This is a genomic window from Flavobacterium sp. KMS (assembly GCF_000813005.1).
Classification (GTDB): domain Bacteria; phylum Bacteroidota; class Bacteroidia; order Flavobacteriales; family Flavobacteriaceae; genus Flavobacterium.
Window position 1 is genome coordinate 57,672 of record NZ_JSYP01000003.1, and the last position, 115,343, is coordinate 173,014.

Consider the following 115,343-nt stretch of genomic DNA (forward strand, 5'->3'; position numbering starts at 1 on the left):
ATAAGATAGTCTTCCATTTTTAAAATCACCATATCTAATAAAAACAACATCTGAACATCGCATTCCATTACCCAAAATTTGAAAATAGAATATATTTCGTGCGATTCTCAATTTATCATCTAATTCTAATTCCATTAATGCTTGAACTTGATTTATTGTTAATGGATTTTTTTCTATTTTATCGCCTGATTCATTTTTAATTAATGCAAAAGGATTTCTAGGAAAAACAAAATATCCGGTATTATAAGCATCGTGATAAACTGATTTAATAACTTTGAAATAGTTTCTTACTCCATTTTCGGTAAGTTTTTTTGGGTCTGAAACAGACAAACAATAATTTTTAAACATTACAAAAAACTCTGGTGTTAATTCATCAAAATATAAATCATCTTTGCCCAGTTTAGTAAGGTATTTTTTTAATTTTCTCAATACATTTAATACTGAATATCTGTGTCCTTCTGTCTTTTTGAGAGCCATTCTTGACTCAAAATATTCAATAAATGAAAGTCTATCGTTTATTATTTTTTCAGTTTTTAATATTTTGGAAGTAGAAGTAACAAGTTTGTCTTTTTGTTTTGGTTTCGCAATAGGAATATCATTTATAAACTTATAAACTCCATCTTTGATTTGGGTGTTTACATTATTATAATCAAATTCTTGATTAGGTTCAAAAAGTTGAAACTTACTATTAAAGTATTTTTGAAAATGTAGAACTTTAACTTTGATTCCTAAACTCTTTTTTTTCTTCCCACCATCAAAAGATTGTATGCTAATTATTCCAAAATCATCATTTGAATTCTTTTTATTTAAAACTATCTTTGTTGCCATATCTTAAAACTTTTATCGGGTATAAACATACAACTATTATATTGGTATATTTGTAAAAGTGGGAATAAAAAGTGGGAATTTTTAGTGCATAAAGCAGGATAATTGCAGAATAAATAATTCATAAAATATTAAAAATCAATTAATTAACAAAAATATAAAAATTATATGTCAGACGATAAGAAAGTAATTTTCTCGATGTCAAAATTGAGTAAAACCTACTCAAGTAGCGACAAACAAGTATTAAAAAATATTTATTTGAGCTTTTTTTACGGAGCTAAAATTGGTATTCTGGGTTTAAATGGTTCTGGTAAATCTTCACTTTTGAAGATTATTGCTGGAGTTGACAAAAATTACCAAGGAGATGTAGTTTTTGCTCCAGGATATACAGTTGGTTATTTAGAGCAAGAACCACAATTAGACGATGAAAAAACAGTTATCGAAATTGTACGAGAAGGAGTTGCCGAAACTATGGCAGTTCTGGAAGAGTACAATAAAATCAACGACTTATTTGGTCTTCCAGAAAACTACGAAGATCCAGATAAAATGGATAAGTTGATGGATCGTCAAGCTGCTTTACAAGATAAAATAGATGCATTAGGAGCTTGGGAAATCGATACCAAACTAGAAATTGCAATGGATGCATTACGTACTCCAGACGGAGATACGCCAATTAAAAATCTTTCAGGAGGAGAGCGTCGTCGTGTTGCATTATGTCGTTTGTTGTTACAACAGCCTGATGTATTGTTACTTGATGAGCCTACCAACCACTTAGATGCTGAGTCTGTTCTTTGGTTAGAGCAACATTTAGCACAATATGCAGGAACTGTAATTGCTGTAACGCACGATAGATATTTCCTTGATAATGTTGCAGGTTGGATTTTAGAGCTTGATAGAGGAGAAGGTATTCCTTGGAAAGGAAATTATTCTTCTTGGTTAGATCAAAAATCAAGCAGAATGGCACTTGAAGAAAAAGTAGCTTCAAAACGTCGTAAAAACTTAGAGCGTGAGCTTGACTGGGTTCGTCAGGGAGCCAAAGGTCGTCAGACAAAACAAAAAGCGCGTTTACAGAATTACGATAAATTATTAAACGAAGATCAAAAACAACTAGATGAAAATCTAGAAATCTATATCCCGAACGGTCCACGTTTAGGAACAAATGTTATCGAAGCTAAAAATGTAGCTAAAGCTTTTGGAGATAAATTATTGTATGATAATTTAAACTTTACTTTACCACAAGCAGGAATTGTTGGGATTATCGGGCCAAACGGTGCTGGTAAATCGACTATTTTCAGAATGATTATGGGAGAGCAAGAGCCAGATAGCGGTGAATTTTCTATCGGTGAAACTGTAAAAATTGCTTATGTAGATCAAGCGCACTCTAATATTGATCCTAATAAATCTATCTGGGAAAATTTCTGCGATGGTCAGGAATTAATCATGATGGGCGGACGTCAAGTAAACTCTCGTGCTTACTTAAGCCGTTTCAATTTTGGAGGAAGTGATCAAAACAAAAAAGTTTCAACATTATCCGGTGGTGAGCGTAACCGTTTGCACCTTGCAATGACATTAAAAGAAGAAGGAAACGTACTTTTATTAGATGAACCTACCAATGATTTAGATATAAATACACTTCGTGCACTTGAAGAAGGTTTGGAGAATTTTGCTGGTTGTGCCGTAGTTATCTCTCACGACAGATGGTTCTTAGACAGAATTTGTACACACATCTTAGCTTTTGAAGGAAACTCAGAAGTTTACTATTTCGAAGGAGGATTCTCAGAATACGAAGAAAACAAAAAGAAACGTTTAGGTGGAGATTTAACTCCAAAACGTTTGAAATACAGAAAATTAATAAGAAGCTAATATTCTTATCAATCACAAAAAGGCCTCAAATTAAATTATTTGAGGCTTTTTTTATATAGTAAATTTTGATGTTTTTTAGGAGCTAATTCCTGCTGTCTGCTGTATCTTTTTATTTTTAAAGAAAAAATAAAAAGGATGCCGCGACCATCAGGGCTAGAGATTTAGTTTTCAGTTTCAAGTTTCAGTTTCAAGTTTCAGTTTCAAGTTTCAGTTTCAAGTTTCAGTCACAATTCTCAGATTATAATTCTCAGATTATAATTTCTCCTTCATTCAAAATTATAAAACTGTGGCGAATCTAATTTTAGCGCAAAATAAAATCTCCCAAATCTGCTAAATCTGCGTGAGTAAAAAAATGAATTTTCAGAATTTCTCCTTGATTTGAAAAAGACAAGATTAGATTAAACTAAAATTTGCTCAAATCTGTAAAATCTGCGTAAAAAAATAGGTCTTACAAAAACTTAGCTTTTAATTCAGGAGTAGTAATCATGCAGCTTTCTTTTTTTCCATACCACTTGTATCTGTTCTTAGCAATATAATTATATAGAGGGTCTCTCAAAAAAACAGGAATTATTTTAAAAACAGAAAACCAACTCCATAAAACTCCAAGATTTTCGGCTATGGCAATCGCTGCTCCCGATTTGTAATAATAAGCAACTCCAGGTTCATAAAATATAATACTATCAACTTTGGTAATATCAACTCCTATATGTTTACAAATTTCTTTTCCTATTTCAGACTGCAAAGCGGCAAAACGAAAAACATCTTTTTTATCATGCTTAATAATAAACTGCACCGCCGAATCGCATAAATTACAAACTCCATCAAAGAGAATTATTTTTTTGTTCCCAGCATTCTTTGCGAGGAACGAAGTAATCTCACTTTGTTTATTTATTTCTAGCATACAAATTTTTTTATTCTGTCATTATATTCTTAATTTCTTCAAACAAATCTTTCCAAGTTGGATTTATAGAACGAATTAAATCATTTTTAGCTTGTCTCGAACCCGCTTTTATTTGTTTTTCTCTACCTATGGCATCTCCAATCCACTGAAATTGCTCATAATAAACTAATATATCCAAATTATAACGCGCAGAAAAAGAGTTTGGATATCTTTTTTCTTTATGTTCAAGAATTCTTTGCGGAAGATTAGAAGTTACACCAACATACACAACCGTTTGATATTTATTTGTGATAATGTAAATAAAACCTGGTTTCATATTTTTTTATTTATAACGTCATTGCGAGGAACGAAGCAATCACATCCAGTTTTTACTATTCTGGTAATTTACAAACCAAACACATTAGTGAGATTGCTTCGTTCCTCGCAATGACACAGATTGCGATTTTTTCACAATTGAAAAGTAATTTTTTTGTTATTAGTTTTATCTATTAAGCGTCTATATTGTATAATTTTTACGAATCAAAAACAGCTTTCATAAATAACTTTTAAGTGGTCTTTTAAAATCTTCCAACTCATTAAGTGTCTTTCTGAAGATGATTGTTTAAATCGCTTTATTTTGGTTTTTGATAAAATTTCAGCTTTTTAATACTGAAAACTGCGACAGAAAACTAAAAACTATTTTTTAGCTGCTTCTACAAATTCCAATTCATCCAAATTTACTTTCGAAGTAAAAATGCCATAATTTACTGTAGCTTTATTTTTTTCGATAGAGTCAATACTTCCTACAGACCTTCCGTCAATCATGCGTACGCGATCACCAACTTTTAAAGTTACTTTAGGTTTTTCGACAACTGCTTTTAATTTTTTTTCTTTTTTCTCTTTTCGAATTTCTTCAACCTGAACAGTTACTTCGGCAATAACTTCTTTTTTCTTTTCAACTATTGCTTTTGCTTCTTTCGGAGTTGCTTTTTTGCGTTTGGAATTTTCAATTTCAATAATCTTCAAAAATTCTCCTATCAGTTCTTTTTTATTTTTATTATTGAAATATTTCTCAGAGATGTCTTCAATTTTTTGCCCAATATAAATCGTCTTCTGGTTACTATCATATAATTCCTGATAGCTTTCTAGTTTTTGTTTTATCTTGACATTTATATTTTCCATTTTGTTACTTTCGGCACGCGCTCTAGTTTCTTCTTCTTTTAAGTTCAAAGAAGTTTTTTCTAGTTTCGAGCGTTCTTTCTGAAGTGTTGCAATGGTTTTGTCAAAACGAACTTTTCCGATTTCGATTTTCTTTTTCGCACGATTAATCAAACCATACGGAATTCCATTTTTCAATGCAACTTCAAATGTAAACGAACTTCCGGCTTGACCAAGAACTAATTTGTACATTGGCTCTAAAGATTGTTCATCAAAAAGCATATTGGCATTTGTTGCAAAAGGCAATTCGTTTGCCAAAATCTTAAGATTAGAATAATGTGTCGTTATAATTCCGAAAGCTTCCCGATGGTAAAATTCTTCTAAGAAAATTTCAGCCAAAGCTCCACCTAATTCAGGATCAGAACCAGTTCCAAATTCATCAATCAAAAACATGGTTTTCTTGTTACATTTCTTCAAGAAATAATTCATGTTTTTTAATCTATAACTATATGTACTTAAATGATTTTCAATAGATTGATTATCACCAATATCAGTTAAGATTCTATCAAACAAGAAAGTTTCACTACGCTCGTGCACAGGAATCAACATTCCTGATTGTAGCATTAATTGTAGTAATCCTACGGTTTTCAGCGAGATTGTTTTACCTCCGGCATTTGGTCCAGAGATTACAATAATTCTGTTATCTTGTTTTAATTCAATAGTTTGCGGATGCGTAATTTCATTCTTCTGTTTGTTATTCAAATACAAAATAGGATGAAAAGCATCTCTAAAATACAAACGACGTTCCTCTGTAATTGTTGGTAAAATACCATTTATCTTATTGGCATATTTTGCTTTGGCAGCAACAACATCTATATCACTTAAAAAAGCTTGATAATCAACAAGCAAAGACAAATACGGACGAATAGCATTTGATAATTGTTTTAAAATGCGAGTAATTTCTTCTTTTTCCTCATATTCTAAATTGCTAAGTTCTCTAGAGTATTTAAGAGTAGTTTCTGGTTCTATATAAGCAATACTTCCGGTTTTAGAACTTCCTAAAATAGAACCTTTTACCTTACGACGATACATTGCCAAAACTGCAAGAACACGACGGTTTTGCACAAAACTTTCTTTAATATCGTCCAGATAACCTAAACTATTGTATTGTGTTAAAGCTACACCAAAACTTTGGTTTACTTTACCACGAACCAAATTCATATCACGTCGAATGTTAGCTAATTCTGGAGAAGCATTATCTTTAATTTCTCCATATTTATCTACAACAACATCTATTTGCGAAATAATTTCTTTTGTAAATTCTACTTGCGAAGCTCTCGCATTTAAATTTGGATAATAATCATCAAATTTTTTAAAGTAATTCAATAAGAAATTAACTGTAGATGATAAGGTTGCAATTTTTCTAAAACTGCCAACTTCCAGAAAACTATCTTCGATTGCCAGAAATTTAATTTCGTAAGTAATCGCATCAAAACCATGATTTGGAATTGCATTGTTATTTTGGAAAGACGAAATATACTCCGATGTTTGCATCAATGCCTGCATCAAAGTTTCTTTATCTCTAAAAGGTCTTATTTCTAAAGCTTTTTGTTTGCCTATATCGGTATTACAAATGTCCGAAATAGTTTCGAGCACTGTAGGGAATTGTAAATCTTGTAATGTTTTATCAGTAATAGATATCATATTATATCGTAAGTTGTAAAGCTTCAAAGTTACAAAGTTTTGAAACTAAATAGTAGTATTAATTGGTTCTTTGCAAAAAACTTTGCGTAATTTGTAGTAAAATTTATTGAAATGAAAATTAACCTCAATCCAGATTGGCAAGCAGTATTATCAGATGAAATAGGAAAACCTTATTTTAATGATTTGCTATTATCTCTTGAAGATGAATATAAAAACCAAGTTTGTTATCCTCCAACTGATTTAATTTTTTCGGCATTCAATCATTGTTCATTTCAAGATGTAAAAGTAGTTATCATTGGGCAAGATCCTTATCATGGAGTAGGAGAAGCTAATGGTTTAAGTTTTTCGGTAAATGATAATGTAAAAATCCCTCCTTCTCTCCGTAATATTTTCAGAGAATTAAATACCGATTTCGATTCGGTTTTTATGCCGACTTCGGGTAATTTAGAATCTTGGGCAAAACAAGGTGTTTTACTTTTAAATGCTTCATTAACTGTTCGAAAAGATACACCTAATAGCCACAAACATTTAAAATGGAATTTATTTACCGATGCAGTAATCAAGACAATATCTGATCAAAAAGAAGATGTTGTATTTTTATTGTGGGGTGCTTTTGCTCAAAAGAAAGGTCTTAAAATAGACCGCACCAAACATTTGATTCTAGAATCTGGTCATCCATCGCCTATGAGTGCCAATCAAGGAAAATGGTTTGGAAACAAGCATTTTACTAAAACAAATGATTTTTTAAAATCGAAGAAAATCGGAGAAATTAAATGGCTCTAATTTGATGCCACTTCAACATAAAAAAAAAAGTAAACACGAATTTCTCTAATTAATGGCCATTAATTTTAATGATTAACTTAGTTTGTGACTCGAGACTGAAAGTCGAACAGACGAAGTAAATTCGTGTTCAGTTTTTTTTAAATATCTGTATATACGATAGTTCTAATTTGCTGGTTTCTTTTCTATAGATTCTAAAACAGCTTTCCCTGGATAATTAATTACTTTAAGTATTACTTCTTCATTTTTCAAGGTTTTACCTTCTATAACGTATAATTTACCTTTTTTATATTCTACATTACTTTTATCAAAATCAACATCACCAAATTGTAATGTGTTTTTTATATCCAAAGTATCAATCCATTTTTCTGTCAAAATTTTAGAAGCTTCTTCAGAATAATGAAATGGTTTATTTCTTAAATCATTTAAAACTCTTGCATTCGGAAAATAATTACAACGTGTATCTTTCCCACTAAATACAAGGGCTACAAAGAAACATCCCATAACTAAACCAACTAAATAATATGCAAAACGATGTACAAACTTCATGAATTCTATTTTTGGCAAAGGTACGCTAAAGTTGCCTTAAAATACAAGTAAATTAATGTCATTATCAGGTAAATCAAACCATTCGCCTATAGCTTTATTGGTTAAAATTCCGTGATACATATAAATTCCATTTTTTAATCCTTTATTGCATCTTATAGCGCTTTCAAGTCCGCCATCTTCAGCAATTTGCAATAAATAAGGAGTAATTATGTTACTGATTGATAGTGAGGCAGTTTTAGAATATCGAGATGGGATATTTGGAACGCAATAATGCAAAACATTGCTTTTAATGAAAGTTGGTTTTTCATGTGTTGTCACTTCCGAGGTTTCAAAACAACCTCCTGTATCAATACTTACATCTACAATTACAGCACCTTTTTTCATGTGCTCTACCATAGTTTCGGTTACTATAATTGGACAACGTTCTTTACCTCGCATAGCACCAATAGCCACATCACAACGTCTTAACGCTTTTAATAACGCTTTTGGTTGTATTGTCGAAGTAAATACACGCTGATTAAGATTGTTTTGTAAGCGACGTAATTTGGTAATCGAATTATCAAAAACTTTTACAGTTGCTCCTAGGCCAATTGCTGTTTTAGCAGCAAATTCACCAACAGTTCCTGCGCCTAAAATTACAACATCGGTAGGAGGGACTCCTGTAATATTACCAAATAGTAATCCTTTTCCAAACTCATTTGTAATCATTAATTCGGCAGCAATAAGTATTGATGCTGTTCCAGCAATTTCGCTTAATGATTTTACAGCTGGATAAGTTCCGTCTTCATCTTTTATATACTCAAATGCTAATGCGGTAATTCTTTTTTGAGCCAAAGCTTCAAAATAGGTCTTTTTCCTAGTTTTTAGTTGAATCGCAGATATTAAAATTGTTTCTGGATTCATTAATTTAATCTCTGCAACTGTTGGGGGTTCAACTTTTAACAACATAGGGCAACCAAAAACTCGTTTGGTATCCTTTGTAACTTCTGCACCAGCATCACTATATTCTTTGTCGGTATAACTAGAACTTTCTCCTGCGCCAGATTCTATCATAACCCTGTGTCCTTGGTAGGTGAGAGAGTTTACGGCATCTGGTGTTAAGCAAATACGACGTTCCTGATAACTAGTTTCCTTAGGAATTCCAATGAAAAGTTCTCTTTTGTATCTGCCTATTTCAAGTTTTTCTTCTTGTGGCAACAAATCTTGTTTCGTAAATGGAGTTATCGTTATTGACATTGTTTATGCAAAATTAAGAGTACAAATTACGTAAAATCTTTTTAATAAAACAGTATTCTCTAGGCTAATACACATTCTTCAATGAAGTATAATTTTTGTATTAGCCTAAGGAATTAAACTAGTTTTAATAAACGTTTTCCGTCTGGTAACAATTCGATTGTAACAACCGAATGTTGTTCTGGGATTAAATTTGGAATTTTTTCTGACCATTCAATAAAACACCAATTTCCAGAATATAAATAATCATCAACTCCCATGTCTAGAGCTTCGGTTTCATGATTTAATCTATAAAAATCAAAGTGATATACAGTTTGATTGTCATTAGTTTGATATTCATTAACCAAAGAAAAAGTTGGGCTACTTGTGGCATCTTCAATTCCTAAACTTTTACACAATTGCTTAATAAGTGTAGTTTTTCCCGCACCCATTTCGCCATTAAAAAGGAGAATTTTATTAGGGTTTTGTGCTAAGATTTGCTTTGCAACTTCCTGAATTTGGTCTAACGAAAAAGTAACTTCCATTTTTTATTTATATTTTTTTTAAGCTAATTTTTTTTACTTCCGATGTAAACTGAAGCTAAATTTTTCTCCTTTTACTTTGGATTAAATATCAAGAACGGGATTATCATTTCTTCTAATGAAATTCCTCCGTGCTGATATGTGTTTTTATAATAACTCACATAATGATTGTAATTATTTACGTAAGCCAAAAACAAATCATTTTTTGCAAAAATAAACGAACTGCTCATATTTATTGCTGGTAAACCTATTTTTTTAGGTTCTTTTACAACATACACATCTTTATGCTCGTAGGTTAAACTTCGTCCTGTTTTGTATCGTAAATTTAAGCTTGTGTTTTTATCACCTACAACTTTCGATGGATTTTTTACATTGATTGTTCCGTGATCTGTAGTTAGAATTAATTTAAATCCTAAGTTCTGAGCTTGCTGTATAATTTCTAACAAAGGAGAATTTTTGAACCAGCTCAATGTCAGCGATCGGTAAGCTTTATCATCCGAAGCTAATTCTTTTACAACATCTAGCTCTGTTTTGGCATGCGATAGCATATCTACAAAGTTGTAAACGACTGTTACAAGATCATTATTTTTAAGTGCTTTAAAATTTTCAGCTAGTTTTTTTCCGCTTGCAAGGTTGGTGATTTTAAAATAGTCTTCTTTTATATTTAATCCCAATCGTTTTAATTGCGCACTTAAAAACTCGGCTTCGTATAAATTTTTCCCTCCGTCTTCTACATCATTTTTCCAATATTCAGGAAATTGTTTTTCCATTTCTATTGGTAATAAACCTGAAAATATTGCATTTCGAGCATATTGTGTTGCCGTAGGAAGTATCGAGAAATAAGGAACTTCTTTTTCTAGTTTATAATAATTTCCTACTACAGTTTCAAATGATTTCCATTGGTCGTAACGTAAATTATCAATTACCACAAACAAAATTGGTTTGTCTTTCTTTTTAATTTCCGGAACTACTAATTCTTTAAATAAAGTATGTGACTGAATTGGTTTATCTGCTTTTGGTGCAAACCAATCTTCGTAATTACGCTCTATGTATTTTCCAAATTGAGAATTTGCTTCAACTTTTTGAGATTCTAAGATTTGAATCATTCCCTGGTCGTTGATATTCTCCAATTCTAATTCCCAAAAAACTAGTTTTTTGTACAATTCAATCCAATCTTCATAAGAGTTAACCATTGCCATTTCCATCGCAATTTTCCTGAATTCCTTTTGATAATCTAGTGTTGTTTTTTCAGAAATTAATCTTGAGTGATCCAGATTTTTCTTTAAGCTCAACAAGATTTGATTTGGGTTTACAGGTTTTATCAAATAGTCGGCTATTTTAGATCCAATAGCTTCTTCCATGATATATTCCTCTTCACTTTTGGTAATCATAATCATCGGAATAGTAGATTTTTTCTCTTTCATTTCCGAAAGTGTTTCTAATCCGCTCATTCCAGGCATATTTTCGTCAAGAAAAACAATATCAAAATTTTCATCTTCAAAAATTGCAATTGCATCAAGTCCATTATTACATGTCGTTACTGCATAGTTTTTTTTCTCTAAAAATAATATGTGTGGCTTTAATAAGTCGATTTCATCATCAACCCAAAGTATTTTTATCTTATCCATAATTATATAGCTTGTTCAAAATTGTTAAATCTAAGTGGCAATTTACTTCTTTTTAAAACGGCTATTTATTAATATTATGATAATTTTACTATGAAAAAAATAAAAACCACTGAATATAAAAAATATCCAGTGGTTTAAATATGAAAATTAATAAGTAACCTAATTATGAAATCTTATTGCCATCCCCCTCCAAGGGCTCTGTATAATTGAATAATGGCATTATATTGTGAAAATTTGTTTTCGATTAAAGTTAATTCTGCATTTAAAGCATCGTCTTTTGCAGTAAGAACTTCTAAATAATTCACTAAACCGTATTTTAATAATTCATCTGAATATCCTGTAGCAACTTTTAATGCTTCTACTTGTTTCTCGCGAATTGCAATTTTTTTGGTTTCATTGTTATATTGCGCTAAGGCATCAGAAACTTCTTTTCCTGCAGTAAGCAATGATTGCTCAAATTGTAGGTATGCTTTTTCCTGATTCGCTTTAGCTATTTCAAAATTTGTTTTAATCTGGCGTTGATTAAAAATTGGCTGTGTTAATCCTGTTACAACATTTGCGAAAAATGAATTTGCACTAAACCATTCTTTTAAATCAATACTTTGAAGTCCACCAGTTGCTGTAATTTTAAGTGTTGGATAAAAATTACTTCTTGCAACATTAGTTCTTTCAAAATTCGAAATCAAATTATATTCTGCAGCAATTACATCTGGTCTGTTTCTTAATAAAGTTGCAGGTACACCAAGCGTAATTTCTGGTTGCATTTTCTGCACTTCAAAACTACTTCTCTCTACTTTAGTAGAAGATTCTCCTAAAAGAATGCTCATTTTGTTTTCATAAAGAATCGTGCTTACTTTTAAATCAGCAATGATAATTTCTGTAGCATATTTTTGAGCTTCTGTTTGTTTAACTCCAACTTCGGTAACGTTTCCTGCATCTTTTAAAGCAATAATCGTTTCTACACTTTCTGTTCTGTTAATCAAAGTCTCTTCAGTTAACTTAATTTGCTCATCTATTGCAATCAACTGATAGTATGTAGAAGCAATATCTGCAATTAATTGAGTTTTTACAGCTTGATTTGCAGCAGTAGTTTGTAAATAAACAGCATTTGTTGCACGTTTATTACTTCTAATTTTTCCCCAAATATCAGCTTCCCAACCTAGAGTTCCAGCAAGCTGGTATTGATCGGTACTGCGATTTTGAAGTAAAGCTCCAAACTGGCTGTTTTTTGATAACTGTTGGTGTGTCCAATCTGCACCTACAGAAAGAGTAGGGAAGTACCCTGATTTACCTTGTTTCATTGATGCTTCGGCAGCAGCAATGTTTTGCATTGCAATTCGGATATCCAAGTTGTTTTCTAATCCTTTTTTGATGTAACCTTGCAAAATTGGATCTGTGAAAACTTTGTCCCAAGAAAGATTTGCCATCGAAGTACTGTCTTTAGAAACCACTTCGGTTCTATATAAGTTTTCGGTTTTAATATCCTTTGGTCTTTCGTATTCTTTTGCAACGAAGCAGGATTGCATAACAGTTGCCGTGATGACAACTGTTACTATTTTATTTATATTATTTTTCATTTTCTTCGTCTAAAAGTATAACATCTGATTCTTTCTCTGTAAATGGTTTTCCAGAGATTCTTTCTTGTAAGCTTTGGAAAATAATAAACAAGATTGGAATTACAAAAACTCCAAAAATTGTTCCTATCAACATTCCACCTACAGCTCCCATACCGATTGAACGGTTACCTACAGCACCAACTCCTGAAGCTAAAGCCAATGGCATTAAACCAAAGATAAAGGCAAGAGAGGTCATTAAAATAGGACGTAAACGTGCTTTTGCACCTTCTATCGCAGCTTGTGTCAAGTCCATTCCGTGTCGTCGCCTTTGTATGGCGAACTCGACTATCAGAATGGCATTCTTCGCTAGTAGTCCTATAAGCATTATCAGGGCTACCTGGAAATAAATGTTGTTTTCTAATCCTGCTAGTTTCACAAATCCAATTGCTCCAGCAATACCTACAGGTAATGAAAGTAATACTGATAATGGAACTAAATAACTTTCGTATTGTGCACTTAATAAGAAATATACAAATATTAAACTCAATAAGAATACACCAGCAGCCTGACTTCCGGCAAGGATTTCCTCACGTGTCATACCAGAGAATTCATAGCTATAAGTTTTTGGCAAATGCTGAGCTGCTACTTCCTGAATTGCTTTAATAGCATCTCCAGAACTATAACCAGGTTTTGCTTTACCATTAACGTTCACGGCTTTTAGCATGTTGAAACGTGCAACAGCTTCTGGTCCGTAAATTCTTTTAAAATCAACAAACTGGCTTATGGCTACTTGCTGACCAGCAGCATTTTTAACATAAATCGTATTGATTGATTCAAGAGTTGCTCTGTCTGATGGTTTTGCCTGAATCATTACACGGTATTGTTTACCAAATTTATTAAAATCGGTAGTGTACAATCCTCCGTAGTATCCTTGCATTGTATTAAAAATATCAGAAACAGAAACACCTGCATTTTTTGCTCTTTCTACGTTAATATCCATTTGATATTGTGGGAAAGTAGGATTGAAGTTGGTAATTGCGTACTGAATTTCTGGTCTCTTCATTAATTCAGCCAAGAATTCATTACTTACTTTACTTACTGTTGTCCAATCATCATCTCCTTTATCCTGGATTTTTAATTCGAAACCATCGGCAGAACCAAAACCTTGTACACTTGGAGGTGTAAAGAATAATGCTTTGGCATCTTTAAAATGTGCTGTTCTACCAAATAATTCACCTACAACTGCATCTACAGATTGATTGGCTTCTTTACGGTATTTCCAGTCTTTTAATTTAATTACTGTAAATGCATAAGAACCTCCATTTACACTATTTAATAAACTAAAACCAACAACACTCATTCTTGATTCTACAATATCCATTGAGGCCAAAATAGAGTCTAATTCATTAACGGCTAATTGTGTTTTCTCCAAAGTTGTTCCTGGAGGAAGCGTTAAATCTGCCATGATGATTCCTCTATCCTCATTAGGAATAAATCCTGATGGTGTAGTTTGGAATAAGAATATAGTGATTGCCGTGAATACTAATAATCCTGAAATTGCAACCCATTTTTTTCTTGCTAAGAATCCAAGAGACTTAACATATTTATTGTTCATTCTATCAAAACTAGTATTGAAAGCAATGAAGAATCTATCTTTGAAATTCTTATCGTGATGATCTGAAGCTTCATGAGGTTTTAAGAACAAAGCACATAATGCCGGACTTAAAGTCAATGCATTAATTGCCGAAATTAAAATCGCAATTGCCAATGTAATTGCAAACTGTTGGTAGAATACTCCCGATGGTCCACTTAAGAATGACACAGGAATAAATACCGCAGACATTACTAATGTGATAGAAATAATCGCTCCTGTAATCTCGCTCATGGCAGAAATTGTAGCTTCTTTTCCTGATTTTGCTCCTTCATCCAGCTTGGCGTGGACTGCCTCGACGACGACAATTGCATCATCGACCACAATACCAATAGCCAGAATCATTGCAAACAATGTTAACATATTGATAGAGAATCCAAATACTTGTAGGAAGAAAAACGTACCAATAATTGCAACAGGAACTGCTATTGCAGGAATTAACGTAGAACGGAAATCTTGCAAGAACAAGAACACAACAATAAATACTAATATAAAAGCTTCAATTAACGTTGAAATTACTTTTTCTATCGAAGCATCCAGGAAGGTTTTAGTATTATAAGGAATTACATAATCTACTCCTTTTGGGAAATCTGGTTTTGCATCGTCTAAAATGTTTACAACTTCAGTAATAATATCTTGTGCATTTGAACCAGAAGTTTGAAATACCCCAACGGCAACACCTTGTTTACCCATTGCAATATTTTTGGTTCCATAATTAAAACCACCTAATTCTACCGTTGCAACATCTTTTAAGTGAACAAAGTTTCCGTTACCAGTAGCTTTGATAACAATATCTTCGTAATCTTTAATTTCTGAAAGACGACCTTTATATTTAATTACGTATTCGTAAATACCATCGGCATTTTCTCCAAATTTACCAGGAGCTGCCTCAACGTTTTGCTCTTGCAAAGCTGCCTGAATATCTTTTGGCGCTACATTATAAGCAGCCATTTTTTCTGGATTAATCCAGATTCTCATCGAGTAATCCTTAGCTCCAAAAACGTTTACTTGTCCTACACCTTTAACACGTTGCAATTTTGGTACAAGGTTAATTTTGGCATAATTCTGAATATATGTCTCGTCAAAATCGTCGTTGTTCGAATACAAAGCAAAGAACATCAAAGCACTCGTTTGACTTTTTAGGGTAGTAACCCCTGTTTGCACAACTGCTTGTGGCAATTTACTTGTTGCACGAGAAACTCTGTTCTGAACGTTTACCGCAGCAATATCTGGATCAACTCCAAGTTCAAAATAAACAGATATTTTTGCAGAACCATCATTTGCAGCAGAAGAAGTCATGTATGTCATTCCTTCCACACCATTAATTTCTTCTTCTAGAGGAATAACGACACTATTTAATACTGTTTCAGCATTTGCTCCAGTATATGTTGCACTTACCTGAACGGTTGGTGGTGCAATTTCGGGGTATTGTTCTACCGGTAATGACATCAATCCTAAAATACCAAGTATGGTAATTAAGATGGATATTACCGTCGAGAGAACAGGTCTTTCTATAAACGTTTTTAACATCTTGTATATTATTTTTTAGCTGTAGTATTTGTTGTTTCTGTAGCTTTATTAGCTGCATCTTTGGCTTGTTGTGGCGTGATTTCCATGTCATCTTTTAATTTTGACGCTCCTTCTACAACAACAACATCGCCTGCTTTAAGACCTTCTGTTACAATGAAATCTAAATCTGAAGTACCATTTGTTACTACAATTGTAGATTTTACCTTGTTTCCTTTTTCAACAACATAAATCATTTGTTTCCCTTGCACTTCAAAAACTGCATTTTGAGGAACTAGGATTACATTTTTTTGCTCAATAGGTAAACGGATAATTCCTGTACTACCACTTCTTAAAATACCTTGTGGGTTATTAAAATCTGCTCTAAATTGTGTGTTTCCTGTTGCTGCATTAACTAAACCATTCATTGTAGCGATTTTCCCTTTTTGGTCGTACTCTGTATTATCAACCAATAATAATGAAACTGGTGGTGCAGATTTTAATTTTTCGGCAGTAGTTGCTCCTTTAAATGTTTTATTAAAGAATAATAACTGTTTTTCATTCATAGAGAAATAAGCACGAACAATTTTTGTATCAGATACTGTTGTTAAAGGTACTTCGCTAGTTGCACTAACCAAGCTTCCTTCTCTAAAAGGTAAACCACCAATTACTCCACTTACCGGAGAAATGATTGTTCCGTATCCAATATTGGCAGCAATACTACCATAAGCACTTTTGGCTTGAGCCAACTTAGCTTTTGCAGTTTCTAATTGAACGATACTGATGATTTTTCTATCAACTAGTGGTTTCAATCTGTCAACTTCTACTTGTGCTGCTTGAACAGAAGCTTTTGCTGCAGATGCATCTTGATTTAATGTTTGAGTTTCAAGTTTAAAAAGCAATTGTCCTTTTTTTACAACCTGACCTTCATCAACATAAATCTTTTGGATATATCCATTTACTTTCGGACGAATTTCAACATTTTGCTGACCTTCAAGATTTGCGCTATACTCTTGGTATACTACTGCATCTTGTATTGAAATTGTTTTAACTGGGAACGGAGCTGGGCCTTGCGGCGGGGCTTGTTCTTCTTTCTTTTTACATGACGCAAAAACCAGCATGATAGCTATTAGTGAGAATGAAATATTCTTCATTTGTATTAAATTTGATTTATGATTTATTATTAACTTTTTCGATTTCTATAATTTCAGTAATTGTTTCTATAACTAATTCTTCGACTTTTAGGATGTGGCTTTTATATGCTTTTGCATGTTCCATATTCATTCTTTCTTCAGGGGTATTCATTGTTTTCTCTCTGTAAAAAATCATTTTGTCAATTATTTTATTCTCAAACTCAAGAATTTTTAAATAATTAGTAAATCGTTCACTAAACGGTGGCGGTCTGAAATATTTTTTTCGATCACCATGTAAAGTATAATAATCTATCTTTCCTATTTTTAAAAGAAAATTCAAATTTGTAGATACAGAACTTTTACTAGCACCCATTTTTTCTACTATTTGCTCAAAAGTCAGCCCATCTTTAAAAGCTTCAACGATTAATAGTCCAAGAATTCTTGAGCAAAGCGGGGGCAAGTTATATACTGATTCAAAATGAATACCGAATAACTCTATAAGCTCCTCTCTTTCCTTTTGTATGTTAGTATCCATGATTTTTTGGGCAAAGATAAAATTGGTTCGTAATTTACCGAACTAAACGAACTTAAATTTGTGTTAATTGTTTGTTACCAATAAAAAAGCGTAATATTGCCTTTTCGATGCACTAATTTAGATAATTATGATAACATTACATCATAAAAACTTAATTTGTTTGCTTTTTTGCCCAAAATGTAAAACAAAATAAGTAGTAATTTAGTTATATTTGTTGACCTAAAAAATAACCAAATAGTGAACGTTATAAATAAGCTGAAAATTTTCAATGATCCCATATATGGTTTCATTTCCATTCCAAATGCTTTTATATATGATTTAATAGAGCATCCTTATTTTCAGCGTTTACGCCGAATCTCTCAAATGGGACTGTCTTATTTGGTTTATCCTGGAGCTAATCATACTCGGTTTCATCATGCCTTAGGTTGCATGCATTTAATGCAAAAAGCAATCGAAACACTACGCTTTAAAGATGTTACAATTTCCGTCGAAGAAGAAAACGCATTATATATAGCGATTATACTACATGATATAGGTCATGGACCTTTTTCGCATGCAATGGAGAGAAGTATTGTTGAAGATGTAAATCATGAAGCAATCTCGTTATTGTTTATGAATCAATTAAATATTGAGTTTAACGGAAAGCTAAGTTTAGCAATTCAGATATTTAAAGGAGACTATCACAGAAAGTTTATGTTGCAATTGATTTCGAGCCAATTAGATATGGATCGTATGGATTATCTTAAGCGTGATAGTTTTTATACTGGTGTAGCCGAAGGAAATGTCAATTCTGAGCGTTTAATCCAAATGATGAATGTTGTAGATGATGTTTTGGTTATTGAAGAAAAAGGAATCTACTCTGTCGAAAAGTTTTTACTCTCTCGCAGATTAATGTATTGGCAAGCTTATTTGCATAAAACGAGCTTGGTTGCAGAACTTATTTTGACGAAAGTCTTAAAAAGAGCCAAAGAATTAACTCTAAAAGGAATTCATTTGCCTTGCAGTGAACCTTTGATGTTTTTTATGCAAAACAAAATTACCTTGGAAACTTTTACTCCAGAAACATTGGATTTATTCTCTCAACTGGACGATTTTGATATAATAGGCGCTTTAAAAGCATGGCAAAAACATGATGATTTTATACTTTCTACTTTAAGTAAAATGATAATAAACAGGGATTTATTAAAAATTAAACTAAGTAGCGAAAAGATTTCATTAGAAGAATTGCAAAGCCTGAAAGAAAAATTTGCATCTCAGAATAATATCTCTGCAATTGATGCAAGTTACTTTATATATAGAGGGAAAATAAAAAATCAAGCATACAGTAAAGAAGCCGAACCTATACGAATATTAAAAAAAGATAAGACAATTGAGGATGTTGTAGAAGCCTCAGACCAGCTGAATTTGAAATCGTTATCTAAATTGGTAACAAAGTATTACCTCTGTTTTCCAAAACAACTGATCTAAAATTAACATTTAAAACCTATTTTTTTATATTTTTGTCGCAATGAAATTTACAGCAGAACAAATAGCAGAAATTTTAGGAGGAGAGGTAGTTGGGAATCCCAATGCAGAAGTTTCTCGCTTATCTAAAATAGAAGAAGGTACAGAAGGATCTCTTACTTTCTTGGCTAACCCTAAATATATCAATCATATATATTCGACAAAAGCATCAGTAACAATTGTTAATGATACTTTTGTACCCGAAACAGAAATTAGCACAACATTAATTAAAGTTGACGATGCTTATGCGTCATTTTCTAAATTATTAGAGTTTTATAATCAAGTAAAATTGAATAAAAACGGAATTGAACCACAATCTTTCTTGTCTGAAAGTGCAAAATATGGCGAAAACCTATACTTAGGTAGCTTTAGTTATGTGGGACAAAACGTAGTTTTAGGAAACGATGTCAAAATTTATCCAAATTCTTTTATTGGAGATAATGTTGTTATTGGCAATAATGTACATATTTTTGCAGGCGCTAAAATTTATTCCGAAACAATCATAGGAAATAATTGCACAATTCATTCAGGAACAATTATTGGAGCCGACGGTTTTGGTTTTGTACCAAATGAAGAAGGTATATATAGTAAAGTACCACAAATTGGGAATGTAATTATCGAAGATAATGTTGATATTGGTGCAAATACAACTATAGACAGAGCAACTTTAGGATCTACAATTATCCGAAAAGGAGTGAAGTTAGACAATCAGATCCAGATTGCCCATAATGTAGAGATTGGTGAAAACACTGTTATCGCAGCCCAATCTGGCGTTGCTGGCTCTACAAAAATCGGTAAAAATGCAATGATTGGCGGTCAGGTAGGTATTGCAGGACATTTAACTATTGGAAACAATGTTAGATTGCAAGCACAATCTGGGGTTGCCAGAAATATTAAAGATGACGAAATTTTGCAAGGAACACCTTCACTTGGATATACTGATTTTAATAAATCATATGTTCATTTTAAGAATTTGCCTAAAATCGTTGCTGAATTAGAAGAATTAAAAAAACAAATATTAAACCAAAAAAATGGAAATAATGGTTAAACAGAAGACCATCAAGAAGGAAATTTCACTAACAGGAGTTGGACTACACACTGGGAAAGAAGTAACAATGACTTTTAAACCTGCTCCAATAAATAATGGATTTACTTTTGTGAGAGTTGATTTACAAGGACATCCTATTATTGAGGCAGATGCTAATTATGTAGTAAATACACAAAGAGGTACTAACCTTGAGAAATTAGGTGTTAAAATTCAAACACCAGAGCACGTTTTAGCTGCATTGGTTGGATGTGATCTTGACAATGTTATAATCGAGTTAAATGCATCAGAGCTTCCTATTATGGATGGTTCATCAAAATATTTTGTTGAAGCAATCGAAAATGCAGAAATAGAAGAGCAAGAAGCACAACGTAATATATATGTTGTAAAAGAAGTTATTTCTTTTACAGACGAAGCTACAGGAAGTGAAATTCTTGTTATGCCAAGTGATGATTACCAAGTAACTACTATGGTCGATTTTGGTACTAAAGTTTTAGGTACTCAAAATGCTACTATGAAAAGTATTGCCGATTTTAAAGCTGAAATTTCTAATTCAAGAACATTTAGTTTTTTACATGAACTAGAATCTCTTTTAGAGCACGGATTAATTAAAGGTGGTGATTTAAACAACGCTATTGTATATGTAGATAAAGAAATATCTGACGCTACAATGGAAAATTTAAAGAAAGCTTTTGGTAAAGATAAAATATCTGTTAAACCAAATGGTATTTTAGATAATCTAACTTTGCATTATCCTAATGAAGCTGCAAGACACAAATTACTTGATGTTATTGGAGATTTAGCTTTAACAGGAATAAGAATTCAAGGAAAAATTATTGCGAATAAACCAGGGCATTTTGTAAATACTCAATTTGCTAAAAAATTAGCTAAGATTATAAAAATTGAACAAAGAAATCATGTTCCGGTTTATGATTTAAATCAAGAACCATTGATGGATATTAATAAAATTATGGCAGTTTTACCTCATAGACCTCCATTTTTATTAATTGATAGAATTATAGAAATGTCTGATAGCCATGTTGTTGGAATGAAGAATGTTACTATGAACGAAAATTTCTTCGTAGGGCATTTTCCAGAAGCACCAGTTATGCCAGGTGTTTTAATCGTAGAGGCTATGGCACAAACAGGAGGAATCTTAGTATTAAGTACCGTTCCTGATCCAGAGAATTACTTGACTTATTTTATGAAAATAGACAATGTTAAGTTCAAACACAAGGTATTACCTGGAGATACGTTAATATTTAAATGTGAATTAATTTCTCCTATCAGAAGAGGGATTTGTCACATGCAAGCAAATGCCTACGCAAATGGTAAATTAGTTACCGAAGCAGAATTGATGGCGCAAATTGCAAGAAAACAATAAAGAAAATAGTTAATTATTTAGATTTATTGTTTCAAAAAAAGACAATTTTAATTTAAAATATAAAAAATACAGATGAATCAACCTTTAGCTTATGTTCATCCTGGCGCCAAAATCGCTAAAAATGTTGTAATTGAGCCTTTTACAACAATTCACAATAATGTAGTTATTGGTGATGGTACTTGGATTGGTTCAAATGTAACCATAATGGAAGGCGCGCGAATAGGGAAAAATTGTAATATTTTTCCAGGAGCGGTAATTTCTGCCGTACCGCAAGATTTAAAGTTTGGAGGAGAAGATTCTTTGGCTATAATAGGGGATAATTGTACAATTAGAGAGTGTGTTACGATTAATCGTGGTACAGTTGCATCAGGGCAAACAATCCTTGGTAACAATTGCTTAATTATGGCTTATGCACATATTGCTCACGATTGCGAGATTGGGAACAATGCAATTATTGTAAATGGTGTTGCTTTGGCAGGACACGTAGTTGTAGGAAACCATGCCGTAATTGGTGGTTTAGCTGCAATTCACCAATTTATTCATATTGGGGATCACGCAATGATATCTGGAGGTTCTTTGGTAAGAAAAGATGTTCCTCCTTATACAAAAGCGGCAAAAGAGCCTTTATCATATGTAGGAATCAATTCTGTAGGTTTAAGAAGAAGAGGATTTAGCACAGATAAAATTAGAGAAATTCAAGAAATTTATAGAATTTTATACCAAAAAAATTACAACACAACCCAAGCACTTAGCATAATCGAAGGTGAAATGGAGGCAACTCCAGAAAGAGATGAAATTTTAGATTTTATCAGAAACTCATCACGTGGTATTATGAAAGGATACTCAGGAAATTATTAAATAAAAGTTTAATCGTTTATTTGTTTATTCGTTACATCGAAAACAGATAAACGATTTAACGATTAAACAAAATATTAAATAAAACAAGAACAAAATGGCATCAACATCAGATATTAGAAACGGATTATGTATCAAATTCAATCACGATATTTATAAAATCGTAGAATTTCTTCACGTAAAACCAGGAAAAGGTCCAGCTTTCGTAAGAACGAAATTAAGAAGTTTAACTACAGGAAGAGTATTAGATAATACATTTTCTGCAGGACACAAAATTGAAGATGTACGTGTAGAGACACATAATTACCAGTTTTTATATGCTGAAGGAGATGAATTTCATTTTATGAATACTGAATCTTTTGAGCAAATTTCTTTGAATAAAAACATCCTGGATGCACCTGGATTATTAAAAGAAGGAACAAGTGTAATGGTTCAGGTAAATACTGAAACTGATTTACCTTTATCTGTAGATATGCCATCTTCTGTGATTTTAGAAGTTACTTATGCTGAGCCAGGAGTAAAAGGAAATACAGCAACAAATGCTACTAAATCTGCAACTGTTGAAACTGGGGCTACAGTAAACGTGCCTTTGTTTATTAATGAAGGTGATAAAATTAAAATTGATACTGCTTCTGGTTCTTACATGGAGCGTGTAAAAGAGTAGTTTTTATTAGTTTTCAGTTTTTAGTCCCAGTTAACATCAATATCGATTGTGAACTGGGACTAAAACTGAGACTAAAAACTAATTATAAATTATGAAATTTCAAAAAGTTCACTCTTTACAAGAAATTGCAAATTTGCTTAATTGCGAATTTGTTGGTGATAAAAACTTCCAAGTCCTAGGTATGAATGAAATTCATGTTGTCGAGCCTGGAGACATTGTTTTTGTTGACCATCCAAAATATTACGACAAAGCCTTAAATTCGGCAGCAACAATTGTGTTAATCAATAAAGTTGTTGATTGTCCCGAAGGTAAAGCACTACTAATTTCTGATGATCCTTTCAGAGATTTTAATATCCTAACTAAACATTTTAGACCTTTTCAGGCAACAAATGTATCTATAGCTCTTTCTGCAACTATTGGAGAAGGAACCGTTATTCAGCCTAATTGTTTTATTGGAAACAATGTTACAATAGGAAAGAACTGTCTGATACATCCTAATGTTACTATTTACGATCATACAGTAATTGGTGACAATGTCATGATTCATGCAGGAACAATATTAGGTGCAGATGCTTTTTATTATAAAAAACGCCCAGATGGTTTCGACCAGTTAATTTCTGGTGGAAGAGTAGTAATAAAAGACAATGTTGGCATTGGTGCATTATGTACTATTGATAAAGGAGTTACTGGTGATACAACTATCGGAGAAGGTACTAAACTAGATAATCAGGTTCATGTTGGGCACGATACCGTTATTGGTAAAAAATGCTTAATTGCTTCACAAACGGGTATTGCTGGTTGTGTAATTATCGAAGATGAAGTAACAATTTGGGGACAAGTTGGTACAACAAGTGGTATTACGATAGGAGAGAAAGCTGTAATAATGGGACAAACAGGAGTTACTAAATCTGTAGAAGGAGGGAAGTCTTATTTTGGTACACCAATCGAAGAATCTAGAGAAAAGCTAAAACAATTAGCTAATATCAAGAAAATTCCTGAAATTCTTAATAAATTAAAATAACTATGACTGCTAAAGAATTTGTTCAGAAATTTTATAAATCGGATGCATTGATTGATAGTGAAACTTTCAAATTATATCTGCATCCTGAGGTAATAGTTGATTGGCATAGTACAAAAGGACCTATCCAGTTGAACTACAATGGTGTATTAGATTTATCTAACGAATTAGGCAGAGCTTACGTACGTTCTAAAGTAAGAATTAGTCATATTATAGAAGAAGATGATTTAGTTTCTGTACGATATTCTCATTATGTAAAAACAATAGAAAATCCTAGAGAAGAAATGCTTTTAGCCCATTTTATGGCTATTTGGCAAATAAAAGACAATAAATTATACAGAGGTTATCAAATGAGTCAATTATTATAAGATATTTTGATAATAAAAAGGTTTAAAATAATTTACAAAACCTTACTTTTGCATCACAATTTTAAAAACTACATAAAATATATATCATGAGTGTTTTAGTTAATAAAGATTCCAAAATAATTGTTCAAGGATTTACAGGAAGCGAAGGAACTTTCCATGCTTCTCAAATGATTGAGTACGGTACTAATGTTGTTGGTGGTGTAACTCCAGGAAAAGGAGGAACTACACATTTAGATCGTCCGGTTTTTAATACAGTACAAGATGCTGTAGAGCAAGCTGGAGCAGATACAACTATCATTTTTGTACCACCTGCATTTGCTGCTGATGCTATCATGGAAGCAGCTGACGCTGGAATTAAAGTTATCATCGCTATTACAGAAGGAATTCCTGTAGCAGATATGATTAAAGCTAATAGCTATGTAAAAGAAAGAAACGCTAGATTAATTGGACCTAACTGTCCTGGTATCATTACTCCAGGTGAAGCTAAAGTTGGAATTATGCCAGGTTTCGTTTTCAAAAAAGGAACTGTAGGTATCGTTTCTAAATCAGGAACTTTAACTTACGAAGCTGCTGATCAAGTTGTAAAACAAGGATTAGGAATTACTACAGCAATTGGTATTGGTGGAGATCCAATTATCGGAACTACTACTAAAGAAGCTGTTGAGTTGTTAATGAACGATCCAGAAACTGAATGTATCGTAATGATTGGTGAAATTGGTGGACAATTAGAAGCTGATGCTGCTAAATGGATTAAAGCTGATGGTAACCGTAAACCAGTTGTAGGTTTCATCGCAGGAGTTACTGCTCCAGCAGGACGTACAATGGGTCACGCAGGTGCTATCGTTGGTGGTACTGATGATACAGCTGAAGCTAAAAAACAAATCATGAGAGACAACGGAATTCACGTAGTTGATTCTCCAGCTGAAATTGGTAAAAAAGTAAAAGAAGTATTAGGATAATCTCTAATATTCAAAATAATAAATTCCAAAAAAAAGTCTCAATATCTGTTGAGACTTTTTTACATTTTTAAAATGTATGGAGTATAATTTAAAAACGTAGCAACTTAGATACTCCCTTTCTTAGAAGCTTAAAAAAAGAAATATGTATAAAGAATTAGAAAAGTTTACAGTAAAAGGAAATTTTACTTACACACAAGACGATAGCTTAGAAGAAGTTTGTAATGCTTCTGAATCAGGAAGTGGTGTTTTTGTTGTTTACGCTGTTAATGGTGATGACAAAGAATTAATCATGGTAGCTTCTACAGGAACTGTACAAAACGACGGAACTTTAAAAAGCAAAAATGGTGGATTACACGATAAAATCGTAAACGGTCATCAATTTGCAAAAACTGGAAGAAAATATTCTTGGCCAGCTCAAATGAAATTGGAAGGAATCGAAAGATTAGAAGTTTCTTGGTATGAGACTTTTAATGCAGATGTAAAATTAATCCCAACATACATTGAAGGGAAAATATTGCAAGATTTCTTAGATGAAAATGGTAGATTACCAAGATGGAATGTAGCTTTCTAGTCATACTCCAGATAACAATATAAAAAAGCTTCACTTCGGTGAGGCTTTTTTTAGGAGATATTGTTCCAAAATTTCATTTTATATATTTGCGCCCATAAACTAATCTACATGATAAAAAATTACTTATTACTATTGGCTTTAACTTTTTTTTCTTTTGTTAATGCCCAAACTATTACTATTCCAGACACCAATTTTAAAGCCAAATTACTTGAAGCGGATGTAACTAACAAAATAGCTCAAAATCTTAATGGTGAGTATATAAAAATTGATTTAAATGGTGATGGTGAAATTCAGGAATCTGAAGCTTTACAAATTACAGGTCTTATTATTACAAAATCAAGTATCTCTACTTTAGAGGGAATTAAAAAATTTAAGAATTTATCTTACTTAGATTGCTCAGAAAACCAGTTAACAGAATTAGATGTTAGCGATATGATTTCTCTTCAAAACTTATTTTTATCTTATAATCAGGTAGTTAATCTGAATCTAAAAGGATTAGTTTATCTTGAGAGATTATCTTGTGGTAATAATCTATTAGATAAATTAAATATAGAAGGACTAAATAATATAACCCATTTAGGTTATAATGATAACAAACTAACAAACGTAGATATCTCTTCATTAACAAAATTATCGGATCTATCATGCGGTGGTAATCCACTAGTTAAATTAGATTTAAAAGGATTGACAAATCTATATTCATTATTCTGCGGAAACAATGGATTGACTACTTTAGATTTAAATGGACTTACAAGATTAGCAATGTTAGGATGTGAAAACAATTATTTGACAAATTTAGATTTAAAAGGATCTGTAAATTTGACATGGTTAGAATGCACAAATAACAAATTAAAGACATTAGATTTATCAGGTCTAAACAAAATTGAGATGTTAGCTTGCGGTAGCAATGAGTTTACTACATTAAATATTGAGAATTTAGGTAAAATAGGGTATTTTACAATCAACAATAGTCCTTTTCTAGAGACTATTTTTATGAAAAATGGCACTCCTAGATATACAAGTTTTTCATATCATCCTTCACCAAATTTAAAATATATTTGCACTGATGATTATAAAGTATCTTCTCTAAATCAATCATTAATAAAAAACGGGAATGTTAATTGTGTTGTGAGTTCTTATTGTTCTTTTATTCCTGGAGGACCTCTTTATTCAATTCAGGGTAAAATTGCACTGGATAAAAACAACAATGGTTGCGATGCATCAGATATCAATGTTTCTAATATGAAATTTTCCATTACCGATGGGGTAACAAAAGGGAATTTTATAACCAATGAATCTGGGAATTATTCCATCTCAGTTCCTCAAGGGAGTCATACGATTACGCCTTTATTAGAAAATCCAAGCTATTTTAACGTTTATCCAGCATCTATACAAACCAACCCTACTTTTACAGGTCAAGTTTTACAAAACTTCTGTCTATCTCCTAATAAAGTTCGCAAAGATTTAGAAATAGTTTTATTAGCAATAGAAGCAGCAAGACCAGGATTTGATGCGAGTTACAAAATCATTTATAAAAACAAAGGAAATGCAACCCAATCAGGAAGTGTGAGTCTTACTTATAATGATGCTGTCTTAGATATGGTAAGTTCAAGTTCAGCACTTTCAAGCCAATCTGTAAATAATGTTTCTTGGAGTTTTATTGATTTAAAGCCTTTTGAAACTAGAGAAATTAAAATTGTATTTAATGTAAATTCTCCTATGGAAACTCCTGCAGTAAACAATGATGATATCCTTAGTTATACTGCAACAATCAGTTCAACAGATACTGACGAAACACCAAGTGATAATATATTTACTTTGAATCAAAAAGTTGTGGGTTCTTACGATCCAAATGACAAAACGTGTCTAGAAGGTGATGTAATTACATCTTCTTTAATAGGTGAGTATGTGCATTACATGATTCGTTTTGAAAATACAGGTACATATCCTGCTCAAAATGTGGTGGTAACAGATATTATCGATTTAACAAAATTTGATATTTCGACTTTAATACCTACAAATGCAAGTCATTCCTATATTACCAAAATTTCAGATAAAAATAAAGTCGAATTCATTTTTGAGAATATTCAATTACCGTTTGATAATGCTAACAATGATGGTTATATTGCTTTTAAAATAAAAACGTTACCAACACTTTCTGTTGGAGATAGTTTTCAGAATGAAGCCAACATCTTTTTTGATTATAATTTTCCTATACTTACCAATAAAGCTATATCAACTTTTAAAACTTTAGGTATTCAGGATTTTGAATTTTCAAATTATTTAAGCGTATATCCAGTACCTGCAAAAGAGATTTTGAATGTTTCTGCAAAAGGTAATATAGAAATTAAATCAATGGCAGTTTATAATCTTTTAGGACAATTGGTTATTGCTGTTCCAAATGCGAAAAACACTAAAACGATAGACGTTTCTCCACTAAAAACGGGAACTTATTTCCTTAGCATTAAATCAGATAAAGGAACATCTAATACAAAATTTATTAAGGAATAATCTATATAATAGCTAACTTATAAAAAAGCTTCACTTCGGTGAGGCTTTTTTGTATTACAAATTTTATAAAACGCCTAAATAATCTATATTTGTATTTCAAAAATAAAAAACGAATACCTTAATATGAAATTACTAGAAGGAAAAGTAGCCATCATTACTGGCGCAAGCCGCGGAATAGGAAAAGGAATTGCTGAAGTTTTTGCTAAACACGGTGCAAATGTAGCTTTTACATACAGTTCATCTGTAGAATCGGCTTTGGCTTTAGAAAAAGAATTAAACGCTCTAGGGATTAAAGCAAAAGGATATCAATCAAATGCAGCAGATTTTACTGAAGCTCAAACTTTTGTAGATGCAGTTTTGGCTGATTTTGGAACTGTAGATATCTTGATAAATAATGCAGGAATTACTAAAGACAACCTTTTAATGCGTATGTCTGAGGCTGATTTTGACCAAGTTATTGATGTTAACTTGAAATCAGTTTTTAATATGACAAAAGCTATTCAAAAAACATTTTTGAAACAACGTTCTGGATCAATCATCAACATGAGTAGTGTTGTTGGAGTAAAAGGAAATGCTGGACAAACAAACTATGCCGCTTCTAAAGCTGGTGTTAACGGATTTACAAAATCAGTAGCGTTAGAGTTAGGTTCTCGTAATATTCGTTGTAATGCAATTGCACCAGGATTTATCGAAACAGAAATGACTGCAAAATTAAGCGAAGATGTAGTAAAAGGTTGGAGAGAAGGAATTCCGTTGAAACGTGGAGGAACTACTGAAGATGTTGCAAACGCTTGTCTTTTCTTAGCTTCAGATATGAGTGCTTACGTTACAGGACAAGTTCTTAATGTTTGTGGAGGAATGCTTACTTAGAAAGGTACTGATCCCGAAGTTTCGGGACTGAGTAACAAAGGTTCAAAGGTTTTTGTTGTAAAGATTTAGGTTACTATTGCTCAATAATTTAAAGATTTGAGTAATAACGACTGATTTTGTTTTTTCAATCATTAAATCTTTCAATCATTAAATCTTTTAATAAAAAATTATGACTACAAACACGATTCTATTATTAGTACTTTCATTAGTAATCGCAGGAGGTTTGTCGTTTTTTCAATATTATTATAAAGCCAAAAGCAAATCAAAACTGAATTTGTTTTTGGCTTTTTTACGTTTTCTATCCATTTTTGGAATATTGGTTTTATTGATAAATCCAATAATTACAAAGAACTCGTTAGAAATCATTAAAACTCCATTGCCAATTGTAGTGGATAATTCAAGTTCGATAACAGCTTTAAACTCTAAAGAAAAAGTTCTTGAATTATATAAAAAATTAGCGTCGAATAAAGATTTACAAGATAAGTACGAAATTCAATCGTATCAATTTGATGCTGACTTTAAACAATCAGAAGAATTTGATTTTAAAGGAACTCAGACTAATCTAGACGAAATTGCTAAGAATTTAAAAAGCATCAATAAGAATGTGGTTTTTCCAACTGTAGTTATTACCGACGGAAACCAGACTACAGGAAATGATTATGTGTATCGCTTTGATCCAAACAATAAAGTATATCCTGTAATTGTAGGAGACACAACAACTTTTTTGGATTTAAAGATTAATCAGCTCAACGTAAACAAATACGCTTTTTATAAAAATAAATTCCCAGTTGAAGTATTCTTGCAATATTCGGGAACAAAAAATATAAATTCTGATTTATCGATTTCTCAGGGAAGTACAGTTTTAGCCAAAGAGAGGATTTCTTTTTCGCCATCTAAAAAAACTGCTACTTTAAATGTATTATTACCTGCAGATAAAGTAGGCGTACAAATTTTTAAAGCAACCATTTCGTCAAGCGAAAAAGAAAAAAACACCTATAACAATACTAAGAATTTTGCTGTAGAAATTATAGATCAAAAAACAACTGTAGCTATTGTTTCAGCAATAAATCATCCAGATATTGCGGCTTTAAAACGTTCGATAGAATCTAATGCACAACGTAAAGTGGTTTTGGTTAAGCCAAATGAAATCAAATCTTTACAAGATTATAATATTTTAATTTTGTATCAACCAACAGCTTCATTCAAATCTGTTTTTGACACCAATAAAGCGGCAGGAATTAATACCTTTATTATAACAGGAAACAATACCGATTTTAATTTTCTGAATCAGCAACAAACTGCTTTCTCATTTAGAATGAGCAGTCAGAAAGAAGATTATTTGGCCGAATTTAATTCGCAGTTTAATTTATTTGCTGCTGAAGAAATTGGATTTGAAAATTTTCCGCCTTTGCAAAATTTATTCGGAACAATTACTACCAATGGAAATGTTTCGACTTTACTTTCGTCAAAAATCAGAAATGTAGCAACGAATGCTCCATTATTGGCATTTACCGAAAATCAAGGAAAAAGAAATGCCTATCTATTAGGAGAAAATACCTGGAAATGGCGCATGCAAAGTCATATCGATAATCAGTCATTTGCCAAATATGATATTTTTATTGATAAAATCATACAATATTTAGCATCAAATAATACTAAAAAATCATTAGTTGTAAATCACGAAAGCTTTTATAACTCGGGTGATGCACTAGAAATCAACGCTCAGTATTTTAATAAAAACTATGAGTTTGATGAAAAAGCCAATCTTACCATTTCTGTAACGAACACTGAAACTAAGCAAACTAAAAATTACGATTTATTAAAAGGGAATAATTCTTACTCAGTAAACTTAGATGGACTCTCTGCCAGGAAATATTCTTTTTCTGTTAAAGAATTAAATTCAAAGACCACGTATTCAAGTCGTTTTGAGATATTAGATTTTGATATCGAAAAGCAATTTGTAAACCCAGATGTTCTGAAATTGCAGCAATTGGCATTGCAAACCAATGGGAAAGCTTTTTTTCAAGATCAATCGGATGCATTAATAAAAACTCTTTTAGAAAATCCTGAATACAAAGCAATCCAAAAAAATGTGAGTGCCAAAACTCCTTTAATTGATTGGGTTTGGCTTCTTGTTTTAATTTCTATTGCATTAGCAACCGAATGGTTTGTTAGAAAATACAATGGAATGTTGTGATGAAATATAATCGAATTCCTTCTAGCTTTTTGTAATCTTGTGGTTATGAATTAAAAGTCTAAATTATGAAAGTTAAATTCTTGTTTATTGTAGCAATTTTGATGGTAATTTTTTGTTTTTTTTCATTTTCAAAGACAAATAATACTGTTAAAAGCAATCTTTTGGGAAACACAATTCAGCAGCGTTTTCAACTACCTCAGGGATTTGTGCGAGAAGAGGAATCTAAAACTTCGTTTGGATCTTTTTTGCGAAATCTTCCATTAAAACCTACAGGTTCAAACGTTTTGTATTTTGATGGAACTGTAAAATCAAATCGAAATGTTTATGAAGCGGTTGTGGATTTGCCCATTGGAAAACAGGATTTACATCAATGTGCTGATGCCGTGATGCGTTTGCGAGCGGATTATTTTTATAGCCAAAAACAGTACGATAAAATACATTTTAATTTCACAAATGGTTTTCGAGTTGATTTTAGTAAATGGGCCGCAGGTTACAGAATTGCAGTTAAAGGAAACAAAACCAGTTGGGTTAAAACTGCAAAACCATCTGACAGTTATCAAACCTATTGGAAATACTTAGAGACGGTTTTTATGTATGCAGGAACTGCTTCGTTAGAAAAAGAACTGAAATCAATTAATGCTTCAGACATAAAAATTGGAGATGTTTTTATAAAAGGTGGCTTTCCAGGTCACGCTGTTATTGTAGTTGATGTGGCTGTGAATCCTAAAAACAATCAAAAAATTATGCTTTTAGCACAAAGCTATATGCCAGCACAGGAAATTCAAATATTGAAAAATCCAAATAATAGTTCATTGAGTCCTTGGTATACTGTCGATTTTGGAACCTCTCTGAAAACACCTGAATGGACTTTTAGTTCCTCACAATTAAAACGTTTTTAAATGAAACGATTCCTTTTTTTGGTCCTTATATTTCAAAATGTTTTTTCTCAGGAAATCCCATTGAATGTTCAAAAATTAATTAAAGCATACCCAAATCAAGTTGTTGGTTATAAAGATAATAAAGTTATTTTTAATGATAAATCATATTTGATTTATGATGATTTTAAAAATAAAACGAATCAAGAATTGTTGGAAAATCCAGATATTGAGGATCAATTTAAGTTTGTTTATAATAAAGCAAATAAGAATTTAATTCCAAAGGAAGATGCAGGAAGAATTCGAAATGAAGCATTTTTTAAGAAAATTTATGGAAATTCAAAATCAGAAGTTGAATCAAAAATGACTGAAATTATTTGGTGTCCAAAATTAGTCAATCAAAAAATAAAAGTAACAACTGTAAATGGAATTGATAAAATAGTAAAAAAACTCTCGGCAGAATTAGATAATAATCCAGAATTTAAAAAATATATTAATGTTATTGGTGGTACATTTAATTGGAGAAAAATTTCAGGAACAAACCGATTGAGTATGCATAGTTATGGAATGACTATAGATATTAATGTCAAAAATTCCAATTACTGGCAATGGGATTGTAAATGTAAAAACGAAGAAGCTACTCTTTCGTATAGAAATCAAATTCCTCTGAAACTAGTTTCGATTTTTGAAAAATACGGCTTTATTTGGGGAGGCAATTGGAAACATTATGACACAATGCATTTTGAGTATCGACCTGAACTTTTTTTATAATTTTTTAAATTATTTTATTATAAAAAAATATAGTCAAATAAATTCAAAAAAGAAGATTTAGCAGACATAATATGAAAATTATAAAATTACTATTAATTTTAAACCTCTTTTTTATAAGTTCAATTACAAAAGCACAACTTGCAATTGTATATGATAAAGATGGTTATGTAAATGTTAGAGAAAAACCTGATCTTAAATCAAAAATAACAGGAAAAATTATTGAAGGACAAGTTTTTTGTATTAACACATTTGATGATGAAAGGAATAATCCCGAATGGTTAAAAATTTGGTATCCGATAAATCCTGATTCAAAGATTAAAGATTTTACCAAATTCAGAGACATAAAAGAGGATGGATACATTCATAAAAGTAGAGTTTTTTATCTAGAAAATTTAAAAGAGATATCTTTTAAAAATGAGAGCTCTAAAAAAATTAGTGTAAAGAATGATACTTTACAAATTTACATTGAGTCAAAACCATTTGAAAAAGAAAAACATCAGATTATTAAAGATAATGGTGGAGGACTTATTATCGATAAAGATGCATTTTATTGGGGGTTTCTAGGTCAAATTCCAAGAAACGAATTAAAAGCAATAAAAGTTGTAACAAATAATAGTAGTTATAGTTTTCCTAAAGAGGCAATTTCTGGCTTGTATGAACTAAATTTAGAATTTACAAAATTATATATCGGAAATAAAAACGAAATCTATATTAATCTTTCAGGAGCAGACGGTTCAGATTCTTATGAAGTTGTTTGGTGTTTAAAGAATAATAAAATTTATTCGATGACTATAATGCAAATAATACCTTAAATATAAATATGGATTTTAGGCTAAAAGTATTTTCTGCTGTTGCAAATAGGTTGAGTTTTACCAAAGCTGCAGCCGAATTATATATTACGCAACCCGCTGTTTCTAAACATATTCAGGAATTAGAGGAAACTTACAAAACCAAGCTTTTTGAGCGAAATGGTTCCAAGATAACTTTGACTAAAGCTGGAGAAATTCTTTTAAAACATACCAAAGACATCTTCGAAATTTATCGGGAAATCGATTTTGATATGAGTACGTTTATCAACGAACGTCAAGGATTATTGCGATTGGGAGCAAGTACAACCATTTCTCAATACATTATTCCGCCTTTATTAGCACGCTTTCATCAGAAATTGCAAGACATAAAAGTCAATTTATTAAACGGAAATACAGAGCAAATTGAGAGTGCTTTAATTAATAAAGAGATAGAAATAGGAATTGTTGAAGGACAATCCAGAAATCAATCTATTAAATATACTGAGTTTTTAAAAGATGAATTGGTTTTGGTTTGTAGCAGTAAAAATCCTTTAGTTAACAAAAAAGAGATTCTATTAGCTGATTTGCAAAATTTACGTTTTATAACTCGCGAGAGAGGTTCTGGAACACTTGAAGTTATTGAATACGCATTAAAACAATTCAATATCAAGTTATTAGAATTACAAATTGAAATGCAATTAGGAAGTACTGAAAGTATTAAATCCTATCTTTTAAATTCTGAATGTGTTGCTTTTATGTCAATACATGCTGTAGATAAAGAATTAAAAAACAATGAATTAGTGGTTTTGGATATAGAAAAACTAACCATCGAAAGATTCTTTTACATTATAACGCTTCACGGAAAATCAGATGCTCTTACAGAGTTATTTATAAAAAACATGTCTAGTTACTATAACTTAAAGTTATAGACGATTGCATTTTACGATTGGCAAATGTTGTAATAAGTGCAGACCTTTGTACTGTAATTATTAAATACATTTACCTTGAAAACAAAACAACAAACAGCGAGTCATTTATTTGAAATTAGTGCAATTTCAAAACAAATCATTTTTGTTTTTCTAATTTTACTTTGTCTAACTTCAATTATATCTCCACCAATTGCTTTACTATTAGGTTTATTGGTGGCAAATTTATCAGGGAATCCGTTTTTAGATTACAGTCATAAAGCAATTACTATTTTACTACAATTCTCTGTTGTGGGATTAGGATTCGGGATGAATGCAACTAGTGCATTATCAGCTGGAAAAGAAGGATTGGTTCTTACTATTGCATCAATTTTTAGTACAATTATTCTAGGGACTTTTTTAGGAAAATGGTTTGGAATCGATAAGAAAACATCTCACTTAATCTCTTGTGGAACTGCTATTTGTGGCGGGAGCGCTATTGCAGCAATTGCTCCAGTAATAAAATCTGATGAGAAACAAACATCGGTAGCCTTAGGTGTAATTTTTATACTAAACTCTATTGCTTTGTTCTTATTTCCATATATAGGACATGAATTAAACCTATCACAGAGAGAATTTGGTTTATGGTGTGCCATTGCAATTCACGATACAAGCTCGGTAGTAGGAGCCTCCAATAGATTTGGTGCAGAAGCTTTACAAATTGCAACAACAGTGAAACTAGCACGCGCTTTATGGATTATTCCGATTGCGCTTATTACAACGGTGCTTTTTAAAAATAAACAAACAAGAATTAAAATCCCATACTTTATCGGGTTGTTTATCCTGGCGATGTTACTAAATACTTATGTACCACAAACGGCTATTATAGCCCCTTCAATGGTAGTTCTTGCTAAAATAGGACTAACGGTTACTTTATTCTTAATTGGGGCAGGATTGAACCTAAGCGTACTAAAAACAGTAGGAGTAAAGCCTTTGTTGCAAGGAGTTTTACTTTGGGTATTTATTGCTTCAGTTGCACTAATAGCAATTATACATTTTTCTTAATAATGGCAATCAAGTGTTTTGATTCACAATACTAACCTAGTAGTTTTAAAAATCTGTTAGGTTAAATTATTAAACTTCAACATCATTTTGACCTTTTTGATACTATCAAAGAGGTTATTTTTTTTAATTAACATAATCTTTAGCAATATCCTTTTGAATTCTGCTTAAATAAAATACTTTTGCACCCCTAATAAATATAAAAATGAAAAACTTTAAAATGAAACCAAGACTAATTGCATTATTTGCATTAGCAATTGGTTTTTTGACATTATCCTGGGGTATTGTTGGTCACGAGCGTATTAATAAAGCCGCAGTTATGGCTTTGCCAAATCAACTTCAGGTTTTCTTTTACAATCACATCGATTTTATTACACAAGAAGCTTCTGTACCAGATATTCGTAAATATGCCTTGAATTATAAAGATGAAAATCCAAGACATTATTTTGATATGGAAAATTTTGGTTCTGCAGATAGCTTACCAAAAACTTTAGAAGAAGCAAAGAAAAAATATGATGATAAATTCCTGAACGTAAACGGGATTTTACCTTGGTATATCGAAGAAATGATGGTTAAATTAACCAAAGCTTTTAAAGATAAAAATCGTGCTGAAATCTTATTTCTTGCTGCCGATTTAGGTCATTATATTGGTGATGCGCACATGCCATTACACACTTCTGCAAATCATGACGGACAATTAACTGACCAAAAAGGAATTCACTCACTTTGGGAAAGCAGATTACCTGAATTATTTGCTAAAAATTACAAGTTAAATGTTCCACAGGCAGTGTATTATGAAGATGTTCATAAAGCGACTTGGGATATGATTAATGATACACATAGTTTAGTTCAGCCGTTATTAGACGTTGATAAAAGACTAAGAACTGCAACTCCGGAAAATCAGGTTTTTAAAATTGATGCTGATGGAAAAGTAGTGAAAAGCAAATACAATTCGGCTGTTTTCTCTGATGATTATGCTAAGAAATTACATAAAGAGTTAAACGGAATGGTTGAAAGTCAGATGAGAAAAGCTATTACTGCAACTGCAAGTTTTTGGTACACTGCGTGGGTAAATGCAGGAAAACCTGATTTAAGTGGTTTAGATGCACCAGCAGTTACTCAAAGAAATTATCAAGCTTTAAGAGATGATTTAAAATTGTTTCAACAAGGAGATTTATTCGGAATGAAAAATCAAAATGATTAAAGGAAGGTTCAAAGGAACAAAGGTTTAATAAAGGTACTAAGGTCCTGAGTTGCTAAGGTTCTAAGAAAGACAAAGGCTCAAATTCTATTGAATTTGAGCCTTTTTTAGTGCTTTTTACTTTGCGAACTTAGCGTAAAACTTTGCAATCTTTGCGGTTAAATTTTCAAAACCTTAGTACCTTAGTACCTCAGAACCTTTGAACCTTTGAACCTTTTTTTTAAAACTCATATTTCTTATGCTTCAACATATCCGAAGCAGTTTGATAATACGAAATCGTTTCGTTAACCAAATCGGTTCTTTCTTTTGCTAAAGGAATTTCATCGTAGAATATCTGATATTCTGGTGCAACACCTTTCTTCGGAATTAAGTTTAGCTGAAATTGTTTTACTTTTTGCTTTGGCGAAAGTATCGTTAATACATTATCCTTTATCAATCCCATATCCTGATATGTAGCGATAAAGGCTCTAGGTTTATAATCTGATTTTAAAACATCTTCGCCATAAAACTTACTTTCGTAGCTAAAATTTAGTAAACCAAATAAGGTTGGCATAATATCTATTTGCGACATTAACGCATTATACTTTTGAGCAGGAACAAAACCAGGACTATAAATAAAAGCCGGAATTCTATATTTATCTAGTGGAAGTTCTGTTTTTCCAGCGCTAGACGCACAATGATCGGCTACAATTACAAAAACAGTATTCTTAAACCAAGGCTGTTTACTAGCCATCTCAAAGAATTTTTTTAGGGCATAATCAGTATATTTTACGCCTCCATCACGGGATTTAATATCCCCAGGAATATCAATTTTTCCATTAGGATATGTAAACGGACGGTGATTACTTACTGTCATGATATGATTAAAGAAAGGCTTATTTGTTTTTGCTTCAGCATTCATAACCTTTATCGCTTTATTGGACATATCTTCATCACAAACACCCCAAACATTTGAGAATGTAATTTCTTCGGGTGTAAAACTAGATTTATCTACAATATCATATCCATTTCCTGAATAAAAATCCTGCATATTATCAAAATAAGCATCTCCACCATAAAGATATTTAGTAGTATATCCTTTCTCTCTAAAAACAAATCCTGTCGAGAACTTATTCTTATTGTCTTCTCTTTTTACAACGCTTTCTCCGGCAGTAGGAGGAATACATAATGTAACTGCTTCCAGACCGCGAACGGTTCTATTACCAACTGCATATAAATTAGTAAACTCTAAGCTTTTATTAGCCAGACTATCTAAGAATGGAGTCATATTCTCTTCGTTACCATAACGTTTCATAAACTCGGCACTATAACTTTCGATAGTTATCAAGACTACATTTTTACGATTTTCTGCAGAATCACTTTGTATCTTTCGTAAAGTACTTTCGCCAGATATAGTAGGTAACTGTTGTTTCAGAATTTTATAAGCTTCGGCATTAGGAATGGTTTTATAAAATTTAAAATAATCTAAACTACTGTTTTTGTAGGCTAAATAGAATTTGTACAATCCGTTTGATTGAAGTTCATTGGAAAATACATTTTCAGAATTTTCACTAAGCGCTAGACGTGGAATTGCAAATAATGAAAAAACAAAAAGCGTAACGTATAAAGCTGATATTTTTATCTTTTCAAGAAATGAAGGTATAGCATCAATATAAATTCTTGTTTTCTTTACAATAAAATAAGTAACTGTTCCTGCAATTAAAAAAAGAGCAGAAAACAAAGGAATTACAGGATAGGATTGCATTATGTTACCAATAACCTCATTAGTGTAAACCAAATAATTTACTGCAATAAAGTTATACTTTACACCAAATTCATTCCAGAAAAAATATTCACTTATTCCGTTTTGCAAGATTAAAAGCACGTACAAAAAGATGACAAAGGCAAATAACCAAAATCTAATTTTATCACGATAGTTAGGAAGAAAAAGTAATAATCCAAATAAAAATGTTTTTATACCAACAAAAATAAGTACTATTTGTGGTAAGGCTCCACCATACTCGTTAAGGATACTTTTTCCGCTTGCTATATAAAGAAAAAGAGCTATAAGTATTCCAAAAATAATGTAACCTGATGGTTTTAAATACTTAGAGTTGGAGATAAAAATAAGATACAACCATAAAAAAACACTTGCTACAACAAACACAAAAACATCAGACAGTAATCCCAATCCAAATATTTTGATGGTATCAATAAAACTAAATGAAGTTTCGGTTATTGGATGAAAAAACAAAACTAATCTCAATACAAAACTTATCAATAAGTAAAAGAAAGACAGATAATAAAATGGGGCTAATTTCTTGTATAATGTCATCTAAAAAATTTTATTGCAAATTTAATTCTTTCTATTAGTCGGCTATTAGCCAAACCTTTTGTATAACTTAGCATTACCTTAAGATTGCCTTAAGACAAGTCTTTTTATCATTAATTTAAGGAAATATACAGCTTTTTATTTAGAATCTAATTCTTACAAAGAGATATGAAAATAATTAGGTAGTAATAACGCTTAGTTTTTTAAGTTCAAAAACATTTATCTTTGAAACTAGTAAATAGAATTATTTAGATAAATATTATTTAGAGAATCGTATCAATTTTAGAATATATAACAAATTAAAAAATGCATATTTTAATAGTCGAAGATGAAGCTGGTATTGTACAATTTCTTCAGCAAGGTTTAGAAGAAGAAGGATACCAAATTACTACAGCATCAGATGGATTGGCTGGTTTTGAATTAATTCAGAAACAAAAATTTGATTTAATTTTACTCGATTGGATGCTTCCTAAAATCACTGGAATAGATTTATGTAAAGCCATTAGAATAAAAGATACTACAACACCAATCATTTTTTTAACAGCAAAAGATACTATTCTTGAAACCGTTGAAGGATTAAAAGCTGGGGCAAATGATTATATAAAAAAGCCATTTAGTTTTGAAGAGTTGGTCGAACGAATTAAAATTCATTTCAGAAACCAGAAAACCCCCGAAATACTCACACTTGGAGCAATCCAAATTAATTTGGCGCAACACACCGTTATGACAAATAACACAGCAGTTTCGCTTACTCAACGTGAGTTTGAATTGCTAACGTATTTGGTTAAGAATAAAGGTAAAGTGTGTACACGAAATCAGATTTTGCAAGATGTATGGCAAATAAATTTTGAATACGACACTAGCGTTATTGATGTTTTTATGAATGCTATTAGAAAAAAGCTGAATTTAAAAATCGAGGAAGATTACATAAAAACAATTCGAGGTATTGGTTACATCGCAAACGACTAAAAAATGCTACAATTTTCGTTTAAAAACAGAATCGCTTTTAATTATATAATTATTACCGCATTATTAATTTTTGTGGTCTTTTTTACTATTTATTCTATTGTAAAACAAAGTGTTTACAGCCATATAGATAATGATATCATCGTTGAAATTAAAAATCATTTAGATGAAATTAAAGTCAAAAATGGGATATTGACTTTAATAGATGTAGAAGAATGGAATGAACGCGAACATAATACTGTCGATGTAAATCCGGTTTTTGTTCAGTTCTTAGATGTAAATGGAAAAATTATAGAGAAATCTCCCAATTTAAAACTTGAAACACTAACGTTTCATAGCCAAAAAGAAAATTTTGAATTGTTTAATACCAAGTTACTTGATAATATTATCAGACAAATTCAGGTTCCTATTTATGTAAATCAAAAGAAAATAGGATATTTAATGATCGCCATGTCATTAACAGATTCTACGTTGGTACTCGACAACTTATTTTATATACTGGTTGTAGCGTTTCCTCTTATTTTGATATTATTGTTTTTTATAGCAAGATTCTTTGCAGGAAGAAGTATAAAACCAATTAATACTATTATTGAAACCTCGAATATTATTACCAAAGACAATTTAAAAACCAGGATTCCGCTACCAGTAAATCGAGATGAATTACATGTATTATCAAAAACAATAAATAGCTTATTAGACAGACTAGAAAATGCTGTAGAGAGAGAAAAACAGTTTACATCTTATGCGTCTCATGAATTAAGAACACCATTAACTATTATTAAAGGAACACTTGAAGTTTTAATACGTAAACCTCGTAATAATAATGAATATCAGGAGAAAATAAATTTTTGTATTACTGAAGTCGATCGATTAAATACCCTGGTAGATCAATTGTTATTATTGGCACGATTCGAAAATCAAAAGCAAAGTTTGCATATCGAAAAAGTATATTTAAATGCTTTAATTTTAGATACAATTTCGCAGTATTCAAGTAATATACAATCTAAAAATATTCATATTGTTACAGAATTTAAAAAAGATTATTGTCTGGATACTGATCGCTATTTGCTTTCGATAATTATGAATAATTTAATTTCAAATGCTATCAAATATTCTCATGAAAATGGTAAAGTCAGTATTATAGTTGCTGAAACTCCTGATGGTGTTGAATGCCAAATAATCGATTCCGGAATAGGAATTACATCGGATGATTTACAAAAAGTATTTGACCAATTTTTCCGTTCACATTCAGAGCTACATCCCGATATTAACGGAATGGGACTAGGTTTGTCTATTGTAAAAAAATTAAGTTTATTATTAGATATTACAATTTCTGTGTCCAGTAAATTAAACGAAGGAACGACATTAAAACTTGGTTTTTACAAAAACAAAACGGACTAAACAAAACACAAATTTCATTAAATAAATAGCAATATTTCCCTATATAAACGGGATAGAATTAGGTAATTTAACAATAAAGTCATTTTAAGTTAAATTAAAAATTGCTTTTTAATTAATTAATCTAGTATATTTGCAAACGAAACAAAGAAAAAAAACAATTCTAGTTATGTTATTAATTCAATTACATCATCATCATTTTCATTATTGCCCTCAAGCGATGTGTTAATGGTATGCGTGTAAATCATCATATTTTAAAAACCCGTTTGAGTACATCAAACGGGTTTTTTTATACCCAATTCTTTGTACTCAGACTATTAATTTAAACCAAAAAACTAAAATGAGTACTTTAAAAATTGCAATTCAAAAGTCAGGTCGTTTAAACGAAGAAAGCATTCAAATCTTAAAAGATTGCGGAATTTCGATAGATAATGGAAACGATCAATTAAAAGCCGAAGCGACTAATTTCCCGTTAGAAGTTTTATTCCTAAGAAATTCAGATATTCCACAATACTTAATCGATGGTGTTGTAGACGCAGCCATTGTTGGAGATAATTTATTGGTTGAGAAAGGAAAAGGCATTCAGATTGCACAAAAATTAGGATTCTCAAAATGCAAAGTTTCTGTTGCAGTTCCTAAAGCCTTCGAATACAATTCTATAAAAGACCTTGACGGTTTGCGTATTGCAACTTCATATCCTAACACTGTTAACGAATATTTTAATTCTTTTGGATTATCGGTAGACATTCACCAAATATCAGGATCAGTAGAGATTGCTCCAAACATAGGTCTTGCAGATGCAATTGTTGATATTGTTTCAAGCGGAAGCACCTTGTTTAAAAATAACCTGAAAGAGGTAGAAATAATCTTAAAAAGCGAGGCCGTTCTAGCCGTTTCTCCTAAGATAAATCCTGAAAATCAGAAACTAATCGACACTTTAAAATTCAGGATAGAATCGGTTCTTAGAGCTAGAAAATCAAGATATATATTGATGAATATTCCGAATGATAAAATCGAAGAAGTGGGTAAAATACTTCCTGTTTTACGAAGCCTTACCGTATTGCCATTAGCGCAGGAAGGGTGGAGTAGTGTACACTCCGTAATCGATAAAGACACTTTTTGGGATGTAATAGATAAACTAAAAGATGTTGGTGCCGAAGGAATTTTGGTTTGTCCAATCGAAAAAATGGTTCTTTAGAGCTTCGCTCGCATTAGGCTTTAGGCAATATGCTTTTAGCCCAAAAAAATACAACACAAACTTAATAAAGCTTATGGCTTAGAGCCTAAAGCTTAAAGCATAAAAAAAAAATGAACAAGATATATAACCCAACACCCGAGACTTGGTCGGAAATATTAAAAAGACCAACCAAAACCATCGATGATATCGAAACTACGGTTAAAGAAATTTTTAAAGAAGTACAAAAAAAAGGAGACGAAGCAGTTTCTAAATACACTTCGATATTTGATGGAATTGTCTTAGATACCAATGAAGTTTCGCAAGAAGAAATAAACGAAGCAATTGCTTTGATATCTGATGAACTTAAAGAAGCCATTCAGTTAGCAAAAAGCAATATTTACAAGTTTCACTCGGCACAAAAAACCGAAAGAATCACAATCGAAACTACTGAAGGTGTAAATTGCTGGCAAGAAAAAAGACCAATTCAAAAAATTGGTTTGTACATTCCGGGAGGAACAGCGCCTTTGTTCTCAACTGTTTTAATGCTTGCAGTTCCAGCTGCAATTGCTGGTTGTAATGAAATAGTTTTGTGTTCTCCACCAGATAAAAACGGAAAAATAAATCCAGCTATTTTGTATGCTGCAAATTTATGCGGAGTAACTAAAATTATAAAAGTAGGAGGAATCCAAGCTATTGCCGGAATGACATTTGGTACAGAAACAATTCCTAAAGTGTATAAAATATTTGGTCCAGGAAATCAGTTTGTAACCGTAGCTAAACAACTGGCAACACAGTTTGGAGTTGCGATAGATATGCCAGCAGGTCCATCAGAATTATTGGTAGTTGCCGATGATAGCGCCGTTCCAGCCTTTGTAGCTTCTGATTTGTTATCGCAAGCAGAACACGGAACGGATAGTCAGGTAATATTAGTTTCGACTTCAAAAATTCTGATTGATGCTGTAGAAAGAGAAATTCAATCGCAAATTGCTGTTTTACCAAGAAAAGCAATAGCCGAAAAAGCAATTGCAAATTCAAAATTAATATTTGTTGAAAATAGTACTATTGCGCTTCAGTTAATTAATGAATATGGTCCAGAACACTTTATTATTTGTACTAATGATGAGGATTTTTATGTAGATGGAATATATAATGCTGGATCAGTTTTTATAGGTAATTATACGCCTGAAAGTGCTGGAGATTATGCATCTGGAACCAATCATACTTTACCAACAAATGGATATGCCAAGAATTATAGCGGAGTGAATCTGGATAGTTTTATGAAATCGATGACTTTTCAGAAAATAACCGAAAAAGGAATCCAGAATATCGGAAAAGCGATCGAAGTTATGGCTGAAGCCGAAGGGTTACAAGCGCATAAAAATGCAGTGACTTTGCGATTGGCGAAAATAGAGGCAAGAGAATAGAGAATAGAAGCAAGATAATAGAGTAAAGAGTAAAGAGTAAAGAGACAAGATAATAGAGTAAAGACTATATAATGAGTAAAAATAGAGTAAAAGCTATATAATAGAATAAAGAAAATCAATACTATGTTTTTAAAGCCAATGGCTATTATTTATTCTCTTGCTTCTATAAATCTTGTCTCTTGTCTCTATAAATTAAAAAAATGACATGGAAAATTTTGATATAAATAACTTAGTACGTGATAACGTAAAAAAATTAAAACCTTATTCGTCTGCACGTGATGAATTTGAGGATTTTGATACTGCCGATATGGTTTTTTTGGATGCTAACGAAAATCCTTTTGAAAATGGTGTAAATCGTTATCCAGATCCACAGCAAAATAACGTTAAACAAGTTTTAGCAAAGCAAAAGGGAATTAATCTAAACCAGATTTTATTAGGAAACGGAAGTGATGAAGTATTGGATTTATTATTTCGTGCATTTTGTGAACCAAAAAAAGATAATATAATTTCGTTACCACCAACATACGGAATGTATAGTGTTCTGGCTAATATAAACGATGTAGAAAATAAAGAGGTTTTACTATCGGAAGATTTCCAACCAAAAGTTGACCAAATATTAGAAGCAGTTAACTCCAATACCAAAATACTCTTTTTATGTTCGCCAAATAATCCAACAGGAAATTCATTTTCTGATGAAAGCGTAGTAGCTTTATTGCAGAATTTTAAAGGTTTAGTAGTAATTGACGAAGCATATATAGACTTCTCTAAAAAGGAAAGCTGGATTAACGAATTAGATGAATATCCTAATTTAGTAATCACTCAAACACTCTCTAAAGCTTATGGTTTAGCAGGAATACGTTTAGGAATTTGTTATGCATCGGCAGCAGTAATTTCGGTTTTAAACAAAATAAAACCACCTTATAATGTAAACGAACTAACACAACAAAGAGCTGGTTTACGATTAAAAGAAACCGCTAAAATAAATACCGAAATAGCTGCTATTATAGCACAAAGAGAGCAATTACTTAAAGTATTACTTAATGTGAAATTTGTAGAGAAAATATATCCAACCGAAGCTAATTTTATATTGGTAAAAGTAGATGACGCCAACAAAAGATATGATGAACTTATTGCAAAAGGAATCGTTATAAGAAACAGAACGACTCAGCCATTATGCGAAAATTGTTTGCGATTAACTATTGGAACTGAAGCTGAAAATAAAAAATTAATTGAAGCATTGAAGCTATTAAACTAAAAAACAGGCCACAGATTTTTTAGGACTTTGAGAAAGAGTTGCTAACTTAGATTGTCTATAAAGGGATGCGGATGATACGGATTTACAAAAGTAAAGCCGCGGATTAAAACTGATTTAAAAACAATCAAAAATAAAATACGTTTTAATCCGTGTTTTCGCGATAGCGAATCCGCATAATCCGCGTTCCTTTCGCAAAGAGTTAGATTGAATTTCACAGATTAAACGGATTATTAAAATTTTTCCTCACTAAAAGAAATCTTCTTAATCCTTGAAATCAGTGTCAAAAAAAAATATAAACCATGAAAAAAGTACTTTTTATAGACCGTGACGGAACGATGGTTCTGGAACCAACAGATTACCAATTGGATAGTTTTGATAAACTAGAGTTTTATCCAAAAGCGTTTCAATATCTGGCTAAAATTGCTAATGAATTAGATTATGAGTTAGTAATGGTAACTAATCAAGACGGATTAGGAACTGATTCTCATCCTGAAGATTCATTTTGGCCGATACATAATTTTATTATGAAGGCGTTTGAGAACGAAGGAGTTACTTTTGAAGCCGTTTTTATAGATAAAACTTTCCCACATGAGAACGCAATAACTCGTAAACCAAGAACGGGAATGCTTACTCAATATCTTGATAATCCAGAATATGATCTGGAAAATTCATTTGTGTTAGGAGATCGCTTAACAGATGTAGAATTGGCTAAAAACCTAGGTTCTAAAGCTATTTTTATCAATACCGATGAAGGTTTGGGGAGCACAGAAGTAGCTTCAAAAAGAGAAGAATTAGATCCTGTAATTGCGTTACAAACTACTGATTGGAAGACGATTTACGAATTTTTGAAGCTAGAAGCACGCTCGGCTTCGATAACTCGTAAAACCAACGAAACTGATATTTATATCAACCTGAATCTTGACGGAACAGGAAAAAGCAAAATCGAAACTGGAATTGCATTTTTTGACCATATGCTGGATCAAATTGCACGTCACGGACAAATGGATCTTGAAATTCTCGTAAAAGGAGATCTTGAAGTCGATGAGCACCACACAATCGAAGATACTGCAATTGCTCTGGGTGAAGTTTTTGCGAAAGCATTAGGGAACAAACTAGGAATCGAACGTTATGGATTTTGCTTACCAATGGATGACTGCTTATCGCAAGTTGCAATAGATTTTGGAGGAAGAAACTGGCTAGTTTGGGAAACCGAATTTAAACGTGAAATGGTAGGAAAAATGCCGACTGAAATGTTTTTTCATTTCTTTAAATCATTCTCGGATGGTGCCAAAGCGAATATTAATATTAAAGCTGAAGGAACAAACGAGCATCACAAAATTGAAGCGATTTTTAAAGCTTTCGCGAAAGCAATAAAAGTGGCCGTAAAAAGAGATACCGAGAAAATGATTTTACCATCGACAAAAGGAATGTTGTAAAAACGCTATAGGCTGTAAGCATAAGGCTTAAAGCTTAAAGCATAAAGCTTTTTTAATGAAAATAGTAATTATAAATTACGGTGCAGGAAACATACAAAGTATCATGTTCGCAATCGAAAGATTAGGATTTAAAGCTACTTTGAGTAATAATCCTGACGAAATACAAGCGGCAGATAAAGTTATTTTCCCCGGAGTTGGCGAAGCAAGTTCGGCAATGGAAAAGCTGATTGAAAGCGGTTTAGATACACTAATTCCGAATTTAAAACAGCCCGTTTTAGGTATTTGTTTGGGAATGCAGTTAATGTGCAAATCATCTGAAGAAGGAAATACCAAAGGTTTGGGAATATTTGATGTCGATGTAATAAAATTCACCCCTTCGGTAAAAGTGCCACAAATGGGCTGGAATAATATTTATAATTTGCAATCGCCTTTGTTTACAGGGGTTAATGAAAACGAGTATATGTATTTAGTGCATAGTTTTTACGCGCCACTTTGCAAAGAAGCAATCGCTACAACAAATTATGAAGTAGAATACGCATCGGCTTTACAGAAAAATAATTTTTACGGAACCCAATTTCACCCTGAAAAAAGCGGTGATATTGGAGAACAGATTTTGTCGAATTTCTTAAAATTGAATGATTTAATAATTTAAATATTGAAAAAATCCAACAATCTTTAAATTATTAAATTTTTAAATCTTTTAATCTTTTAATAAAAAACAATGAGAATAATACCAGCCATAGATATCATCGAGGGAAAATGTGTTCGCTTATCCAAGGGCGATTACAATACTAAGATTATTTACAACGAAAATCCGCTAGAAGTAGCCAAATCATTTGAAGCACACGGAATAGAATACCTGCATTTAGTAGATTTAGACGGTGCAAAATCGAGCCGAATCGTGAATTATAAGATTCTGGAAGAGATTGCTACAAAAACAAGTTTAAAAATTGATTTTGGAGGAGGATTAAAATCTGATGCGGATTTAAAAATTGCTTTCGAAAGTGGTGCAAACCAAATAACAGGCGGAAGTATCGCAGTAAAAAACAGAGAAATATTCGAAAAATGGATTGCCGAATACGGTTCCGATAAAATAATCCTTGGTGCTGATGCTAATAATGAAAAGGTAGCAGTTTCGGGCTGGCTAGAAGATTCTAATGAAGATTTGATTCCGTTTATTAAAGAGTATCAAAGTAAAGGAATCCAGTACATAATATGCACTGATATAGCCAAAGACGGAATGCTCGAAGGTCCAAGTTTTGATTTGTATGCTAAGATTTTAGAGAATTGCAACGCTATATCAAGTGGAGTTGGAATAAAACTAATCGCATCTGGTGGAATTTCAACTTTTGACGAATTACCTAAACTAGCCGAATTAGGTTGCGAAGGAACTATTATAGGTAAAGCAATTTACGAAGGTAGGATTTCATTGAAGCAACTAGAGAACTACATAATTAGCAAATAATTGAGGATAATGAGTCAATTAGAAAATTAGATAATAATTTTTTCACATTGCTTTTAAATTATCTAATTGACTAATTATCTAATTAACAAATTGAAAAAATGTTAACAAAAAGAATAATCCCTTGCCTGGATATAAAAAACGGAAGAACTGTAAAAGGGGTAAATTTCGTAGATTTACGTGACGCGGGAGATCCAGTGGAATTAGCCAAAATATATTCAGACGAAGGTGCTGATGAATTGGTTTTTTTAGATATTTCGGCAACCGAAGAAAGACGCAAAACCTTGATCGATTTAGTTCGAAAAGTAGCTTCGACAATAAATATTCCGTTTACCGTAGGTGGCGGAATCTCATCTGTCGAAGATGTTGAAATTTTGCTGAATAATGGCGCTGATAAAGTTTCTATTAATTCTTCTGCAGTCAAAAATCCGCAGTTAATTAATGACTTAGCACAAAAATTCGGAAGCCAATGCGTGGTTGTCGCCATAGACGCTAAACAAATTAACAATCAATGGATTGTGCATTTAGTAGGCGGAAAAGTTCCTACTGAATTAAATCTCTTCGACTGGGCTGTAGAAGTTGCCCAACGTGGTGCAGGTGAAATTTTGTTTACCTCGATGGATAATGACGGAACTAAAAACGGATTTGCAAACGAAGCTTTGGCTAAACTTTCAGAATTGGTAAATATCCCGATAATAGCATCAGGCGGAGCAGGAAATATTCAGCATTTTGTTGATACTTTTAAAAACGGTAAAGCTGATGCAGCATTGGCGGCAAGCGTTTTCCACTTTAAAGAAATCGAAATAAAAGCCTTAAAACAAGAGCTTAAAAATAATAATATTGAAGTAAGGCTTTAAGTGAAATATTTATAATACAAACCAATATATGCAGAACAAAGACAAAATAGAAATCCCAATGAGTAAAGGTAAATTGATAAAATTATTATTTTTTTCAATCCTATTTTTAGTTGCAAGCCTTTGGATACTATTGGATCAACCCGAAGTAAGAAATCCGATTTTTAATAATCTAATTATAAAAAACACAGCCTCTATTTTGGGGACTTTAATGGGATTGTTTGGTATATATTTCTGTACAAAAAAATTATTAGACAAAAAACCGGGAGTTATTATTGATAATATGGGAATAGTCGATAACTCATCGGGAGTTTCAATAGGAAGAATACCATGGTCAGATGTTATGGCTGTTGCCGAACGAGCAGTTATAACTCAAAAATTTGTTACCATTTATCTTAAAAATCCAGAAGATTATATTAACAAAGAAACTAATTCGATTAAAAGAAAAATGCTTAAAATGAACTTTAAAGAATCCGGTTCGCCAGTAAGTATTTCTGCGAATGGACTTAAAATTCCTTTTATCGAACTGAAATATAATATAACACAGAAATTTGAAGAATTTCAAGCTAATGAAATTAAATCATCTTTAAATTCTTAATTTTTTTAATCTTTAAATAAAAAAATGAAAATAGATTTCTTAAAAAATAGCGACGGATTAATTCCGGCAATAATACAGGATAGCGAAACCAAAAACGTATTGATGCTTGGTTACATGAACGAAGAAGCATATCAAAAAACAATCGAAACTCAAAAAGTTACATTCTACAGCCGTACCAAAAAACGATTGTGGACAAAAGGCGAGGAGAGCGGTAACTTTTTGCACTTAAAAAGTATCAAAAACGACTGCGATAACGACACACTTTTAATACAAGTACAACCCGAAGGACCAACCTGTCATACAGGTGCAGACACTTGCTGGCAAGAAGAAAATAAAACTAATTACGGATTTATTACCAATCTTGAAAACACTATTAAATCAAGAAGAGAAAACGCCGACTCAGAGAAAAGTTATGTTGCTTCGCTATTCAAGTTAGGAATCAATAAAATAGCTCAAAAAGTAGGCGAAGAAGCCATAGAAGTGGTTATCGAAGCCAAAGACGATAACGATGATTTATTCTTGAGCGAAAGCGCCGATTTACTTTTTCACTACCTCATCTTATTACAAGCCAAAGGTTTCCAGATAGAAGATGTTGTAGAAGTACTAAAAAAACGTCAGAAGTAGTTTAATAGGGAACAGCAACCTTTGTCAAAGTTCAAAATTTTGACAAAGGTCTCTAAGACGCACTGCGGTGCGCCTCTACGAGAAACCTTTGCCTCTCTGAACCTCTAAATAAGAAGTGCTGCGGTGCGCCTCTACGGAAAACCTTTGTCCCTTTGCGCCTCAGAACCTTAGTGCCTTTACCCTTACTCCACAAACTCAAAAACCTTAAACTGATCAGGCTGATGAAATCCAAATTGTGAGCCGTCATAAGGGGAAATTGCCTGATATTCGGTTTCATTACCATAATCGATTCTAAAAAGATTTCCTTTCCATTTTGTACCAATTATAGGAACAGTAAAACCTGCATCTTTAACTGCGGTTAAGCTAGAAAACGGAATCATGATTTCGGTATCATAACCGTCTTTGTTAATTTTACTGGCGGTTTTTAGCCCAGTAATATCTAATGAAATATCGGTATCCCAGCCACCGCAAGAAGGTGAAATACAATGAATAATCATATCATAATTGCTTGAAAAAGCATTAACACCAATCTCGATATAGTTTTCAGAATCTCCATCGAGATCCAGAAATAACTCAACCAAATCATCGGTGTTAAATATTTGAGTATCATGATTTATAGCCGAGCCAATAATTTTAGAATCTTTACTCTTATACCCCAAATATAAGTTTTCATTATCCCAAGAAAGAGAAACATACGTTTCCTGAGTCGCTTTTACTCCAGAATCATGTATAACAAATGGGCCAATAAAAGGAGTGTTCCAATCGGATAAATCACCATCGATAGTAATAGCATTCGTTATTCGATGAATAGGAATATTTTGAGAATAAGATAAAAATGAAAAATGAAATACTACAAAATAAAATAAATGGGAGAGCTTCATAACTAGGATTATAGCTTTATATCTTGCTAAAATAAGCAAGAAAATTTAGATAACAATAGTTAAATATTTCAATAATTTTAAAAATGAAAACTATCACGAATTTAATTCGATTAGTTACATTTGTTGAAATAAAAATTAATACCAGAAAATTATCTATTATCCAAAAACTGAAATTCATGAAAAAATGTTTTAGCGTTATCTTTTTCGCAGCATTTGTTTTTAATTACGCAAGTGCACAAGGGCTTCTCAATAAGTCCGAAACTGCCTTTACAAGACAAGATACCTTACGCGGTAGTATTACCAAAGAGAGAGCTTGGTGGGATTTAAAATACTACCATTTAGATGTAAAAGTAAATCCAAAAGATAGTACGATTACGGGATCAAACACTATACGATATACCGTTTTGCAGGATTACAACAAAATGCAAATCGATTTGCAAAAACCAATGAATATCTACAAAGTTATCCAGGATGGTAAAGAATTAAAATTTGAAAGAGAAGGAAATGCTTTTTTTGTTCAATTAACGGCAAGCCAAAAAGTTGGCGAAGTAAAAGAAATAAAAGTATTTTTTGGAGGTAAACCAAAAGTTGCGGTAAGACCACCATGGGATGGAGGAATTACTTGGAAAAAAGATAGCAAAGGCAATGATTTTATCGCCTCATCATGCCAAGGATTAGGCGCTAGCGTTTGGTGGCCTTGCAAGGATCATATGTATGATGAAGTCGAAAATATGCTTATTAGTGTAAACGTTCCGGGACATTTAATGGATGTTTCTAATGGTCGTTTGCAAAGCGTAAAAAAATTAAAAGACGGTACAAAAACGTATAACTGGTACGTTGCAAACCCAATTAATAATTACGGAGTAAACATAAATGTTGGAGATTACGTTAATTTCTCAGAAAAATATAAAGGAGAAAAAGGCGATCTGGATTGTAACTATTATGTTTTAAGAGAAAACTTAGAAAAAGCCAAAATACAATTTAAAGACGCACCAAGAATGCTTAAAGCCTTTGAGCACTGGTTTGGCCCTTATCCTTTTTACGAAGACAGTTATAAACTGGTAGAAGCTCCTTATTTAGGAATGGAACACCAAAGTAGTGTAACTTATGGTAATGAATATAAAAATGGTTATCTGGGACGTGATTTAAGCGGAACAGGTTGGGGATTAAAATTTGACTTTATCATTATTCATGAATCAGGACATGAATGGTTTGCTAATAATATTACCTATAAAGACATTGCTGATATGTGGGTTCACGAAAGTTTTACCAACTATTCCGAAAGCCTGTTTGTAGAATATTATTATGGTAAAGACGCTGGTGCAGAATATGTAAGAGGTTGCCGAAAAGTTATTCGTAATGACAAACCAATCATTGGTAATTATGAGGTAAACAATGAAGGTTCTGGCGATATGTACCAAAAAGGAGCCAATATGTTGCATACAATACGTCAGTTAGTAAATAATGATGAAAAATGGAGAGCTATTTTAAGAGGATTAAATGCTACATTTTATCACCAAACAGTTACGACACAACAAATAGAAGATTATATGAGTAAAGAAGCAGGAATAAACTTAACTCCAGTATTTAATCAATATTTAAGAACAACGATGATCCCAACATTAGAGTATTACTTTAAAGGAGAGCATTTAACATATCGTTGGTCAAATGCAGTGGCAGGATTTAATATGCCAATAAAAGTTACTCTAAACGGTGTTGAAACTTGGTTAAAACCAGTTGCCGAATGGAGTAATCTAAAAGTAGAATCTGGAAAAACAGATTTAAAATTAGATATCAATTTTTATGTTTCTGAATTCAATATTACAAAATAAGAATTTACATAAAACCTATACAAAGGCTTCCAAATTGGAAGCCTTTTTTTATTGAGAATAATTTAAGATTTTTTACTATAAAACTATTATTTGTTATAAAACTTACAAATTAATTATGTTATGTTAATTATTTTTATAATTTAGATTAGCTAAACATTTATCTATTAGCAAATTAAAAAGCGTAATCCGAAAAGCTAAAGAGTAGGAAAAAATCAAATTATTACAATTATGAAAAATTTAAAAAACCTAAAAAATGTTGAAATTATTAGTAATAACGCTCAAAAATTAATATTTGGAGGTGTTAAACTTCCATACGTAAATCCTACAATTGGTTTATGCGATAGATTATGTGGAGAAGCTGGAGGAGTACTATCTAATACACCAGGAAAAGGAGATGTTTGTTTGCAAGGAACATCAACATGCTGTTATTGCAGATAAAATAGACTCAAAGGTTCTGAGGTTCTAAGTTACAAAGGTTTAAAATCTTTTAAATTTTCTTAGTACCTCAGAACCTTTTCTCTTTATCTATTAATAAGCTTCGCTTTTTCTCTCATGATATCGGCTATTTTTCGATTCTCGATTTTGCTTTCAAGCCACGAAATAATATCCAAGTATAAAAATGCTCTTTTTTCGTAAGTGTTTTTTTCCAACTCGATAAAACGCTCACGCATCTTTATAAATTCCTTTTTAATATCGTTAGGGTAGAAGTTATTTAGGTTCTTTAAAAACTTAATTATCTCTTTTTGTACTTCGTGTAAGTCATTCATTTTTAATAAAAACTTATACGTGTTCTTCAATTGATTTTCTAAGTAATAATCTTTCCCTAATTCATAATGAACAATAAGGCATAATATTCGGGAGAAACACATTAAATCTTCACGCATTGTAAGATTCTTATTGTTTATGATTTTCTCTAAATAAAATATAGATTCATTATACTTTTCGTTACCAAAATAAATACAAGCAATTTTATAGTAAAACAACATCTCGTGATGTTCATCAAGATGCTCACTATGAAGTTTTATTTTATCTAATATTTCTGGAATTAAATATTCGCTTTCAGCAAAAGACGCATCAAGAATATGATAGTTCAGTTTATTGTTATACAAATATAAGAACGATAACGAAGCCACATTATCATTTACAGGAAAACGCGGATCATTAATGGTTTCTTCTAATAAAGATAGGTATTTCTTAAAATTAGATTTGTATTTCAACATATACAGCGACTCCAGGAAATAATGGTTTCCTTTTAAAAAGAATACAGGATTTAAGAAAATCATATTTGGATTATCGTAAAACAACGTAACCCATTTATAGGCATATTTATAACTTGCCAAGAAATCCTGAACCAAGAAACTACGCCATAAATTGGCATTATAAAACCAATATTTTTCGCGGAAACCAAACTTACTTTCGTCTAATTTGGCAATATGTTTATTAAAATAATCATCGATGTATTTATATTCCTCATCACTCTTTACATAACCCGTTTTTAGCATTATACCATATAGCTGTAGCGAAAGATTAGAAAGTTTACTAGAAATAGTATTACGGTAATTTAATTCTTTGGCCTGAATAACCAATTCGTCGGCACGACCTTGAATACTTCGTGTAATATATTGAGACTCGATTAATTTCTCGAACTCAACAATTTCATACGCCATATACTTTTCGTCATTCTCTAAAGCTTGCTGTTTGGTTTTATCCAAAATTTTCAAACTCTGTTTATACAACCCTTTATTATAAAGAATAGCAGCAAAATCAATTTGTTCACGTAACTGATAACGAATGTTCTGGCTAGGAATATTCAACCGAATACTAACCAGAATTTGCTTGTATAAATACGATTTAAGGTTTGATAATTGTACTTTTTTAATAATTCCGCTTTTCAAAATAAGCTTCTCATCATAGCTTTCAGACTTATCTAAAATATTGAAGAGCTCGATAAATTTTGTATTTGAGCTAGTTTCTAATCGACTAGCAAAAATCTTGAATTGTCTTTTTTCGGATTTGGAAAGGGACTTTATTAATACAAATAAAAAATCTTTTTGATGGTTAGCCATTGTAAAATATAATAATGTAATTTATTGATATTTAGATAGTTGATAGGTTTTAATTTGTGTTATGAACAGTATATTTTCACTAAAATGAATTTCATACTAAAGTAATACAATATAAGTTTGTTATCAGGATGTGAAATTACATTAAATATATTAAAATGAATAGAGAGAAAGTTCAAATTTTTGATACCACCTTAAGAGATGGCGAACAAGTCCCGGGATGTAAGTTAGATACAAAACAAAAGTTAGTGATAGCAAAACGCCTGGACGAAATGGGAGTTGATATCATTGAGGCAGGTTTTCCTGTGTCTAGTCCAGGGGATTTTTTATCAGTCTCTGAGATTTGCAAAATTGTAGAGAACGCCACCGTCTGTGGTCTTACAAGAGCTGTAAAAAATGATATTGATGTTGCAGCAGCGGCATTAAAACATGCAAAAAAACCTAGAATCCATACAGGAATCGGAACCTCTGAATCTCACATCCTCCACAAACTCAATACAACCAGAGAAGACATTATAGCAAGAGCAAAATTTGCAGTATCGCACGCCAAATCATACGTAGAAGATGTAGAATTTTATGCAGAAGATGCTGGTAGAACTGATAATGCGTTCCTTGCAAAAGTCTGCGAAGAAGTAATAAAATCGGGCGCAACAGTGCTTAATATTCCAGATACAACAGGATATTGTTTACCTGACGAATATGGTGCAAAAATTAAATATTTAAAAGAAAACGTAAAAGGCATCGAGAATGTAATTCTTTCTTGCCATTGTCATAATGATTTAGGAATGGCAACTGCTAACTCAATTGCAGGAGCTATAAACGGAGCAAGACAAATAGAATGTACTATTAATGGTATTGGCGAAAGAGCTGGAAATACAGCCCTTGAAGAAGTAGTAATGATTTTTAAACAACATCCTTACCTAAACTTAGATACCAATATCAATACACGACAGTTAAACGAAATGAGTCGTTTGGTTTCTGAAAGTATGGGAATGATAGTTCAGCCAAACAAAGCTATTGTAGGAGCAAATGCTTTTGCACACAGTTCAGGAATACATCAGGATGGTGTGATTAAGAACAGAGCAACTTACGAAATCATGGATCCATTAGATGTTGGAGTAAATGAATCTTCGATTATTCTTACAGCAAGAAGCGGAAGAGCAGCATTGGCTTACCGAGCTAAGAAAGTAGGTTACGAACTTACCAAAGTACAATTAGATATTGTATATGTTGAGTTTTTAAGATTTGCAGATATTAAAAAAGAAGTTATAGATGAAGATATTCATCAAATTATTGAAGCTTGTAAAATAGAAAGTGAATTAATCAGAAGTTAATTTAAAAAAATAAAATAAGATTTAAATACATAAAGAACGAGGCATTATGAATTTGAAAATAGCAGTTTTATCGGGGGACGGAATCGGACCAGAGGTAATTTTACAAGCCAAGAAAGCATTACATGCTATAGGCGAGGTGTATAATCATGAATTTGTTTTTGAAGATGCACTTATGGGAGCAATTGCGATCGATAAAACAGGGAATCCACTTCCTGAACAAACACTGAATCTTTGCTTAAATACCGATGCTGTTTTATTTGGCGCAATCGGAGATCCTAAATATGATAATAATCCAAGTGCAAAAGTTCGTCCGGAGCAAGGATTATTAAAACTGCGTAAAGAACTTGGTTTATTTGCAAACATACGTCCGATAAAGCCATACAAAGCATTATTAGATGCATCACCTTTAAAAAGACAAATTATTGAAGGTGCTGATTTTACAATTTTCAGAGAACTTACCGGAGGAGCATATTTTGGTGAGAAAACATTAAATGAAGCAGGAACACATGCTTCTGATTTATGTGAATATTCAGAAGAAGAAATCACAAGAATTGCACATTTAGCTTTTAAAGCAGCACAAAATCGTCGCAAAAAAGTAACAATGGTCGATAAGGCTAATGTACTTGAAACGTCTAGATTGTGGAGAAAAGTTGTAAAAACGGTAAGTGAGAATTACCCAGATGTTGCCTTAGATTTTCTATTTGTAGATAATGCAGCAATGCAAATTATCCTTAACCCAAGACAGTTTGATGTTATCCTAACAGAAAACTTATTTGGAGATATCCTATCAGATGAAGCTAGTGTAATTACAGGTTCTATCGGATTATTAGCTTCGGCTTCATTAGGAGAAAAAAATGCGCTTTTTGAACCAATACACGGTTCTTATCCGCAAGCAAAAGGAAAAAACATTGCAAATCCTATTGCATCAATATTATCGGCCGCCATGTTATTAGAGCATTTTGGTCTTTTTACCGAAGCAAATAAAGTATATGAAGCTGTAGAAAAAGCAATAGAATATCAAGTAGTGACAACAGATTTAAAATCTGATTCAAAATTTGGAACTAACGAAGTAGGAGAGTTCGTTTCTAATTTTATTTTAAGCAAAGATGACTTGCTTTATTTCAATAATGATAACGTATATATCGGACAGTCTACGATTGTTTAAGGTAAAATGTTAAAATCGTGAAATTAATCACAAGAAGAAGTTGAAATGTTGAGATTTTATTTTTTTAGTAGTATTAGTTTTTATACTTTTGACACATCTAAAAAGAAAACATGAGAATTTCAATTATTATATCTTCTGTCATTATTGTCAATGTGGTAATCACATATACATAGGGGAATGGTATAAATATAATTGAAAAATAATATTATAAACCTTCCAAATACTGGAAGGTTTTTTTTTGAATAAAAATTAAAATACAAATAACACATAATGGAATTAAATAAGTACAGCAAAGTCATTACTCAAGACCAAACACAACCAGCAGCACAAGCAATGTTGTACGGAATTGGTCTAACTGAAGAAGATTTGAAAAAAGCACAAGTTGGAATTGTAAGCATGGGATATGAAGGTAACACTTGTAATATGCACCTGAACGATTTAGCAAAAGATGTAAAAAAAGGAGTTTCAAATGCAGATTTAGTTGGATTAATTTTCAACACAGTTGGTGTAAGTGATGGAATCTCAAACGGTACTGACGGAATGCGTTTTTCATTAGTTTCTCGTGATGTTATTGCTGACTCTATCGAGACAGTTATGGGAGCACAATGGTACGATAGTTTAATTGCTATTCCAGGTTGTGATAAAAATATGCCAGGAGCTCTAATTGCAATGGGAAGAGTAAATCGTCCTGCACTTATGGTTTATGGAGGATCAATTCATTCAGGAAAATGGAAAGGAGAATCTTTAAATATTGTTTCTGCTTTTGAAGCTTTAGGAAAAAAATTCCAAAATACTATTTCTGATGAAGATTTTAAAGGAGTAATTCAAAATGCATGCCCAGGAGCAGGTGCTTGTGGCGGAATGTACACTGCAAACACTATGTCATCGGCAATCGAAGCATTAGGTATGAGTTTGCCATTTAGCTCATCATATCCAGCTTTGAGCCCAGAAAAAAGACAAGAATGCATTGAAGCAGGAAAAGCAATCAGAGTATTATTAGAAAAAGATATTAAGCCAAGAGATATTATGACTCGTAAGGCTTTTGAAAATGCAATTACACTAGTAGCAGTTTTAGGAGGTTCTACAAATGCAGTTATGCACTTAATTGCAATGGCACATTCTGTAGATGTAGAAATTACATTAGCAGATTTCCAAAGAATCAGTGATAAAACACCAGTACTTGCTGATTTAAAACCAAGTGGTAAATACATGATGGAAGATTTACATGATGTAGGAGGAGTTCCAGCAGTAATGAAATATCTATTAAAAGAAGGATTTATTCACGGAGATTGTTTAACAGTAACAGGAAAAACAGTAGCCGAAAATTTAGCTTCAGTTTCAGATTTAAATGATGGACAAGAAGTGATTTTTGAAATCCAAAAAGCATTAAAACCAACTGGAAATATCCAGATATTATACGGAAACCTGGCTACAGAAGGAGCGGTTGCCAAAATAAGCGGAAAAGAAGGAGAATATTTTGAAGGAACAGCAGTCGTTTTTGAAAGCGAATTTGATGTAATTCCAGGTATTCAGGCCGGAAAAGTAAAACCAGGAGATGTAGTCGTCATCAGGTATTGTGGGCCAAAAGGTGGTCCGGGGATGCCCGAAATGCTAAAACCAACATCGGCTATTATAGGAGCTGGTTTAGGAAGCAGCGTTGCTCTTATTACAGACGGTAGATTCTCTGGAGGTTCACATGGATTTGTGGTAGGACACATAACACCAGAAGCTTATGATGGTGGTGGTATAGCCTTAGTACAAGATGGTGATTTAATAACTATCGATGCGATTAAAAATACCATTAACCTGAAAATATCTGACGCAGAATTTGATGAAAGAAAAGCTAATTGGATTCAACCAGCTTTAAAAGCCTCAAAGGGAGTTTTGCTTAAATACGCAAGATCAGTTTCCAGCGCCTCTACAGGTTGCGTTACTGATAAATAGTATTCAATTACAATTTCAAAAGTTTAATTTCAAAATTCAAAAAAATGAAGGAATTATTGAAAGAAGAAAATATAGATCTAATCTCTACTTTATTTGAAGGTAGGAGTGAAGAAAAAGATACCGATATGGAAAAGATAAAAATATCAGGCGCTGAAGCCGTGATAAGATGTTTGTTAGAAGAAGGAGTAGACTTGGTTTATGGATATCCGGGTGGAGCTATAATGCCTGTTTACGACGAGTTATACAAATTTAAAGATCAATTACACCACGTTCTTGTACGCCACGAGCAAGGTGCAACGCATGCAGCTCAGGGATATGCAAGAGCAACGGGAAAAGTAGGTGTTGCAATTGCTACATCTGGTCCCGGAGCAACAAACTTGGTTACAGGAATTGCCGATGCACAAATCGATTCGACTCCAATGGTTTGTATTACAGGACAAGTTGGGAAACATTTACTTGGTTCTGATGCTTTTCAGGAAACTGATATCATCGGAATTTCGACTCCAGTAACAAAATGGAATTACCAAGTTACCGAAGCTTCAGAAATTCCTGAGATTATCGCAAGAGCATTTTATATCGCAAGATCAGGTCGTCCAGGCCCAGTTTTAATCGATATAACTAAAAATGCACAATTTGATGAATTTGAATTTAGCTATAAAAAATGTACAGGAATAAGAAGTTATACTCCAGTTCCTAAATTAAAATTGGATAAAGTTGCAGAAGCAGCCGAATTAATCAATAAAGCTAAAAAACCATTTATCGTTTTCGGACAAGGAATTATTCTCGGTCAAGCCGAAGAGCAATTAAAAGCTTTGATTGAGAAATCTGGAATTCCAGCTGGTTGGACAATATTAGGACTTTCGGCTTTACCAACAGACCATCCGTTAAACGTAGGAATGTTAGGGATGCACGGAAATTACGGACCAAACTTACTTACTAACGAATGTGATGTTCTAATTGCGTTAGGAATGCGTTTTGATGATCGTGTTACAGGAAATTTAGCAACTTATGCTAAACAAGCCAAAGTGATTCATTTTGATATCGATCCAGCTGAAATTGATAAAAACGTTAAGACAGAAGTTGCTGTTTTAGGAGATGTAAGAGAAGCATTAGATGCATTACTTCCGTTAATTGAAAATAACAAACACGAAGCTTGGCATAATATATTTAAAGAAAAGTATCAAATAGAGTTTGATTCGGTTATAAAAGAAGAATTAAACCCTACAAATAATAAAGGTATTTCAATGGGTGAAGCCATGGAAATGATTAACAAGCACTCCAAAGGTGATGCGATAATTGTTTCAGATGTTGGTCAGCACCAAATGTTTGCTTGTCGCTATGCTAAATTTAATACAACCAAAAGTAATGTTACTTCTGGAGGTTTAGGTACAATGGGATTTGCTTTACCAGCTGCAATTGGAGCTAAAATGGGAAGACCAGATCGCGAAGTTGTAGCAATTATTGGAGATGGAGGATTCCAGATGACCATTCAGGAATTAGGAACTATTTTCCAAACAAGAGTACCAGTAAAAATCGTAGTACTTAACAATGAATTCTTAGGAATGGTACGTCAATGGCAAGAATTATTTTTTGACAACAGATACGCTTCTACAGAAATGATTAATCCAAATTTTGTTGCTATTGCTGAAGGGTATTATATCAAAGCAAAAAAAGTAACAAAACGAGAAGATTTAGATGCAGCTGTTGCCGAAATGATGGCTTCAGAAGATGCTTATTTCTTAGAAGTTATGGTTGAAAAAGAAAATAATGTATTCCCAATGATTCCAACAGGAGCATGTGTTTCTGATATCAGATTAAGCTAAATAAAAAAGTTTAAGGTTTAAGGTTTAAAGTTGAGCAACTTGGAACTTTAAACAAGAAAACTTTAAACAAATAACTATGGAAAATAGAACATTTACCATTTCGGTATACTCAGAAAACAATGTGGGTTTATTAAATAGAATATCAGGAATATTCTTAAAGCGACACATTAATATATTAAGTCTAAACGTTTCAGAATCAGAAATAGACAATGTTTCAAGATTTATTATCGTTGTAGAAACAACAGAAAAATGGGTTAAGAATATTGTTGGACAAATCGAAAAACAAATCGAGGTAATAAAAGCTTTTTATCACACAGACGAAGAGACTATTTATTTAGAAAATGCATTATTTAAGATACATTCAAGTTTGTTATTTGATGAAAAACAAATTCAGAACATTATCAAAGAAAGTCAATCTACCATCGTAACTGTTTCTCGTGACTTTTTTGTGATTTCAAAATCAGGAAGACGTTCAGAGATTGAAGAAGTACATGCGAAACTGAAACCATACGGAATCATGCAGTTTGTACGTTCAGGAAGAATTTCGGTTTCTAAAGAAAAAATGGAAGTATCAACATTACTAGAAGAACTAAAACTGTAGTCAGTTTTAGTCTGTAATACCAACTAACTTATACAATTATTAAATTACACATTCATTAAATATTTTTTAAAAAAAATGGCAAATTATTTCAACACATTACCACTAAGATTACAATTAGAACAATTAGGCGTTTGCGAATTTATGGAACAATCAGAATTCGCTGATGGGATTGCTGCTTTAAAAGGAAAAAAAGTAGTTATCGTAGGTTGTGGAGCTCAAGGATTAAACCAAGGTTTAAACATGAGAGATTCAGGACTTGATATTTCTTACGCTTTACGTCCAGATGCAATTGCAGAAAAAAGAGCTTCTTATAAAAATGCTGCCGAAAATGGTTTTAAAGTAGGTACTTATGAAGAATTAATCCCAACAGCAGATTTAGTATGTAATCTTACTCCAGACAAACAACATACAGCTGTAGTTACAGCGATTATGCCATTAATGAAAAATGGCTCTACACTAGCATATTCTCACGGTTTTAATATTGTTGAAGAAGGAATGCAAATTCGTAAAGACATTACTGTAATTATGTGTGCTCCTAAATGTCCAGGTTCTGAGGTTCGTGAAGAATACAAAAGAGGATTTGGTGTACCAACATTAATTGCTGTTCACCCAGAAAACGACCCAAATAATTTAGGTTTAGATCAAGCTAAAGCTTATGCTGTAGCAACTGGTGGACACAAAGCAGGAGTTTTAAAATCTTCATTTGTTGCCGAAGTAAAATCGGATTTAATGGGAGAGCAAACTATCCTTTGCGGAATGTTGCAAACTGGATCTATCTTATGTTTTGACAAAATGGTCGAAAAAGGAATCGAGCCAGGTTATGCTTCAAAATTAATCCAATACGGATGGGAAACTATTACAGAAGCCTTGAAACATGGTGGAATCACTAATATGATGGATCGTCTTTCTAATCCTGCAAAAATTGAAGCTTACGAAATTGCAGATGAATTAAAAGATATTATGCGTCCGTTATTCCAAAAACACCAAGACGATATCATGTCTGGAGAATTCTCTAGAAATATGATGATTGACTGGGCTAATGACGATGTTAATTTATTGACTTGGAGAGCTGCAACAGGAGAAACTAACTTTGAAAAAACGGCTCCAACTGAAGCTGCAATTTCTGAGCAAGAATACTTTGATAATGGAGTATTAATGATTGCAATGGTAAAAGCTGGTGTAGAATTAGCTTTTGAAACTATGACAGAAGCGGGTATTATCGAAGAATCTGCTTATTACGAATCATTACACGAATTACCTCTAATTGCAAATACTGTTGCAAGAAAGAAATTATACGAAATGAATAGAATTATATCGGATACTGCCGAGTATGGTTGTTATTTATTTGATCACGCTTGCAAACCGTTATTAACTGATTTCATGAAAACAGTTGATACAAATGTAATCGGAAAACCATTCTCATCTTCAAATGGAGTTGACAATGCAGTACTTATCGCAGTTAATAAAACTATTCGTCTACACCCTATCGAAGAAGTAGGAGCGTGGTTGAGAGAATCGATGACTGCAATGAAAAAAATTGGATAATTAAATTAGGACTTCAACAAGTGTTGGAGTTTGCGCTGTATCTCTGTTTTTATATAATATTTTGAATTAGTAAGCACTTATTAAGATAATATGGATATAGATGCATATTACTTTCACTTAACTACAAACGAGGCGATAGTTAAGTGGAGTAATACCTAATAAAAGACATTTTAACCCCTGTCTTTTAGTATTCTATTAATTAATAATGTTGCTGCTATTTTCAAAATCGAGAAGATATTGTAAGATGCAGAAAAATGAAATTAATGCCTTATTTACACATTAATAAATTAGTGAAAACAATTGATTCGAATTTATCTAAATCGCAATTTTCTGGCATTAAAATTAATTGTTGTTGATCTTGTTAAGACTAAAGGCATGATATTGTTTATCATGCCTTTTTTCATGCAAAGTAAATTTACCTATAATCGCAAATTTTTAAATGAATGCAAATAAATTGCTAAATTTTAAATACATAATGCAATTTTTTGTCATAATTAATAAATTAAATAGTTTTAAGAATAGAAAGAGATTTAATACTTTTATAAAAAAATTGGAAACATGAGTTATTACAAAATTGAAAATTTAGAACAATATTTTAAACACTACAATAAATCTGTTCGTGAACCAAGAAAATTTTGGGGAAAAATAGCAGAGGAAAATTTCACATGGTATCAACAATGGGAAAAAGTTGTTGATTTTAATATGGCAGATGCAGAAGTAAAATGGTTTTCTGAAGCAAAAGTAAATATTACTAAAAACTGTATTGACAGACATTTAAGTAAAAGAGGAGAAAAAACAGCAATAATATTCGAACCAAACGATCCATCAGAAAGTTCATTACATATTACTTATAATGAGTTGTACGAGAGAGTTTCGAAAATGGCAAATGTTCTTCGTGAACAAGGAATAAAAAAAGGAGACAGAGTTTGTATTTATTTACCAATGATTCCAGAATTGGCAGTTTCAGTTTTGGCATGTGCCAGAATTGGAGCAATACATTCAGTTGTATTTGCAGGATTTTCGGCATCGGCAGTAACTGCTAGGATAAATGATAGCGAATGTAAAATGGTTATCACTTCTGATGGAGGTTATAGAGGTAACAAAACGATTGATTTAAAAGCAATTGTTGATGAAGCGTTAGAAACTTGTCCATGCGTAACCAAAGTATTGGTTGCAAAAAGAACAAAAACTGAAGTAAAAATGAAAGAAGGGCGTGACCAATGGTTGCAACCGCTTCTAGATGCTGCATTAGACTATAATGTTGCGGAAATTATGGATGCAGAAGATCCGTTATTTATCTTATATACATCTGGTTCTACAGGAAAACCAAAAGGAATGGTTCATACCACAGCCGGATATATGGTTTACACAGCTTATACATTCAAAAATGTTTTTGCTCACGAAGAAAATGATATTTTCTGGTGTACAGCCGATATTGGTTGGATCACAGGTCACTCATACATATTATACGGTCCATTATTAAATGGAGGAACAACTGTAATCTTTGAAGGAGTTCCATCATACCCAGATTTCAGCCGTTTTTGGGAAATTATAGAGAAACATAAAGTAACTCAGTTTTACACTGCGCCAACAGCAATTCGTTCATTGGCAAAAGAAAGCTTAGATTATGTTCAAAAATACCCTTTAAAATCACTTAAAGTAATTGGATCGGTAGGAGAGCCTATCAACGAAGAAGCTTGGCACTGGTACAATGACCACGTAGGAGATAAAAGATGTCCAGTTGTAGATACTTGGTGGCAAACAGAAACTGGAGGAATCATGATTTCACCAATTGCTTTTGTAACGCCTACAAAACCTACATATGCAACATTACCACTTCCTGGAATTCAACCCGTTTTAATGGATGAAAAACGCAATGAAATAGAAGGAAACCAAGTAGTAGGAAGTTTGTGTATTAAATTTCCATGGCCAGGAATCGCCAGAACTATCTGGGGAGATCACCAACGTTATAAAGACACTTATTTCTCAGCATTCCCGGGTAAATACTTTACAGGAGATGGTGCATTAAGAGACGAAGTAGGATATTACAGAATCACAGGTAGAGTAGATGATGTTGTAATTGTTTCAGGACACAACCTAGGAACGGCTCCAATAGAAGATGCTATTAATGAGCATCCTGCAGTAGCTGAATCTGCAATTGTTGGATTCCCACATGATATAAAAGGAAATGCTTTATACGGTTTCGTAATCCTAAAAGAAACAGGAGAATACAGAGACAGAGCCAATTTAAGTAAAGAAATCAACCAATACATTTCAGATCACATTGGGCCAATTGCTAAGTTAGATAAAATTCAGTTTGTATCTGGTTTACCAAAAACACGTTCAGGAAAAATCATGCGTAGAATTTTACGTAAGATTGCCGAAGGAGATTACTCAAACTTTGGAGATATCTCGACTTTATTGAATCCAGAAATTGTAGAAGAGATTATGAAAGAAAAAATCTAATATCTTTTTCAAAAAATAAATTTCTAAGCTGTCTTAAATCGAGGCAGCTTTTTTTGTTTTAAAATGGGTTATTATCAATAAATTAGTTAAATTAGCAATAGCATTAATTCGTTAAAATCTAAAACACCTTATAAAAAATAGATTAACGAACTCATAACTGTTAAAAACGAATAGTATCTACATATGAAAAAAAATGCTGATGTAGTGATTATTGGTGGCGGACTAGCAGGACTTACTTGCGGGATTCATTTATCTAAAATGAAACTACAAGTGATTTTAATTGAAAAAAACGAATTCCCAAAACATAAAGTTTGTGGCGAATACGTTTCTAATGAAATCAAGCCCTATTTGGATTGGCTTGATTTGAAAATTCAAGATTTAAACCCTACAACAATTACAGAGCTAGAATTCTCTGCACCCAACGGCAAATTAATTCATTGTACTTTACCATTAGGAGGATTCGGGATTAGTCGGTATACATTAGATTATCATTTATACCAAAAAGCAATCGAAAATGGATGCGAAATAATTCATGATACTGTCGAAGATATTGATTTTAAAAATGATGTATTCACAGTTTTAACTTCAGATGCTAAAATGTTTATTGCTAAAATTGCAATAGGCGCTTTTGGCAAACGTTCTAATTTTGATCAAAAACTACAACGCAATTTTATTCTGAAAAAAGCACCTTGGCTCGCTGTAAAAGGGCATTATAAAGGAGATTTTCCTAGTGATCTTGTAGGTTTGTACAATTTTGAAGGAGGTTATTGTGGTGTTTCAAAAGTTGAAAATGACATCATAAACATGTGTTATTTAGTGAATTTTGAAACTTTTAAAAAATTCAAAAATATCGATGACTTCCAAACTAATATTATCTATAAAAACGCACATTTAAAGCAGATTTTTACAAATAGCACCCCATTGTTTGAAAAACCATTAACGATAAGTCAGATTTCATTTGAAGAGAAAACGGCAATAGAAAATCACATATTAATGGTTGGTGATAGCGCAGGACTGATTCAGCCATTATGCGGAAACGGGATGGCAATGGCAATTCATAGCGGCAAAATAGCATCTGAATTAATTACAGATTTTTTTACTAATACAATTAAATCAAGAAAAGAACTTGAAGAAAAATATACCAAATCATGGAATTACAATTTTAAGAAGAGATTGAAAACTGGACGCTTTCTAGCTTCTCTTTTGCAAAATAAAACCAAATCTACATTTGTTATGTGGTTATTAATTCAATTTCCTTTTTTGTTACCTCAAATCATAAAAAGAACACATGGCAAACCTATAACTCTAAATTATTAATGGCAATAAAAACCAAATACAGAACCGATGATCCTGAAATTATGGATGATTTCAATTTAGAAGGTGAAATTTTGCAAAATGCTTTGGATAAAATCGCCAGAATAAACCAACTGCTAGGAGGGAACCAATTAACTTTACAAGGAGTCGAAAAATTATTAAAAGGCATTGATAAAAATCAAACTATAACTATTATAGATATAGGATGCGGAAATGGTGATATGTTAAGAAAATTAGCCGATTATGCATTAAAACACGATTGGGATTTTCAGTTAAGAGGTATTGATGCTAATGCATTTACAATAAGCTATGCTCGAAAATTATCCAAACATTACCCCAATATCAGCTACCGCTGTGAAGATGTATTTAGTGAAGCTTTTAATCAATTAAAATATGATATTGCCTTATGTACATTAACCTTACATCATTTTAAAACGGATGAAATTATTAATCTGGCAGCTATTTTTAATGTTAATGCAAAGTATGGCGTTGTTATTAATGATTTGCAAAGAAGTATAATTTCATATCGTTTATTTCAAGCATTATGCTTTATTACCCGATTAAACGGAATGCCTAAGAAAGATGGTTTAATATCTATTTTAAGAGGATTTAAAAAAAGTGAATTGGTTGATTTTTCAAAACAATTAAACTTAAAAAAATATACCATTCAGTGGAAATGGGCTTTCCGATACCAATGGATAATTTCAAAAATATGAGTGTAAAAATAACCACAGTTGTTAAGCAATTACCAAAATATTCCAGGACAACAGAAGAAATTATTCCTTTTTTAGATTCATGGCTTATTGGTCAGGATGATCGTTTTATTCGAAAAGTCAAGAAAATTTTTGAAGGAGCAGCTGTAGATAAACGATATTCTATTATGGATCCAATCGAAGTTTTTACCAATACTTCCTTTGAAGACCGAAACGATATCTATGTTCGTGAAGTTATCGATTTAGGAGAGAAAGTATTAAACAAAGCGCTACATAAAGCAAATTGGAAACCAGAAAGTCTTGATTATATCATTACTGTAAGTTGCACCGGAATAATGATTCCGTCCTTAGATGCCTATCTAATAAACAAGCTCAAACTACGCCAAGATATCGTGCGTCTTCCAGTTACCGAAATGGGCTGTGCGGCAGGAATTTCAGGAATTATTTATGCTAAAAACTTTTTAAAAGCCAATCCAGGAAAACGAGCTGCGGTAATTGCGGTGGAAAGTCCTACGGCAACATTTCAGTTAGATGATTTTTCGATGGCAAATATTGTCTCAGCAGCAATTTTTGGAGACGGAGCGGCTTGTACTTTGCTATCATCCCATAAAGACGATAACGGACCGGAGATTCTGGATGAAGAAATGTATCATTTTTATGATAACATACACATGATGGGTTTTAAACTTGTAAACACAGGATTGCAAATGGTGCTAGATATTGAAGTTCCAGAAACTATAGCTTCTCATTTTCCAAATATTATTCATCCTTTTTTAGCCAAGAACAATTTAAAAATAGAAAATATCGACCATTTGATATTTCATCCGGGAGGGAAAAAAATCATACAAACCGTAGAGGAATTATTCTCGGATCTAGGTAAAAACATTGACGATACAAAAGAAGTGTTGCGATTGTACGGAAATATGTCTAGCGCAACTGTTTTGTACGTTTTAGAACAAGTTATAGATAATCAACCTAAAAAAGGAACTAAAGGTTTAATGTTAAGCTTTGGTCCTGGGTTCTCAGCACAACGCGTTTTGTTGCAATTTTAAATTAAAGCAGAAATGACAAATCAGGATATAATAGCTAAGTTGCCCTATACCAAACCCTTTTTGTTTGTAGATGAACTTATTTCTATATCCGAAAATGGAGTAGAGGGGAATTATTATTTTGATGAAAATTTAGATTTTTATAAAGGACATTTTATCTCAAATCCAGTTACGCCAGGTGTAATCTTAACGGAAGTTATGGCGCAAATTGGGCTTGTGTGTTTAGGGATATTTTTATTAAACAAAGAGTTTACAGGAACTACCTCAATTGCTTTAACATCAGTTGATATTGATTTTTTAAAACCTGTTTATCCAAAAGAAAAAGTTACTGTTATTTCAGAAAAAATATATTTCAGATTTGGAAAATTAAAATGCAAAGTAAGCATGAAAAATGAACAAGGAACAGAAGTTTGTTCCGGGACGATTGCAGGAATGATTGTTTAGTGTTTCGCCTCAAAGATAGAACGCGGATTATACGGATTCGCTAAAGCGAAAACACTGAAAACAACGGATTTTTAAATCTGTGTAATGATTTTAATCTCTGGCTAATGAAAATTAATTAGAGGGAATTTGTGCTATTTGTGGCAAAACTGATTCAGCGCGTGGAGATCCTTCCTTCGTCAGGAAGACAAGATTGAGGAAGAATCCGTGTAATCATTTTAATCTGTGGCAAAAAAGTTTAGCAATAGTTATAGAAATTACAAACTTAAAAGTAAGTAAAATGCAAAATAGAGTTGTCATTACAGGTCTTGGAGTTGTTGCCCCAAATGGGGTAGGACTTGATGCCTTTACAAATGCATTAAAAAAAGGTTTATCAGGAATTAAACATGATTCAGAATTAGAACGATTACAATTTTCTTGTCAGATTTCAGGAAAACCGGAATTATCTCCTGAATTAATTGCGGAGTATTTTACCGAACTTGAATTACGAAATTTTAATGCCTCAGGGATCTTATATGGTGTAATTGCTGGATTAGACGCTTGGAAAGATGCAGGATTATCAATTGAAGAAAATGAAGAACCCGATTGGGATAGCGGAACAATATTTGGTTCGGGAACATCAGGAATAGAAAAATTTAGAGAAAGCATCTATAAAATTGATGATTTCCAAACCAGACGATTAGGAAGCACTGTTGTAGCGCAAACAATGAATAGTGGTGTAAGTGCTTATTTAGGAGGGAAACTAGGACTTGGAAATCAAGTTACAACCAATTCATCGGCATGCACAACAGGTACAGAAAGTGTTTTAATGGCGTATGAACGTATAAAGCTAGGTCATGCAAAACGTATTCTGGCCGGAAGTACTAGCGATTCTGGACCTTATATTTGGGGAGGATTTGATGCTATGAAGGTATGTACGTTTAAACACAATGATTCTCCCGAAAGTGGCTCAAGACCAATGAGTGCAAGTGCTTCGGGTTTTGTTCCTGGAAGTGGGGCGGGAGTTTTGGTACTAGAAGATCTGGAAACTGCTTTAAGTAGGGGAGCCCGAATTTATGCAGAAGTTCTGGGCGGAAATGTAAATTCTGGCGGACAACGTGGTAGCGGGAGTATGACTGCGCCAAACTCAGTTGCTGTACAAAAATGCATTAGTAGCGCATTAGAAAACGCTAAAATTTCGACTTCGGAAATTGATTTAATCAACGGACATTTAACGGCAACTTCTAAAGATGCTTTAGAAATTGAGAATTGGAGTATTGCATTAAACCGAAGGGGAAAAGATTTTCCGTATGTAAATGCATTAAAATCAATTATCGGGCATTGTTTGTCAGCGGCAGGAAGTATCGAACTTGTAGCAGCGGTTTTGCAACTACATCAAGGTTTTATTTCTCCAAATACTAATTGCGAGGATCTAAATTCTGAAATCATATCTATTATTGATAAGTCAAGAATCCCAACTCAATTAATTAATTCAGATCTAAATATTATTGCTAAGGCAAGTTTTGGTTTTGGAGATGTTAATGGCTGTGTGATTTTGAAAAAATATAACCAACTTTCAATTTAAAACTAATAATTAAATATGAACAACGACCAATTACTTACCGAATTAAAGAAGATTGTGAAGCCTTATACTAAAAATGATGAAGCTTTTGAAAACTTTACTGAAGAAACAAATTTCATAACCGATTTAAATATTAACTCTGCCAATTTGGTCGATATTGTATTAGATGTCGAAGAAGTGTTTGATATTATAATCGATAATGAATCGATGGAGAAAATGGTTAATGCTAAAGCTGCTTTAAATATTATCCAATCCAAACTCGATGAAAAATGATTGGTAATGACATTGTTGATTTAGAAACTGCTCGGCAAGAAAGTAACTGGAAACGAAAAGGATTTTTGGATAAAATCTTCACTCCAGAAGAGCAATTTCTTATTCTGAATTCCGAAAAACCCGAAATTATGGTTTGGAATTTATGGAGCCGAAAAGAAGCTGCTTATAAAATATACAATCGCGAAGCGAAAATAAGCGGCTATTTTCCAACCAAACTAGTTTGCTTTTACGAAAGTGCAAATTCTGGCACCGTAACCATAAATAATACATTGTATTATACAAAAACAACAATTACAGAAGATTATATTGATACTATAGCAGTTTCTAGAAAGAATAATTTAAATAGAATCTCTGTTTTAGATACTGAAACTAAAATCCATAAAGATCTTGGGATTCCGTACATAATTGATTCTGTTACAAAATCTATAATACCAGTTTCGGTAAGTCATCACGGACGTTTTATTAAGTCTGTGAGGATTAAGTAAAAAAAAAAGAAATGCATTATAAAATAAAGTTTTGAACCATTAAGAGGTTAAGAAAAATTAAGTCAAGTCTAAGTGAAGTTTAATCCCTTAATGGCAAAAAAAAACAAAAAATTCCACAAATTCACACTAATGGGTTTCGTGAAAATTTATGGAATTCGTTTTAGTATTTAAAGCTTTATAAATATTATTTTATCCCTAATCTTGATTTAAGTTTTAAGAATAATAAAGCAATTTTATAAGCATCTTCAGAAGATGAATTTCTTTCGCTTTTTGGGATTTTATAAATTTCGCATAATTCATCCAGAGAAAACTGTCTGTCGTTGATATCGTGTAGTTTACGATACATCACATCAACATCTAAAGCTTCATTCTTAAGTCTTCCGCAATCTAATTTTTCTAAGGCAGCATTAATCATTTCGACATCAAAATTAATATGATGCCCAACTAAAATACCGTTTCCAATATATTCTATTAATCCTCTAAGCGCATCAGGTTCAGCTAATTTTTCCATTTTACTTTCTATAATAAACTCATTTGTGAGTCCGTTATCATGAAAGAATTTATACTGCAACAAAACTGCTTCAAAGCTATCCTGAATAACAATACTATTATTTACTACTGCAAATGAACCAATAGATAAGATTACATCTTTTGATGGGTTTAAGCCAGATGTTTCGGTAGATAAAACAACAAAACGCTCTGATTTAGTTTCAAATTTAGCAAGGTATTCTTTCCAGAAATCAGGATATTCTTTGTTGATATTTTTCAGCCAGTCTAACATATTATGAAAATTGGGTCAGTTGAAATTTACTCTTAATAAGCTCTTCAAGTTCTTTCATTGGAGCTAATGCATTTTTTAATTTTTCTTTATCGCTTTTAGATAATTCTCTTAGATTTATATATTGACCAGAGTCATCATTTTTAAAACCTTCGATTGTTCTAAACTTTGATAACGTTAAAAAAGCTTCAGCACAGCTAAGATAAATATCTGCGTTCTTAGAATCTGTAATTGCTAATTGCTTAAATCTTAAATAAGTATTCTTGATTCCTTTTATATTTGAACTTAATATCAATAAACGTGCTCCATCAATTAATGGCATTAATGCACGAGTTTTAATATCAAACATAAATTTATGCGGTCCATCTTCTTCAACTATAAATTTCTTAAAGAAACTTAAAGGAGAGTTTTTTCTCAAAGCATCATTTCCTAAGAAATCAAAGAATAATGTATTATTGATTGCGTTCTTGAATATCACATTTTCTATTGCTTCTTCAATTTTTGGTTCACCAAAAACAATCTCATAATCAAAGAAAATACTACTTAAATCGTTACTATTTTCACCTGGAGTATTCATCCAGCTGTTGTATTGTTTTGTCCAGTCTGTCAATGACTTACACCAAAGCATATTACTTGCCATATGTCCGTTAGGGCAATAGTCGTATCCAATTTTTTCTAACGTTCCTGTAGTTCTTTTGGCGAGACGTAAAAAGTAATCTTTTACATCACGATACTTATCTGCAGTTACATCTTCAAAGATTAGGATGCTATCCTGATCAGTTAACAAAAGCTGTTCTTTTCTTCCTTGACTTCCAATACTCAACCACGCAAATCGAGCAGGAGGTGAGCCCATTTCTAAAATAGAAAGCTCAACTGAGCGTTTAATCAATGCTAGATTGATTTCGTTTGCAATATTACTTATATGTGAAAGCGGAATATTCTTTTGTATGTAATTCTGAATTAAATCAGACAAACGATCTCTGATTTGTTTTAAATCCTTTGGTAATTGCGAACGTTTGATTTCTTTTATCAATACACCAGGATTACTCGCTTGAGCAACAATTAAATCATGCTCGGAGATAACTCCTTTTACAGCAGATTTACTTGTTCCGTCTTTTGTAACACACAAATGGCTTACATTATGTTTTAGCATCAATAATTGAGCTTCTGCTAATGAAACATTTTCTATTACAGTTACAACAGGCGAGGACATGATTTTATCTACAGTTTCTTCAATTGAGAATCTACCTGTAGCAATTTTAGAAGATAAATCGGCATCGGTTACAATCCCAATTGGCTTGTGATTCTCACAAACAACAATATTATCTACCATAGCATCTGTCATACGCAAAGCTGCATCTTTTACAATATCGCTTGCAACAGCTGTTAATGGCGAATTATTATACGTTAATGATTGAATGTATTGTATTTCAGACTGTTGATCTGAATAGAATATATTATCAGAAATATGATTTCCTTTAGCGTCAGAATTGTCTTTTGTGTGACGTGTGTTTGTCGCAAAACTCTCTAACAAGAAATTTAAAACATCTGGATTGTTTGCAACAAATGGCCTAAAGACAGCGATTGGTATTGCATACACAATACTTTCTTCTCTGGCTTTTGCAGTCATCATATAGTTATTCTTGGCAAAAAATGGACGTAGCCCAAATATATCACCATCATGGCATTTATTTAGTAAAGTTTCTTCGGCATCTGCAATTACCGATAAATTAATAACGCCAGAAGCAACTACATAAAAACTATCGTGTAAGGCATCGTTAACTTGAAATAATACTGCGTGTTTTTCTAAATTAATAACACGAATATTAGTTGCAATCTCAGATAATTCTTGAAAAGTTAAATTATCGAATGGCGGATATTCTTTCAAGAAATCTGCAATATGCTCAGCAATTGTATTCATAAGATTGATAAATTTTTAGAAAGTATCGTTTGTAAAAATAATAAAATAAACCCTTACAATGAAAGCATAAATAATTTTGAATCTATTTATTTTGCTGTATATTGATTAGCTAAAATAAGCAATAAAAGTATTCAATACCAAACATAGGGATTGATATGATCGTTTTCGGGTTTAAAAACATTCTATTTTACATAATATAAATTATAGTTCATTTATATACTAGTAGAATAGGCGCAAATAAAAAACCATCTTATTGCTAAGATGGTTTGCTTATGCTCAATACAAATGAATTTAATATTTCTTTGAGTAAACAGATTTCCCGTTTAAGAAAACTTCAAATCGACCGTTATCATCATAATAAGCTGTTTTATAAACGTCTCCTTTAAATATCGAAATGTCACCATGAACTCTTCCGTCAGCTTTTGTTGTGTAATCAAATATAATTTTTTTATTATAAGGACCTATGCCTAAGCTATAATCTGTAAATGGCGTTCCTTTTAAATCAAATTCTTGCTTAGAATCTATAATTTTATCATCTGAGTAAAAATTTGTAATTTGTTTTGTAAGCGGAATATCCGGATAAAATTTGTTGACTTTTTGAAGAAATTCATACTGTTCAACGCTTACAGGCTCAATTTTGGAAACCACTTTTTGAGAAAAAGAAACTGTAGTAACTAATAGTAATAATAAGGCACATCTTTTCATAATTGATAATTTTAAATTAATAATTATAGCCCTTTACAAAGCTAACTATGTTAAAAAAATAGTTTTTTCACTAAAAATTTCTTTAATGAATCAACAAGGTACGAAATATTTATCTTTGCAGTCAAATAAAAAATATATTTTTAAAATACAATGACTACAAAAAAATACATTCAACTTATACTTATTTTAGGTTCTTTAACTGCTCTGGGACCATTTTCTATTGATATGTATTTACCTGGTTTCTCTGATATTGCAAAAGACTTAAACACCACAGTTGCAAAAGTTTCCATGAGTTTATCTAGTTATTTTATAGGAATTTCGGCTGGACAATTACTTTATGGTCCTTTATTGGATAGATTTGGACGAAAAAAGCCTTTATTTATCGGATTGTTGGTTTATATTTTGGCTTCTTTGGGATGTATTTTCGTTACAGATATTGACACTTTTATTGGTTTACGTTTTTTGCAAGCCGTTGGTAGTTGTGCTGCAACTGTTGCTTCTGTAGCAATGGTTCGAGATCTTTTTCCTGTAAAAGATATTCCTAAAGTATTTTCTATGTTAATGCTTGTTGTGGGACTTTCTCCAATGCTTGCGCCAACTATTGGTGGTTACGTAACATCGTATTCTGGTTGGCATACAGTATTCTTTATATTAATGTGTATGGGAATTGTTATTTTATTGGCTTCGCAAATTGGTTTGCCAAATACTCATAAACCAGATACATCTATTTCATTAAAACCAAAACCAATTATTGCAAACTTCCTTAAAGTTGTAAAAGAGCCTCAGTTTTTTACTTATGCTTTTACCGGTGCGGTATCTTTTTCTGGATTATTTACTTATGTAGCGTCCTCTCCTATCGTTTTTATGGATATTTTTAAGGTTGACGCTAAAATGTATGGTTGGATTTTTGCCTTTATGTCGTTGAGTTTCATTGGTGCGAGCCAACTTAATTCTTTATTGTTAAGAAAGTTTTCTAGCGAACAAATGATATTTGGAGCATTAATTACTCAATCTTTAATAAGCATTGTATTCTTGATTTTGGCAATGAACAATCTTCTTGGTTTGTACGAAACAATCGGTATGTTGTTTATTTATCTGGCTTGTCTAGGAATTTCTAATCCTAATACAGCTGGTCTTACAATGGCTCCTTTTGCCAGAAATGCAGGAAGTGCATCGGCATTAATGGGAGCAATTCAGCTTGGTTTGGGTGCAATTGCATCATTTGCAGTTGGTATATTTGTTGTAAACTCTATTATTCCGATGGTTGCGATTATGACTACAACTACAATTACTGCATTTATAATTTTAAATATTGGGAAACGTTTTATAAAAGAAAAAATTGCTGCTTCTAATGATGAAGAAACAGCAATGATTCATTAATGAAATAAATATAGTTTGTACAGAGGAACGCGGATTAAACGGATTCGCTATCGCGAAAACACAGATTAAAAACGGATTTTTAAAAACAATAGATAGATAATCCTTTTAATTCTATCTGACTCTTTTTTTTAGCCATGAGTAAAATAAGTCCCAGCGGGACGTTATATTTATAGAAATTTATTTCCCCGAAAAGAAACCCCATCGGGGTGATATTTTAGTAATCAAAGGATAAATGATTAATGTCGCTCCGCTGGAGCTTTAACTAGAAAGACGTACAAATTGACTATAAACATTACGCTCGGCTGGAGCTTTTAATGAAAAAATAAAACTTAGATTATTTACTCAGTCTTAACTCTTTGTTAAAGGAATGCGAAATACGGATTTACGAAAATAAAAACACGGATTAAAAGATAAAAAATCTGTTTAATCCGTGTTTTTGCGATAGCGAATCCGTTTAGTCCGCGTTCTTCTAGACCAAGTAAATCTGTGTCCGAAAAATCCCTTCTAGTTTATTGCTTTTTTATCTGGTCTGATAATCATACGCAATGATTGGTCTTTTGCAAAATAAGCAATCATCCAGTTATAGAATGTACTAAGACGATTACGATATGTTATAAGTGAAACTAAGTGTATAAATAACCAAATTGCCCAAGCTAAGAATCCATTAAAATGCCATTTTGGTTTTGGCAAATCTACAACTGCTTTATTTTTACCTATAATTGCCATCGAACCTTTATCTACATATATAAAAGGTTTTAATGGTTTGTTTTGAGCAATTGCTTTGAAGTTTTTGGCTAAGTTTATTCCTTGCTGTATTGCTACTTGTGCTACTTGTGGATGTCCGTTTGGAAATGCAGGATCAGTATCCATGATTGATGTGTCACCGATAGCATAAATATTCTCAACTCCTTTTACTTTATTATACGCATCGGTTGCCATACGTTTACCGCGTCCGTAACTTTCCACAGGAATACCATCGAAAGCTTTGGCTGAAACTCCGGCTGCCCAAATTAGGTTTTTGGTATGAATGGTTTCTCCGTTAGAAAAATATACAATATCATCTACATAATCGGTAACTCGATTGTTTAGTTTTACCACAACTCCTAATTCTGTAAGTGCTTTAAGGGTATCTTGTTGCGATGCTTTGCTCATTGGCGCCAACAGTGCATCTCCACCATCAACTAAGTAAACATTACTTGCTGTGGTATCTAGCTCTGGATATTCTTTTAATAAGATGTTTTTACGCATTTCGGCAAACATTCCCGAAACTTCTACTCCTGTTGGTCCTCCTCCGGCAACAACTATCGTTAATAATTTACGGCGTTTGCGAATATCTTTGGTAATAGCTGCTTTCTCAAGATTTTTAAGCAATGTATTACGCATTACGATGGCATCATTTAGTGTTTTCATCGGAATGGCGTTTTTCATTACGTTTTCCAATCCGAAATAACTGGTTTCGGCACCAGTTGCAAATACTAAATAATCGTATGCTAATTCTCCGTTATTAAGAATTACTTTATTTTCAGCAGGAACTACTTCTTGTAATTCTCCTAATCTAAAGTTAAGGTTTTTTTTGCCTGCAAAAAATTTTCTAAATGGGTAGCTAATACTTGATGGTTCTAAAAAAGCTGTAGCTACCTGATAAATAAGCGGCGGAAAAAAATTATAATTGTTTTTGTCTACAAGTGTGACTTGGATTTGATTGTGATTGACTAGCTCTTTTGCAAGATTGATTCCTGCAAAACCGCCACCTATAATAACTATTTTCATATATTGTTATTTTATAAGTAAGATTGTTTTTAAAAAAATTACCTTATAAAAGTACAACATTAATGTGCAATGACAATTGTCAGTTTTGTTACTTTTTGAATTTTTTAACAGGTTTTTCGACTATCTCAGTTTTGTTTTGCAACAAATAATTAGCAAGTAACTTTTCTATCAATTCGTCTTTGGTTAAATGATGAAAAACTGTTTTTACTTTGGTTTTTAAATCTGTAGAAACGTCGTGATTTGGCTTTGTTTTAAAGATTTGTTTTGCCCACAATAAGGTATTGTTTTCTTCCAAACTTGCTACAGATGGTTTCTTAAACTCGGTAAATTTAATTCCTAGTTCTTTTTCAAAATCTGCTATTTCTTTTACTTCTTCTGGTTGTAAAACTGTAAGCGAAAGTCCTTTTGCCCCTGCCCTAGCGGTTCTACCACTACGGTGCACATAAGCTTCGTAAGCATCTGGTAAATGGTAATTTACAACATAAGAAATTTCTTTAACATCTATTCCTCTAGCTGCCAAATCTGTAGCTACTAATATATTAATATGTCCTTCGCGGAATTGCTCCATGATTCTATCACGGATTCCTTGCGATAAACTTCCGTGTAAAGCTCCTGAAGAAAAACGGTTAATGGCTAAGTTTTTGGCTAATTTATTTACGGCTGCTTTTGTTTTACAAAAGATGATTCCGCGTTCTCCATCTCTGGAGTTTAAGAAATGCATTAAAACTTCTAGTTTCTCGATAGGGTCAACTACAATATATTCATGATCAATTCCTTGGTTTCCTACCGTTTCCATATCGGCACTTACCTGAATTACATTTTTAGATAGGTAATTCTGGATTAATTGCTTGATTGTTCCTGGTAATGTTGCCGAGAATAATAACGTTGTATGTTTTTTTGGTAATTCGGCTACGATTTCGTCAAGACTTTCTTTTAGGATAGAAACCATTTCGTCGGCTTCGTCTAAAATAAGGTATTGTGTCTCTTTTAAGTTAACCGCTTTACGCTGAATTAAATCGATTAAACGTCCTGGTGTTGCAACTACTATATGTGTAGGTTGCGTAAGGCGCTCAATTTGTGGTTTTATTGGAATTCCTCCGCAAGTTGCTGCGATAGAAACTTGTGGCAGGTGTTTTGAAAAATCTTCTAAATTTTTAAATATCTGATGTCCTAATTCTCTTGTTGGAACTAAAATTACAGCTTGAACCGTAGGAAGTTCAGGATTGATTAACTGCAATAAAGGCAATCCAAAAGCAGCAGTTTTTCCTGTTCCTGTTTTAGCTAAACCTACTACATCACTGTTATTTGCTAAAATAAGCGGAATTGTTTTCTGCTGTATTTCAGTTGGTGTAACTATGTTTAATTCGGTTAACGCTTTTAATATCGGTGCTGAAATTCCTAAATCTGAAAATTGTTTTGACATTGTTTTAATTTATTTAAAAATTGAAAAATTTAAAGATTTAAAGATTTCTGATTGTATTTTTTTTGAACCATTAAGGGATTAAGGAAAATTAAGCTTAATCTCTTAAATAGTTTATTTTTCTTAGCTACAAATTGTACAAATAAGGCTAATTTTTATTATTTTACCATTAAGAGATTAAGAAAAGTTAAGTTTAATCTCTTGATGGTTCAATTTTTTTATTTTATTATAACTACGGAACTCCTAGCCCTGATGGTAACGGTATCCTTTTATTTTTTTCTTTATAAAAATAAAAGATATAGTGTACAGCAGGAAATAGCTCCTTACTCTTCTCCCGAAGTTTCGGGACGCTCAGAGTGACATAAAAAAATCAATCTGGTTCGTTCATTATTTTTTCACGGTATTTTTTACCGGTTAATAATACTAATCTTAATTTATAATCGTCTATAAGCCATTCGCGGTAATTCTTACTACACTGACTTAAACATTTAGAATAGCGTTTGATTCGGCAATCGATATCGTCTTCTAATTCTTTTCCTAATGCTTTTGCTTCTTGTAATGTTTCGGTATTATCTACACACATTGCTGCGTGTTGCTCTAATGATTTATCCAAAACTACTTTTGAACGTAAATTTTGTGCTATGGCGATTTTGTGTTCTTCATCGACATCAAAAGTTACATCGGCAGTTTTGCTAAATTTTGCACGCAATTCTGGAGGCATGCTGTATTTAAAGTATAATTCGATTTCGGTATCGTCACGTAGATTCTCTAAATAGAATTCTGGTGATTTAAAGATATGTTGCCAGTTTACCGGCTCGCTCCATAAACCAAAACGTGCTGCATTGTTTCCTAAATCGATTACTGTAAATTCGTCTTTATTAGGTAATTTTCTAGAACCACGACCAATCATCTGGTAATATAATGTCAATGATTTTGTCGCTCTGTTTAATATAATAGTTTCTACTGTAGGCTCATCAAAACCTGTAGTTAAGATACCTACTGATGTTAAAATAGCATCTGGAGTTTTCTTAAACCATTGCAAAATATCTTTTCGCTCTTCGTTACTACTCGTATTATCCAGATGGCGAATATCGTATCCTGCTTCTCTAAATGTTTCATACACATATAATGATGTATGAATACCATTGTTGAAAATTAGGGTTTTCTTACCAAGTGATCTCTCTGTATATGCATGCAATAATTTTTCTTGCATGATTGTATTTGTATATAAATCATCTGAAGATTTTACGGTGTAATCTCCATTGATACCTACTTTTAATGATGTTAAACCTACATCATAACTATAAGTGGTTGCTTTTGCCAAAAAGCCTTTTTCGATTAATGAACCTATTGTGTCTCCTACAATTAGTTCATCGTAACTTTCGTGCATTGGCAATTTAATATTCGAACTTAACGGCGTTGCTGTTACTCCTAATATAAATGCATTTTTAAACGAGCTTAATAATTTACGGAATGAGTTGTAATGCGCCTCATCGATAATTACTAAACCAATATTATCTAAATGTAGTTTTTCGTCATTAATACGGTTTTTTAATGTTTCGACCATCGCTACAAAACAAGAATATTCGTTTTGATCTAATAGTTCTTTTACTTTACTATTGATTATCTTATTTTTAACACCAAAACCTTTCAACATTTTTGAAGTTTGCTTACAAAGTTCAATTCTGTGTGTTAAAACTACTACTTTTTTATCGTGTTGTGACAAATAACGGCGTACGATTTCGGAAAAAACTACTGTTTTTCCTCCACCTGTAGGCAATTGATACAACAAATGATGTTGCGCTGAACCGTTGTCTAAACGATCAAAAATGGCGTCGATATCGCCTTTTTGGTATGCATATAGTTCTTTTTTTTCTTCTCTTTCTATTTCTAAAGTGTTTTGAGACATTGTATTTTATTGGTTTTTGCAAAAATACACCTAAAAAACAGTTATTCTGCCTTTTTTATCTTAAAATAAAAGGAAAAGTTTCGCTATTATTTAATTATGAATTTGGTTCTAAAAGGACATTTTATCCAAAATTACTTCAAAATCAGGCTCGTTTTTCCATTTTTGGGTAATAGTTTCCTGATGTATTTGATTGATTCTGGATTTAAATTCGGCTAAAATTCCGTTTGAAATTATAAAATTCACGGCTTGTTCGAATGAATTAAACATGCTTTTGTAAAAAAGTTCTTGCTTTATTATATTTTCTGAAGAGTATGTTTGAGCAATTTCGATGTTATAAAGCATAACATCGGCGATTACAAAGGGGTCTACTCCTAAAAGTATAAAGTGTTTGATGTATTTTTGAGCTACGGATCGACGCATTTTTGGTTTTACCCGACGGCGTGTTGCTTTTGCTTTTACGGGAAAATATTCGTGCGAGATTTTTAATTTACATTCCTGCAAAAGTGTTTCTTCTTTAGGATTAAAAACAAAATTGTAATACACTTTTACTGGGCTAAATTTCTCGTATAATTCGATTATTTGCTCTTCGAGTTGTTCTTTGGTAAGATCGTTTAAATATTTTTTTAAATCGCGTTTACTCATTATCACTGTTTAAGATTGCAAAAGTAAATTACTTTAGCTTTCGATACCCTAAAAATCAAGCAGAATCATTAATTTTACCGATAATAATTTAAAAAAATAATTAAATGCTCAAGATTTTTAAGATTACAGCGATTTTAGAAGGAATTTCATATTTGGTTTTATTCTCTAACATGCTTTTTATTAAGCCTACAAATTTCCCATTATATAAAACATTATTGTTCCCTATCGGAATGAGTCATGGTTTATTATTTGTTGCTTATATTTTGTTGGCTATTTTATTAAAAAGTGCTCAAAAATGGGATTTTAAAACATTTATGTTGATTTTGGTTGCTTCTGTAATACCGTTTGGAACTTTTTATGTTGAGTATAAATACTTAAAAAATGCCTAATTTTTTGGAGAAAATATTTAACTTCTTATACCCTCTTTTTAGAGACTGGGGCATGAGCCGCAATATTGCGTCTTATCTCAGCCTTACTATTAATATTGCTTTATTAATAATCATGGCTTATGCCGTGTATTATGTAGCAAAATTTGTTTTGGTTACGCTAACTGCAATTTTTGCTCAAAAGACAAAAACTAAATTTGATGATTTTTTAATCAATAATAAAACAACTAAATATACGGCTTACTTAATTCCGTTTTTCTTTATTTATAAAGCTGTTCCGATAATCTTGGATAAATATGAATATTGGGAATTGATTTTCGGAAAAATAGTAGGTGTTTATATTGTACTATTATTGTTGTGGATTATCCGTACTGTATTTAATTCGCTTAAAGATTATTTAAAACAAAAACCAGAATACAGCGATAAACCTATTGATAGTTTTATTCAGGTTGTCATGATGGTGCTCTGGATTTTTGGGGTAGCAATTATTATCTCTAAATTATTCGGAATCAAACAAGGCGAATTACTAACTATTTTAGGAACGCTTTCGGCAATTATTATCTTGATTTTTAGAGATACTATCCTAGGGTTTGTTTCTAGCGTACAGGTTGCTATAAATGACATGGTTCGTATTGGTGACTGGATTACCATGGAAAAGTTTGGTGCCGATGGTGATGTTATCGAGATTAATCTTACTACGGTAAAGGTTCGAAATTTTGACAATACTATCACTACCATTCCTACTTATGCTTTGAGTTCGGATTCGTTCCAGAACTGGCGCGGAATGCAAAAATCGAATGGACGTCGTATCAAAAGACATATTTTGATTAAAACCAGTACTATTCGTTTTTTAAATGATGAAGATTTGGCTTTGATGAAGAAAATCCAACTTATTACTCCTTATATTGAATCTCGACAGGCTGAAATAGAAAAGTTTAATGCGTTGCATGGCATAGATAAGTCGTTGGCTTTAAACGGTCGCAATATGACTAATCTTGGTTTGTTCCGAAAATATATTATCCAGTATATGCTGAATCATCCTGGGTTAAATAAAGAGATGCATATGATGTGTCGTCAGTTACAATCGACTGCGCATGGTGTTCCCTTAGAGATTTATACTTTCTCGAGTGATAAACGTTGGGCAAATTATGAATATATTATGGCCGATATCTTTGATCACGTTATGGCTTCGATAGTATATTTTGATCTTGAGATTTTTGAGTTGCCTTCTCAAATTGGGCATTTAGATTAAATACTCAAAATACAATTCTTAAACCATATAAGTTATATAAGAAAATATAAGCTTTGCTTACATGAACTTATATAACTTATGTGGTTATTTTTTTATAATTTAAAATCTACAAAAGTTTCATTTAACACATAGAAACATAGATTTTATGTGTAAAAAAGAGAACGAAAAAGAAATACATTTCTTTCACATAGCTAGCTTTGTGTGTTTTAAACATTAAGAAAAATATAAGCCTTGCTTAGATGAACTTACATAACTTATATGGTTAATATTTAAGCCTACAAACGGTCTTTTACGTATTCTATCTTCGTTTTTCCGTGTGCTTTTGGTTTACCATCTTCTCCAAGATTTACCATTGTAATATTATCGATTGTAATAATCGTTTCTCTGGTCATCATGTTTCGCACAATACATCTTAATACTAGCGAACTGTTTCCGAACTTAACTACATCAATCCCAATTTCGACAATATCCCCTTGTCTGGCTGAGCTTTTAAAATTAATCTCGGACATGTGTTTGGTCACCACTCTGTAGTTTTCTAACTGAATAATTGTATATAAAGCCAACTCTTCGTCTATCCATGCCAGTAATTGCCCTCCAAATAAAGTTCCGTTTGGATTTAGGTCTTCGGGTTTAACCCATTTTCGAGTATGAAATCTCATAATTGTTAATTTATTAGTAACAAAAATAACATTTTAGTATCATTATTTTTTTTAATTTTAAAAGAAAAACATGAGCCAGCGAGATACTTTTTTACAAGAATTCCGAGGACCAACTTTAGGCACTGTAAATGCTCAATCTTCTGCAGATGAATTATTTCAAAACGAAGTACTTCGGCCAATTTTACAACTTCAAAATGATTTATTGGTGGATGTTTTTATAAATTATGTGAATAAAAACAAAACTGATTTTTATTCTTATACGGTAGAAAAGAAACTATCGGTAATTGAAAACTCTATTCAGAAAGACATTAAGTTTCGAAATTCACTAAAAGGAATGGTTATCGCTCTTTTTACATTAAATGAATATCAAACTTATATTCTAAACTCATCTAGTCTGAACAAAAGAATGATGAATCTGGTAATTGAAAGACTTAAAAACCAAGTTCAGTTATTTGAGTTGGAATCGAATTAGAAGCAAAAAAAAACCTTTAGAATTGGGCTTTTTTTATTTGTTTTAATCAGCAGTATAATTTTATAATCAGTGAGTTGGTGAAGATTAATAGAATAGTTGTGGGAAATATTAAAATCTAGATTTGTATTTCTTAATTAGATTTAAAATGTAATATTTTTTATAGCATATAGTAATAAAAGTTATACTTGAACATATTTATAATGAAAAAACCTCCAAAATCAAATGATTTTGGAGTTTTTTTTGGTTTGATAAATTTCAATAAGTTAAAACTTATTGTATCAGTATTTTATTTAGTAATAAATATCTAAAACAATACTCGATTTAGAACTGTCTATTATTTTTTCTATTCTCTTAAAAAATACTTCATTTACCATAGGGCATCCTTGGCTGTGACTAATGTAATAATCTTGCTCTTCATAAGGAACAGCAGAATAGGAATGTAATACTATAGCTCTTTTATAGGCATTATTATTGCTTTCCTCTAAACCAAATAATTTATAAGATTTTCCAAACATTCCTTTGTAGTCCTTACCTATTATATATTTTCCTAAAGAAGTAGATTTAGAATTTGGCATGTTACTAAATTTTAAATCTCCATTAATCCCTGTTTCTGACCCTGATCCATGAGCTACTAATCCTTTATCTATGATTTTATTATTCTCTAAATCATACACAAAAAAGCGGTTCATGCCTGATTTAATCTTCATATCGATAAAAAAGGCAACCTTAGGATTAAATTTAGGATTTCCATCTATCATGCATTTAAGATCACTTAACTGACTATTAAATCTTTCGACTTCAGTACCAGATGTAGTCGTTAAATTGTTATTATTGGAGGTAGAAAAAAATCCGATATTAAGAAATAAAATTAAATAAAGTATTTTCATAAAAGCAAATTTTAAATGCATTTAAAGATAGTCGTTTAACAAAATAGAATCACTGCTCTAATCTACTCTGCAAAAATAATAAATTATAGAATACACAATATGTTAAAATTTATTAAATAAACAGTTAGTTAGCAAAATATCAAGTAGTTACTGAGGCGTTTTTTAATTTAATCTTATATCATTGGGAAATAAGGCTTCAATGTGTCGCATTTATTAGACATAAAAAAAGCTAAATCCTTCGATTTAGCTTTTTTATATTCTTAAAGTTGAATATCTCTTTCGGAATTCTGTTTACTTCACATCAAACCATAGTTTTGTAGTAAGCAAGTCTTTTCCTTGAGCAGTTACTGCGGCTTTATAACTATTTCCGTTTAGCGATTGTTCTGTACCTGGATAAAAGAAACGCGAAGGTATCTGTCCGTCCAAAACTGTTGCTGGACCAGCTGTTAAAACTGGATAATCCAGTCTTCTCCATTCTACAAAAGCATCAAGACCCTGCCCGTAAAATGCAATCCATTTTTGAGTACCTATCGATTTTGCATAATTTGTTGCATCATATTTAACCGTTGTCTGATTAAGATAATTAGAAATAATTGTTGCATCGGTAATACCAAATTGATTGAACGATGCCGTAATTGCATTTTTATAAAATTGCTCTGCATCTCCAGGAATATAGCCACGTGCTACAGCTTCAGCAAGATTAAATAATACTTCCGAATAAGAAACAATTACTGCTGGCGATGCCGAGGTTAAGAAATACGTACCTGGTTTTGACGTTTTAGCAAAACCCTGACTATTAGCATCACTGTTAGATAATCCATTGGCACCTCCCACATATTTGCCTACGCTTGCATCTGATGGTAGTTGAGCATAAACAGGCAAACGAGGATCTGATAATGCATTTAACTTATCAACCAATGTTTTTGAAATACGATAATCATCTCTAGTTTCGAACCAAGCCGAAGCTGGATTTTGCTGAGGCGAACTCGTGTAAGTAAACTTAAAGATTTCACTATTGTTACTAATTAACCCGGCTGCATCGGTTGTTGCTTCAATTGCAGTTTGCTTAGCTAAAGCAGGTTCTTTATCAGAAATTCTTAACGCAATACGCAAACGAAGCGAATTTACCAGTTTTTTCCATTTAGTAATATCCCCTTTATAAGCCAAATCACCGATTACAGTTCCATTTGTTGGATTTAGCAAGGATTGAGCTTGTTTTAAATCTTCTAGCAATCCTGTATATACTTCCTTTTGAGTATTATATGCAGGTGTTACTTTTAGACCAGCTTCTTTATAAGGAATGCTTCCGTAGGCATCTGTCAACAATAAAAACGTCCATGAACGCAGTGTTAGTGCAATCCCTTTATAATTTGAATTTGCTTGTTGGTTTGGGAAATTCAGAATCGTATTTAAATCTGTAATTAAGGTTGCGTATCCCGTATCCCATAAAGAAGTGAAAGAAGTATTAGATACATCATATCTGTCAGGTTCTGTATACTGGATTTTAGCCCAATGCTGAACAAATAATAAAGACGAGTCAAAATTATTTATTGATCCCCAGTATAAATCAGCACCTTGTTTTAATGATCCTGTTAATAAGTAAGGCGCCAATGGAGTTTCTGTTGCATTTGGATTTTTATTAATTTCGTCCAAGCTGTCACTGCATGAAAACAGAGACAATGCAAATAGTGTTATATATGATAGTTTTTTTAGCATGATTTCGTATTTTTAAAATTTAAGATTAACATTAAGGCTAAAACTTCTGGTAGTTGGCAAGGCTAAACTCTCCAACCCTTGTCCGTTTCCTGTATTAAAAGCCGATTCTGGATCGATATTTGGCACGTCTTTGTAGATAAAAAACAGATTGCGTCCTGTTGCAGTAATACTCGCTCCTTGTAATCCAAATTTCTTAATTAGATTTTTGTTGACATTGTAAGTAAGTCTTACTTCTCTTAATTTTACAAAAGTTGAACTATAAACATAAGCTTCGCTGATATTGTATGATGCTTTGTAATACTCTTGTGCACTAATTACCTGAGTATTGGGAGTTCCATCTGCATATACACCATTAAAGATAACACCATCATCATATACAGTTGCTCCATTTGGTGCTGCACCTGTTAATAAGGTTTTGTTATTACCTGCATAGTAGTAATTTAATCCACCATTGGCAGCATCACGACCCGGGAGAGTTTGAGCTAGTACACCAGTATAATTACCAGTTCTGTTAGTTCCCGAAAAAAGCTCCCCACCTACACTAGCATCAACAAGGAATGAAAATTCAAGATTCTTGTAAGTTAATGTGTTTGTAATACCACCTAAATAATCAGGAGTATAATGTCCTAATACTTTCTTTTGCGGATCAGCTTTTGGCAATCCATTAGCCCCTACTACAATATTTCCGTTTGCGTCACGCTGATAAGCAGTACCGTAAAGTGCGCCATAGGCTTGCCCTACCGATGCTAATACATCGACACCTCCAGAAGAACCAATTGTGTAGTTTTGAATGTTTCCTTCATAGTCAAGAACATCTACTTTGCTTATATTCTTTGAATAATTTACGCCTACATTCCACTTAAAATCTTTAGTTTGAATAGGATTTCCATCCAATTGAATTTCTATACCATGATTGTTTATTTTACCTGCATTAATTAATTGCGAATTATAACCGCTTGCAGTTGTTGTTTTTATCTCCAGAATCTGGTCAAAACTATTGGTGTTATAATAAGCAACATCAAGATGCAATCTGTTTTTCCAGAAAGAAGATTCTAGACCAATCTCTGTAGAGCGAGTTGTTTCTGGTTTTAAGTTCTCATTAAGTTTCTTTTGAGAAGAGGTTTGAATTGGATTTCCGTCGAATGCAGATTTGAAAGTGTAAACTGTAGCCAATTGATACGGATCTGCATCATTACCTACTTCAGACCAACCACCACGTAGTTTTAAGAAGTCGAGTGTATTGCTTTTTAGATTAAAGGCATCAGATACTACAAAACTACCATTAATAGAAGGATAGAAATAAGAACGGTTACTGCTTGGTAATGTCGATGACCAGTCATTACGCGCAGTTACGTTTAAGAAAGCATAATTTTTATAACCAAATTGTGCTGAAGCATATACACTATATACTTTTAATTCTGAGAATGTGTTTGATGAAGTTAACGGATCTCGAGAGTTTGTCAATGTATATAAATCAGGTACAGCCAGACGTGGTGCTTTTTGATAATTGTTAGCATCACTGTGGTTACGGATATTAAATCCGGCAAGAGCATCCAAACTAAAATCCTGGCTCAGTTTTTTGGTATATTGCAAGATACCCTCAGTGTTTCTTTCGTTTACCGTATAAGCATCTTCTGCATACGAACCAAAAGGAGTTCCATTTGTGCCATATTTAATCTCGTATTTTCTGCGATCGTTATAATAGTCAACTCCAGTACGGAATTTAAAATTAAGCCCATCGGCAATTTTTGCATCTAAGTGAATATCTCCTATCAAGCGGTTACGCTGCTGGCTGGTAGTATTATAATAAGCATTCCAATACGGATTGCTATAATAGCTGTTGTTCCAGTTTACATCTCTATTATTTCTAAGCTCATTGATATCTACCTGACGTCCGAACCAAAGAAACTGTAGCATTACACCAGCAGCACGGTTACCAAATGGGCCACCTGGTAGTGCTGGAGCATCGGTAACAATATAGTTTGCCGTTACTCCTACTTTTATATTTTTAGATATTTGATAATTAGTATTAACCGTAAAGTTTGTTTTGTTTATTTCACTATTAGGCACAGTTCCTAATTGTTTTTGATTATTTACTCCTAATCGAAAATCAGATTTCTCATCAGATTTGGCTACCGAAATACTGTTATCATAAGTAAGACCAGTATTAAAAAAGTCTTTTACATTATCCGGATTAGCCACAAAAGGCACTGCTTCTCCATTTGAGTAAAACTGAGGAATAAGACGACCATCTAGTTTAGGTCCCCAACTTTCATCAACACCATCATTAATTCCACCACCTTTACCATCTACATAACTAAATTTCCCATTGGATCCTTGTCCAAATGAATTCTGAAATTTAGGTAAAGTAGCAACTTGAGAGATAGTTATACCCGAACTGAAGCTTACGCCCAATCCTTTTTGTCCTTTTCCTGATTTTGTAGTTATAAGTACAACACCGTGTGCAGCACGCGATCCGTAAAGAGCAGCAGCATTAGGTCCTTTTAGTACACTTAATGATTCAATATCTTGCGGATTTAAATCGGCAATAGCATTTTTAAAATCGCGGGTAGCTCCACCAGCGTTTAACTGTGAGTTATCTACCGGAATTCCATCTACTACAAATAGAGGCTGGTTATTTCCAGATATAGAGGTTTCACCACGAATAATGATACGTGAAGATCCCATGTCTCCTTGCGAATTTGTAATACGTACTCCTGCTAATTTACCTGTAAGACTATTCAGGAAATTGGTTTCTTTTGTTTCTGCCAACTCCTTACCTTTAAGTGATTGAGTGGTATATCCTAAAGATTTCTTTTCTTTTGTAATACCCAGTGCGGTAACTACAACTTCTGATAATACATTCTGCTCTTCAGTTAGATTAATAGTTATTGAATTTCCATTAGCTACAATTTCCGTTTTTTTATATCCCATATAGCTTACTATTAGCGTATAAGGAAGTTTTTGTCCTGTCTGGAAATGAAATTGCCCTTCAGTATCTGTTATAACTCCGTGTGTAGTACCCTTAATATTTACCGAAGCACCAATAATAGGCTCCTTTGTAATAGCATCGATTACTTTTCCTTCTAGTTTGGATTGAATTAATGGCTTGGTTTCTTGTGCTCTAACCCCAATGGAAATCAACAAAATGCATAGCCATGCATATCTATTTAATTTTTTTTTCATTACTTTGTTTTAGTTTAATAAATAAGGCGAGCCGAAAACGGATTTAATCCATTCTCGCTTCCTTATAGAGATGTACAATTTCTTTAAGCTTCACCATTTCTGCTGCAACAGAAATGGTTTTTTTTTATCTGCATTGCATTCGTCTTTTCATTTTTATTTATTTTGGATTACTATTATTTGAATTGGTCTTTATAAGATTTCAACTCTAAAATTGAAAACCTATCTTTTTAAAAATTTGCGTGAATTAGAGATTGAAGAATTTTTATCAACGATATGTCATCTAGATCGATAAATGACTTACTCTTATTCAAAAAATGAAATACTTTATATTTATATTTTAGTTTAAATTCTACTAATTTGATAGAACAAAAGTATATTGAAAAAAATTAGTCCCAAAATTTTAACTGTTTTTTTTGTAAAAAAATGTTAATTAAAATATTATGAAGTTTTTAAATGTCTAAAAATAAAATAGTTAATATTAATAGATGCTTTTCTGTTGTGTAAGATTTTTTCTAAACGGATAGCAATAATAAGAGATTTTAGCTGTTTCCAAACCGTGTTATTATCAAAAATAAGCCGTGTTTTTACTGAATCAAACGTGATATACCATGCTAGTGTGATTTGCTAAAACAGATATGTTCTCTGTTAAAAAAAATGACTATTTTTATCAAACCATCAACCTTTTACTATGACCGATAAATCACTACTCCGAGGTTCCATTTTCAGACATCTAGACGGCTTAGCAGTTGCACCAGTGGCGATCGCATTAAGAAATAAAGATGTTTTAGAGTTTATCCTGAATAAAAAGCAAGTACAACTAACTGAACTTGCAACCGCTTTTAAAGCAAATGAAGGCTATCTAAATGTAGGCTTAAGGATTTTGGCTTCTCAAGGTTTCTTAGATTATGAAGTCGATAACCAAAAACAGGAAATTAAAATTTCGGTAAATGAAAAGACAGCAATAGCTTTTTCGATGTTTCATCTTTATGAAGATGTTGTTGATTTACTTCAGTTTTCTATCCAGTTCCACCCTCGCCTATTTGAAGATGTGCCGTTTGAAAAACTCAATGCTATTTTTGAAAAATATAAAAAAAACTACGGAATTGAACCTTCTAGTGATGCTCTGATTAATAGTATTCAGGATCAGATTTTAAAGCATATAGAAGGTTACTTAATTGGGCCTACGATAGTGCGTTTAGCAATGAAAGGAATGTTTCATAAATATTTTATGGAGACTTCTTTTAAGCCAGAAGAATTTCATAAATCTCCTGAAAATTTCAAAAAAATATTAGACTTTTTTGTGCATCTTGGATGGTTTCTGGAAAAAAATGGCAATTATCAATTTACCGAAGACGGTTTGTTTTTTGCAAAAAGAGCCAGTGCCTATGGTGTTACAGTTTCTTACTTGCCAACATTTGCAAAAATTGAAGAGTTAATTTTTGGCGACCCTGCTGCGTTAAGAATGATCGCTGACGGCGAAAATGAAATTCACGTTGATCGCGAAATGAATGTTTGGGGCAGCGGTGGTGCTCACGACACTTATTTTAAAGTCGTAGATGAGATTATAGTTAAACTTTTCAATTTGCCAATTAAAGAACAACCAAAAGGAATCCTGGATATGGGTTGTGGTAATGGCGCTTTTCTGCAACATATTTTTGAAGTAATCGACAGGCAAACCTTACGAGGTAAAATGCTCGATGAATATCCTTTATTTCTCGTTGGGGCAGATTATAATCAGGCTGCGCTGAAAGTAACCAGAGCCAATCTTATAAAAGCAGATATTTGGGCAAAGGTAATTTGGGGAGACATTGGTCGTCCGGATATGCTCTCAGATGATTTAAGAGAAAATTATAATATTGATCTGAAAGATTTACTTAACGTAAGGACTTTTCTAGATCATAATCGAATTTGGAAAGATCCGGAACACATTCGCAAAGACAGGATTAGTGAATCTACAGGTGCATTTGCCTATAGAGGAAAAAGAGTCAGTAATAACCTTGTAGAAGATAATCTTCTGGAACATTTACAAAAATGGTCGCCGTATGTGCGTAAATTTGGATTGCTTCTTATCGAATTACATACCATAAATCCAAAACTTGCTGCCAGTAATTTAGGTAAAACTCCTGCAACAGCGTACGATGCCACTCATGGTTTTTCTGACCAATATATTGTTGAGATAGATGTTTTTAATAATGTTGCTGCCGAAGCAGGATTATTTCCAGATAAATCAATTTTTAAACGATTTCCAGATGCTGATATAGCAACGGTAAGTATCAATTTATTAAAAGGAAAGTAATCTATAATCTCAGTTACATAAATTTACAATCCTTGTCTGAAAGAAAAAACATATGTATTAAATATTAAACATAAAAAGCTCCATTATTCCTAATGGAGTTTTTTTGTATTTGCTAAAGACTTTCGACAATAAAATTTATTTTATCACATAAAAAGTAACATAATAAAGGCTTAAAGAGGATAGTAAATAATATAGTGTTTCATCATTTTTCTCTAACTTAGCGCTGTAAATCTTAAAATATAAGATTAAAACAAACTTTGTTTTTCGCAAATAACTGAATGAAAAAGCGTTACTGTTTTTTTTCTTACATTTTTTTGGAAAAGCATTTTTATAATAATTTTAGTTAATTGAAAACTATGAATAAATTTGATTTTGGAATCGTAGGACTCGGTGTAATGGGACGTAATTTACTTTTGAATATTGCGAGCCATAATTTTGCGGCAGCAGGTTTAGATTTAGATACTGAAAAAGTTAATTCACTTCAACAAGAAGCAGATTCTGACCATACAATTGAAGCTACTACAGATGTTAAACATTTTGTAGAGCTTATACAAAAACCTAGAGCTATTATGTTATTGGTTCCTGCAGGAAAACCTGTTGATAGCGCAATAGCAAGCTTATTACCTCATTTAGACCAAGGAGATATTATAATTGATGGTGGTAACACTTATTTTACCGATACAGACAGAAGATTTTTAGAATTATCTGCTAAGGGAATTCACTTCTTTGGAATGGGAATTTCTGGTGGAGAAAAAGGCGCAAGATTTGGTCCGGCTATGATGCCTGGAGGGGATCAGAAAGCATACGAGAGACTTCGCCCAATTTTTGAAGCTATTGCAGCAAAAGTAGATGGAGAACCTTGCGTAGAATATTTAGGAAACGGATCTGCGGGTAACTATGTAAAAATGGTTCATAACGGAATCGAATACGGAATTATGCAGTTGATTTCTGAAATTTATGACCTAATGAAAAGAGGTTATAACCTGGATGAAGATACAATTCAGAAAACTTTTGAAGAATGGAACCAAACAAACGATCTTAAATCGTACTTGATCGAAATTACTGGAAACATACTGAAAGAAAAAGATACTGACGGAAGCAGGCTGATTAATAAAATTTCTGATTGGGCAAAATCTAAAGGAACAGGAAAATGGACTTCGCAAAACGCAATGGATTTACAAGTGCCAGTTCCTACTATCGATGCAGCCGTTTTTATGCGCGATATGTCTAAAACTAAACCGGAAAGAATTGAAGCTGCTACTAAACTAGCTTGGAACGCTGCCGAAACAGATGTAAATACAAGTGAAGCAATTGCGGCATTAAAATCAGCTTTATACTTTTCTATTGTAGTTACTTATGCACAAGGATTAGCACAACTTCATACTGCTTCTAAAGAATACAATTACGGATTAAATCTCGAAACTGTTGCTAAGATATGGCGAGGTGGCTGTATTATTCGTGCTAATGCTCTGGAAGATTTTAGAAAAGCATTTGCAACTAAGAATGATTTGCCAAACTTACTTTTAGATTCTGGAATCGCTTCAAAACTAACAGAAAACCAATCTGGGATGAGAGCAGTTGTACAATTTGCTGTTCAAAAAGGATTGCCTGTAGCTGGACTAATGAATTCATTAGCTTATTTTGATGCCTACAGATCAGAAAATCTTCCAACAAATTTAATTCAGGCACAACGTGATTATTTTGGAGCACATACCTACGAGCGTATTGATACGACAGGAGTTTTCCATACACAATGGTCTGAATAAAGAACTTTAAGCAACACAACACACTAAAATGAATAAGTTCAAAAATATAAATCCAACAATCATTGTTATTTTTGGAGGAACGGGTGATTTGGCAAAGAGAAAACTCTTTCCCGCATTTCAAAATCTCTACCTAGACGGTCGTATGTCTGATAAGTTTCAGATTATCGCTCTGGGAAGAGCAGAAAAAAGCAATGAAGACTTTCGCAGCTATGTCTTAGAAAATCTAAATACTTTTTCAAGAAAGAAAGGACTTTCTGATTTAGAAACTCAAGAATTTCTTTCGCACATAATCTACCAAAGTTTTGATATAGATAAAGAAGAATCGTATCAAAGATTAAATGAGAAAATAAATAGTATTGATCAGGCATTTGAAGAACGTGCTAACCGTCTTTTTTACCTTTCTATTACTCCTTCTTTTATCACTACAATATCTAGTAATATTAAAAAAATTGGCCTTGCGGCTAATGCCAAGCAGGATCGTATCATTATTGAGAAACCTTTTGGTTACGATAAAACTTCAGCGATTGAGCTTAATGAAATGCTTTCGCACACTTTTAAGGAAGAACAGATTTACAGAATTGATCATTATTTAGGTAAAGAAACCGTTCAGAACATACTTGCTTTCCGTTTTGGAAATTCGATGTTTGAACCTTTATGGAGTCGTAATTTTATTGATTTTGTTCAAATTACAGTAGCCGAAGAAGTTGGTGTAGAAGAACGTGGTGGATTTTATGAAGGAGTCGGTGCTTTAAAAGATATGATTCAGAACCATCTGCTTCAGATTTTATGTATGACAGCTATGGAAGCTCCAGCATCATTAGAAGCAGACGATATCCGAAACCGCAAAGCAGATGTCTTAAAATCTATTCGACGCATTAAACCTGATGAAGTTGATCATTACATAGTAAGAGGTCAATACGATGCCGGTTTTATAAAAGGAAATCCTGTTCCGGGATACCGTCAGGATAAAGGAATTGCTCCAGATTCTAATACAGAAACCTATGTAGCGATGAAAATTTATCTGGACAACTGGAGATGGCAGGGAATTCCGTTCTATTTGCGCACAGGAAAAAGAATGGAAGAAAAACAGTCTTCTATTATCATACAATTTAAACCAGTTCCGCATTCTTCATTTTCGTATGGAAAAGAAGGTATGACACCAAACAGGCTTATTATTAATATTCAGCCTGCAATGGATATCAAGTTGCAGTTTATGACCAAAAAACCTGGGCTGTCCCTTTCATTAGAACCAGCAGAAATGATATTTGATTATTTCTCCTGCTCTACAATGTCGCCAGAAGCTTACGAAACCTTAATAGCCGATGCGTTGGCAGGAGATCCTACCCTATTTATGCGTTGGGATCAGGTAGAACAAGCTTGGGATGCTATTGATACTATACAGCAAGTATGGAAAACTATAGCGCCAACCAACTTCCCTAATTACAAAGCAGGAAGCTGGGGACCGGAAGAAGCTGACGAATTATTGGCTCGCCAAGGACACGCTTGGATTCAAAACTCACAAAATAAAATAAAAGAAGAAGTATTAGATGATACAGATATATAATAACACAGAAGAAATTAATACTGTAGCCGCAGATCTATTTGTAGCTGCTGCACAGAAAGCAATTGCAGAAAAAGACAAATTTACTGTCGTACTTACCGGAGGTTCATCTCCTGCAGGGATTTACAAATTATTAGCTTCTGATGATTATAAAACTAAAATAGACTGGAGTAAAGTTTTTATATTTTGGGGTGACGAACGTTGGGTTCCTCTTAATGATGATCTTAGTAATGCAAAAATGTCTTATGCAGCATTATTAAGCCACGTTCCTATTCCGAAAGCTAATATATTTGAGATGTATGCAGCTGGTGTTACACCAGAAGATTATGCTGTTACTTATGAAGAGTCTATTAGAGAGGTATTAGGAAATGAAGGAAAGTTTGATCTTATTTTATTAGGAATGGGAGACGACGGACATACAGCTTCACTTTTTCCTGGACAAGCAGTATTAGAGGAACAAAATAAATGGGTTTCTGCCTACTACCTTGAACCTCAAAAAATGCACAGAATTACACTTACTGCACCATTAATAAACAAAGCAGAAAAAATTGTAGTAGTGGCTTTTGGAGAGAAAAAAGCACCTGCATTAAAAGAAGTTACAACAGGAACATACAATCCTACGACTTACCCAATGCAGTTAATTAAACCTGTTTCTGGCGAGTTATTATTTCTTGTAGATAAAAGTGCTGCTGGTACAAATTAAGAAATTGTTTTATACATTTCTTGCTAATATTATACTACCGATTAATTAGCATATAGTATAAAAGAGATAAAGAAGATTTCCTTCTTTATCTCTTTTTTTTGTTTTATACCTTAGTAATAATACTGTTTTCGATACTATCAGAATTAATTAAGAGGTTTTCATAAATCTATAAAAATAAAAAAGTTTGAAGTCCCGTAGAGAGATAACTCTACGGAATCCAAACCTAAACAAGAAGTGTTTACAAATCAACCTTCAATTAAATTCTTATTTTACGGTATAAATAATATGATTTGTTTCACAAAGTCTGAAGTAACCCAATGCAAAATTATTAGTGTCAGTTGTGTTTATAACATTACCCCTAATATTACCTGGTGCTGCACCAAAAGGGTTTGAATTTGTTACCTCTAAAATTAAATTCATATAATTATAAAAGTTTTTAGAAATCCCACGATGTGTTATATCAAGAACTTTTCCCGGTTTAAGATCTGCGTCAGAAAATTTTTCGTCTATTACATTCCCATTAACAAATTCATCACTTGTTGATGTGTATTCTGGAAAAGCAAGGAGATCACTTTTGTAATCTGTAAGATAATAATTGGTCTGGTCTGCTGGGTCTTTGTAATAAAATGTTACCACAATAAGATCAGGTCCTGTTATATCGGGCATAAATTCCTGATCTATCTTGTCTATTGGCGGTACAGCAATTAATTTTTCAGTAGCTGTTAAACTTTGTCCATCAACCTCTACAAATAATTTATATTCCATATTAATCACGGGTACAAAATTAGTACAGGTATATAAACCCGGCGCTGACTCGTTGAATGTAAAAATAGTTCCTTCACTATTCTCAACTCTTACATGTGCTCCTGAAACCTTTGGTACAACAGCACTGTAATAAGGAGCCATTCGGCTTATTTTTATTGTCTGTTCGCTACCGCTGGTTCCTTTTTCCCAAACTATCTCAGCATCTATAACTATTCTGGGAGGACCAATTTCTAAATCAAGTTCAACAACCTTATCACAGGATAAAAAAAGTAAAACAAAAAGAAGACTAAATAAAGTAACTGTTTTGCTTTTAAGGTTGTATTTTTTTAATCTTAGCATATTATTAAAATTTAAAATTATAAGAAACACCAGGTACTAATCCGTAAATAGACAGTTGTCTGGACTCATTCGTTCCCGTATTATTATTCTGTGAAAACATCATCGATGCAGCATTTTGCCTATTATAAAGATTATAAATACTAAATACCCAATAGCTTTGCCATCCTTTCTTTTTATCTGGTTTAGGAGTATAGGTTGCACCAATATCCAAATGGTGATATGCAGGAAGTCTGTTGGCATTTCTCAACGTATAATTAGGCACATTTCTTCCTCCAAATTCATAATAACCGTTTGGGTATGTTACCGGCTGACCTGATTGCAAGGTGAAATTAGCATTAAAAGACCATTTTGGGCTTAAATCATAATTTGCCGTAATATTTAAATTATGCAATTTATCATATCCTGATAAATACCATTCACCATTAGCAATACCCGGTTCTTGTGGTGTTCTTCCTGGAGTTTTTTGTTCAGCTTTAGACAAAGTATAAGAAACCCATCCTGTAAAACGACCCGTATTTTTTCTGAATAATAACTCCATACCATAAGATCTGGCTTCTCCGTTCAGGATATCCTGCTCAATATTATTATTACCCAATAGATTTGCACCATCAATGTAATCAATACGGTTTTTAATTTTTTTATAAAATAATTCTCCTTCAAAAGAATACTCCCGTTCTTTAAAATTTTTGAAATATCCTACTGCATATTGATCCAGCATTTGTGGTTTTGTAAAAGGTCCGCTTGGTGTCCAGATAGTCATAGGCAACGGAGCACGGGTATTAGACAACATATGAATATATTGCGCCATCCTGTTGTAGCTTGCCTTTACAGAAGTTTCATCATTAAAAGCGTATGATAGTGCCAATCGTGGTTCTAAATTATTAAAACTGCTAATGGTTTGTCCTTTTCCGTAATACTTGCTTCCAGTTGGTGTTGCTTCTTCATATATATGATATAACGGATTATATACTACTGCTTGATCATTTTCATACGTACTGATACTTTCGCCACCTAAACGATAAAATGAACTATAACGAAGTCCGTAACGAAGATTCAACTTTTCTGTAACCTGATGTTCTACATCAAGATAGGCAGACGTTTCTAAAGCATATTTTTTATCTAATTGATTATAATTATATCCCGAATTAAGACCAAACGGCTTTACAGTTCCTGGATTAAAATCATAATATAAAGCATCAATACCGTAATTAAGTTTAAAATTTTCTGATATGGTGTGATTCCAGTTATATTTTACCCCGTAATTGGTTATTTTACTATCCCATTCAAATTTCTGAAATGGTATTTGCAGATTAAACTTATAATCACTGTAAAAAGCAGAAAGATTGGTATTTAACTTTTCCGAAAATTTATGTTTCCAGCTAACTGTTCCCATAGTATTACCGTATGTACTGGCGAAAAAATTGTTAATATCAAACAAATCATTTCCCAGATAACCAGAAAAAGCAATTGTATTATTTGCCCCCAAACGATAATTTAACTTGGCATTGATATCATAAAACATGACACTACTCTTAATATCAGTGAGTTTTAAAAATAAATGCGCATACGAAGCACGTCCGGCAATAATAAACGAACCAACATCTTTTTTTATAGGACCTTGTACTAAAAGTCGGCTCGATATAAGACCAATACCTCCATTTACTTTATACTCATTAAGATCTCCTGTTTGCTGACTTACATCAAGAACTGAGGAAACGCGTCCTCCAAATTTAGACGGAATCCCTCCTTTGTATAAATCTAATCCGCTAACAACATCAGCATTAAAAATAGAGAAAAACCCAAACATATGAGAGTCACCGTATACTGGAGCGCCATCTAAAAGAATCAAATTCTGATCGGCAGCACCTCCACGAACATTAAAACCCGATGAGGCTTCTCCGGCATTTGTAACTCCGGGTAACGTCAATAATGATTTTAAAGGATCTGGTTCGCCCATAGCAGTCGGTAATCTTTTAATCTCAGCCATCGAAAGCTTATTTACACTCATTTGGGTGTTTCTAACATCAACCGCTTTGTTGGTTCTTATAATTACCTGCTCCAACTCTTGACTGTCTGACTCTATGCTGAAATCATTTTTTGCATCCTGAGAAACCGTAATTTGTTTTTTTTTATTCTTAAACCCCACATAACTCACCAAAATAGTGTAAATTCCGTTATCTAAGTCTAAAGAATATTTTCCGTTTTTATCGGTTGTAGCGCCTATTTCTATTTCTTCAACAAATACGTTTGCCCCAATAACAGGTTCTCTATTTTGATCAAGAACCTGCCCTGTTAGTTTATTCTTTTTGGCCCCTTTTGTAACTTTTTGTTTTACAAAAATATTATTACCTACGATCGAAAAGTGGATTGAACCACTTTTGTTAAGCTCATTTATAAGTTGTTTTATTTCGATATTAGTATAAGCCTTTTTTTGGGTAAAATATTTTTGGCTCATATTAATCTGATCTGTAAAGGCAAATTTGTAATCTGTCTGACTCTCAATTTGCTTAAAAAACTCTTTTAATGTTACAGTTTGATCTACAGTTACGGTTATGTTTTGAGAGAACATAGTCCAACTGAATAAAAAAAAGCATGTTGAAATTATATGCTTCATGAATTTTTGTATTTTTGAATATTATTAAATGGATAGTTTTATACTATCTTGACTAAGGAAGGATGTTTAGTTTCGCGGCTAGTGCATCCTTTTCTTTTCTATTGAAAAGTAATCTGTTTTAATTTTTCATTTACTTCATAGTTTAGGTTATACATTTCTGATATTAATAGAACAATTGTTTTTAAATCTTCCTTTTTATTTATTCGCACAGTAATTCGTTGGTCATAATATTCTTTCGGAATAATCACTTTGTAACCATAATTAGACTCGATATAAGTGCTTATAACACTGAGTTTTTCATTCTCGAAATCCGTAAACCTGTTAAATTCTGTTACTGAAGCAGTTTCGTTCCCGTAGATAAATTTATCTCCAGGTTTCAGTATCCATTTTTTGTCTTGGTTTTTCACACTCATCTTAACACTTCCTTCATAAAGTTCTACTGCCACTTCTTTTTGAGGATATCCTTTAACTGTAAAAGCGGTACCTAATACTGTAGTTGTAGTTTCGTTACAAAACACCTGAAAAGGATGTTTTTTATCTTTTTTTACTTTAAAATAAGCTTCTCCATTTATTTCTACTTTTCTATTGATAGCAAAATTACTGGCATACATGATTTTAGAATTCGGACTCAATTCTACTTTTGTACTATCTGGTAAGTCAATAATTTTGATTATAGAAGTAGTATTTTCAATTGTATTTTCTACAATTTCAATATTATTACTTATTGGATCATTAGTAAAGTATAATCCAGTCCCGATAAGAGCAAAAATTAAAACTGCCGCTGCTGCATAATAGCGCCATGGTTTATTTTTTTGTTTTTGGGATGGGAATGCCTTTAATTGAAATTCTTCCCAAGAATTCTCTTTTTCAGTATCGGAATGTGCAATGGGAGTTTCGTCCCATAATTTTTTTAATTCCTCTTCTAATTTCTTTTCGTCCATATCTTTTGTGCGTTAAAGTTTTTGACAATAAAATCCTTGTTTATTAAAAACACCATAAACCATTTCTTTAATATCTCTGTTGGTTTCGATTTTTAGAATATGGTCACTATTATCCAAATCAAAATTCATTATACAATCAGAAATGATAAACTGCAGGAGGACTACAATAAAGCTTGCTTCTTCCTTGGTTTTAACATCTGTTTTATAAGATTCAGTACGCATTTTATGTTTCCGTTTATATCTATAACAAACGAGAACATAAAAGTTCCTAATGCTCTTCTATTTTTTTTCGAATAAATTTACTGGCAAGATAAATATGATTGGCAATGGTCTTTTCAGAAAGATCCGTCATTTCTGCAATCTCCTTATAACTAAGGTTTTCCAGTTTGTGTAAAGTGTATATTTTTTGTTGTTGTTCCGGAAGAAGATTTATGAAATTATAAAGTTTTTCTTTTCTTTCTTCAAAAATTATTGTTTCTGTATCCTCTTCTTCAACTTGTAATGGTAAAGTATCAAGTTGAATTATTTTATTTTCTCGATTAACATGATTAATAATGATGTTCTTGCATATTGTAAACAGTTGTTTATCAAACAGAACATCTTCATTAAGCAATTCTCTTTTATTATATAATCTTAAAAAAGTTTCCTGAACAAAGTCTTGTGGGGTAAGTACTGTAAAATTAAATCGTCTGGCTATGTTTATCAGTTTATCATAGTAATTAAGATAAGCCTCCTTGAAAGATGCTTCATTCCCTTTTTTTAAACTTAATATAAACTTTCTGTTGTCCATAACGTAAATATGATCATAGTCTTAACCTAATCGCCAAAATAATATGGCACATTACAGTTATAGCTAAGTCTGACAGGCTTATTTTTTTAATAAACCTTTAGGTACAAAGAACAGAAATTTTATTCTAAATTTTTTTAACAGGAAAAAAATAGTTTAAAAAAAATTATATCTCAGTTTCTGCTACTGCATTAGCACTTCAAATATAAATAAATGGCATGACTAAATTTTGCCTTTTATAACTAAATAATAGACCTCTTTCTCTATTGGTATATTTCATTTATTAGTAATTCTGTTTTTTTCTATATCTGTATGAATGTTGAGTATTTATTGAAAAACGAGTAAAAATACCTAGTTGGTTTTTGAAATTTAATTCTATCATTGTAGAATATAATTTTCGAAAAAAGTTAAAGCATTATTGAGGCTTGTTTAATGAAGATGTCTTTAGATGCGTACTATAATGCATGGGTAACTTTTTAATAAATAGTCTATTAACTTTAAAAAATAATAATATTATGTTTAAACGTAAAGCCCCCGAAGAAGGTAATGATTTGTTCCAGGCATCTTCATATTTGACAGAAGAAGGAAACGACGCATTATTAAAATCTGCTGAAAAGAATAAGAAAGACATTTTGTATGATTTGATGTTTGGATATGAAAAAGTTCAAATTAACGATCCAATCAGAGCCTTTCATGAAAGTAATTTACAGGATATAGTAGATGATGTAAAATATGGTGTTTTAAAAGTATTAGAAGGTACCTGGGTAAGCTATAATAGCAATAATGACTCAAGTAAAAAAAAATTAATTGGAACTGGAATCCATACTACTATTATGCCTTCGCCAGGTACAAATTTAGGTAGTATTCCCGGGAAATATAGTTTTGAATGTGAGGAATATATAGAAAAACTAACATTTGATTTAATAGATGGTGGAGTTCGTAATCGCGGTGGCGTAAATGAACAATTTTGTGGCGCTGTTAAATATGAACAAAGTATTAAAAGCGTAAATAAAGTACCAAACGATACCAAGCTGAAATACACTCCAATTCATGAGGAGAACGGTATGTATTTATGGCTTAGTGATATATTTAACTATGCGGCTACCGAAAAATCTATCAAAGAGGATCGTGGTTTGCACCCTATAGATCCAGATGACAAGAATAAAGATTTATATAAAAGTGGATACAAAGATGAAACTCTTTATTTGCCTTTAGGTAGTAAAGAATATGTAACTCAGGAAAATTTAAACGGACGAGAATATTCTGAAATTATCCCAGCGAAAGAACTTAAACCGGGAGATGGTCAAAGAGGCCCTTATTTTATACCTGATTATTCTATTTCTCGTAGCGGAGTGATTCCGCATGGTAGTACTATAACTTTATTGGGAGATTTAGTTCAAACTGGACCTAGCGGTCTAAATACTGGTGCTCCAAAATTTCCTGAAGGTTTTGATGCTTGGGACTTTGATCATCTTTCTATCTCGAAAACTATGGGTGGAGCTGATGCTAAAAAAGAGCCTATAAATCTTGATGCAGCTCCTCCTGCTTGGGTATTTGAGGAACTTAACGCGGATAATGACCCCAGAGAGAATAAAATATACACACAACGAATACTTGCACATCATTTATATCCTTATTCAGTAAGACCTGATTTACGCCTTCGTGATTCCAACAAAGGAGAAGATATAATAAATCATGTACACATCCAGATGTCATCTAAAAATAAAACGGGTGCTCAGGGTGGGATATTAAATGTTCCGTTTGTGAATCGTTTTGCGCCTACTGTCGAAATGAATATGCAAATGTGGGTAGAAACGGTTGTAGAAGACGGAAAAGAAATTCTTCAGTTGCAATATGAACAAGTTATATTATTCGAATTTCATTTTGGAGATGACGGAGGTACTACCAGCTGGCCACATATACAAGTAAATACGCTTCGCAAAATAGAAGATGTTTCTGAGGATCAAAGACGTTTAATCGAGGAGCAATTTAACTCTAATAAAATTAAATCTTCTGGGGCAGCTTCGGAATGTCCTTATAAAAAAGAATAAAATTTAAAAAAAATCGACTACACCTTTATACTAAAGTGTTTTGGTGTTAGTTTAAAAGCCCAAATCCCTCCAATTTGGGCTTTTTTTATGCATTATTTCCGTTTTACAGCAATAATTTTCTCTAAATTGATTTTTTTGTTTTTCTCTTCAATAAAATAATCGAAATAGTACTTTGATTATAAATTTTCAAAAAAAGCTAACCCAGTCTGGTATTCTTACTTATTTTTTTCTGTATTATATAAATAATAACATTTAAGCAATGGTATTATTCATGTTTCATGTTATAATATGAAACATATAAATAAATATCTCAAAGTTATATTTAATTAATTTTGAGAGACCACATATTCTTTTACCCCCTTTTTTTGAAATTTTAGCAGTATTAAAATTTTAAGTTGCCGTGGTTTAATAAATTGTTCATGTCCACCTTTCAATCCAGAATGTCTATGGAACAATCTATACTATTTAAGTTTTTTTTCAGGAAACTACTTTTTATTTCACTTGTAATTGTTTCTTTTACTACGAGGTCTTATGGACAAAACTGTTCTGTAAACGCAGGTGTACTTAATGTCACTATATGTGCAACAGACGATTTAATCCTTGCCGGAAACACACCATCTCCTATTACAGGAAATGTGTTATGGACTCAAATATCGGGCCCCACTGTAGTTATAGATTCTCCTAATAGCCCCACAACAACTGTTGGTGGTTACACAGGTGGTAACACTTATATTTTTAGGTATAGCGCCACTTGCGCTGACGGAATTGCAACCTATCAGGATAAAGTTGTTAATGTGCAACCAATCACGATTGCTAACGCTGGTAATAATATATCAAGCTGCCCTAATAGTAACGGAACACTTACGATTATGGCAAATGCACCAAAAAATCCTGGAGAAACAGGATTTTGGGATATAGTTGGTGCTAATAGTGCTGGAGTTGTAATTAATTTTCCAAACCTACCTACATCAACCATTACGTTACCTCAAACTAGTTGTGGTACCAGTACGCTTGAGTGGGTTATAGAAGGACCGGAATATTCGCCAGGGCAACGATGCCGAACTACATCGCAAATTACAGTGACTAATTATGGTGGAGTTACTCCCGTTACTGCGGGTGCAGATCAAATCCTGAGCAATTGTTACACTACTACACAAACTACAGATCTTACAGGTTCTTACGGAGGATGTAATATAAATGGGCAAGCAGGTGTATGGACATTTGTAAGTGGTCCTAATACTCCTACTATTGATAGTCCAAACTCAAATAAAACTCAGATATCTAATCTTGTTCAGGGAATCTATACTTTTAGATGGTCTGTTACAGGATCCTGTGCGTCTGGAAATGATTTGGTTACGATTACTGTTCCTGCTGCAACGCAAAATGTAACTACTTTGCCGGGCGGAGATGAAAATATATACTTCTGTAATAATAGTATTACTCAGGTTACACTTATAGCACAAACACCTTTGTATACTGGTGAAACTGTACAGTGGACACAGATTGCAGGAGATCCTGGTGCTGTCATTGTTTCGCCAACTAATTCTACAACATTGGTGACTAATATATCAAGTGCAGGAAATCCTTATACTTTTAGATATACACTAACCAATAATAATACAGGTTGTGTTTTTACCAAAGATTATAATGTACAATATAATGGCGCAACAAGAACCATTTTGGCTAATAATGGTGAAGATATGGTGGGTAGTTGTAATGCAACCGTATTTACCATTCCTCTTGCAGTTACAGGAACTGGCGTAAATCAGTACAGGATTGTAAGTGGCCCAAGTGGTTCTCCGTTAGGCCCATTCCCAACTGCGTTACAAGATATTGGGAATTCTTTAACCTTAACCCTAACCTCATCTGGAGATTATAGTGTTGAATTTATCAGGAGCCAAAATGGATCTCCTGTTAATTGTGATTTCGGATTTGACACGCTGACTATCCTGGTTTCTGGAGCTCCAACACCTTCTAACGCTGGTTCTGACGTAAGTTTGCCTTGTGGTGATACCACAGCAATGTTATCTGGAGTGGTAACAGATGATGGAATGCATTTTTGGAGTCAGTTAAGTGGTCCTAATACCGCAACTATTGCAGATGTTTTTGCTGTCGATACACAAATAAGCGGACTTATTCCCGGAACATATGTCTTTCAATATATAACAAAAGGTGGTGGTGCAACATGTGGTTTTTCTGTAGCCTCAGTAACAATATATGTTTCTGCAAGTGCTCTTGGAACAATTGATGCGGGGCCTGATCAAATTGTGTGTGCTAGCTCTCAAGTCACTATGGCTGGTTCACCCCCACAAAGTGGTGAAATTGGAGAATGGATTCAGATAGGTGGGCCTAATATAGTTATATTTTCTAGTCTTAATGATCCAAATGCTGTTGCTACAGGTTTTGCTACAGTTTCATCTGCATATGTATTTCAATGGACGATATCTTATCTTCATCCTGGTCCATCCTGTAGTGCATCTATTTCTGATACAGTTACAATTACTACAAATAGCTCTCAAGCTGCGTCAAACTCTGATGCAGGCCCAGATGCTTGTTATCCTTCTGGTACAAGTACTTTTAATCTAGGAGGTAATACGCCTACGCTATCAGAATCTGGAACCTGGACTGTAACTCCTACGACAGGAGTTGTAATCGCTGATCCAAATGATCCTAATACGATGGTGACAGTTCCCGGAAATGGGACTTATGTTTTTACATGGTCTATTGAAACGGTAAGCGGACTATGCGAACCCAACAAAAACAGCGTTTCTGTAACTATAGCAAATACTCCTCCAGCAGCAAATGCAGGACCTGATCAGGAAATATGCGGTAACACCATTACCATGGCTGCAACAGCCAGTAGTGGCGGAATTGGAACCTGGACAAGAATTTCGGGTGCTGGAAATTATAGCATAAGCGATGAACATGACCCAAATGCTGTATTTACTTTTACTTACAGCGGTTATTATATTTTTAGATGGACTATAAATGCAGATGTTTGTGGTGTTGCCTTTGATGATGTAACCGTATCAATCGGGATTCCTCCTCATACTGCCGTAGCAGGACCAGATCAATATATTTGTAGTAACACGAGTGTTACTATGGTTGGAAATAATTATGATGATTTTTTTGAAAGCGGACAATGGACTTTACTCTCTGGAGCTCCTAATCAACCAAATATTCTAAATCCATCAAATCCAAACACTGTAATTAATGGACTTGTTGCTGGTACTTATATTTTTAGATGGACTATTTTGGCAAAAAATATTTATCTATGTACTGGTAGTTTTGATGATATGACTGTTGTAGTTGCTCCTGCAGCCAATGCTGGACCAGATCAGTCCTTTTGTGATGTAAGCAGTATACAACTTATAGGAAATAATAATTCGACAGGAACATGGGTTCTTACTAGTACAACCGGAAACGTAAATGATGTAATTATTACGCAATCTCCACCTGACAGTTATATTGCCAATGCTACTGTTGTACCCGGAAACAGTTATGTTTTTACTTATATGACCGATCCTGTTACTTATCCAGATAGTTCGGTTTGTCCCGGATCATCAGATTCAGTAAATATTGATATTTTTAGTGGAGCTAGTGTTGATCCTAATGCTGGAGCAGATCAAATTTTATGTATTCAGGATGTTGGAGGAATTACATCTTTAAATGGGAATACTCCACCTCCTGATGTTTCTTTAGCCCAGTGGCGTTTTGCTTTTCAGCCTTCAGGAAGTGTTGCCGTTATTGATACTCCTAATGCTCCCAATAGTACAGTTTCAGGTTTAACTGTTCCCGGACTTTATATCTTAGAGTGGGTATTCGAAAGCAATAGTTGCCGTACCTTATCAGATATTGTAAGAATAGAGATGAATGCTGTGCCAAGTACAGCAAATGTAGGTCCTGATGATACAGCTGCTTGCCAAACAACGTATAAAACTGCCGCGGTTCCACCAACAGTAGGTATCGGAACTTGGTCTTTTGCAAGCCCTACCGACGATCCATCCGGAGGAGACGTAGTAATCGACAGTCCAAATAGCCCCGTAACAACATTATCTAATATAACTACATTAGGAACGTATATCTTAACATGGACAGTAACAAATGGCCCATTTAGCAATCCGTCTTTATGCCAGCCTACCTCAGATACTGTTCAAATAACTTTTAATGATATCCCCCCTTCTATAGCAAACGCAGGACCCGATCAAGAGTTATGCGATGTTAGTCTTGCTACTATGAATGCAGTGGCTGTAACTTCAGGTTTAGGAACTTGGACACAAGTACCTGGTGGCCCTAATACAGCCAATATTGCATCGCCAAATAATGAAAAATCTTTAATGTTAGGATTGATTCCCGGAACGTATGAATTCTTATGGACTGTTACAACTCTTAATTTAAATGGATGTATTTCTCAGGATTCTGTTAAAGTTACGATATATCAATTGCCTTCAACGGCTAATGCTGGACCAGACCAGACAATTCCGCAATTTTCGCCAGTAAATCTAAATGCTGTTCCACCAACAGTAGGAACAGGAGTTTGGAGTCAGGTTTCTGGCCCAACAGTTATTGGGTTTGATGATAAAACATCTCCAACAACTGCTATTGCTGGAACTATCTCAGGAACTTATGTTTTACAATGGACAGTAACTAATGGCAATTGTGCTGTTTCTATAGATACTGTTACCATAACTATTCTTGCTGTTGCTGATTTAGAATTAACAAAATCAGTTACACCTGGTAAAGGAAGCGCAGGTGATATTGTAACCTTTAATATTCAGGTTTTTAATAACAACTCATTGGGTGGTACAGTCGATGCAACTGGTGTAGCTGTTCGGGATTTCCTTCCTACAGGTTATACTATAGTCCCGGGTTCTGTTAATCTTGCTGGGCAATATAATATTGGTGATAATACAATTTTATGGTCTAATCTAATGGTTCCTAACGGAGGCAGATTAAACTTAATTTTTCAAGCTACTATTAATTCAACAGGATCTTATGTAAATGTTGCCGAGATTGTTGCTTCAAATCAATTTGATCCGGATAGTACACCAAATAATCATATCCCATCAGAAGACGATCAGGATAAAGCAGCTATAATACTAGATATTGTCGATTTATCGCTTACCAAATCAGTATCACCTTCAGTAGTGAGTATCAATGACAATGTAATATTTACTATAAGTGTTATCAATAGCGGCCCTAATAATGGCAGCGGAATAACTGTTCTGGATAAATTACCCCCAGGATATACTTATGTGAGCGATAATGGTGCTGGTAAATATAATAATACTACAGGTATCTGGAATGTTGGAAATCTTAATAATGGGAATTCTATTTCGCTTCAAATTACGGCAAAGGTTAATGTGGCAACCTCTGCCAATTATATAAATATTGCCGAGATTCAAACTGCCCGACAATTAGATCCTGACAGTACTCCGGGTAACGGACTCCCTGAGGACGATATGGATGATGCCGCAATAACTTTAAAACTGGCAGATTTAGAACTTAGCAAAACAGTATTGCCTACAAGTGCTGCTGCTGGCGATGTAGTAGATTTCACCCTCACTCTCGTAAATAAAGGTCCAGGAAATGCTACTGGAGTAAACATACAAGATGTTATTCCGGTTGGTTATACTTTAGTTCCGGGATCAGTATCTAATGGTGGATTATATGAAGTAGCAAGTGCAAAACTCGAATGGAAAAACTTAGTATTGGCTAACGGTGCTTCTACAAATTTGACATTTAAAGCAACTGTAAATCCTACAGGCAATTATTTAAATACGGCTCAGGTAACAGCAAGTGATTTACTTGATCCTGATAGTACACCAAATAATGACGATGGCGATCAGAGTGAAGATGATGAAGCCAATGCAAAAATTATCTTTATTGGTCCATCTGCAGATTTGTCTTTGATTAAAAATGTAGTTGCAGGGAATTCAAGTCCTTTTATAGGAACTCAGATTTCTTTTGAACTTATTATTACCAACAGCGGACCAAACAATGCAACAGGCGTTCAGGTACAAGATTTGTTGCCATCTGGTTATGAATTTATAAATTATAGTTCATCTGCTGGACTTTATGATGAAAGTACAGGTTTTTGGAATGTAGGTAGTATCGATACAGGAGTTTCAGAATCTCTTATTCTTGATGCAAAAGTATTGCCTACAGGTACTTACTTAAACATAACTCAGGTTACAGCCAGTGATTTACCCGATCCTGATAGTACACCAAATAATGATGATGGTAATCAGACTGAAGATGATGAAGATAGTGTATTTATTACCCCTATTCAGCCTTATACCGATTTATCATTAACCAAATCGGTTGATAATCCAACACCTTTAGTTGGGGCGCAAGTTACTTTTAAAGTTGTAGTGACCAATAATGGCCCGCAAAACGATACAGGTGTTCAGGTAACCGATTTGCTTCCGGATGGATATACTTACAACGCATTTACAGTTTCTACAGGAACTTACAACCCTGTAACAGGATTATGGGTAATTGGTAATTTAATCGATGGAGAATCAGAAACGCTGCAAATAACAGGGACTGTAAATGCTACAGGAAATTATTTAAATATTGCTGAGGTAACTGCAGCAAGTCTTCCTGACCCTAATTCTACCCCAAATAACGGAGTTACTACAGAAGATGATTATGCAACAGCAACGATTACACCAACGAATCAAGCTTCAGATTTATCTTTAACCAAATCAGTTAATAGTCCAACACCATTAGTTGGCTCACAAGTAACATTTAGTGTTGTAGTAACCAATAACGGTCCGCAAGATAATACTGGAGTTCAGGTTACCGATTTACTTCCAGATGGATATGTGTATAACGGATTTACAGTTTCTACAGGAACTTACAATTCTACAACAGGATTATGGACAGTTGGTAATCTTATCAATGGAAAATCAGAAACCTTACAGATTACTGGAACTGTAAACCTAACAGGCGATTACATGAATATTGCCGAGGTAACTGCAGCAGGTCTTTCCGATCCTAATTCTACCCCGAATAACGGAGTTACTACAGAAGATGATTATGCAACAGCAACGATTACACCAACTAATCAAGCTTCAGATTTATCATTGACCAAATCAGTTAATAATCCAACGCCTTTAGTTGGCTCACAAGTAACATTTAGTGTTGTAGTGACCAATAATGGTCCGCAAGATAATACTGGTGTTCAGGTAACCGATTTATTACCTTCAGGATATACTTATAACGGATTTACAGTTTCTACAGGAACTTACAATTCTACAACAGGCTTATGGACGGTTGGTAATCTTATCAATGGAAAATCTGAAACCCTACAGATTACAGGAACTGTAAATACAACAGGTGATTATCTGAATATTGCTGAGGTAACTGCGGCAAGTCTTCCCGACCCTAATTCTATCCCAAATAACGGAGTTACTACAGAAGATGATTATGCAACAGCAACGATTACACCAACTAATCAAGCTTCGGATTTATCATTGACCAAATCAGTTAATAATCCAACGCCTTTAGTTGGCTCACAAGTAACATTTAGTGTTGTAGTGACCAATAATGGTCCGCAAGATAATACTGGGGTTCAGGTAACCGATTTATTACCTTCAGGATATACTTATAACGGATTTACAGTTTCTACAGGAACTTACAATCCTGTAACAGGGCTATGGATTGTTGGGAATTTAATTAACGGAAAATCAGAAACCCTACAAATAACAGGAACTGTAAACCTAACAGGCAATTATATAAATAGTACTGAGGTAACTGCGGCTGGTCTTCCTGACCCAAATTCTACCCCGAATAACGGAGTTACTACAGAAGATGATTATGCAACAGCAACTACGATTCCAATAAATCAGGCTGCAAATTTATCTTTAACTAAAACTGTAGATAAGTTAAATCAGTTGATTGGTAATCAAGTTGTATTTGAAGTAATAATAACTAATAGTGGCCCTCAGAATGCTACAGGAGTTGAAGTAACTGATTTATTACCTTCTGGATATACTTACAGCAGTTTTACAGCTACTAAAGGAACTTATAATAAGACTAACGGAAAATGGAATATTGGATCTTTGATAAATGGAGATTCACAAACGCTACAAATTACTGCCATTGTAAATGCAACAGGCAATTATGTAAATGTCGCTGAAGTAACGGCAAGTAGTTTGCCAGATCCAAATTCAACTCCAAATAATGGTGTTGTAACCGAAGATGATTATGCAACAGCCGTAGTTACTCCTACTAGTCCCATGGCCGATTTATCTCTTGTAAAAACTGTTTTAGGAAGCAATTTAAGTCCTGTATTCGACTCAACAGTTACTTTTGAAATTACGGTAAGTAATAGCGGTCCACAAACGGCAACTGGTGTAAAAGTAATAGACTTATTGCCAAGCGGATATCAATATATCACCTACAGCTCAACAGTGGGACAATATCTTAATACAACTGGAATTTGGGATATAGGATCTGTTTCTAGTGGTACTTCTGCCTCTTTATTTGTTACTGTAAAAGTAAATACTACCGGTAATTATACTAACACGGCCGAGGTTTACGCTTCAAATGTATTAGATCCGGATAGTACCCCAAATAATAATGATCCTAACGAAGATGATATTTCTACACTCGTACTTACTCCAGTTTCCGCTGTTGCAGATCTTTCGATAGATAAAAAAGTCGTTAATAATACCCTTACGCCTAATGTAGGGTCTCTAATTACTTTTTCGGTAACAGTAACCAATTCAGGACCGAGTACTGCAACTGGTGTAACAATAAAAGATATTTTGCCTTCAGGATATGATTTTGTATTCTATAATGTAACCTCTGGAAGTTATAATCGCGTTAACGGAATATGGTCGCCAGGAACGATTCTGTCTGGTAATAGCCATACTTTATTAATTAATGTTTATGTAAAAAATCCAACTGGAGCTACAGATGAATATCTTAATACTGCCGAGATAATGACTTCAGATCAATTAGATCCAGATAGTACACCAGGTAATGGAGTTACTACAGAAGATGATTATGATAGCATATCAGTAACACCAGTAATTGTTATGGCCGATTTATCTATTAGTAAAATAGCATTAAATCAAGATGCTACTCATGATGTGGGTTCACAAGTTATTTTTACAGTTACTGTTACCAATGATGGTCCGGCAGATGCAACTGGCGTATTAGTTAAAGATTTATTACCGCCTGGTTTTGAGTATACAACCAGCAGTCCTACAAGTGGTCTTTACGACTATATTACAGGAGTTTGGAATACAGGAATAGTTGCTAATGGTACTACACAATCTCTTGATATATATACTAAAGTAAACCCTCCGACAGGAGTTGCTAATGAATACACAAATACAACCGAAATTATTGCTAGTAACCTGCCTGATCCTGACTCTACACCAAATAACGGAGTTATAACAGAAGATGATTATGATAGTTTACAAATTAAAGTAGCTGTTGCCGATTTAAGTTTAGAGAAAACAGTCAGCAATAAAAATGCAAATGTAAATGAAGTCGTAACTTATACCATACAACTAAACAACGATGGGCCGAGTACAGCTACAGGAGTTGCTGTAGAAGATATGATTCCTATAGGATTATCCCATATTACCAATATCAATAACGGAGGAGTATTTAGCAAAAGCATCATAAAATGGGTGAATTTAACCGTGCCTGTTGGCGGAATAACGCTAACGTATCAGGTAACAGTCGAGAATCCGCATGGACTTGATAGCTTCGATTATCAAAATATTGCTCAGGTTACAGCTAGTAATCAGTTTGATCCAGATAGTAAACCAAATAACGACAATGGAGATCAAAGCGAAGACGACGAAGATTCGGAATTCATAAACATTCCTTCAACTGATATTGCAATAAATAAAGAAGTTGATAAAACAGATGTTCCTATGGGCAGCGAGGTAATCTTCACGATCACAGCAGAAAATCTTGGTGGTTTAACAGCTACAAATGTTGAGGTACAAGACATTCTCCCAAAAGGATATTCATTAACTAGTTTTACTGTAACATCGGGAGCATATAATAGTTCAACAGGAATCTGGACAATACCAAGCGTAAACGCAGGAAGTTCTCAAACATTGACAATTAATGTAAAAGTATTAGACTTTAAAGATTATCTAAATACGGTAAGTTTAATAAAAATGGATCAGATAGATACCAATCCGTCAAACAATCAGGATACTGCAACGATTTCTCCTAATTGCCTGAAAATTTACAATGAGTTTTCTCCAAATGACGACGGACAAAATGATACTTTTTATATCGATTGTATATCACAATATCCTGATAATCGCCTTCAGATATTTAACCGTTGGGGGAATTTAATTTACAATAAAAAAGGATATAATAATACTTGGGAT

88 protein-coding genes (2 of these 88 cut by a window edge) are annotated in these 115,343 nt (G+C 32.8%); 57 read left to right on the plus strand and 31 right to left on the minus strand.

Going from position 1 to position 115,343, the window contains the following annotated elements; all coding sequences use genetic code 11:
• Window positions 1–828: the 5' portion of a site-specific integrase gene (locus OA93_RS04680; RefSeq protein WP_039111985.1), read on the minus strand. It extends 774 nt beyond the left edge of the window; only the first 828 of its 1,602 coding nucleotides appear in the window; its start codon is at window positions 826–828; its stop codon lies off the left edge, out of view.
• A 165-nt stretch (window positions 829–993) separates the two neighbouring features.
• On the opposite strand from OA93_RS04680, the gene ettA reads away from it, so the two are divergent.
• Entirely contained in the window at window positions 994–2,688 is a 1,695-nt protein-coding gene (ettA, locus tag OA93_RS04685) for an energy-dependent translational throttle protein EttA (RefSeq protein WP_039111986.1), read from the plus strand.
• Window positions 2,689–3,136: 448 nt separating this feature from the next.
• Here ettA and OA93_RS04690 read toward each other — a convergent pair whose 3' ends face one another.
• From OA93_RS04690 to OA93_RS04700, 3 genes are all read right to left on the minus strand, one after another.
• Entirely contained in the window at window positions 3,137–3,589 is a 453-nt protein-coding gene (locus OA93_RS04690) for a thiol-disulfide oxidoreductase DCC family protein (protein WP_052259377.1), read from the minus strand.
• A gap of 10 nt (window positions 3,590–3,599) precedes the next feature.
• The gene (locus OA93_RS04695; RefSeq protein ID WP_039111987.1) at window positions 3,600–3,905 is read right to left on the minus strand and encodes a GIY-YIG nuclease family protein; all 306 of its coding nucleotides are present in this window, start codon (window positions 3,903–3,905) and stop codon (window positions 3,600–3,602) included.
• A 359-nt stretch (window positions 3,906–4,264) separates the two neighbouring features.
• Window positions 4,265–6,430: a DNA mismatch repair protein MutS gene (locus tag OA93_RS04700; RefSeq protein ID WP_039111988.1), complete on the minus strand. Its 2,166-nt coding sequence runs from the start codon at window positions 6,428–6,430 to the stop codon at window positions 4,265–4,267.
• Between the two features lie 111 nt (window positions 6,431–6,541).
• Between OA93_RS04700 and OA93_RS04705 the strand changes: the two genes are divergently transcribed.
• Window positions 6,542–7,213, plus strand: coding sequence for a uracil-DNA glycosylase (locus tag OA93_RS04705; protein WP_039111989.1), 672 nt, complete (start codon window positions 6,542–6,544; stop codon window positions 7,211–7,213).
• Between the two features lie 162 nt (window positions 7,214–7,375).
• Here OA93_RS04705 and OA93_RS04710 read toward each other — a convergent pair whose 3' ends face one another.
• From OA93_RS04710 to OA93_RS04745, 8 genes are all read right to left on the minus strand, one after another.
• Window positions 7,376–7,759: a DUF4258 domain-containing protein gene (locus OA93_RS04710; RefSeq protein ID WP_039111990.1), complete on the minus strand. Its 384-nt coding sequence runs from the start codon at window positions 7,757–7,759 to the stop codon at window positions 7,376–7,378.
• Window positions 7,760–7,795: 36 nt separating this feature from the next.
• Window positions 7,796–8,995 (minus strand): alanine dehydrogenase, encoded by a 1,200-nt coding sequence (locus tag OA93_RS04715; protein WP_039111991.1) that lies wholly within the window; start codon window positions 8,993–8,995, stop codon window positions 7,796–7,798.
• 113 nt (window positions 8,996–9,108) lie between these two features.
• The gene (gene tsaE, locus OA93_RS04720; RefSeq protein ID WP_039111992.1) at window positions 9,109–9,516 is read right to left on the minus strand and encodes a tRNA (adenosine(37)-N6)-threonylcarbamoyltransferase complex ATPase subunit type 1 TsaE; all 408 of its coding nucleotides are present in this window, start codon (window positions 9,514–9,516) and stop codon (window positions 9,109–9,111) included.
• 71 nt (window positions 9,517–9,587) lie between these two features.
• Window positions 9,588–11,141 carry a bifunctional response regulator/alkaline phosphatase family protein gene (locus OA93_RS04725; protein ID WP_039111993.1) on the minus strand — a complete coding sequence of 518 codons (1,554 nt, stop codon included), beginning with the start codon at window positions 11,139–11,141 and terminating at the stop codon, window positions 9,588–9,590.
• Between the two features lie 173 nt (window positions 11,142–11,314).
• Window positions 11,315–12,718 (minus strand): efflux transporter outer membrane subunit, encoded by a 1,404-nt coding sequence (locus OA93_RS04730; protein WP_039111994.1) that lies wholly within the window; start codon window positions 12,716–12,718, stop codon window positions 11,315–11,317.
• Window positions 12,708–15,878 (minus strand): efflux RND transporter permease subunit, encoded by a 3,171-nt coding sequence (locus OA93_RS04735; RefSeq protein ID WP_039111995.1) that lies wholly within the window; start codon window positions 15,876–15,878, stop codon window positions 12,708–12,710. Before OA93_RS04735 ends, OA93_RS04730 begins: the two co-directional genes overlap by 11 nt.
• 8 nt (window positions 15,879–15,886) lie before the next feature.
• The gene (locus OA93_RS04740; RefSeq protein ID WP_039111996.1) at window positions 15,887–17,008 is read right to left on the minus strand and encodes an efflux RND transporter periplasmic adaptor subunit; all 1,122 of its coding nucleotides are present in this window, start codon (window positions 17,006–17,008) and stop codon (window positions 15,887–15,889) included.
• A 16-nt stretch (window positions 17,009–17,024) separates the two neighbouring features.
• Window positions 17,025–17,522: a hypothetical protein gene (locus OA93_RS04745; protein WP_039111997.1), complete on the minus strand. Its 498-nt coding sequence runs from the start codon at window positions 17,520–17,522 to the stop codon at window positions 17,025–17,027.
• A gap of 237 nt (window positions 17,523–17,759) precedes the next feature.
• Between OA93_RS04745 and OA93_RS04750 the strand changes: the two genes are divergently transcribed.
• The 18 genes from OA93_RS04750 to OA93_RS04835 all read left to right on the plus strand — a co-directional run bounded on the left by OA93_RS04750 (window position 17,760) and on the right by OA93_RS04835 (window position 37,072).
• Window positions 17,760–18,989, plus strand: coding sequence for an HD domain-containing protein (locus tag OA93_RS04750; protein WP_039111998.1), 1,230 nt, complete (start codon window positions 17,760–17,762; stop codon window positions 18,987–18,989).
• 40 nt (window positions 18,990–19,029) lie between these two features.
• Window positions 19,030–20,073, plus strand: coding sequence for a UDP-3-O-(3-hydroxymyristoyl)glucosamine N-acyltransferase (gene lpxD / locus OA93_RS04755; protein WP_039111999.1), 1,044 nt, complete (start codon window positions 19,030–19,032; stop codon window positions 20,071–20,073).
• Window positions 20,066–21,454, plus strand: coding sequence for a bifunctional UDP-3-O-[3-hydroxymyristoyl] N-acetylglucosamine deacetylase/3-hydroxyacyl-ACP dehydratase (locus OA93_RS04760; RefSeq protein ID WP_039112154.1), 1,389 nt, complete (start codon window positions 20,066–20,068; stop codon window positions 21,452–21,454). The genes lpxD and OA93_RS04760 overlap by 8 nt, the downstream gene beginning before the upstream one ends.
• Before the next feature lie 72 nt (window positions 21,455–21,526).
• On the plus strand, window positions 21,527–22,312 hold the full coding sequence (gene lpxA / locus OA93_RS04765) for an acyl-ACP--UDP-N-acetylglucosamine O-acyltransferase (protein ID WP_035624097.1): 786 nt from the start codon (window positions 21,527–21,529) through the stop codon (window positions 22,310–22,312).
• Window positions 22,313–22,406: 94 nt separating this feature from the next.
• On the plus strand, window positions 22,407–22,973 hold the full coding sequence (gene efp / locus OA93_RS04770) for an elongation factor P (protein ID WP_039112000.1): 567 nt from the start codon (window positions 22,407–22,409) through the stop codon (window positions 22,971–22,973).
• A gap of 91 nt (window positions 22,974–23,064) precedes the next feature.
• Window positions 23,065–23,994, plus strand: a complete 930-nt coding sequence (locus OA93_RS04775) for a UDP-3-O-(3-hydroxymyristoyl)glucosamine N-acyltransferase (RefSeq protein ID WP_039112001.1) — start codon at window positions 23,065–23,067, stop codon at window positions 23,992–23,994.
• 2 nt (window positions 23,995–23,996) lie between these two features.
• Entirely contained in the window at window positions 23,997–24,359 is a 363-nt protein-coding gene (locus tag OA93_RS04780; protein ID WP_039112002.1) for a nuclear transport factor 2 family protein, read from the plus strand.
• An 86-nt stretch (window positions 24,360–24,445) separates the two neighbouring features.
• Window positions 24,446–25,318 (plus strand): succinate--CoA ligase subunit alpha, encoded by an 873-nt coding sequence (gene sucD, locus OA93_RS04785; RefSeq protein ID WP_035624087.1) that lies wholly within the window; start codon window positions 24,446–24,448, stop codon window positions 25,316–25,318.
• A gap of 142 nt (window positions 25,319–25,460) precedes the next feature.
• On the plus strand, window positions 25,461–25,889 hold the full coding sequence (locus OA93_RS04790) for a hypothetical protein (RefSeq protein ID WP_039112003.1): 429 nt from the start codon (window positions 25,461–25,463) through the stop codon (window positions 25,887–25,889).
• Window positions 25,890–25,997: 108 nt separating this feature from the next.
• On the plus strand, window positions 25,998–28,400 hold the full coding sequence (locus OA93_RS04795) for a T9SS type A sorting domain-containing protein (RefSeq protein ID WP_039112004.1): 2,403 nt from the start codon (window positions 25,998–26,000) through the stop codon (window positions 28,398–28,400).
• A 123-nt stretch (window positions 28,401–28,523) separates the two neighbouring features.
• Window positions 28,524–29,270 (plus strand): 3-oxoacyl-[acyl-carrier-protein] reductase, encoded by a 747-nt coding sequence (gene fabG / locus OA93_RS04800; RefSeq protein ID WP_035624079.1) that lies wholly within the window; start codon window positions 28,524–28,526, stop codon window positions 29,268–29,270.
• 169 nt (window positions 29,271–29,439) lie between these two features.
• The gene (locus OA93_RS04805; RefSeq protein WP_039112005.1) at window positions 29,440–31,467 is read left to right on the plus strand and encodes a hypothetical protein; all 2,028 of its coding nucleotides are present in this window, start codon (window positions 29,440–29,442) and stop codon (window positions 31,465–31,467) included.
• Between the two features lie 65 nt (window positions 31,468–31,532).
• Window positions 31,533–32,366, plus strand: coding sequence for a DUF4846 domain-containing protein (locus tag OA93_RS04810; protein WP_039112006.1), 834 nt, complete (start codon window positions 31,533–31,535; stop codon window positions 32,364–32,366).
• Window positions 32,367–33,113 carry a M15 family metallopeptidase gene (locus OA93_RS04815; protein WP_039112007.1) on the plus strand — a complete coding sequence of 249 codons (747 nt, stop codon included), beginning with the start codon at window positions 32,367–32,369 and terminating at the stop codon, window positions 33,111–33,113.
• Window positions 33,114–33,184: 71 nt separating this feature from the next.
• Window positions 33,185–33,925: an SH3 domain-containing protein gene (locus OA93_RS04820; protein ID WP_039112008.1), complete on the plus strand. Its 741-nt coding sequence runs from the start codon at window positions 33,185–33,187 to the stop codon at window positions 33,923–33,925.
• A gap of 8 nt (window positions 33,926–33,933) precedes the next feature.
• Window positions 33,934–34,830: a LysR family transcriptional regulator gene (locus OA93_RS04825; protein WP_039112009.1), complete on the plus strand. Its 897-nt coding sequence runs from the start codon at window positions 33,934–33,936 to the stop codon at window positions 34,828–34,830.
• Window positions 34,831–34,905: 75 nt separating this feature from the next.
• Window positions 34,906–35,871, plus strand: a complete 966-nt coding sequence (locus OA93_RS04830) for a putative sulfate exporter family transporter (protein ID WP_039112010.1) — start codon at window positions 34,906–34,908, stop codon at window positions 35,869–35,871.
• A gap of 202 nt (window positions 35,872–36,073) precedes the next feature.
• Window positions 36,074–37,072, plus strand: a complete 999-nt coding sequence (locus OA93_RS04835) for a zinc dependent phospholipase C family protein (protein WP_039112011.1) — start codon at window positions 36,074–36,076, stop codon at window positions 37,070–37,072.
• Between the two features lie 217 nt (window positions 37,073–37,289).
• Here the strand turns inward: OA93_RS04835 and OA93_RS04840 are convergent, their stop codons facing one another.
• A complete protein-coding gene (locus OA93_RS04840; protein WP_039112012.1) occupies window positions 37,290–39,383 on the minus strand; it encodes an alkaline phosphatase family protein in 2,094 nt (697 codons plus the stop codon).
• Window positions 39,384–39,686: 303 nt separating this feature from the next.
• Between OA93_RS04840 and OA93_RS04845 the strand changes: the two genes are divergently transcribed.
• The 11 genes from OA93_RS04845 to hisIE all read left to right on the plus strand — a co-directional run bounded on the left by OA93_RS04845 (window position 39,687) and on the right by hisIE (window position 50,574).
• On the plus strand, window positions 39,687–40,349 hold the full coding sequence (locus tag OA93_RS04845; protein ID WP_039112013.1) for a response regulator transcription factor: 663 nt from the start codon (window positions 39,687–39,689) through the stop codon (window positions 40,347–40,349).
• 3 nt (window positions 40,350–40,352) lie between these two features.
• Window positions 40,353–41,747, plus strand: a complete 1,395-nt coding sequence (locus tag OA93_RS04850; RefSeq protein ID WP_039112014.1) for a HAMP domain-containing sensor histidine kinase — start codon at window positions 40,353–40,355, stop codon at window positions 41,745–41,747.
• Window positions 41,748–42,084: 337 nt separating this feature from the next.
• Window positions 42,085–42,942: an ATP phosphoribosyltransferase gene (gene hisG / locus OA93_RS04855; RefSeq protein WP_039112015.1), complete on the plus strand. Its 858-nt coding sequence runs from the start codon at window positions 42,085–42,087 to the stop codon at window positions 42,940–42,942.
• A gap of 110 nt (window positions 42,943–43,052) precedes the next feature.
• Entirely contained in the window at window positions 43,053–44,345 is a 1,293-nt protein-coding gene (gene hisD / locus OA93_RS04860) for a histidinol dehydrogenase (RefSeq protein WP_039112016.1), read from the plus strand.
• Window positions 44,346–44,550: 205 nt separating this feature from the next.
• Entirely contained in the window at window positions 44,551–45,600 is a 1,050-nt protein-coding gene (gene hisC, locus OA93_RS04865) for a histidinol-phosphate transaminase (protein ID WP_039112017.1), read from the plus strand.
• Between the two features lie 299 nt (window positions 45,601–45,899).
• On the plus strand, window positions 45,900–47,036 hold the full coding sequence (hisB, locus tag OA93_RS04870) for a bifunctional histidinol-phosphatase/imidazoleglycerol-phosphate dehydratase HisB (protein ID WP_039112018.1): 1,137 nt from the start codon (window positions 45,900–45,902) through the stop codon (window positions 47,034–47,036).
• A gap of 55 nt (window positions 47,037–47,091) precedes the next feature.
• A complete protein-coding gene (gene hisH, locus OA93_RS04875; protein WP_039112019.1) occupies window positions 47,092–47,688 on the plus strand; it encodes an imidazole glycerol phosphate synthase subunit HisH in 597 nt (198 codons plus the stop codon).
• 69 nt (window positions 47,689–47,757) lie between these two features.
• Complete coding sequence (gene hisA / locus OA93_RS04880) at window positions 47,758–48,501, plus strand: 1-(5-phosphoribosyl)-5-[(5-phosphoribosylamino)methylideneamino]imidazole-4-carboxamide isomerase (protein WP_039112020.1); 744 nt, start codon at window positions 47,758–47,760, stop codon at window positions 48,499–48,501.
• A gap of 98 nt (window positions 48,502–48,599) precedes the next feature.
• Window positions 48,600–49,355 carry an imidazole glycerol phosphate synthase subunit HisF gene (gene hisF / locus OA93_RS04885; RefSeq protein ID WP_039112021.1) on the plus strand — a complete coding sequence of 252 codons (756 nt, stop codon included), beginning with the start codon at window positions 48,600–48,602 and terminating at the stop codon, window positions 49,353–49,355.
• Between the two features lie 28 nt (window positions 49,356–49,383).
• Window positions 49,384–49,950: an STM3941 family protein gene (locus tag OA93_RS04890; protein WP_039112022.1), complete on the plus strand. Its 567-nt coding sequence runs from the start codon at window positions 49,384–49,386 to the stop codon at window positions 49,948–49,950.
• A gap of 24 nt (window positions 49,951–49,974) precedes the next feature.
• Window positions 49,975–50,574, plus strand: a complete 600-nt coding sequence (hisIE, locus tag OA93_RS04895; RefSeq protein WP_039112023.1) for a bifunctional phosphoribosyl-AMP cyclohydrolase/phosphoribosyl-ATP diphosphatase HisIE — start codon at window positions 49,975–49,977, stop codon at window positions 50,572–50,574.
• Between the two features lie 182 nt (window positions 50,575–50,756).
• Here hisIE and OA93_RS04900 read toward each other — a convergent pair whose 3' ends face one another.
• Window positions 50,757–51,455, minus strand: a complete 699-nt coding sequence (locus OA93_RS04900; RefSeq protein ID WP_039112024.1) for a carbohydrate-binding family 9-like protein — start codon at window positions 51,453–51,455, stop codon at window positions 50,757–50,759.
• A 176-nt stretch (window positions 51,456–51,631) separates the two neighbouring features.
• Here OA93_RS04900 and OA93_RS04905 point away from each other — a divergent pair, with 176 nt between their 5' ends.
• Both OA93_RS04905 and OA93_RS04910 read left to right on the plus strand, forming a co-directional pair.
• On the plus strand, window positions 51,632–53,287 hold the full coding sequence (locus OA93_RS04905; RefSeq protein WP_039112155.1) for a M1 family metallopeptidase: 1,656 nt from the start codon (window positions 51,632–51,634) through the stop codon (window positions 53,285–53,287).
• A 228-nt stretch (window positions 53,288–53,515) separates the two neighbouring features.
• Window positions 53,516–53,725 (plus strand): hypothetical protein, encoded by a 210-nt coding sequence (locus tag OA93_RS04910; protein WP_039112025.1) that lies wholly within the window; start codon window positions 53,516–53,518, stop codon window positions 53,723–53,725.
• Between the two features lie 83 nt (window positions 53,726–53,808).
• Here OA93_RS04910 and OA93_RS04915 read toward each other — a convergent pair whose 3' ends face one another.
• The gene (locus OA93_RS04915; RefSeq protein ID WP_039112026.1) at window positions 53,809–55,353 is read right to left on the minus strand and encodes a hypothetical protein; all 1,545 of its coding nucleotides are present in this window, start codon (window positions 55,351–55,353) and stop codon (window positions 53,809–53,811) included.
• A 155-nt stretch (window positions 55,354–55,508) separates the two neighbouring features.
• On the opposite strand from OA93_RS04915, the gene OA93_RS04920 reads away from it, so the two are divergent.
• The 14 genes from OA93_RS04920 (at window position 55,509) to OA93_RS04985 (ending at window position 72,064) form a co-directional block, all read left to right on the plus strand.
• Window positions 55,509–56,684, plus strand: coding sequence for a 2-isopropylmalate synthase (locus tag OA93_RS04920; RefSeq protein ID WP_039112156.1), 1,176 nt, complete (start codon window positions 55,509–55,511; stop codon window positions 56,682–56,684).
• A 46-nt stretch (window positions 56,685–56,730) separates the two neighbouring features.
• Window positions 56,731–57,849 (plus strand): 3-isopropylmalate dehydrogenase, encoded by a 1,119-nt coding sequence (gene leuB, locus OA93_RS04925; protein ID WP_039112027.1) that lies wholly within the window; start codon window positions 56,731–56,733, stop codon window positions 57,847–57,849.
• A gap of 270 nt (window positions 57,850–58,119) precedes the next feature.
• Window positions 58,120–59,793: a dihydroxy-acid dehydratase gene (gene ilvD, locus OA93_RS04930; RefSeq protein ID WP_039112028.1), complete on the plus strand. Its 1,674-nt coding sequence runs from the start codon at window positions 58,120–58,122 to the stop codon at window positions 59,791–59,793.
• Window positions 59,794–59,918: 125 nt separating this feature from the next.
• Window positions 59,919–61,616 (plus strand): biosynthetic-type acetolactate synthase large subunit, encoded by a 1,698-nt coding sequence (gene ilvB, locus OA93_RS04935; RefSeq protein ID WP_039112157.1) that lies wholly within the window; start codon window positions 59,919–59,921, stop codon window positions 61,614–61,616.
• Window positions 61,617–61,692: 76 nt separating this feature from the next.
• Window positions 61,693–62,217, plus strand: a complete 525-nt coding sequence (gene ilvN, locus OA93_RS04940) for an acetolactate synthase small subunit (protein ID WP_039112029.1) — start codon at window positions 61,693–61,695, stop codon at window positions 62,215–62,217.
• A gap of 75 nt (window positions 62,218–62,292) precedes the next feature.
• Window positions 62,293–63,762, plus strand: coding sequence for a ketol-acid reductoisomerase (gene ilvC, locus OA93_RS04945; protein ID WP_039112030.1), 1,470 nt, complete (start codon window positions 62,293–62,295; stop codon window positions 63,760–63,762).
• Window positions 63,763–64,320: 558 nt separating this feature from the next.
• Window positions 64,321–66,228: an acetate--CoA ligase gene (gene acs / locus OA93_RS04950; protein WP_039112031.1), complete on the plus strand. Its 1,908-nt coding sequence runs from the start codon at window positions 64,321–64,323 to the stop codon at window positions 66,226–66,228.
• A 183-nt stretch (window positions 66,229–66,411) separates the two neighbouring features.
• Window positions 66,412–67,545, plus strand: a complete 1,134-nt coding sequence (locus tag OA93_RS04955) for an NAD(P)/FAD-dependent oxidoreductase (protein ID WP_039112032.1) — start codon at window positions 66,412–66,414, stop codon at window positions 67,543–67,545.
• A complete protein-coding gene (locus tag OA93_RS04960; RefSeq protein WP_039112158.1) occupies window positions 67,545–68,258 on the plus strand; it encodes a methyltransferase domain-containing protein in 714 nt (237 codons plus the stop codon). The genes OA93_RS04955 and OA93_RS04960 overlap by 1 nt, the downstream gene beginning before the upstream one ends.
• On the plus strand, window positions 68,255–69,307 hold the full coding sequence (locus tag OA93_RS04965) for a type III polyketide synthase (RefSeq protein ID WP_039112159.1): 1,053 nt from the start codon (window positions 68,255–68,257) through the stop codon (window positions 69,305–69,307). The genes OA93_RS04960 and OA93_RS04965 overlap by 4 nt, the downstream gene beginning before the upstream one ends.
• Window positions 69,308–69,319: 12 nt before the next feature.
• Window positions 69,320–69,748: a beta-hydroxyacyl-ACP dehydratase gene (locus OA93_RS04970; protein WP_039112033.1), complete on the plus strand. Its 429-nt coding sequence runs from the start codon at window positions 69,320–69,322 to the stop codon at window positions 69,746–69,748.
• Window positions 69,749–70,025: 277 nt separating this feature from the next.
• Complete coding sequence (locus OA93_RS04975; protein ID WP_039112034.1) at window positions 70,026–71,309, plus strand: beta-ketoacyl-[acyl-carrier-protein] synthase family protein; 1,284 nt, start codon at window positions 70,026–70,028, stop codon at window positions 71,307–71,309.
• 15 nt (window positions 71,310–71,324) lie between these two features.
• Window positions 71,325–71,579, plus strand: coding sequence for a hypothetical protein (locus tag OA93_RS04980; protein WP_039112035.1), 255 nt, complete (start codon window positions 71,325–71,327; stop codon window positions 71,577–71,579).
• Window positions 71,576–72,064, plus strand: a complete 489-nt coding sequence (locus tag OA93_RS04985; RefSeq protein WP_039112036.1) for a 4'-phosphopantetheinyl transferase superfamily protein — start codon at window positions 71,576–71,578, stop codon at window positions 72,062–72,064. The genes OA93_RS04980 and OA93_RS04985 overlap by 4 nt, the downstream gene beginning before the upstream one ends.
• 184 nt (window positions 72,065–72,248) lie before the next feature.
• On the opposite strand, the gene OA93_RS04990 is transcribed toward OA93_RS04985, so the two are convergent.
• From OA93_RS04990 to OA93_RS05000, 3 genes are all read right to left on the minus strand, one after another.
• Window positions 72,249–72,845: a 3'-5' exonuclease gene (locus OA93_RS04990; RefSeq protein ID WP_039112037.1), complete on the minus strand. Its 597-nt coding sequence runs from the start codon at window positions 72,843–72,845 to the stop codon at window positions 72,249–72,251.
• A 1-nt stretch (window position 72,846) separates the two neighbouring features.
• On the minus strand, window positions 72,847–74,763 hold the full coding sequence (locus OA93_RS04995; RefSeq protein ID WP_039112038.1) for a DUF294 nucleotidyltransferase-like domain-containing protein: 1,917 nt from the start codon (window positions 74,761–74,763) through the stop codon (window positions 72,847–72,849).
• A 291-nt stretch (window positions 74,764–75,054) separates the two neighbouring features.
• Window positions 75,055–75,468, minus strand: coding sequence for a hypothetical protein (locus tag OA93_RS05000; RefSeq protein WP_039112039.1), 414 nt, complete (start codon window positions 75,466–75,468; stop codon window positions 75,055–75,057).
• 150 nt (window positions 75,469–75,618) lie between these two features.
• Between OA93_RS05000 and OA93_RS05005 the strand changes: the two genes are divergently transcribed.
• Window positions 75,619–76,848 carry a multidrug effflux MFS transporter gene (locus OA93_RS05005; RefSeq protein WP_039112040.1) on the plus strand — a complete coding sequence of 410 codons (1,230 nt, stop codon included), beginning with the start codon at window positions 75,619–75,621 and terminating at the stop codon, window positions 76,846–76,848.
• A 504-nt stretch (window positions 76,849–77,352) separates the two neighbouring features.
• Here OA93_RS05005 and OA93_RS05010 read toward each other — a convergent pair.
• From OA93_RS05010 to OA93_RS05025, 4 genes are all read right to left on the minus strand, one after another.
• A complete protein-coding gene (locus OA93_RS05010; protein ID WP_039112041.1) occupies window positions 77,353–78,618 on the minus strand; it encodes an NAD(P)/FAD-dependent oxidoreductase in 1,266 nt (421 codons plus the stop codon).
• Between the two features lie 88 nt (window positions 78,619–78,706).
• Window positions 78,707–80,041, minus strand: a complete 1,335-nt coding sequence (locus tag OA93_RS05015; RefSeq protein WP_039112042.1) for a DEAD/DEAH box helicase — start codon at window positions 80,039–80,041, stop codon at window positions 78,707–78,709.
• Between the two features lie 367 nt (window positions 80,042–80,408).
• A complete protein-coding gene (locus OA93_RS05020; RefSeq protein WP_039112043.1) occupies window positions 80,409–81,947 on the minus strand; it encodes a DEAD/DEAH box helicase in 1,539 nt (512 codons plus the stop codon).
• Between the two features lie 108 nt (window positions 81,948–82,055).
• On the minus strand, window positions 82,056–82,589 hold the full coding sequence (locus tag OA93_RS05025; RefSeq protein ID WP_039112044.1) for a DUF6155 family protein: 534 nt from the start codon (window positions 82,587–82,589) through the stop codon (window positions 82,056–82,058).
• A gap of 104 nt (window positions 82,590–82,693) precedes the next feature.
• Between OA93_RS05025 and OA93_RS05030 the strand changes: the two genes are divergently transcribed.
• Together OA93_RS05030 and OA93_RS05035 are read left to right on the plus strand one after the other, a co-directional pair.
• Window positions 82,694–82,978, plus strand: coding sequence for a DUF3817 domain-containing protein (locus OA93_RS05030; RefSeq protein ID WP_039112045.1), 285 nt, complete (start codon window positions 82,694–82,696; stop codon window positions 82,976–82,978).
• Window positions 82,971–84,227 carry a mechanosensitive ion channel domain-containing protein gene (locus OA93_RS05035; RefSeq protein ID WP_039112046.1) on the plus strand — a complete coding sequence of 419 codons (1,257 nt, stop codon included), beginning with the start codon at window positions 82,971–82,973 and terminating at the stop codon, window positions 84,225–84,227. Before OA93_RS05030 ends, OA93_RS05035 begins: the two co-directional genes overlap by 8 nt.
• A 275-nt stretch (window positions 84,228–84,502) precedes the next feature.
• On the opposite strand, the gene OA93_RS05040 is transcribed toward OA93_RS05035, so the two are convergent.
• Window positions 84,503–84,886 (minus strand): hotdog domain-containing protein, encoded by a 384-nt coding sequence (locus tag OA93_RS05040; RefSeq protein WP_039112047.1) that lies wholly within the window; start codon window positions 84,884–84,886, stop codon window positions 84,503–84,505.
• Window positions 84,887–84,956: 70 nt separating this feature from the next.
• On the opposite strand from OA93_RS05040, the gene OA93_RS05045 reads away from it, so the two are divergent.
• A complete protein-coding gene (locus OA93_RS05045) occupies window positions 84,957–85,358 on the plus strand; it encodes a hypothetical protein (protein ID WP_039112048.1) in 402 nt (133 codons plus the stop codon).
• A gap of 290 nt (window positions 85,359–85,648) precedes the next feature.
• Here the strand turns inward: OA93_RS05045 and OA93_RS05050 are convergent, their stop codons facing one another.
• The 3 genes from OA93_RS05050 to OA93_RS05060 all read right to left on the minus strand — a co-directional run bounded on the left by OA93_RS05050 (window position 85,649) and on the right by OA93_RS05060 (window position 91,147).
• The gene (locus OA93_RS05050; protein ID WP_039112160.1) at window positions 85,649–86,245 is read right to left on the minus strand and encodes a murein L,D-transpeptidase catalytic domain-containing protein; all 597 of its coding nucleotides are present in this window, start codon (window positions 86,243–86,245) and stop codon (window positions 85,649–85,651) included.
• Between the two features lie 291 nt (window positions 86,246–86,536).
• Window positions 86,537–87,961: a SusD/RagB family nutrient-binding outer membrane lipoprotein gene (locus tag OA93_RS05055; RefSeq protein ID WP_039112049.1), complete on the minus strand. Its 1,425-nt coding sequence runs from the start codon at window positions 87,959–87,961 to the stop codon at window positions 86,537–86,539.
• 12 nt (window positions 87,962–87,973) lie between these two features.
• Window positions 87,974–91,147: a SusC/RagA family TonB-linked outer membrane protein gene (locus tag OA93_RS05060; RefSeq protein WP_039112050.1), complete on the minus strand. Its 3,174-nt coding sequence runs from the start codon at window positions 91,145–91,147 to the stop codon at window positions 87,974–87,976.
• Between the two features lie 688 nt (window positions 91,148–91,835).
• On the opposite strand from OA93_RS05060, the gene OA93_RS05065 reads away from it, so the two are divergent.
• The 4 genes from OA93_RS05065 (at window position 91,836) to pgl (ending at window position 97,473) form a co-directional block, all read left to right on the plus strand.
• Window positions 91,836–93,443 (plus strand): class I SAM-dependent methyltransferase, encoded by a 1,608-nt coding sequence (locus OA93_RS05065; RefSeq protein ID WP_039112051.1) that lies wholly within the window; start codon window positions 91,836–91,838, stop codon window positions 93,441–93,443.
• Window positions 93,444–93,799: 356 nt separating this feature from the next.
• Window positions 93,800–95,209 (plus strand): NADP-dependent phosphogluconate dehydrogenase, encoded by a 1,410-nt coding sequence (gene gndA / locus OA93_RS05070; protein ID WP_039112052.1) that lies wholly within the window; start codon window positions 93,800–93,802, stop codon window positions 95,207–95,209.
• A gap of 28 nt (window positions 95,210–95,237) precedes the next feature.
• Complete coding sequence (zwf, locus tag OA93_RS05075) at window positions 95,238–96,773, plus strand: glucose-6-phosphate dehydrogenase (protein ID WP_039112053.1); 1,536 nt, start codon at window positions 95,238–95,240, stop codon at window positions 96,771–96,773.
• On the plus strand, window positions 96,757–97,473 hold the full coding sequence (pgl, locus tag OA93_RS05080; RefSeq protein WP_039112054.1) for a 6-phosphogluconolactonase: 717 nt from the start codon (window positions 96,757–96,759) through the stop codon (window positions 97,471–97,473). The genes zwf and pgl overlap by 17 nt, the downstream gene beginning before the upstream one ends.
• Window positions 97,474–97,737: 264 nt before the next feature.
• On the opposite strand, the gene OA93_RS05085 is transcribed toward pgl, so the two are convergent.
• The 5 genes from OA93_RS05085 to OA93_RS05105 form a co-directional block, all read right to left on the minus strand.
• Window positions 97,738–98,577, minus strand: a complete 840-nt coding sequence (locus OA93_RS05085; RefSeq protein ID WP_039112161.1) for a DUF4249 domain-containing protein — start codon at window positions 98,575–98,577, stop codon at window positions 97,738–97,740.
• Between the two features lie 4 nt (window positions 98,578–98,581).
• On the minus strand, window positions 98,582–101,191 hold the full coding sequence (locus tag OA93_RS05090) for a TonB-dependent receptor (RefSeq protein WP_039112055.1): 2,610 nt from the start codon (window positions 101,189–101,191) through the stop codon (window positions 98,582–98,584).
• Window positions 101,192–101,289: 98 nt separating this feature from the next.
• The gene (locus tag OA93_RS05095) at window positions 101,290–102,132 is read right to left on the minus strand and encodes a FecR family protein (protein ID WP_039112056.1); all 843 of its coding nucleotides are present in this window, start codon (window positions 102,130–102,132) and stop codon (window positions 101,290–101,292) included.
• Between the two features lie 12 nt (window positions 102,133–102,144).
• Window positions 102,145–102,354: a hypothetical protein gene (locus OA93_RS05100; RefSeq protein ID WP_039112057.1), complete on the minus strand. Its 210-nt coding sequence runs from the start codon at window positions 102,352–102,354 to the stop codon at window positions 102,145–102,147.
• Window positions 102,355–102,400: 46 nt separating this feature from the next.
• Entirely contained in the window at window positions 102,401–102,922 is a 522-nt protein-coding gene (locus OA93_RS05105) for a sigma-70 family RNA polymerase sigma factor (RefSeq protein WP_039112058.1), read from the minus strand.
• A gap of 512 nt (window positions 102,923–103,434) precedes the next feature.
• Between OA93_RS05105 and OA93_RS05110 the strand changes: the two genes are divergently transcribed.
• Window positions 103,435–104,970, plus strand: coding sequence for a peroxidase, FMP-type (locus tag OA93_RS05110; protein WP_039112162.1), 1,536 nt, complete (start codon window positions 103,435–103,437; stop codon window positions 104,968–104,970).
• Window positions 104,971–105,389: 419 nt separating this feature from the next.
• Window positions 105,390–115,343, plus strand: partial view of a gliding motility-associated C-terminal domain-containing protein gene (locus tag OA93_RS05115; protein ID WP_240474668.1) — the 5' portion only. The gene runs 108 nt beyond the window's last position; only the first 9,954 of its 10,062 coding nucleotides appear in the window; it begins with the start codon at window positions 105,390–105,392; its stop codon lies beyond the right edge, outside the window.

Bases quoted from the DNA above. Each gene is read 5' to 3' on its own strand.
- OA93_RS04900 (WP_039112024.1), bottom strand. From the start codon at position 51,455: ATGAAGCTCTCCCATTTATTTTATTTTGTAGTATTTCATTTTTCATTT.
- OA93_RS04825 (WP_039112009.1), top strand. From the start codon at position 33,934: ATGGATTTTAGGCTAAAAGTATTTTCTGCTGTTGCAAATAGGTTGAGT.
- ilvB (WP_039112157.1), top strand. From the start codon at position 59,919: ATGGAAAAGATAAAAATATCAGGCGCTGAAGCCGTGATAAGATGTTTG.
- OA93_RS04970 (WP_039112033.1), top strand. From the start codon at position 69,320: ATGACAAATCAGGATATAATAGCTAAGTTGCCCTATACCAAACCCTTT.
- sucD (WP_035624087.1), top strand. From the start codon at position 24,446: ATGAGTGTTTTAGTTAATAAAGATTCCAAAATAATTGTTCAAGGATTT.
- lpxD (WP_039111999.1), top strand. From the start codon at position 19,030: ATGAAATTTACAGCAGAACAAATAGCAGAAATTTTAGGAGGAGAGGTA.
- OA93_RS04850 (WP_039112014.1), top strand. From the start codon at position 40,353: ATGCTACAATTTTCGTTTAAAAACAGAATCGCTTTTAATTATATAATT.
- OA93_RS04760 (WP_039112154.1), top strand. From the start codon at position 20,066: ATGGTTAAACAGAAGACCATCAAGAAGGAAATTTCACTAACAGGAGTT.
- OA93_RS04840 (WP_039112012.1), bottom strand. From the start codon at position 39,383: ATGACATTATACAAGAAATTAGCCCCATTTTATTATCTGTCTTTCTTT.
- OA93_RS05060 (WP_039112050.1), bottom strand. From the start codon at position 91,147: ATGAAAAAAAAATTAAATAGATATGCATGGCTATGCATTTTGTTGATT.
- OA93_RS05055 (WP_039112049.1), bottom strand. From the start codon at position 87,961: ATGCTAAAAAAACTATCATATATAACACTATTTGCATTGTCTCTGTTT.
- efp (WP_039112000.1), top strand. From the start codon at position 22,407: ATGGCATCAACATCAGATATTAGAAACGGATTATGTATCAAATTCAAT.
- OA93_RS04920 (WP_039112156.1), top strand. From the start codon at position 55,509: ATGAATAGAGAGAAAGTTCAAATTTTTGATACCACCTTAAGAGATGGC.
- ilvC (WP_039112030.1), top strand. From the start codon at position 62,293: ATGGCAAATTATTTCAACACATTACCACTAAGATTACAATTAGAACAA.
- OA93_RS04890 (WP_039112022.1), top strand. From the start codon at position 49,384: ATGCAGAACAAAGACAAAATAGAAATCCCAATGAGTAAAGGTAAATTG.
- OA93_RS05105 (WP_039112058.1), bottom strand. From the start codon at position 102,922: ATGGACAACAGAAAGTTTATATTAAGTTTAAAAAAAGGGAATGAAGCA.
- OA93_RS04955 (WP_039112032.1), top strand. From the start codon at position 66,412: ATGAAAAAAAATGCTGATGTAGTGATTATTGGTGGCGGACTAGCAGGA.
- OA93_RS05005 (WP_039112040.1), top strand. From the start codon at position 75,619: ATGACTACAAAAAAATACATTCAACTTATACTTATTTTAGGTTCTTTA.
- OA93_RS04695 (WP_039111987.1), bottom strand. From the start codon at position 3,905: ATGAAACCAGGTTTTATTTACATTATCACAAATAAATATCAAACGGTT.
- OA93_RS04915 (WP_039112026.1), bottom strand. From the start codon at position 55,353: ATGGCTAACCATCAAAAAGATTTTTTATTTGTATTAATAAAGTCCCTT.
- zwf (WP_039112053.1), top strand. From the start codon at position 95,238: ATGAATAAGTTCAAAAATATAAATCCAACAATCATTGTTATTTTTGGA.
- OA93_RS04715 (WP_039111991.1), bottom strand. From the start codon at position 8,995: ATGTCAATAACGATAACTCCATTTACGAAACAAGATTTGTTGCCACAA.
- OA93_RS05030 (WP_039112045.1), top strand. From the start codon at position 82,694: ATGCTCAAGATTTTTAAGATTACAGCGATTTTAGAAGGAATTTCATAT.
- hisC (WP_039112017.1), top strand. From the start codon at position 44,551: ATGGAAAATTTTGATATAAATAACTTAGTACGTGATAACGTAAAAAAA.
- ilvN (WP_039112029.1), top strand. From the start codon at position 61,693: ATGGAAAATAGAACATTTACCATTTCGGTATACTCAGAAAACAATGTG.
- OA93_RS04985 (WP_039112036.1), top strand. From the start codon at position 71,576: ATGATTGGTAATGACATTGTTGATTTAGAAACTGCTCGGCAAGAAAGT.
- OA93_RS05045 (WP_039112048.1), top strand. From the start codon at position 84,957: ATGAGCCAGCGAGATACTTTTTTACAAGAATTCCGAGGACCAACTTTA.
- lpxA (WP_035624097.1), top strand. From the start codon at position 21,527: ATGAATCAACCTTTAGCTTATGTTCATCCTGGCGCCAAAATCGCTAAA.
- OA93_RS05000 (WP_039112039.1), bottom strand. From the start codon at position 75,468: ATGAAAAGATGTGCCTTATTATTACTATTAGTTACTACAGTTTCTTTT.
- hisD (WP_039112016.1), top strand. From the start codon at position 43,053: ATGAACAAGATATATAACCCAACACCCGAGACTTGGTCGGAAATATTA.
- OA93_RS04905 (WP_039112155.1), top strand. From the start codon at position 51,632: ATGAAAAAATGTTTTAGCGTTATCTTTTTCGCAGCATTTGTTTTTAAT.
- OA93_RS04965 (WP_039112159.1), top strand. From the start codon at position 68,255: ATGAGTGTAAAAATAACCACAGTTGTTAAGCAATTACCAAAATATTCC.
- OA93_RS05015 (WP_039112042.1), bottom strand. From the start codon at position 80,041: ATGTCAAAACAATTTTCAGATTTAGGAATTTCAGCACCGATATTAAAA.
- OA93_RS05100 (WP_039112057.1), bottom strand. From the start codon at position 102,354: ATGCGTACTGAATCTTATAAAACAGATGTTAAAACCAAGGAAGAAGCA.
- OA93_RS05020 (WP_039112043.1), bottom strand. From the start codon at position 81,947: ATGTCTCAAAACACTTTAGAAATAGAAAGAGAAGAAAAAAAAGAACTA.
- hisB (WP_039112018.1), top strand. From the start codon at position 45,900: ATGAAAAAAGTACTTTTTATAGACCGTGACGGAACGATGGTTCTGGAA.
- hisA (WP_039112020.1), top strand. From the start codon at position 47,758: ATGAGAATAATACCAGCCATAGATATCATCGAGGGAAAATGTGTTCGC.
- OA93_RS05040 (WP_039112047.1), bottom strand. From the start codon at position 84,886: ATGAGATTTCATACTCGAAAATGGGTTAAACCCGAAGACCTAAATCCA.
- OA93_RS05090 (WP_039112055.1), bottom strand. From the start codon at position 101,191: ATGAAGCATATAATTTCAACATGCTTTTTTTTATTCAGTTGGACTATG.
- OA93_RS04835 (WP_039112011.1), top strand. From the start codon at position 36,074: ATGAAAAACTTTAAAATGAAACCAAGACTAATTGCATTATTTGCATTA.
- OA93_RS05065 (WP_039112051.1), top strand. From the start codon at position 91,836: ATGACCGATAAATCACTACTCCGAGGTTCCATTTTCAGACATCTAGAC.
- OA93_RS04995 (WP_039112038.1), bottom strand. From the start codon at position 74,763: ATGAATACAATTGCTGAGCATATTGCAGATTTCTTGAAAGAATATCCG.
- OA93_RS05085 (WP_039112161.1), bottom strand. From the start codon at position 98,577: ATGCTAAGATTAAAAAAATACAACCTTAAAAGCAAAACAGTTACTTTA.
- OA93_RS05035 (WP_039112046.1), top strand. From the start codon at position 82,971: ATGCCTAATTTTTTGGAGAAAATATTTAACTTCTTATACCCTCTTTTT.
- hisF (WP_039112021.1), top strand. From the start codon at position 48,600: ATGTTAACAAAAAGAATAATCCCTTGCCTGGATATAAAAAACGGAAGA.
- OA93_RS05095 (WP_039112056.1), bottom strand. From the start codon at position 102,132: ATGGACGAAAAGAAATTAGAAGAGGAATTAAAAAAATTATGGGACGAA.
- OA93_RS04700 (WP_039111988.1), bottom strand. From the start codon at position 6,430: ATGATATCTATTACTGATAAAACATTACAAGATTTACAATTCCCTACA.
- hisH (WP_039112019.1), top strand. From the start codon at position 47,092: ATGAAAATAGTAATTATAAATTACGGTGCAGGAAACATACAAAGTATC.
- OA93_RS04780 (WP_039112002.1), top strand. From the start codon at position 23,997: ATGACTGCTAAAGAATTTGTTCAGAAATTTTATAAATCGGATGCATTG.
- OA93_RS04705 (WP_039111989.1), top strand. From the start codon at position 6,542: ATGAAAATTAACCTCAATCCAGATTGGCAAGCAGTATTATCAGATGAA.
- pgl (WP_039112054.1), top strand. From the start codon at position 96,757: ATGATACAGATATATAATAACACAGAAGAAATTAATACTGTAGCCGCA.
- acs (WP_039112031.1), top strand. From the start codon at position 64,321: ATGAGTTATTACAAAATTGAAAATTTAGAACAATATTTTAAACACTAC.
- OA93_RS05050 (WP_039112160.1), bottom strand. From the start codon at position 86,245: ATGAAAATACTTTATTTAATTTTATTTCTTAATATCGGATTTTTTTCT.
- OA93_RS04805 (WP_039112005.1), top strand. From the start codon at position 29,440: ATGACTACAAACACGATTCTATTATTAGTACTTTCATTAGTAATCGCA.
- leuB (WP_039112027.1), top strand. From the start codon at position 56,731: ATGAATTTGAAAATAGCAGTTTTATCGGGGGACGGAATCGGACCAGAG.
- OA93_RS04730 (WP_039111994.1), bottom strand. From the start codon at position 12,718: ATGAAAAATAATATAAATAAAATAGTAACAGTTGTCATCACGGCAACT.
- OA93_RS04735 (WP_039111995.1), bottom strand. From the start codon at position 15,878: ATGTTAAAAACGTTTATAGAAAGACCTGTTCTCTCGACGGTAATATCC.
- OA93_RS04710 (WP_039111990.1), bottom strand. From the start codon at position 7,759: ATGAAGTTTGTACATCGTTTTGCATATTATTTAGTTGGTTTAGTTATG.
- OA93_RS05025 (WP_039112044.1), bottom strand. From the start codon at position 82,589: ATGAGTAAACGCGATTTAAAAAAATATTTAAACGATCTTACCAAAGAA.
- OA93_RS04975 (WP_039112034.1), top strand. From the start codon at position 70,026: ATGCAAAATAGAGTTGTCATTACAGGTCTTGGAGTTGTTGCCCCAAAT.
- OA93_RS04980 (WP_039112035.1), top strand. From the start codon at position 71,325: ATGAACAACGACCAATTACTTACCGAATTAAAGAAGATTGTGAAGCCT.
- OA93_RS04960 (WP_039112158.1), top strand. From the start codon at position 67,545: ATGGCAATAAAAACCAAATACAGAACCGATGATCCTGAAATTATGGAT.
- OA93_RS05010 (WP_039112041.1), bottom strand. From the start codon at position 78,618: ATGAAAATAGTTATTATAGGTGGCGGTTTTGCAGGAATCAATCTTGCA.
- OA93_RS04845 (WP_039112013.1), top strand. From the start codon at position 39,687: ATGCATATTTTAATAGTCGAAGATGAAGCTGGTATTGTACAATTTCTT.
- gndA (WP_039112052.1), top strand. From the start codon at position 93,800: ATGAATAAATTTGATTTTGGAATCGTAGGACTCGGTGTAATGGGACGT.
- hisIE (WP_039112023.1), top strand. From the start codon at position 49,975: ATGAAAATAGATTTCTTAAAAAATAGCGACGGATTAATTCCGGCAATA.
- OA93_RS04820 (WP_039112008.1), top strand. From the start codon at position 33,185: ATGAAAATTATAAAATTACTATTAATTTTAAACCTCTTTTTTATAAGT.
- OA93_RS04790 (WP_039112003.1), top strand. From the start codon at position 25,461: ATGTATAAAGAATTAGAAAAGTTTACAGTAAAAGGAAATTTTACTTAC.
- OA93_RS04690 (WP_052259377.1), bottom strand. From the start codon at position 3,589: ATGCTAGAAATAAATAAACAAAGTGAGATTACTTCGTTCCTCGCAAAG.
- OA93_RS04910 (WP_039112025.1), top strand. From the start codon at position 53,516: ATGAAAAATTTAAAAAACCTAAAAAATGTTGAAATTATTAGTAATAAC.
- fabG (WP_035624079.1), top strand. From the start codon at position 28,524: ATGAAATTACTAGAAGGAAAAGTAGCCATCATTACTGGCGCAAGCCGC.
- ettA (WP_039111986.1), top strand. From the start codon at position 994: ATGTCAGACGATAAGAAAGTAATTTTCTCGATGTCAAAATTGAGTAAA.
- OA93_RS04725 (WP_039111993.1), bottom strand. From the start codon at position 11,141: ATGGATAAGATAAAAATACTTTGGGTTGATGATGAAATCGACTTATTA.
- OA93_RS04815 (WP_039112007.1), top strand. From the start codon at position 32,367: ATGAAACGATTCCTTTTTTTGGTCCTTATATTTCAAAATGTTTTTTCT.
- ilvD (WP_039112028.1), top strand. From the start codon at position 58,120: ATGGAATTAAATAAGTACAGCAAAGTCATTACTCAAGACCAAACACAA.
- OA93_RS04990 (WP_039112037.1), bottom strand. From the start codon at position 72,845: ATGTTAGACTGGCTGAAAAATATCAACAAAGAATATCCTGATTTCTGG.
- tsaE (WP_039111992.1), bottom strand. From the start codon at position 9,516: ATGGAAGTTACTTTTTCGTTAGACCAAATTCAGGAAGTTGCAAAGCAA.
- OA93_RS04810 (WP_039112006.1), top strand. From the start codon at position 31,533: ATGAAAGTTAAATTCTTGTTTATTGTAGCAATTTTGATGGTAATTTTT.
- OA93_RS04740 (WP_039111996.1), bottom strand. From the start codon at position 17,008: ATGAAGAATATTTCATTCTCACTAATAGCTATCATGCTGGTTTTTGCG.
- OA93_RS05110 (WP_039112162.1), top strand. From the start codon at position 103,435: ATGTTTAAACGTAAAGCCCCCGAAGAAGGTAATGATTTGTTCCAGGCA.
- hisG (WP_039112015.1), top strand. From the start codon at position 42,085: ATGAGTACTTTAAAAATTGCAATTCAAAAGTCAGGTCGTTTAAACGAA.
- OA93_RS04745 (WP_039111997.1), bottom strand. From the start codon at position 17,522: ATGGATACTAACATACAAAAGGAAAGAGAGGAGCTTATAGAGTTATTC.
- OA93_RS04775 (WP_039112001.1), top strand. From the start codon at position 23,065: ATGAAATTTCAAAAAGTTCACTCTTTACAAGAAATTGCAAATTTGCTT.
- OA93_RS04795 (WP_039112004.1), top strand. From the start codon at position 25,998: ATGATAAAAAATTACTTATTACTATTGGCTTTAACTTTTTTTTCTTTT.